The following is a 115,343-nucleotide window of genomic DNA, read 5'->3' as shown; positions in this document are numbered from 1 at the left end:
AAGGTAAAGTGCCTAATAAGTAAATCAGTACATGAGAGCTTTCATCAAGCGCATAATCAAAGAGACCATTGGCCTGGCATTGATCAGCCTCCATTACCTTAAGGGTAACCGTAAGGATAATATATTATCCATTACCCTGCACAACCCATCGGTACAGCTGATGGCCAAGGTGGTCAAATGGCTTCGCCGGAGGGGATACAGGATCATATCCCTGGCTGAATTTGATGCGCTGCTCCAAAAGGGAAAGACAGAAGAAAGGATAGCGTTGGTCACCCTGGATGATGGTTGGAAATCAAACCTTGACTTGTTGCCCTTGCTTGAAGATGAACAGGTTCCCCTGGCCATTTTTGTGCCGACCGAACCCGTCGTTTCAGGGAATTATTGGTGGGAATATGCAGGGAGAAAAGGACAGGAGGCCATTACAGGTATTGAAGGCGTTCAGGCATTCAAGAAGATACCAAATACGATCTTCAAGGAAAAGATCAGCCTGCTTAAGCAGCAATATGAACTTAACAGGTCTTGCGTGGACCTGCAGCAATTGGGTATGTTGGCCAGGAATAAATGGATCACCATTGGGTCGCATACTGTTAACCATCCCTTGCTTGACCAGTGTATTGAAACAGAGCAGGAGTTCGAACTGAAGGAATCGAAGCGCCAGTTGGAGGAATGGCTGGGGAGGCCGGTAACGTATATAGCCTACCCCAATGGAAACCTCGACAATGCTACTATCAAGCTTGCAGGACAGTGTGGTTATCGATTGGGATTCACCACCTATGCAGGCAAGGTTGAGCTGGACAAGGTAAACAGGCTATTGATACCCCGTTATACCCTCAATGAGCAATCCGGGGATATGGAGAACCTGGCCAAAATGCTGGGCTTGTGGCAACGGTATTTCAAGGAAAAGGACCAGAAGATAAAGGTTACTGATCCGAGGGCTCAACTGAATTCTTTCTTTTGATGACAGATTTGTGGTAATAAATAAATAATTATATTCTTTTTTCGTTTAGAAGACAGGACCCCTATATATGTACAAACTATCGTTTACCCTTTACCGAAACCTGTTGTGGCTATGGGACATCATCTGTCTCAACCTGGCCATGCTCCTGGTAGGTGTATTTGTACTGAAGAACGATGAACTTTACCAGCTGGAGTATCACCTGCTTATTGCAGTGGCCAACATAACCTGGTTAGCTGCTGTTTACCTGACAGCACTATACCTACAGAAAAACTGGCTCGACTTTTCGACCTTCCTCAAGCTAACCATCAAGAGCCTCCTGTTGATGGTGTTGGCCCTGATGGTGTTCCTTTTCCTTTACCGCTACCCCTATTCAAGGTTTTATGTGGTGGTAAGCATGGCTGCATTTGGCGCCCTTTTGCTGGTCAACAGGCTGGTGTTGGAGGTATTGGTCTTCTCCCTTAAGAGGCAGTTTAGTTTTGAGAAGAAGGTGGTGGTCCTTGGGTATAACGACATCTCGAGGAGACTGGTCAAGTATTTCGAGGATGAAGCCAAACTGGTCAATTTCATGGGATGCTTTGAGGCTGGTGAAAAAATAGATCATCATGATGAGGTCAGGATTTTAGGAGGGCTTGATGACTGTATGAAATTTGTTAAGGAGAATCATGTGAGCGAGATCTATTGTACCCTCGCCCCGGAAAGTTATCCTAAGTTGTATGACCTGGCGAAGGAAGCAGAAATGAACTTTATTTATTTCAAGGTGGTTCCGGATTACAGGATCTTTGTCAACAGGAATTTCTCTGTTGACTTTGTTAATGATATCCCTGTGCTTTCACTCCGGCGACAGCCTCTCGAGGATACCGGTAACAGGATCAAGAAGAGGGTGTTCGATATCGTATTCAGCTTTTTCGTGATCGTGTTCATCCTGTCGTGGCTAATACCCCTCATCGCTATCCTGATCAAGCTGGATTCCAAAGGGCCGGTATTCTTCCTGCAAATGCGTTCAGGCAAGAACAACCAGCCTTTCCGCTGCATCAAGTTCAGGACCCTTAAGGTGAATGATGAAGCGAATATCAAACAAGTAACCCGTGGCGATAGCAGGATCACCCGCCTGGGAAGGTTTATGCGGAAGGCCAATATTGATGAATTGCCCCAATTCTTCAATGTGTTCCTGGGTGACATGTCGGTTGTAGGCCCAAGGCCACATATGCTCAAGCATACCGAGGACTTCTCCAACCTTTATACAGACTACATGATCCGCCACTTTGCCAAGCCGGGTATTACAGGCTGGGCACAGGCACATGGTTTCAGGGGAGAGATCACTGACAATGAATTATTAAGGAAGCGTGTTGAACACGACCTTTGGTATATAGAAAACTGGACAATCGGACTGGATATCAAGATCATTTTCCTAACCATCCTGGTCTCCATCAAGGGTGATAAGAATGCTTTTTAATGACTGGTCAAATTGTCCACGGAAACCAATAACCACACCCTGTTATCCATGAAAGTGCTGTATGTAACCAATATGTATCCCCAGGGCGAGAATGACTATTATGGCATTTTCGTGAAGGAGCAGGTGGAATACCTGAAGGAGAATTTTGGTGTGGAACCGGAAATCTATTTCATTAGGGGTAACCGCAAATACTGGGGTTATTGGGAGTACCTTAAATCCATTGTGGTGATCAACTGGATGCTGGCCAGCAGGAAGTATGATGCCGTACATATCCATTATGGTTTGTCGGGGCTTTTCCTCCTGTTGAATTTCTGGTATCCAAGTAAAAGGGTCTTTGTTACCTACCATGGAGGTGATTTCCTTATCGACCAGGGAAGAAAATGGCAGGTAAAGATTTCCCATGCACTTGCCCGCAAGGTTGGGAAAGTAGTCGCCATCAATGAAAGGATATACCAGGCCGTTAAGGAGAAAGGACTCCAACCCGTACTCATTCCCTGCGGGATCGATACTGACTTCTTTAAGCCTGCGGACAGGGACCAATTTTACAAGAATGGGAAATTCACTGTTGTTTTCCCTGGGGATCCCGCCCGTTGGGTAAAGAACTACCCATTGTTCCAGCAGATCGTTCAACGACTCAGGTCGGAAACAGAGATCGAAGTAGAGGAAAAGGTGCTCGTAAAATGCAATAGGGCACAGGTGCGGGAGATAATACAGCAGGCAGATTGCCTTTTATTGACCTCCTTTACCGAAGCATCGCCCCAGGTGGTGAAAGAAGCGCTGGCCTGTAACCTTCCCGTGATCGCAACCAGGGTGGGGGATGTGGAGAAGACCTTGAAAGGACTTCCCGGTTGCAGTGTCCATGATAAGGAGGACCAGGAGGGTTTTGTCCGGGACCTGGCGAAACTGGCGGAATCACAGGGCCGGAAGGAAGGTTTGAGGCAAAGGATCTTTGACCTTGAATTGGACCAGCGCACTGTTTGCCGGAAAGTTTTTGAAATGTATCAGGGAAAATAGGCACCGTATTTTTACGTTATATTAGAATAGTTTTATTTGCAACCCTAGAAACCTAAAACTGTAATTTGAAAACAAGTTCAACTGAGCAGAAGAGAATACTGGCCATAGCGTCGGTAGGCGGGCACTGGATACAGCTGTTGAGATTAATGCCTGTATTTGAAGGTTCGTATGTAGAGTTTGTTTCTACCAGGGATGGTCTCGGCCAGATGGTGGAAGGATATAAATTCCATTACTTCCCGGACTTTAACCGTCAGAAGATCTTTTCCATTTTCAAGAGCTTCTCTACCGTTTACAAGATCATCAGGGAAATGAAGCCCGATGTGGTGATCACTACTGGGTCTGCACCGGGGATGCTGGCGCTTTTGGCTGCAAGGATCCAGGGTGTCCGGACCATTTGGATCGACAGTATAGCCAATGTGGAGCGTCTTTCCTTAAGTGGAAGGATTGCTTCCCGGATAGCCCATAGGGCATATACCCAATGGCCGCATTTGGCCAAAGGGAAAATTATTTACAGCGGAAATGTGATAGGATGATTTTTGTAACAACAGGAACCCAGGAACCATTTGACCGGTTGGTCAAATGTATAGACGAACTTCTGTCCGAGTATCCGGATATGACATTCGTGGTACAAGCCATGAAAGGCGAGTATAGCCCACAGAACTTTGAATTGCTGGATTTTTTATCCCCTTCCCGTTTTGACGAGTATTTCAAGAGTGCTGACCTGATTGTGGCACATGCAGGAATGGGTACGATCCTGTCGGCATTGGTGATTGCCAAACCCATCATCGTGATCCCCCGGATCCAGGACTTCAATGAGCACAGGAGTGACCACCAGGTGGCCACTGCAAACAAGATGAAGGAAATGGGCTATGTTGAGGTGGCCAATGATGAAAACGAATTAAAGGACATCCTTATCAGGTTGCATAAGGGCGCTCAACTGCCCGGCAAAACGATCGGGAAGTATGCCTCTGACTCACTGGTGAAATCATTGCGTGATTTCATCCATTCCTGATCAATAGGGTTCGGAAATCAAAACAAGTAATCCTTTGTAAAACAATAACAGCTGGTAGCTCTGAAGAGAGGCATTGTTGATCAAGTATTAAAAGAAAAAACGCTATGGTAAAAGTTGGTTTAATTGGTATTGGAAAAATGGGTATATCCCATCTTGCCATCCTGGGGGCACACCCGGATGTAAAGGTGGTAGGGGTCTGTGATACATCAAAAATGTTGGTAGATGCATTGGAAAAGTATAGTGCTTTTCCCTGTTACACAGATTATAAGAAAATGCTCGATGCAGAGCGACCGGATGCTGTTTTTGTTGCTGTACCCACAAGGTTCCATGCAGCAATAGTGAACGATCTTTTGGACCGTAATATCCATGTGTTCTCAGAAAAGCCTTTCTGCCTTAACCTTGCCGAAGGTGAGCCATTAGTGGCGAAAGCAAAGGCAAAGGGGGTGGTTAACCAGGTTGGTTATCACAACAAGTTCCTTGGCACTTTCAATGAAGTGAAGAAATTATTGGAAGGTGGCTGGATTGGTGACATCTACCATTTTCATGGACAGGCGTATGGACCTGTTGTAGTAAAGCCAAAGCAGGATACCTGGCGGTCTGACCCTGCTGAAGGGGGGGGATGCCTGATGGATTATGCTTCCCATGTGATCGACCTGATCAATTACCTGCTTGCCCCCATTACGGCAGTAAAGGGCAGTATGCTCAAATCGGTTTATTCCAGGAATGTTGATGATGCCGTATTTGCTTTGCTGGAACTGTCGAATAAAGTTACCGGGATGCTATCGGTTAACTGGAGTGACCAGACCTACCGGAAGATGAGTACTTCCGTTACCATTAGTGGAACCAGTGGAAAGATTATCTCAGATGCCAATGAATTGAAGGTGTATTTCAACCAGGCAAAATGCCCGGAAGGCTATTCCAGGGGCTGGAATGTGAAATACCTGACCGACCTGACACCAGGGGTTGATTTTTACCTCAGGGGGGAAGAATATTCAGCCCAGATCGATCATTTCATCAAGGCTGTACAAGGTAAGGTTCCCAATTCCATCAACACATTTGAAAGTGCCTTGCAAACCGATAAGGCCATTCAACTTATTCGTAACGGTCAACAATAATCATAATGGAAAGAATATTATTTGGCGATAACCAGTTTTTTGCTGTAAACCATATATCGGATGATAAATCAATGGCGCAGTCCATCAAGTTCAAGGAGGATAGTGCCATCATCAGGACGCTGGACTATGCTATAGCAGCGGGTTCCAATACTTTCATGTGTACCACACATGACAGGATTGCCAATATTTGTGAACATATCCGTCAGCACCCGGAGAAATACCGGTCCTATAATGTTTTCCCATGTATGCCCTATGCGCACAAGTATGCGAATGCGGTTACTGAACTTGGGATCGCAGGCACCATCAAGCAATATGTTCCGGGTAATTTCTTTGGTTCAGTATTCAAGGGTGGTGTTGCCTTCCTCTCCAAAGACTACTTGTCGATCATGGAACTGTTGATCGATGCGGAAATGAAGATGTTCAAGGGTGTCAACACCCCTGTGATTTTCCTTCAGAATGTTGTGACCGACCTGCTGATCGGGCTGGGCATGACCGATGTATTGGTGGCTTTCCATAAATACATCGCCAAGAAATATAATGCAGAAGCGGGGTTCATCACCATGAACATGCCAAAACTGGTGGCCTTGCTTGAGCAAACAGAGGTCAGGAATCCCGTCATTTGTGCGTCCATTAATAAGGTAGGCTTCAGGATGTCAGGTGGCAAGGAACTCTATGAGCATACCTTGAAGACCAAGCAGTTCAGGGCGATTGCCATGCAGGTGCTGGCAGGTGGGGCAGTGTCACCAAGGGAAGCCATAGAATATGTGTGTTCCTTGCCCAATATTGAATCCATCCTGTTTGGGGCTTCATCAAAGATCAATATTGAGGAAACCATTTCCCTGATCCACCAATATGATGAGAAGTACAAGCAGGTTGCATCGCGCTGAACCTAAATAAGCTTATCGGCCATTTTGGGTCAATTTGTTGTGGTAATATAAAAGACCGGCACTGCCGGTCTTTTTTTATTTTTCTATCCTTATCCTGCTATTGTAAAAAATTCTGAGCGAATCCTTGATCCTGGTGGTGTCCGTTGGTTTTACCGAAAGCAGGAAGTAGAGTTTGAAACTTGAAGAATCCCTGGTGTCCATCCTGATGTTCTTACCCAGTTCCTTTAACTGGTTGAACCGCTTTAAAGCCCTTGCCTTGCTGTTGGTTTCTTCGATGATGAATTTCAGGCTGGTGCTATCCGTTACAGGTGGCTGGGATGCTACAGCAACAGCACTATCAATACCCGATACAATACCGCTGTCCGGTTGGTAGGCCTTGGTTGCTGTATCAAGATTCACTGGTGTGGCCAGGGTGTCAATGGTAATTGCAGAAGTTTCAGGCTGGGTTTCCTTTTGGCTACTATGCTGGAAAAGAAACCATGCGCCCCATCCGATCAACCCCAGGGTAATAACGGTTATCAGGCCGATGACCAATCCCCTTGAGGAACCGGATTGGGAGGTATTGGAATAGGTCTGTTCAAATTCAGTAAGGGGTCGGGCTTCTGAACGAAAATCTTCTACGCGGTCGGTTAGTCTTTCACCAGGGGTGAAATCAAATAAGCCTTCCTTGGTCTTGACCAGGGTGCCAATACCTTCAAGGTACAATGGTTTACCTATGTTGAGGAACTGTTTATTCAGCATTACATAGGATTCAAGGTCAGAGATGGTCAAAGACCTCATTTTGCCTGTTTGGGCTTGCAGGTAGGCGATCAATTCTTCACTGAACTGCTGGTCTGCCTTATTATCGAAGTGGATGCCCTGGATGGGTTGTTTGTTCTTTTCATCCTGTTGGTAATTGAAGGATGCGTCTGCAGTGAAAGTCCCTATTCCCGGGAGGCTGAGTTTTTTTTGCTGATACAGGAACTGGCAGAGTAAATGGTCTAGTTTCAAGTCGGTATTGGTTTAATGGTCCACAAAATACTATAAAAATTAACGGAATTTCCCGGCATTTAGGTATGTTGACCAGCAGCCGGCAGGAAAGATCATAATTTTACGCAAATTGCGGTTATGCTGACGGAAGAAGAAAAGAAATTCCTGGATTATTGGGAGCGCAACCGGGACAGGCAAAAGCAATGGTGGCGCCAGTGGCTGGTTGGGCTTCCTATAGGGCTGGCCATAGCTGTACCTATTTTCCTCAATTATCTCTCTGGCTGGTACAAAAGGGCTACCATGATCGCCAGCAGCCAGTTCAACCCAATGGTCCTGATAGTGGCTGTCCTGATCATCATTTCCTTCGTTTCGATCTTCTACAAGAAGTACCAATGGGAGCAATGGGATCAGCGGTACCGGGAATTAAAGGCCAGGGAGTCGGCAGATAAGAGGGAAAGCCCATAATTTTTATGATGGTGCAACAGAACCACCCCTATACTGGTCATTATAGGGTTAACCATTATTTTTGCGCAAAATTTTACTGAAAAAGATGAAAAAGCTGATCGCTGTTCTTGCCGTAGCCCTTACCGGAGTGCTTTTGTGGAGTTGTTCCAAGTCCGATAACCAGTCTTGTACCCCCGTACCTGCACAAAATGAAGAGGCCCAGATCCTGCAATATGTAAATAGTAATAATATGACGGCTGTGAAAGATCCTTCCGGCCTTTATTACCAGATCCTCCAGGAAGGTACCGGTTCCAACCCCAACCTTACCTCACGTGTTTATGTAAAGTACAAGGGTTACCTCACCAATGGCACACAATTCGATGCTTTGGATAATCCCAGCCTGTCTGGTTGGGCATTAGGCGGCCTGATCCAGGGTTGGCAGATCGGTATCCCCAAAATCAAGAAAGGCGGTAAGATCAAGATGGTTATCCCGTCTTCCCTTGCCTATGGCTGTAACCAGGTAGGCACCATCCCAGCCAATTCCATCCTGGTGTTCGAAGTAGAACTGGTTGATTTCAATTAATTCCCAATAGCAAATTAGCAAGGGCCCTGGTGATCATTCATCAGGGCCTTTTCTTTTACATTTGCAAAAACTAATCGCTTGCCACACGAACCGATATCCGTATTCGATATTTTCAAGATAGGGGTTGGACCTTCCAGTTCCCACACTTTAGGCCCCTGGAGGGCAGCCCAATATTTTTTAAACCACCTCAGGGAAAGGCATAACCTCAATGATGTCATAGAGGTAAAAGTGCTGCTTTACGGGTCGCTGGCCAAGACCGGCAAAGGCCATGGCACCGATATTGCCGTGCAAATGGGGCTCATGGCGGAAGATCCTGTCACCTGCATCGTGCAAAAGATCCCGGAAAAAATAGCAACTATCCAGGAAAAGAAGCAGTTATTGCTGGGAGGAGAAAAATGGGTGCCGTTTGATCCTGCCGATGCTATTGTATTCCTGATGAAGGAATCACTTCCTTACCATCCCAATGCCCTTAGTTTCCTTGCCACCCTTGCCAATGGCGATCATATTGCTTCCACCTATTATTCCGTTGGAGGGGGCTTTGTGCAGCAGGAAGGGGAAATTGTCGGGCAGGCAGGAGCTGTGCAATTGCCCTTCCCGGTCGATAAAGCAGCTGACCTTTTGCATTGGTGCATGAAAACAGGGTTGGCGATTCACGATGTGGTTTTGGAGAATGAATCGACCTGGCGTACGGAAGCAGCCACCAGGGCAGGAGTTTTGTGGATCTGGGAAACCATGCGTGATTGCATATACAGGGGGTGTCATCAACAGGGGGAACTCCCGGGTGGCTTACAGGTGAAGCGAAGGGCAGCTGACCTGAATAAAAGGTTATTAAATGGCCGTACCTATTCGAGCTATGAGGAATGGATTGCAGCGATCAGGGCCGGTGGCTCTGATTTCAAATATATCCTCGATTGGGTGAGTTGTTTTGCACTGGCCGTTAATGAAGAGAATGCCTCATTCGGAAGGGTGGTTACCGCGCCAACCAATGGGGCAGCTGGGGTAATACCAGCGGTTCTGCACTATTTCGTAGTATTCTGTGATGGACATAAGGAGGATGCCATCTTCAATTTTATCCTGACTGCCTCTGAGGTGGGTTCCATATTCAAGAAAGGTTCCACTATCTCTGCCGCCATGGGAGGTTGCCAGGCTGAGATTGGCGTTTCCTCTTCAATGGCTGCGGCAGCCCTAACGGAAAGTATGGGAGGAACCCAGCGGCAGGCTTTAATGGCCGCAGAGATAGCCATGGAGCACCATCTTGGCCTGACCTGTGACCCGATCGGTGGATTGGTGCAGGTGCCATGCATCGAAAGGAATACAATGGGGGCCATTAAGGCCATCACCGCTTCCCAGCTGGCCTTACAAAGCGCCCCGGATTTTGCAAAAGTGTCACTCGACGCAGTCATCAAAACCATGTGGGATACGGCCCAGGACATGAGCAGCAAGTACAAGGAGACCGCCGATGGGGGCCTTGCGGTGAATATTCCACTCAGCTTAAGTGAATGTTGATGAAAGCCTTCAGGCATTTATAGCGGGCGGGTATATATTACCCGCTTCTTCTTTTTTTATTTAGGATTTCCTAAACCCGCATATGCAAAGAATTTTCTGAATTTTGCCAACATTTTTAGGTAGGCCTTGTTAAAATGTCCAATATTTTTGGAAGGAATTCAGGGCTTGCTTAAACGCGGAAGTGCCTGAATGGCAGGAACTCTCTTTGACTATAAAATTGACTGGTATGGCTGATAGCAAACCTAACCCTATTAAACGTATTCTCAAGATCCTTCGGTTTGAGAAAAAGGAGATATCTGATATCTACTTCTACGCCATTTTGAATGGTCTGGTAAACCTTTCCTTGCCCCTGGGTATCCAATCCATCATTAGTTTTGTTTTGGGTGGGGCTATTTCAACTTCCATTGTTATCCTGATCCTTCTGGTTGTATTTGGGGTAGTCATGACAGGTCTTTTCCAGGTCAACCAGATGAAGCTTATCGAGAAGATCCAACAGAAACTTTTTGTCAGGTATTCCTTCGAGTTTGCCAACAGTATCCCCAAACTCAACCTGCGTAGTGTTGACCGTTATTACCTTCCCGAATTGACCAACAGGTTCTTTGATACCACTACATTGCAAAAAGGACTTGCCAAACTCTTGCTGGAAATTCCTGCTGCGACCATCCAGATCGTATTTAGCCTTTTGCTGTTATCCTTTTACCATCCCGTATTTATTTTCTTTGGATTGGTCCTGATCACGCTGATCTTCCTGATCCTCCGCTTTACCGGTCACAAGGGATTGGAAACAAGCATCCAGGAGAGTAACCATAAATATGAAGTGGCAGGATGGCTGGAAGAAATGGCAAGGGTGGTGACATCTTTCAAGTTTTCTAAGGGCTCCATCCTTCATTTTAAGAATACGGATGAAGATGTGACCAAGTACTTGAACGCAAGGACAAGTCACTTCAATATCCTCCTGATCCAGTATTGGGCGCTGATCGCTTTTAAGGTAGCCATTACTGCTGCGATGTTGATAGTGGGTAGTATCCTATTGGTTAACCAGCAATTGAATATCGGCCAGTTTATCGCCGCAGAGATCATTATCCTTACCGTAATTGGTTCTGTAGAAAAGCTTATCATCAATCTCGAGAACGTTTATGACGTGCTTACTTCCGTAGAGAAATTGGGGAAGTTGACCGACCAGCCGCTCGAAGAATCCGGAAAGCTTAAGTTGGAAAGGAAGGAGGATGGCCTGTCTATCCAGGCCAATATTGCATCATTCGGTTATGAAGATGGCAATCCTGTGATCAGGAATATCAATTTTGATGTGAAGCCAGGTGAGAAAATTGCGGTAATGGGACCTAATGGATCAGGGAAGTCTTCCCTTATCCGGTTGTTATGTGGTGCCTACCAGCCATTTGATGGTGTCATTTGCCTGGATGATATTTCCATCAATAACTATGATATTGATTCTATCCGTTCGCAAACCGGCATTCTATTGAGTACACAAGACCTGTTCAAGGGGACTCTTCTGGAGAATATCACTATGGGCAACAGCGCCATCAGTTACCAGGAGATCAACAGGCTGGCCAATATAGTTGGGTTGAAATCTTTCATCGACAGCAGGCAGGAAGGCCTGCAGATGGAGATCAACCCCACGGGCAACCGTTTACCCAGGAAGATCGTATTGAGGTTATTGTTATTAAGGGCACTTGTCAACAATCCAAGGCTGCTTCTATTGGAGGAACCCTGGCTGGGATTGGAAGAGACCTATTGTCGCTCCATCAAGAACTATATACTGGAGGGAATGCCCAAGACAACGGCATTGGTGGTTACCAATGACATTGACTTTGCATCCAATTGCGACAAGGTATTGTACATGGAAGAGGGTACTTTAAAAATTTCAGGAGATTGGAATACCGTTCAACAGGCGCTAAATAAGTAATTTATGGATCAGGTTAAAAGAATGGTTGAAGATGCAAGTGGTGGCGAAAAGTTCGAAGCCTTCACCACTGTTTATAAGTTTGATCAGCAGAGTGCTGTCCGTTATTGGGCTTGGGGTGTATTGATCGCCCTGATCATTATCCTTTTCCTTCCCTGGACCCAGAATATCAGTGCCCGGGGTAATGTTACCACCCCTCGCCAGGAGCAGCGCCCACAGGAATTGAATGCCATTATTGGCGGTAGGATCGTGAAATGGTATGTAAAGGAAGGTGACCTGGTCAAGAAAGGGGATACTATCCTGCAGCTTGCAGAAGTTAAGGTAGATTACCTTGACCCTAACCTGGTAGGAAGGACCAAGGACCAATTGGAAGCAAAGAAATCAGCTGTAGAAAACTACAAAGGCAAGGTGACCACCATTGACCAGCAGTTGAAATTCCTGGAACAGGCATTACAATTAAAGTTGAACGAACTGGAGAACAAGATCACGCAGCAACGCTTCAAAATCAGGAGTGATAGCATGGAATTAATTGCTGCTGAAAATGATTACAAGTTCAAGCAGGAGCAATATAAGCGCCAGAAAGTGATGTATGATTCCGGGGTTGTTTCATTGCTGACCCTTGAACAGCGGAACCAGGCTTTGCAGGATGCGATGGCAAAACGTACGAGTGCTGAGATCAAGTTGGGCAATGCCAGGCAGGAGTTGACCAGGTTACAGATCGAACTGAATGGTGAACGCCAGCAATACCTCGAGAAGATTTCGAAAGCCCAGGGTGACAGGTTTACCACTACCTCACAGATAGCAACAGGCGAGGGCGAGGTCGCAAAACTGGAGAACCTCTATACCAGTTACGATATGCGTAACCAATTGTACTATGTAACCGCTCCACAGGATGGACAGGTGATAAAAGCCATGAAGGCAGGTTTGAATGAAATGGTGAAGGAAGGTGATATGCTCGTGGAGATCGTGCCTACGGATTACCAATATGCAGTGGAGATCTTTGTAAGGCCGGTTGACCTTCCATTGGTAGCAAAGGGGCAGAAGGTAAGGTTCATCTTCGACGGCTTCCCTGCCATTGTATTCAGTGGCTGGCCCCAAGCCTCTTACGGTACATTTGGGGGAGTTGTATCAGCTGTTGAAAGTTCGGTTAGTCCTAATGGTAAGTTCAGGGTATTGGTTGTAGAAGACAGGGAAGATAAGCCCTGGCCCAAGGCCTTGAAAATGGGCACAGGGGCTTCTGGTATCGCCCTGTTAAAGGATGTTCCCATTTGGTATGAATTGTGGCGGAACATCAACGGGTTCCCGCCTGATTTCTACCAGCCAACAGAGAAAGCGGATGGTAAGGATAAGACCGCAGCAAAAAAATAAAGCGAGGAAATTGATGTATAGAAGAATGACCAGATCCTTGATTGCAGTTGTTTGCTTTCTGGCGCTATGGAAGCCTTCCATGGCCCAGCAGGATAGTTCCCTGTTCCCATTAAGTGAACAACAATTCCTGGCCATTGTAAGGGCTTATAATCCTATTGTCAAGCAAGCAGCATTGAATGTGGAGAGTGCGGCAGCTATCCTGAGGGAAACCAGGGGCGCATTTGATCCGCAACTGGGAACGAATTTTGAAAGGAAGACCTTTGATGATCTGCTGTACTATAGTTATTTCAACCCTGAAATAGTCATCCCTACCTGGTATGGTATTGAGATCTATGGGGGACTTGAGGAGATCTATGGCGATAAGCCGGCAAATGTTTGGACGCTTGGACAGAGTAGTTACCTTGGGGTAAGTGTTCCTTTGGCCAAGGACCTGCTCATCGATAAAAGGCGGGCTGTTTTACGGCAGGCTAAACTCTTCCAGCAGCAGGCCGAGGTGGACAGGATCAATGCAGTCAATGACCTTTTGAATGAGTCCCTGGCGGATTATTGGACATGGGTAAGGGAGTACCAGGTGTATCGGGTGATCAGGGAGGCGGTAGCAGTTAACGAAGCAAGGTTCAGGTATATCCGTATTGAGGCGCAACAAGGCCTTCGCCCTGCCATTGATACTACTGAGGCATTGACCCAATTGCAACAGTTCCAATACCTGGAGTCTGAGGCACTGGTAAGGTACCAGAATGCCGGGTTGATACTATCGACCTATATGTGGCTGGATGGGGACAAGCCTTTTAATTGGAGTCCAAGGATCGTTCCGGACAGTTCCTGGCTAGGAAAAAGTGATTGGAACAACCTGCTTCCGCCGGTCGAAGAACTGGTAACCGAAGCGAGATTGGAACATCCCAAGCTTAGATCCTATGAATTCAAGTTGGATGGCCTGGATATTGAGAAGAGGCTGAAATTCCAAAGCCTCCTGCCAAAAATGGACCTGAAGTACAACCTGCTGAATAAAGGGTATAATGTGTTCAATAAGGTTGATGGTGCCTTCCTGGAGAATAACTATAAAATTGGATTTGACTTCAAGATGCCCTTATTGCTCAGGCAGGGAAGGGGAGCATACCAGCAGGCTAAAATCAAGATCAGGCAAACCAACCTTGACCGCGACCTGACCGGTTTGCAGATAGAGAATAAGGTTCGCCAGTATTACAATGAATTGATGGCCTTGCGCAACCAGATAAGGATCTATGAAGATGCTTACGAAAATTACCTGCGACTGTTCCGGGGTGAGGACCTCAAGTTCAAGATTGGTGAAAGCAGCCTCTTCCTGTTGAATGCCAGGGAAAACAAGGCCCTCGAAGCATTACAAAAGGTATATGACCTGAAGACGAAATGGTATAAGAACTACGTGGGTTTGCTTTGGTCAGGAGGAAAGTTGAAATAATTCCAATAAAAAAAGACCGCGATCGCGGTCTTTTTTTTGTGTTAATTCAACAAGGGGTTGACTTCAATTTCCTTTAAGTCGATAGTGGAATAATCCCTTATCTCTTTATACAAAGTGTCGCGTTCAACCGGCTTGCGTTTTACTTGCTTGATCAGGCTGACCAACTGGGCTGTGGACATAGCGGGTGTTTGTTCTTCAGATCCCGCCATGGAATAGATCTTGGTAGAATCATCTATAGTGCCATCGATATCATTCACGCCGAAAGAAAGCGTCAGTTGTGCATTGTTCCTACCCAACATTGGCCAATAGGCTTTCAGGTGGGGGAAATTATCCATATACAGCCTGGCAACGGCATACATCTTCATGTCTTCCACAATGCTGCTTTCAGGGATATGGCTCATCTCATTATCCTTGTTGCGGAATTTGAGCGGGATGAAGGTATTGAATCCGCCTGTTTTATCCTGCAGGCTGCGTAGCCTTTCCATATGGTCTATCCTATGGCTGTACTGCTCAATATGGCCATAAAGCATAGTGGCATTGCTATGCATGCCCAGTTCATGGGCAGTTTGGTGGATCTTCAACCAGCCTGCTGCATCAACCTTGTCGGCACAGATCTGCTCCCTGATCTCCGGGGCAAAGATCTCAGCGCCTCCGCCAGGTAACGAATCAAGTCCTGCTTCATGCAGGTATTTCATGCCTTCTTCAACGCTTACTTTTGCCTTCCGGAACATATAGTCCAGTTCTACGGGCGTAAAGCCCTTGATATGCAGGTCTGGTCGATGTGCTTTGATCTTGCGTAAAAGCTCAGCGAAAAATTCAAGGGTGAGTTTGGGATGGACGCCTCCTACAATATGTACTTCCGTAACGGGCTTGCCATCGTATTTGCGCACAATATCCAGCATCTGTTCCGTGGTCAGTTCCCAACCTTCCTCACGATGGGCATACAAGCGGGAGTAGGAACAGAATTTACAGCTGAATACACAAATATTGGTAGGCTCAATATGGAAATTCCTGTTGAAATAGGTCTTGTCACCATGTAATTTCTCCCTGACAAAATTGGCCAGGGCGCCAAGGAAAGGAAGTGATCCGTTCTCAAACAGGATGATCCCTTCTTCCGGGAGTATGCGCTCCCCTGCCAACACTTTTTCACCTATCCTCCTGAGGGCCGGATTTTTCTCACTTTGGAGCAATGCTGCCACAGAACTGTCTTTCATATTTAGTTATTGGTCTTTACGACTCTTTGGTTGATCACTTTGTTGGTGTACACCACCCTGATATTATACAATCCGGATGGCTGGTTGTTTAGGTTCACGGTTATGAAGCTTGGGGCATTGCCACTGAACTGTTGGCGCCAGATAACCTGCCCTAACATATTGACCACTTCAACAGACCTGATATTTTCCTGCTCCCTGTAGTGACGGATATTCACCAGGCCATTGGTCGGATTCGGGCTTACCAGGTATCCTTGTTCCTTCAACTTCGCCGGCAAAATTATGCTATTGATGTTTATGTTGTCGAGGTAAAGATTGTTACCATAGTTGTTGATATTCCTGAATATGACCTGCACGGGGTTACCTGCTGCCATATAAGAAGTTATATCCACTGAGTCTGTCCGCCATTCTCCCGGAGATGACGGTATGAACTCCTGTAAAGCAGGAATAGAGGGGTTGTTGACGGTTTGAAGTGTAGCCCCCCATTTTTTGTAAATACTGTTGTAGGACCTGCCGCAGTCGCCGGTTACCAATACCTCCAGGGTATCACCCGGGCTGTTTTCCGGGAATGGGTTGATATAGGATAGGTCAAACTTAAGGAATACCGTATCAGCAGGCCCAATGGTGGCCGGAGGCATAAAGAGTTCACTGATGTCGCCGTAATCATTATTGATATAGTTCCTTGCGAAGGCAGACCTTGAACCTTTACTAGCTGCGGCATTGGTAGAGGACCATTTATATGCAGTGTTGCCTTCACTTAGCCAGTTATTGGGAGGGAATGCTGCTTGTTCAAAGCTTTCCGTTAATGGTGCTTCAACCTGGTCGAATACAAAGAATTGCCTGTTTAGGGTATCATTGCCCGTATTGCCATCAGCTATGGCATTGGGGGAACTGATCCAAACCTTGACCTGGTGAGGGCCACCAATGGCAAGGTTGAATGAGGAATCCATAACGTAATCTACCTGTTGGTTATAGTCAAGTGAAAGGCCCGTGATCTTTCTGGTCACTACAGGTAAATTATCCAACTGGATGAACAGGTCAACCGAGGTCAATGCATTTTTTCCACTGTTCCTTATTGTAATGGAAGGGGAGAATGTCCTTGAACATATCCTTTGTTCCGGGGTATTGATAGATAGTAATGTGGCATCAACCTGGGGAATGGATAATGCTGTTATACCAATATCGTCGATGTAAACATTTTGGCCATACTGGTTTTTCGACACCCAGGCAAAGGTCAGGTCCCTGATGCCATTGAAAAAACCGAGGGGAATGCCAATCCGGTTCACTGCCCAATCGGAGTTGGCGGGAACCCAGTTGATATCACCCGTTGTTCCTGTTGTGCTGGCCAGGTCGTTTCCTCCTTTCTTCCATATGAGGTAAGGGAAGGTGTTGCCACAGTCTGTTGATGCCATTAGCATCAGGGTATCCGAGAAGGATGAGGAAGAAGAATACCTTTTATAAGCATGGGCAAAATTGATGATCACTGAATCAGCCTCAGGGAATTTTACCTGTGGTGTCAATAGGTAATCCAGGTGATCATTACCATTGTAATTGAAAAGGTTCATATAGGCAGAAGCAATGCCCGATTTCCTTGCCAGCGTAGTCCTCGTCCAGGTAAGGCTGCCTTCATCCGGGTTGAAGATATTCCAGTTTTCAGGAGGGAACCTCATGCCTTCAAACCCTTCTGTCAAGGGGGCATTTACAGAACTGAAGACTGTAAATGTATTGGTCAGGGTATCATTTGAAGTGCGTTGGTCTGCAATGCCGTTGGGGTTGTCCAGGTATATCCTGAGTGAATAATTACCAGGATTGGTTATGACTATCGGCAGGTCTATCGTATCTGCCGCCTTATAATCCAAAGACCCGGACCATTGGATATTCCTTGCTGTTCCATTATTCAATTGCCAGTTCACCCTTAAGGAGGTAAGGGTGGTATTGCCTGCATTTCGGATAATGATCCTCGTTAGGATATCAGAGGGCTCGCAATAGGTTTGGCCGTTAAAGGGAGCGAGGACCTGTTCCAGTTTGGCATCAATATCCTTGTTGGGTGCCAGCTTAATGGATGCTATCCTCGTTTTCCATGATTCGGGAGTGCCATACATGGCTGTCACCCAGAAGATCGAATCGTTCAGGGGATCAGGTGCGATCATATTGTAGTCGCCCCACCTGGAAGAAAAAGTACCGTAGCCTGTTCCATTCACAATCGTGGTTTCATCGGCTGTGAGCTGCCCTGGCGGGTCATCCTGGTTACGGCCACTTACCCTGATGCCTGGCCAGGTTGTTGATGAGGAAACATTATAAACGGCAGCGATCTGGCCGCGACTATTCATGTTCATGGAAGGGTAGAAGCGATGGGTGTCGTCAGGGGAATAGGTTCCTTCCTGGTATAAACCCCAATTGCCAGTGCCGCTCCTTCTCAATTCGTGCCACCTGATTCCTGCCACCCCGCCGCCAGCATTAACAGTATGGTAAGCCAATATCGATTCATGGCTGGTAAACCTCCTGTAGATCACCTTGTCCATCACGAAGGAGGTGGATGCCAAAAGTTTTGGGTTATTGCCGGGTGTTGTTACACAGGCCTGGAAATAACCCCCATCTTCACAGATCACCGGGTTGAAAGGTGCTACAGCAAAGGAGGTGTATTGCTCAAGCCTTGAGTTGGCCGGATTATTAAAGTTGACTGAGAATGACAGCATACCTACACTGTCAACATCATTCCCATCTGTCCTGGCATCATCGTTCCTGTATACGAACAACCCTGGCAGGCCGGTGCTGACAGCGGCCGGGCCGAAGGCATTAACCGGGGCAAGCCCATCATACTTCTGCACATCATTTACCCTAACGCGCTGCATCTGGACGGAAGCTGCCCCTGAAAGCATCTGCTGCTTGTTGAAGGCAAAACAGGAAATGCCGACAAACTGGTTATCCGGCAGGCTGAAATCACGTGTTGTTGCATAGTAGGCATCGCTCCAAACCGAGATCTTGGGATAATCCGGGAAAAAGCTGGCATCTGTGAACTTGTAAACCCACCATTGACCCAGGGGGTCGGCTGTCCTGGAAACAAAAAAGATCAGTGTATTGATATCATTACCGCCTGAAGGTGTGCCGAACTCCATCATGACATAGCGGTCTGCATATTGATCATAGAGGCAGATACCATCGCCCGCGCCACTGTAGCCACTTCCCGGAACCAGGTTGTCAAGGTAGGTCCTGTTGTTCAGTGGTACACCAGCTTTGCTGAAGACCTGGAAATAGGCTCCCGAGGGACCATTGACCATCTGAATGACATGATTGGGGCCAACGCAGAGGGTGGGATCACCGGGGGTCAATTCCGGGGCAAAAATACCATCCAGGTTGACGCCTATTTCCGGGGCGAGAATATCACCAAGAGGTGAAAAGCGGGATTGGGCGGTATTGGGGGAAGCAAACCGTAAAGGGTCATTTTTGAAGAACTTCGCCTTTGGGTCCGGCTTCAGTGCAGGACTCTTCCTTTTTCCCCTGTTCCAGAGTAACCCTTTCCGGTCGCGGACAATTTCGTTGAATTGGTCTTCCCTTGGTTTAAAATCACGAACAGGCTCGGTAATGCCAAGCCTAAGGCCTTTTACCGATTCTATTTTGCTTGTTTGAGCAGATGAATAGGAAAAGAATAATAGAAGTGTGATCGCCAGTGCAAAAAATCTCGTCATTCCTGCCTCACCGGCCCAGTTAGGCACGGATTGGCAAATATAAAAATTGCCTATTATGCGAGCAAAAGCTGTGGAAGCCTAAATCCCCCTTTTGGGCATTTTAATGGTAATTTTTCCTGGTTATTTTTGAATAGCCCCATAAATCCTTGTTTTTGACCGGCATTTCCGTTCGGATGCTAAAAAACTGCTATCTTGGCGGTTTGTTAAAATTTTCTGCATGGACCGTTTCCAGGGTATCCTTGGCATTGTTCTCATATTAGGAATTGCCTATTTATTTTCCAATAACAAGAAGAAGATCAATTACCGGGTTGTTTTTAGTGGTATAGCGCTTCAATTGCTCATTGCCATCCTGATCCTTAAGGTTCCGGCGGTTACCAGTTTTTTCCAGCTGCTGGGAAAGGGTATGGAGAAGATCGAAATATTTGCCAGGAAAGGGGCCTCATTCGTGTATGGCGGTATTGCGGTGCAACAACCTGACGGCTCCATTGGGAACTACCTGAATGGGGGCTTTGTTTTTGCCTTCAATGTAACGGCCACTATTATCCTGGTTTGTGCGCTGGTAGCCATCCTCTATCATTTTGGTATTATGCAGCGGATCGTTGCAGTGATCGCCAGGGCAATGAATTACGTGATGAGGGTGAGCGGGGCAGAAGCCCTCAGCAATGTGGCCAGTGCATTTGTTGGGCAGGTAGAAGCCCAGGTGATGATCAGGCCCTACCTGCAGACCATGACCATGAGTGAACTGCTGGCCAGTATGAGCGGCAGCCTTGCCTGTATCGCTGGAGGTATCCTGGTGGTATATGCCAATATGGGTTCACAGGCAGGACTTGACCTGGCACCCAAACTGATCATGGCCAGCCTGATGGCAGCACCCGGAGCCCTAGTCATCTCCAAGATCGTTTTCCCTGAAACCGAGGAGAGCCAAACCATGGGAAGGGTAAAAATGGAAGTGAAAAGCCACTATACCAATGTGGTGGATGCTATTTCACATGGGGCAGGCGATGGCTTCAAGATCGCCATGAATGTGATCGCCATGTTGATCGGGTTTATTGCTGTTATTGCCTGTATCGACTGGATGCTGATCAAGATCGGTCATATCTTCGATCCTTCTTTTGACCTTAGTCTCAACTTTATCTTCAGTAAGATATTCTATCCCTTTGCCTGGGCCATGGGAGTTCCGGGTGAGGACGTCAATGGCGTGGCTACCCTGCTTGGGCAAAAACTGACCATCAACGAGTTTGTTGCCTTCCAGAACCTAACGAATAAATCTGTACCCATTGTATCTGATAAAGGATTGCTTATCGTAAGTATCGCGATCTGTGGCTTCGCCAATTTCAGTTCAGTAGGCATGCAGATAGGAGGTATCGGAGAACTGGCACCAGGAAGACGAGCTGACCTGGCCAGGTTGGGTTTGAAAGCCCTCCTTTGTGGCACCCTGGCCAGTTACCTTTCCGCTACCATCGCTGGAATACTGATGTAAGAAAAACCTGGATTAAAAATACCGATGCCCCATTTGCAAAGCAATGGGGCATCATGCTATATAAAGGTTTTTTAATTCCTTCTCTGTACTTTGAATTCTATGGAGAAAGGCAGGGATTGTCCATTGTCAACACGCTTAGCCCTTCCGCTGATCTTGCCTTCTATCTCTTCCCCTACAGCACCAAATGCAGTAATGGTCACCAGTGCTTTACCATCCTGTACATAGACAAGGTTCTGGTGGCTGATCTCCAGGCTATTTACCCCATACTGTCCGGGTTTGGCGGGACCTTCGAACTGAAAGCTGAGTTTACGCGTTAGCTCATCACGATTAGAGGCCGCATAGATCTGGGTAATATTCTTAAAAGAGGAACGGTTGGAACTAATGCTGTCCTCCGGGCTATAATTCATGAAGCTATTGCTGCTGATGGCATAGTTCACATATTGCGGGCCTATTGCCATGCAAGTGGATAGATCGGTCAATTCATTATTACCCGGCCTTAGCACCACGCTATACCCTTCACTCTTCATATTGCCATCACTATTGGTGGCTATGACCAATGCTCTTACCGGGTTGGCATTGCAGCGGTTGATGGCTATGGCATAGTTTCCATTATTGATGGCGGCCCTGTAGGATTTTCCATCTACCAGGATTTCTACCCAGCCGTTGGAAACAGGGGCGTTCTTGCAATTGCTCACCTTCCCAGCCAGGCTTATGGTCCTGTTGCCTTCAAATGGAACGGCAATGGCAGGAAGGCTGGTTGTCGTGGAAAGTGTCCGGATATTCTGAATACCGATTCGCTCACCACAATCATTTAGAATTTCCAGTAACAACTCCTGGTTGGCAGGTAAACTTGCGGCCATTCTTCCATCGTTATCGGTCCTTCCTTCCCACCAGGTTTTACCATTCTCACTGGCTGACCTAACCAGGTATCGACCCATGGCAAGTGCACCGCCTTGGGAGGTCCTGATGGTACCAGTCACCCTTGAAAGGGGTAGGGGGGCTCCAACACTTGTGTTGGAAAGTCCGGTGATAGTTGTGGAATAAGACGTTCCATTTTTATTGGCAATTCCCTTTTTTATCCAGATCCCTTTGCTGGCATCATATTGCCAGATGGGAACGGAATTGGGCGAAGAAGCGCTTAGGCTGGAAGGGATCGGCAAGCTTAGTTGGATGACCTTGCCTGGCAGAATATCCAATGAACTTCCATTGGTGCCACTAATTTCCAGCATCAGTGCAGTATAGGGGTCTATGATGACTTTTTCTCCAGATTGGTCTGTCCCTAGTGAAGAGAAAGGCAAAGCGGTATGGCCTTGTTGAAGTCCGGGGGGCAGCCACCTGAAATGAACCAGGGCCTGACCGGAGTAAATAGAATTGGTAACCTTATCGATAAGGGTATTGGCTTCAATGGTAAGGAGAGCTCCATTGCCATCATTCAGGATGGCCCCACTGCTGCTGTTGATATAGTAATCACCGGCATATTCCTTTAGTGAAATGTCTGCCTGAAAACCAGTGCTGTTACCTATTTCGATGAGTTGCGTATGGTGGAAGAAGCCTTGCTTTTTTACTTCGATCAAGGCGCCATTGGGGTTGACCTGGATTTCGTTGAAAAGGAATCGGCCATCGGCATCCGTACTGGTTGCTTGCATACCTGAACGAACCATTGCTCCGCTCACGGGAACCTGCTGCTCATCCAGCACCCTGCCTGAAAGGGCAATTGCCCTTGTCATGGGGGATTGGCTGGTGGTTGGGGAGGAAATGGGTGATTCCAGGTCCTTCCTTCCACAGGACCCTGCCAGTATTGCCACCAGGGCCAATACCGTTGCGGTTTTTAGGATTGGATTGTTCATAGGTACGCTGCTTAGGCAATAACGCTAAAATTGGATTTTTCTTGTACCGGTGGGAAAGTGCTCAAAATCCAGGCCAGCCTTCGCTGCTAAGTGTTTACCTGTAGTAGGGTAATAATGCCAAAGGCACCACTTGGGTGCCTTTGTTGAATCCTTATAGATAAAACAATTAGATATGAGCTTCTATCTTCTTTACGAAGTTAGCCTTCGGCTGTGCACCAACCAGTTTGTCTACCACCTGGCCGTTCTTGATGAACAGGATGGCAGGGATGGAGGTGATACCATAATTGATGGACAATTGGGGGTTATGGTCAACATTTACCTTGCCGATCTTAACCTTTCCATCGTATTCCTTGGACAGCTCTTCAATAACTGGTCCGATAGCGCGACAGGGGCCGCACCATTCTGCCCAGAAATCGATTACACTTAGTTTATCTGATGCCAGCACTTCCGTCTGGAAATTTGAGTCTGTGAATTCGAGTGCCATAGTTTTCTATTTAAAATTTATTATTCAGGTAAAAAAGAACACAAAAATAAGTCCGTTGGTTGAATCAGGTTGTTATGACATCCCTAATTGTTAACAGCTGTTAATTTGTGACAACCTGTACCTCCAGATCGGGATTTTCCTGCAGCCAGGCCGTCAATTCGTCACTCATTTCAATTCCCTTGTCAATGCTGTACAGGCTGATCCGGTTACGGGTCCTGGGTTCGAAAATGTTAAAACGAACCGTAACCCCTCCCTGGCCTCCGCTTTTTTCCACCTGCCCCTGAAGGAAGTTGATGATTTCCGGGGAGACATGCCTGGCCTCCATGTCAAGGATCAATTGCTTCGTGAGGTTTTGTTTTACGCTCTCCAGTAGGGTGATTCTTTCGATCTTGAACTCGTAATTATCGGTATTGAATCGCTGCTTGAAGAATCCGGTAAGGAAAAGGTTCTTACCCTTTACCAGGTAGTCCTTGAAGCGCATGTAATCATCCCCCCAAAGCATGAATTCTGACTTACCGGAATAATCTTCCAGTACCAATACCCCAAAGTTCCTGCCTGTCTTGGTGATCCTCTCATTGGCGTCTATCACTAGTCCAGCTAAACGGTATTGCCTGCCCCTGGCCATGAGGGTGGTGGATTCCTTTTCCTCATTGAAGGCCTGCATGGGCATGATACCGTAATGCTTCATTTCGAATTTGAAATGATCAAGGGGGTGACCGCTCATAAAGATGCCCGTCACTTCTTTCTCAAAGTCGAGTTGTTCGGTAAGGGTCCATGGTTCACAAGGTGGTATCTTGGGTTGTGGGATGTCCATAACGGTGGCTATCTCCCCGAAAAGTGTATTGCTGTTGCCCGTGCTCTGGGCCTGGTAAATATTACCGTATTTGATGATCTTCTCCAGTCCATTGGTATTATCACCGGGTGGGGTAAAAAAGTATTGTGCACGGTGTAATTCGGGGAAACAATCAAATGCACCGGCATACACCAGGTTTTCCATGGTCTTTTTGTTGACAGTACGTTGGTTGACCCTTTTAACCAGGTCAAATACCGAGCTGAATGGGCCATTTTGTTTCCTGTCGTGGATGATGCTTTCCACGCCCGCTTCTCCCACGCCTTTCAGACCGCCGAGGCCAAAACGGATATCACCGGCCTGGTTGACCGCAAAGCCCTTTTGGGATTCATTGATATCTGGTCCGAGTACATTCAGGCCCATCCGTTTACATTCTTCCATGAAAAAGGTGATCTTTTCAATGGCGCCGGCGTTGTTGAGTACCGCGGCCATGTATTCGGAAGGGTAGTGGGCTTTCAGGTAGGCGGTCTGGTAGGCCACGAATGCATAACAGGTGGAGTGCGACTTGTTGAACGCATACTGGGCAAATGCTTCCCAGTCGGTCCATATCTTCTCCAGTTTATCCTTGGGATGTCCTTTAGCGCTGGCGCCCTCCACGAACTGGGCCTTCATTTTATCCAGTACGGCTTTTTGCTTCTTACCCATTGCCTTACGCAATACGTCGGCATCACCCTTGGTAAATCCTGCCAGCTTTTGGGCGAGCAACATTACCTGCTCCTGGTAAACGGTGATACCATAGGTCTCCTTCAGGTACTCTTCCATTTCAGGTAAGTCATAAGTGATGGCTTCCCTTCCATGCTTACGGTCGATGAAGTTGGGGATATAGGCAATTGGACCGGGACGGTACAGGGCGTTCATGGCAATAAGGTCCGCAAATTGGTCAGGTTTGAGGTCCCGCAGGTATTTCTGCATTCCCGGGCTTTCGAACTGGAACGTGCCGATGGTATCACCGCGTTGATAGAGTTCAAAAGTCTTCAGGTCGTCAAGGGGAATATTGTCGATCTCAATTTCCACCCCATGGTTCTCCCTGATCATCTGCAAGGCATTCTTGATGATGGTCAGGGTCTTAAGGCCAAGGAAGTCCATCTTGATAACACCAGCTTCCTCAATGATGCTGCCCTCTATCTGGGTGACCAAAAGTTCCGAATCTCTGGCGGTACATACCGGTATGATGTTCATGAGGTCGTCAGGCGCAATGATAATACCCGCCGCATGTATACCGGTATTGCGCACTGAGCCTTCCAGCCTTTCAGCTTCCTTCAGCACCTGAGCCCGAAGGTCGGTACCATGGTAAATCTCCCGCAGTTTGCGTACACTTTCCAGGTCCTCGGGGCCCAGGCCCTCTTTCGCTTCCAGTGATTTTTCCCCTTCCTTGGCGGTGAGTGGGGCGGTGAGCACCCTGCCCAATTCAATGCCTGGTTTTTCTGGGACCATTTTCGCCAGGGCATTGGATTCTGCCAGGGGAAGGTCGAGCACCCTGGCCACATCCTTGATACTCATTTTGGCGGCCATCGTACCATAGGTTACGATCTGCGCTACCTGGTTCTTACCGTATTTCTGCACCACATAATCGATCACGCGCTGGCGGCCGTCATCATCAAAGTCGGTATCGATATCCGGCATGCTTTTCCTGTCGGGGTTCAGGAAACGCTCGAACAGGAGGTTGTACTTGATAGGGTCAATATTGGTGATGCCTATACAGTAGGCCACCGCACTACCCGCTGCCGATCCACGACCTGGGCCGACGAATACGCCCAGGTCACGACCAGCCCTGATAAAGTCACTCACAATCAGGAAGTAACCTGCAAATCCCATCGTTTTGATGGTGAACAATTCAAAGTCCAATCGTTCCTGGATATCAGGGGTAATGTCTGTATAGCGCATTTTAGCACCCTCGTAGGTAAGGTGCTTCAGGTATTCCCACTGGTTCAGGTTGGCATCATCATGTACCTGGAATTCCTTCGGGATGGGGAAGGCGGGAAGCAGGATATCCTTTTTCAGGTTGAGTAACTCCACCCGGTCAACGATCATATTAGTGTTGTCGATGGCCTCAGGAACATCCTTGAAAAGTTCCTTCATCTCCTGGGTACCCTTGAAATAGAACTGGTCGTTCGGGAATTTGAATCGCCTGTTCTTGATATGGGTATCATCATTCACGAAATCGTCGAAACCGGGAGTACTCTGCTTTTCACCGGTATTGATGCAGAGCAGGATATCGTGCGCATTGGAGTCATCCCGATCCGTATAATGGCTGTCATTGGTGGCAATGACCGGGACATTGAATTTGACTGCAAACTTCAGCAGGACCTGGTTGATCAATTCCTGTTCTTTGAGATTGTGCCTTTGCAGTTCAATAAAGTAGTCTTCCCCAAAGATATCGAGCCACCATTTGAATTCCTTTTCAGCGGCATCCTCCCCATCGTGCAAAATGGTTTGGGGTACATAGGCGCCAATACAACAGGTGGTAGCGATCAGGCCTTCGTGGTATTTCTCGATCAGTTCCTTGTCGATCCTGGGGTACTTGCTATACATGCCTTCAGTATAGCCCAGTGAGGTGAGTTTGATCAGGTTCTGGTAGCCCTTGGCATTCTTGGCCAGCAATACCTGGTGGTAACGCTCATCCTTCTGCTCCTTGGTAAAGGTCTTTTGGTGGCGATCCTTCACCACATAGAACTCGCAGCCCACAATAGGTTTTACCCTGGGTTTGCCGTCCTCACCCTTATGCTTATACGCTTCTGATACAAACTCGAATGCCCCAAACATATTACCATGGTCGGTAATGGCAATAGCTGGCATTTCTTCCTTGATGGCCTTCTTGTACATGTCCTGGATGGATGCGGCCCCATCCAGCAAGGAATACTGCGTATGGCAATGGAGGTGTGAAAACTTACTCATGTTCTGGTGCACGGTTAATTCAAGTCCGGCATGCAATTAACTAAGATTAGGGCATTTTTCGGCCACCAGTTTTAGCACGTTTTGCTCACATCTGAGAGTGCGGCCCGATTTTAGTACTTTTGCCGGGCATACCATAAAAAGAATATCCTTGAAGAGGCTGATTTATATATCCATACTTTCATTATTTGTCATTTCCTGTAGTACGACCAGGAAATCCAATACGGGTGAATCCCCTACCGTCAAGCGCACCCTGATGGGGGATCCAAAGTTCATCGAATCCATTAGCATCACCCCCGGTGAAGATGGGTATGATACCGGTGATGATGCCCGTTCCGGTGGGGCCACCAAGAAAAGGACCAGGCATGCCTATTCCGGAAATATTGAGAACAGCTCCGCGTTACAATTCAAATATGCCATCATGCTGGGTGAAGAAGTAGAGGCGCTTTCCAACACCAGCCTGCTTCAATTCATCGATGAATGGTATGGTACCCGTTACCGATATGGAGGCAGTACCAGGGATGGCATTGATTGTTCAGGTTTCAGTTGTTTGCTGATGAGTTCTGTATTTGGTAAGAAGTTGTCCAGGACGGCGAGGGAGCAGTTTGAAGAATGCCAGAAGATTCCCAGGGAAGCTTTACAGGAGGGCGACCTTGTATTCTTCAATACCAGGGGAGGCGTTTCCCATGTTGGGGTTTACCTCACCAATAATAAGTTCGTACATGCATCCACATCGAGCGGGGTGGTCATCAGCGACCTCGATGAAGAATATTACCGTAAGCGGTTTGTAGGAGCCGGTCGTTTGATGAACTGATCAATTTCTATTTCCCTTTCTTAATAGAATAAGGCTGGCCTTTGGGTGATCTCATGGTAACAGATACAGTCGGTATCGTAGTAATGGAATACCATTGATCTCCTGGTCCTGTTCTTATTGAGGTGTGGCTCCCCTCCATGCATCAGGTTGGCATGCCAAATGATGAGGTCCCCTTTGCGGGCCGTAAAGTATTGCCTGTTAAGCCCAAGCTCCCTGATCTTTTCCTGTACCATGGCTTCATAATCGGCATAATCCTTAGGGCCTAACCACCATTTGTTTCCTTCATTGCCATAATCGCTGTTCAGGTAATAGGGAATGGTATGGCTTCCAGGATAGTAATGGAGCGGACCGTTCTCGCTGTCAACATCTTCCAATGCGATCCATACCCCCAGTAATCCTCCTAAGGGGAAGGTGGTCATATGGATACTATCAGAATGTGTGTGCAATTCACTCCCTTGAAGGAAGTTCTTGCTCTGGAATAATGTAGGATGGCCCTGGATCAGGCAAGCCAAAAGCTCCAGCAGTTCTTCATTGTTGCCGATTTCATTGATGAGGGGAATCTGGCGAAAGGCAAACATGATGCTTTTTTTGAACCGGAACCGGGCCTTTCTCTCCCTGACCAGTTCTTCAATGGCGTTGTTGACAGCCTCCACCATGTTTTCATCCAGGTATCCCCTGATCACTGCAAATCCCTGCTCCTGAAATTGAAGGAGGGATTGCCGGGATTCCTGGTCAAGTTTTTGGAAGAGCCCGCATGCGGCCAGCTGCTTTTGGGGAATGGATGGTTTCAGGCGTTCCGGTGCGAGTCCTTTGAAATCCGCACTTGAGACAGGGGAGTAATATTTCTTTTTTAAGCCCAGTTTTTTATACAGGGGAACATTATGCCCCAACTGTTTTTTATGAAAGAAGTTATAGACAATATAACCCAGTTTGGACCTTCGGATAAGGGAAAGCATGATCCTGGAAAAGCTTTGGTTGGTTAATAGGAACAGTTTGATCGGTCAGCCTGGTTAAAGCTGGTGATCAGGAATTGTTTAATCAAGGCTTCTTACCGTAACATAGAAATTCTTGTCAACCGAAAGACTGGTTCCATTGCTATTGATGGCTTGCCATTCAGTGGTAGGGTAGAGCCATTGGTCCTTACCGTTGAAATTTACTTTTAGGGGCATGTCAAACCCGTTCACGCAATTTCTCCAGCGATACGATAGCTTGCCACCGCTAACACTATATTGGAACTGGGGTACCTGTGTGGTCCTGAGGTATTGCTGGTACACTTTTGACAGGTCCCTGCCTGCGGTTTTGGACATATACGCTTCTATGTCGGCTGATGTTACGGTCTGGTGGTAATAATCCTTGTTCATTTCCCTCAGCATGTTCCTGAATTTCTCATCATCACCAATGATCTGGCGGATCATATGGATCATGTTGGCTGCCTTGGGATACATATCGCTGCTGCCTTCCTTGTTCACACCATAAGGACCAATGATGGGAATATCATTCTGGATTCCCCTCCGTACTCCCTGCAGGTATTCGTTACCGGCATGGATGCCCGACTGGCATTGGGTGTAAATGGTTTCACTATAACTGGTAAATCCTTCATGTACCCACATATCTGCAATATCCTTGGTGGTGATATTGTTGGCAAACCATTCATGGCCACTTTCATGGATGATGATGAAATCCCACTTGTTGCCCCAACCTGTTCCCGACAGGTCGTTGCCAAGATAGCCATTGAGGAATTTGTTCCCATAGGCAACTGCACTCTGGTGTTCCATGCCCAGGTGGGGTGACTGGACCAGTTTGTACCCATCTTCATAAAATGGATAGGGGCCAAACCAGTGTTCGAAGCATTGTAACATGGGTGTTACTTGCCTGAATTGTTTTTTTGCGGCATCCAGATCTTCTTCCAATACCCAATAGTCACAATCCAGGTCGCCTTTTTCTCCCTTATACACTTCGTGCCAGGTGGCATATTTACCGATATAGGGGATGATATTGTAAGAGTTGATCGGGTTTTTCACTTCCCAGGTAAAACGATCATATTGCGGGTTGCTTTTATCGGTCCTGGTGAGACGGCCATTCCCAACACCGATCAATCCTTTGGGGGCATTGATGGTGAGTCTTGCGCCATTATCGGGTTCATCGCTCTGGTGGTCCTTGCAGGGATACCATACACTGGCCCCCAAACCCTGGCAGGCCACACTCATCCATGGGTTACCATTTTTATCCTTACTCCAGATCCATCCGCCGTCCCATGGTGGCCGAATGGCTTCCCTTGGCTTCCCTTCGAACTTGAGCTTAAGCATTTGGGTAGTGTTTACTGCATTTTGCCCTGACACCACCAGGTGGTAGACGTTTTGTTCCCTGTAAAGTACAACAGGCTGTCCGTCTATACTGGCATCGGTCAGTTCCATGGGTTCCTGCAGGTCGATCTGCATGTTCTTCCCTGCCTTAGTGATCCTGAATTGGATAGCGATGGATCCCTTGATCGTTTTGTTGCTATAATTGGGAGTAACCTCAATATCATAATGCAAAACATCCCACCAATCGCGTTCCGGGTTGATACTTCCCCTTAAGGTGTCTTGCCTGGTAAGGTGATGGTTATCATTCAGGGGTTGTGAAAAGAGTAGTGGGCTGAAAAGCAGGAAGGGTATGGTGGAACAAACAAGTTTTTTTACAAAATTCAATGCCATGGTGGAATGCTGGGTTATATTCGGGATTAAATATAAGAGGTTCCCGCGTATGACGGCGAAATTGATGTACAGGAGGGTAGTGGCTGTGTTAATATTCCTGGTCTCCTGTGGCAAGCGGGAGCAGGGGAATAATATTTTCTGTTATAATGAAAGTTCAGGCATTGCAACACTTGACCCTGCCTTTGCCAAGAACCAAAGCATTATGTGGGCGGTTCACCAATTGTATTCTACCCTGGTGGAGGTTGATTCCAATCTGAATATAGTGCCATTGCTGGCAAAGGATTGGGAGGTTGCTGCCGATGGCAGGACCTATACTTTTCACCTCCGGACAGACGTATACTTTCATGACAGTGATGTTTTTCCCGGGGGGAAGGGCCGCAGGTTAACGGCATCGGATGTAGCCTTCAGCCTCAAACGGATCATGGATCCGGCAACTGCCAGCAGCGGGGCATGGATATTCAACGGGAAGGTGGATCCGGATGAAGGCTTTACAGCCCTTGATGACAGTACCTTCCAATTGAGGCTGCTACAGCCTTTCCGTCCGATATTAGGGATACTCAGTATGCAGTATTGCAGTGTAGTGGCGAAAGAGGCTGTAACCAAATATGGAAAGGATTTCGGCAGGCACCCTGTTGGTTCAGGACCATTTCGTTTTGTGGCCTGGGAAGAAGGGCAGGTATTGCTCCTAAAAAAGCATGCTGCCTATTTTGAAAGGGATGCGCAAGGCAAGGCTCTACCTTATGTTGATGGGGTAAAGATCAGCTTTTATGATAGCAAGGCTACAGAGTTCCTTTTGTTCCGGCAAGGGAAACTCCATTTCATCAATGATATCGATCCATCTTTCAAAGATGAAGTGCTGAGTAAGAGGGGGAATTTAAGGAAGGAATGGGAGGGTAAGGTACGCCTTTCGAGGCACCCTTACCTGAATACTGAATACCTTGGAATATTGGTGGACAGCAATAATGCCCTTGTCAGGACTTCACCACTGAAAAGCAAATTGATCAGGCAGGCCATCAATTATGGTTTTGACCGGAGGAAAATGATGCTCTATTTGCGCAACTCCATAGGGATTGCGGCGGAAAGTGGTTTTGTTCCTGCAGGCCTTCCTTCCTTTGATAGTGCAAAGGTCAAAGGATTTCACTATGATCCGGATAGGTCCCGCCGATTGCTGGCCGCGGCCGGATTTCCAGGTGGAAAGGGATTGCCGGAGGTCAGGTTGCTCACCATACCGATCTACGCCGATCTTTCCAGTTTTATTGCACGGGAACTAAAAGAAATAGGCATTACTGTTCAGGTTGAGGTAGTGCAGAAGAGTTTGTTGCTGGAGCAGACGGCCCAGTCAAAAGCCCTGTTTTTCAGGGCAAGTTGGATAGCCGATTATCCCGATGCTGAAAATTACCTGGGCGTATTCTATTCAAGGAACCCGGCACCTCCTAATTATACACGCTACAATAATCCTGAATATGATCGGCTGTATGAAACAGCTTTGCTGGAGCAGGATGATACTGCCAGATTTGAAATTTACCGTAAGATGGACCAATTGCTTATAGAGGATGCGCCCGTAGTTCCCTTATGGTATGATGAGGTGGTACGTTTGGTTCAGCCAGGTGTGGAGGGACTCACTCCAAATGGTTTGAACCTGCTGGAAATCAGGAGACTGCGTTTTGTTGAAGGGAAAGGCAGATAAAATGACCTTAAGATTACAGTTTAATGCTGATTTGCGCCCTTATCGCCCTAACTTTGCGGCTCAATTTCTGTAAATGGTAGTTATTCTTACTTTCTTTTTTACCCATTGGTTTCTTTCTTTATTCTTCCACACCTTTTTCCTGCATCGCTTCGCTTCACACCAGATGTACACCACCAACAAGTGGTGGGAAAGGATATTCTATATTGGTACCTGGCTCACCCAGGGTTCATCCTACCTGGTACCCAGGGCCTATGGGGTCATGCACCGCATGCACCATGAATACAGTGATACGGAGAAGGATCCGCATAGCCCGCACTTCTTTAAGGATGTATGGGGCATGATGATCCACACCAGGAGCATTTACAACAGTTTTGTGACCCGGAAGGGAATGCCCGAACCCAAGTTCACGCAAGAATACCTGCCCGAATGGGAGAAGCTGGACAGGATAGGGGATAGCATGATAGTGCGCCTGGCCTTTGGAACAGTTTATACCCTTATTTATATATTCTTTGCCCCCAATTATTGGTGGTTCCTCCTGCTGCCTATCCATTTCCTGATGGGGCCTGTGCAAGGAGCCATCGTTAACTGGTGCGGTCACAAGTATGGTTATGCGAATTTTAAGAATGGGGATCATTCCAGGAATTCAGAGCCCTGGGGAATATTCCTTCTTGGTGAATTGTTCCAGAACAACCATCATAAGGATGGCGCTAATCCGAACTTCGCAAGGAAATGGTTTGAGTTGGATCCAACCTACCATATTATGAGGTTGATGAACCTGGTAGGGATAATAAAAATGAAGAAAGCATAAATGAAAAGGGTTGATCAACTGATCAACCCTTTTCATTTATCATTGTTTCCGGGCCTCGGCCTGGTTATTCTTTTTCAACTTGTCCTTGAACACTTTCTCAAACTTCTCTAGTTTGGGGCGGATCACAAAGTAGCAATAAGGTTGTGATGCATTGTTCTGGTAGTATTTCTGGTGGTAGTCTTCTGCCACATAGAAATTTTTCAGGGGAGAGATCTCAGTAATGATCGGGGATTTCCACGCCCCGCTCTTGTCCAGCTCGGTTTTGTAATAGATGGCCTTTTGGCGCTGCTCTTCGTTATGGTAGAAGATGGCGCTGCGGTATTGAGGGCCTACGTCGTTACCTTGTTGGTTGGGAGTGGTCGGATCATGGGTTTGCCAGAATACTTCCAATAGTTCATCGAAGGAGATGATAGCCGGATCAAATACCACCTGGATCACTTCAGCATGGCCTGTATTCTTTTCACAAACCTGCTCATAGGTCGGATTGGCTACGGTGCCCCCGGAATAACCGGAAGTAACCTTCAATACACCATTCAATTGTTGAAAAACAGCTTCCACACACCAGAAACAACCGGCACCTAAAGTTGCGGTGTCTGTTCTTTCCAGGTTACTGGCGTAAATAAGATCATTGGTCATGCTCTTGTTGGGATTTTCTTTTTGCGCACAACTGAATAACAAATGTGTAACAGAAAGGATCGACAGGTAAAAATATATTTTCATTCACTCCGGTTTCGTTACAAAAACTCTCATGCAAGTTACGATGGCATTCTGTTAAGGGTGGTTAAAACCATATTCCTGTTGTTTTTTAAGAATCCCTTAACGTTCCCGGAATCGGCTTCCAGCATGGGATATAATGAAAATCAATAATGGTAATTAAGTCATTAAACCCTATAGGTTTATTAGGGTTTCGGGTGTTTGGGCAATTGCACCAAGTAAAAAGCAGGACTGCCAAGGTAGTCCTGCTTTTTTATTTAATAATGGAATTAAATCACATCGAAAACAGTGAGCAATGCGATCACCACTGCACCAAGCCAGAAGAACCAGCCACCAAAGAACAATGGAATGATAAAGATAAGGCTCACCCAGAACTTCCAGGTCAGGGTCCTTTCCTTCAGGTAAATGGCCAACGGCGGAAGCAGGATGGCAAGGATGGCAAGGAGGATGGTATTAGCATCATCATCAGCCATTTTGCCGGCCTTTTTATCGGCCTTGTACTGTTTTACCAGTTTCTTCACTTCCTTGAACCTCGACTTCTTTTCCTGCTTGCTCAGGGTATTGAATTCAGCAACAGCCTTATCCAGTTCAGCCCTGGTAGCCGCATCCGGGGCGGTCGCTTCAGTTACTACAGGTTCGGTCTCAGCAGCCTTTACGACTGGGGCACTCATAAGGGCAACCAGTGAGGCCAATACAACGGTTAGTTTCTTCATAGTGAGTTGTTTGGGGGATGAAAATATAACATTTTGTCATTTAACCTTTTTTAGAGTGAATTATTTTAGTATTTAAAGTTTTAGCCGGGTTTATAGCTTTGCCAGTACAGGCGAAAGCCTATCTTTGCACCCGCTATGACACAAGAAAATATCAAATCATTACGGGAACGGGTTTCGGTTCTAAGGAGGTTTCTTTGACGTCCCTAACCGACAAGACAAGATCACGCAGGATAAACAACTGACCCTTGCACCAGGCTTCTGGGACGATAACCAGCGGGCTACAGGCATTCTCAAGGAAATCAAGGTTAATGAATATTGGGTGGGCCTTTACGAGCAGGTAGACACTGCGGTAGAGGATTTTGCCATTTTACATGACTTCTGGAAAGAAGGGGAGGCTGATGAGGCAGAAGTAAAGGAGGCTTATGATAAAGCCGTTATTGCTGTAGAAGATGCAGAATTCAAGAGCACACTCAACCAACCGGAAGATGAACTGCCTGCCGTAGTGCAGATCAATTCCGGCGCAGGTGGTACGGAAAGCCAGGACTGGGCCCAGATGCTGGCCAGGATGTACCGCATGTATGGCGAGAAGCAGGGTTGGAAGGTTACTGAACTCGATTGGCAGGATGGTGATGGGGCAGGTATCAAGAGTTGCACCTACCAGTTTGATGGCGCATTTGCCTATGGCTTCCTGAAAGCAGAGAGTGGGGTACACCGCCTGGTGAGGATATCCCCCTTTGATAGCAATGCCCGCCGGCATACTTCTTTTGCATCCGTATTTGTGTATCCATTGGTTGATGATACCATCAATATTGAGATCAAGGACAGTGATGTGAAAATGGAAACTGCCCGAAGCGGTGGCGCGGGTGGCCAGAACGTGAACAAGGTGGAAACCAAGGTAATGCTGACCCACATCCCAACAGGATTAGTAGTGGTTTGCCAGACGGAAAGGACCCAGTTGGGTAACCGCGAAAAGGCGATGCAGATGCTGAAAAGCCGTTTGTATGAGGAGGAATTGCGTAAGCGTGAGGAGTTGAAGAATGCCGCAAATGCCAGCAAGAAGAAGATCGAATGGGGAAGCCAGATCAGGAGCTATGTTTTCCATCCCTACAAAATGATCAAGGATCACCGGACCGATTTCGAGGTTGGTAATATCCAACCTGTCATGGATGGTGAACTGGATGGATTTATCAAGGCTTACCTGATGAGCCAGACAGAAGCGGAGTCCTGATGATCGGGGATGCGTAACTATTGTTGCCCCCCTTCGGAATTTTCATTAATAGATTTACCAAAAATTCAACATATGAATCTCGGTTATTTTTCATATCCATTGCCTGCCAATGAACCTGTCCTGAATTACGCACCAGGTTCCCCAGAAAGAGCTAACCTGAAGAAAGTTCTTGCTGAGTTAAAGAAAAAACAAATAGACGTTCCGATGTACATCGGTGGTAAAGCCGTTCGTACCGGAAAGAAAGTGGCCATGCACCCACCGCATGAAATTGGCCATACCCTTGGTCATTTCCACGCAGGAGAGGAAAAGCATGTTAAACAAGCCATAGATGCAGCCCTGAAGGCTAAGGAGTCCTGGGCAAACATGAGTTGGGAAAGCAGGGCAGGGATCTTCCTGAAAGCCGCTGACCTGATTGCCACCAAGTACCGCCCCTATATGAATGGTACCACCATGCTCGGTCAAAGCAAGAATGTATACCAGGCTGAAATTGACAGCGCCTGTGAGATCATTGACTTCTTGCGTTTCAATGTTCACTTCCTGAATGAGATCTATAAGCAGCAGCCGATCAGTGCACCGGGCATGCATAACCGAATGGAATGGCGTCCGCTGGAAGGTTTTGTACTGGCCGTTACACCCTTCAACTTTACCGCCATTGGTGGGAACCTTCCAACATCCGCAGCCATGTGTGGAAACGTAGTCATCTGGAAACCTGCCAATACACAGATCTATTCTGCCCAGATGTTCATGCGCATCCTGCAGGAAGCCGGTCTTCCTGATGGAGTGATCAACCTGGTATATGTGGATGGTCCTACCATTGGAAAGGTATGTTTCAACCATCCTGATTTTGCAGGTGTGCATTTCACCGGGTCAACCGGGGTATTTAACCAAATGTGGACTACTATCGGGGCCAATATCGCCAAATACCGTACCTATCCGCGAATCGTTGGTGAAACAGGCGGAAAGGACTTTGTGATTGCCCACAAGAGTGCGGATCCCGATGTAGTGGCCACTGCGTTGGCAAGGGGAGCTTTTGAATTCCAGGGACAGAAATGTTCCGCGGCATCCCGTGCTTACCTTCCTTCCAATATCGCTGAGCAGGTGAAGAAGAAACTGGTGGAGCAGGTGAAGAGTATGAAGATGGGAACAGTTGAAGACTTCACCAATTTCATCAATGCGGTGATCGATGAGAAGAGCTTCGATAAGTTGAAGAAATATATTGACAACGCTAAGAAAGACAGGAAGGCGAAGATCCTGGTTGGCGGCAACTGTGATAAGAAAGCAGGGTATTTCATTGAGCCTACGGTGATCGAGACCACTGACCCAAGGTATGTTACCATGTGCGAGGAGTTGTTTGGTCCCGTGCTGACCATCTATACCTATGATGCCAACCAGTTTGAGAAGGCTCTGGACCTGGTGGACAGCACCTCTCCCTACGCCCTTACCGGTTCCATCATATCTACCGACAGGGAAGCCATTGAACTGGCTACTGCCAGGCTGAGGAACGCAGCCGGTAACTTCTACATCAATGATAAGCCAACCGGTGCGGTAGTGGGTCAACAACCGTTTGGTGGTGCCCGTGCCAGCGGTACCAATGATAAGGCAGGTTCCATGCTGAACCTTTATCGTTGGCTGAGTGCAAGGACCATTAAGGAAACCTTTAATCCACCTACAGATTACCGTTATACCTTCCTGCAGGAAGCATAACCGAAAATAAAAAAGCGTAATGCCTGTGTGATGAGCACAGGCATTTTTATTTGCAGTAATGTGTTACCCAACTTTAACACTAAATTTTTCACAGGTACTTGCATATTGAACAACCGGAAACTATTTTTCGCGGATAAACCATCAATATGAAAAAAATAACCTTATTCGCGATCGGAGTTTTTGGATTACTAACGGCAAATGCACAGGTGGGCTTTGGGGTAAAGGCAGGTTATAACCTGGCAGATTTCAAAGGTAGAACCGGTGACAATCCAGGCATGAAGTCAGGCTTCCATGCCGGCGGTTTTGTCAGGATTCCCGTTTCAGGAAAATTCAGCATCCAGCCTGAACTGCTGTATTCCCAGCAGGGTGTAAATGATGAAGTCCAAGTCAATGAAGTTACTTACCAACAAAAATTAAAGACCAATTATCTTACACTTCCGGTTTTATTTCAATATCAATCGCCTCTTGGTATTAATGTATCAACAGGTCCACAATTGGGGTACCTTCTTTCTTCAAAGTTAGAGGCTAACAAAGGTTCAATGGATTATAAGGATTTTTTAAAATCCACTGACATATCCTGGGTATTGGGTGCTGGTTACGAAATGCGCAATGGGTTAGGGATCGGTGCCAGGTATTGTTGGGGACTGAACAATGTTTCAGATAGCTATAATGACCTTCGGAGCAGGGTATTGCAAGTAGGCTTATCCTATAAGTTTGGTTCGGGGAAAAAGTAAAGAAGGCTTTGTCCGTAAAATTTTAATCTGGCAGGGAGGTTTATCCTCCCTGTTGGTTTTAATGGGAGCCCTGTTTCCTGACGAATATCAGTGTCCCTTATGCGAATAATCATGGGTAAGGTCTCCCTGATCAGCCAATTATGCCTCAGGAATGAAAATATTGGGAAAAAAACTTACCTTATTCCTTACAATTTGCAACCTAAATCAGCAATCATGAAAAAGATCTTATTGCTTTCTTTCCTTGCTTTCATGGGCTACCTGGCCAATGCCCAGGTACAATTTGGGGCCAAGGCCGGGGTGAATTTTTCAACACTGGTAGGTGATGATTCAGAAGGCGCCAAGACCCATACTTCCTTTTATGGAGGTGCTTTTGCAAGGTTTTCCATTAACGAGAGTATAAAGTTCCAGCCGGAATTGGTGTATTCTGCGCTTGGAACTAAGGCCGATGATCAGGATGTCAGTGGGGAATTCAGGTTTGGCTACATCACCGTTCCCATCATGTTCCAATACCATACACCTGGCGGATTTTTTGGGGAAACAGGACCACAGTTGGGATTCCTGGTGAATTCAAAAGTAGAATCGGAAGGCACTTCGGTGGACTTCAAGGATTATACCAAGTCATTTGACTTCAACTGGGCCTTTGGGTTAGGTTACCAACTGAAATCAGGATTAGGATTCAATGCCCGCTATTGCCTTGGCCTAAGCAAAGTGATCGATGGGGAGGCATTGATCGAGCAGGAGGTGGATACCAAGAACAGTGTTATCCAGGTTGGCCTCTTCTATGTATTCAAAGGAAAATAACCGGACTATCGAATGTTGAGAAGGGCTGCGATTGTGCAGCCTTTTTTTTACATAACACTGATGATTAATCGAATAGTTTATTGAACTTATCAAGAATCGCCAGTTCATCACTTATTTATGCGGTTTGAACCCTTAACAATAAAATCCTTTGTGCTGCGTTTGTAGGTTTGCAAAACCAAATCAATTCTTATCATGAAGAAAGTATTTTTAGTTTTATTAGGCGCAGCTGCACTCGGAACAGCTAAGGCTCAGGTGCAGTATGGTGTAAAGGCAGGTGCTAATTTTGCTAACGTGATTGGCAGCGATGCTGATGATGCAAAAATGAAAGTAGGTTTTAATGCCGGCGCTTTTGCACGTTTCTCTATCAACGAAAGCTTTAAGGTACAGCCTGAACTGGTTTATTCCGGACAGGGTGCCAAGTACGATGATGAGTCCCTCGATTTAAAGTTGAACCTTGACTACCTGAATATCCCGGTATTGTTCCAGTACCATACCAATTCCGGGTTCTTCGCTGAAACCGGTCCCCAGCTGGGTTTCCTGCTTTCTGCAAAATTGAAGGCCGATGGTGAATCAGAAGATGTTAAGGATAGCTTCAAGTCAACTGACTTCTCCTGGGCTTTCGGTGCCGGCTACCAGTTTGCACAGGGCTTTGGCGTAAACGCCCGTTATAACCTTGGCCTGAGCAAGATTGAAGAATCAGGTGAGGCTAATGTAAAGAATGGTGTGTTCCAGGTAGGTTTGTTCTACACCTTTGGTGGAAAGTAAGCTTCCCGGGCAAATATGATCGAAGGGCCGCAGCAATGCGGCTCTTTTTTATTTACCCGTCTGCTTGTCTTATTTTAGCAAAAATTTCCGGCATTGAAGACGATACTTAGCAGCGAACAATTGGCCATGACCATCAAGAGGCTTAGTCACCAGATACTTGAAAACCATCCCGGGCTGGACAATACCTGTATCATCGGCATCCAGCCCCGTGGGGTTTGGCTAAGTGACCGGATCGTGGGCGAGGTCAGGAACCTCCTGCCCGCCGGTAAACTGGAATATGGCAAACTGGATATCACTTTTTACAGGGATGATATCCGGAAAGAACTGCATGTGCCCAACCATACCGATATTCCTTTCTCCATTGAGAACAAGAAGGTGATCCTGATAGACGATGTATTGTATACCGGAAGGACCATCCGCGCTGCATTGGATGCCCTACTTGATTTCGGTAGGCCTGAAAAGGTGGAGCTCTGCGTATTGGTTGACCGGAGGTTTAGCCGGCAGTTGCCTATCCAACCGGACTATTGTGGCAAGTCCATTGATTCCATCGTTTCCCAGAAGGTAACCGTATTCTGGAAGGAGAACCAGGGCAAGGATGAGGTTGTGCTATTATAGCCAGGTGGATGGCCATGCAGGATGGGGAGGGCCGGTCTTTCCGGCAGGCAGGAAAACCAGTTTTTGTAAATGCTTTGCTAACGTTTAACTTTGCATCTTAATGCAACTCAGTACTAAACATCTACTCGGCATTAGAGATCTCACTCCCCAGGACATCCAAATTATTTTAGATACTGCCACCCAATTCAAAGAAGTATTACAGCGCCCCATTAAGAAGGTTCCCTCCCTCAGGGATGTGACCATTGTGAACCTGTTTTACGAGAATTCCACCCGTACGAGGATATCCTTTGAGTTGGCTGAAAAGCGCCTCAGCGCTGATACCATCAACTTCACGGCCAGCGGTTCTTCCGTTTCAAAAGGGGAGACCCTGTTGGATACAGTGAATAATATCCTGAGCATGAAAGTGGATATGGTGGTGATGCGGCATAGTGCAAGCGGTGCGCCGCATTTCCTTGCAAAACATATCCCTGCTGCCATCATCAATGCCGGTGACGGGATCAATGAACACCCCACCCAGGCCTTGCTGGATGCTTTTTCGATCAGGGAGAAACTGGGAACATTGGAAGGAAAGAAGATCGCCATCCTTGGTGATATTATGCATTCCCGGGTAGCCCTGAGCAATATTTACCTACTGAAAAAGATGGGGGCTGAGGTAATGGTGGCCGGTCCGCCCACCCTGATCCCCAAACATATGGCCGAAGCCTTCGATATCAGGGTTGAATATGATATCGTGAAGGCGTTGCAATGGTGCGATGTGGCCAATGTATTGCGCATTCAACTGGAACGCCAGAACCAGGTCCTTTTTTCCTCCTTAAGGGAATATAACCTGGCTTATGGGGTGAAGAAAAGCCTGCTCGATAGCCTTGATAAACAAATATGGGTCATGCACCCGGGCCCGATCAACCGTGGGGTGGAATTGGACAGTGATGTTGCAGACAGCAAGCAGTCCATCATCCTCCAACAGGTGGAGAACGGGGTTGCGGTGAGGATGGCTGTGCTCTACCTGCTGTCCGGAAGGAAGCCGGAATAATCTTATTGCCTGGCAGCTTGATGCTGTCAGGTGCTTTTTCCTATCTTCACGCCTTCATTTTCAACTATGCAGCGTATCTGCCTCTTTCCCGGAACATTCGATCCCATTACCCTTGGGCATGTGGATATTGTCAATAGGGCACTTCCCCTGTTTGACAAGATAATCATTGGCATAGGCCTTAATGCTGCCAAGGCGCCCATGTTTTCCCCTGAGCAGCGCTTGCTGTGGATCAGCGAGATCTTTAAGGATGAACCCAAAGTGGAAGGGGCTGTTTATGAAGGCCTGACCGTAAAGTTCTGTGAGGAGATTGGCGCAAGGTTCATCCTCCGGGGGATCAGGTATGTGAGTGATTTTGAATATGAAAAGACCATTGCCGACGCCAACCGGACCCTGGATAAGGAAATTGAGACGATATTCCTGACGGGTGAGCCCAAATACACTTCCGTAGCGTCAACCATTGTTCGGGATATCATCCGTAACAATGGCGATGCCACTCCCTTTATTCCCCAGGCCGTGGCGGAAAGCCTTAAGAACCTGAAATAATATGGAACCCATCTGGTTTGATCCTTCCCTTTCTTTGGAACAACTTACTGCACTTGGTAAGGGTACACTCGGTGAGCACCTGGGTATGGAATGGACTGAAATTGGCCCGGATTACCTGAAAGCAAGGATGCCTGTTGACCACCGTACCAAACAACCATATGGTCTCTTGCATGGAGGGGCTTCTGTATCCCTGGCAGAGACCCTTGGCAGCGTAGGGGCAGCCATGTCAGTGGATCCAAACAAATTCCTGGCCGTTGGCCTGGAGGTCAATGCCAACCATATACGCAGTGCACGTTCCGGTTATGTTACCGGCACTGCCCGTCCTGTCCACCGGGGCGCCACCACCCAGGTTTGGGATATCAGGATCGAAGACGAGAAGGGTAAGCTGGTTTGCCTTAGCCGTCTTACGGTCGCCATCCTTAAGAACAAGCAGGCAACACCTTAACGATAACAATCCAACACATCAATGATTGAGGGGAAAGTGTTGGATCCTACCTCAATCCATCGCTCCCTGGCCAGCCATTTCAATTCCGTGATCTGCTCCTCTGTTTGGGGAACGAGTTGCTGTGGGCCTGCAACCCTCATTTCAAACCAGTAGGACTCCTTCAGGATATGCTTGCCACTTTCATGGTAGGTGTGGTAGGTGGTGATCAGCGGTTTGACCAAGGTAATATTATCGAGACCTGTTTCTTCCTTAACTTCCCTGATAGCGCACTCTTCAATGGACTCATTGGGATCCAGTTTTCCTTTCGGCAGGTCCCATTTCCCCCGCCTGAACATGAATAGTATTTCGTTTTGTTCATTCCAGACCGCACCACCACCTGCCTGGAAAAGGGTGAATTTTTTCCAGAAGGCTTTTTTCAATTCCTCCAGGTCCTGGTGCAGGATAATACCTGCGTGCACTTTTTGGTTCTCCATCTCATGGATCATTGATTTGATGGCAGGCAGGGAGAATTCATCAATGAAGACCGCGTCATCATGGTGGAGATAGGGTTCAAGGGCGGGCTCGATGGCGTCGCAAAGGAATAGGGGGTTGGCGTTGAAGTAGACCTTTATGTACATATTGCTGATCGGTTGGTTTTTTCGGGTTAATTTGCGGCCCGAAACATTTCCTGCAAAGATTAAAAACTTTATATGAAGTCGAACGAAAAGGCAGTGGCGGAAAAACTGCTGCAGATCAACGCCATCAAATTAAGCCCGGAGCAGCCCTTTACCTGGGCCAGCGGCTGGAAAAGCCCCATTTACTGCGATAACAGGAAGGTATTGTCCTTTCCCTATATCCGCGACTTCATCAAATCGGAGATGTGTAATGTGATCTTTGAATCCTTCCCTGAAGCTGACCTGCTGGCCGGTGTTGCAACGGCCGGGATCGCCTGGGGCGCCATGGCGGCAGACCAACTAAAACTGCCCTATATCTATGTTCGTCCAAAGCCCAAGGAACATGGCCTGGGTAACCAGATCGAAGGTTCCTATGAAAAAGGACAGAAGGTGGTGGTGATCGAGGACCTTATTTCCACCGGAAAGAGCAGTCTCCAGGTAGTGGATGTATTGAAGGAAGCTGGTTTGGAAGTGGTAGGGATGGTCTCCATTTTCACTTATGGCTTTACGGTTGCCGAGGAAGCCTTTGCCAAGGCAGGAGTGCCCTATAAATCACTGACCAACTATGCTAACCTGGTAGGACTGGCACTGGAGAAAGGGACCATTGCGGCGGAAACAGAATCCGTTCTGTTAAAATGGCGCGAGGACCCCGCTAACTGGAAGGGAGTTTAGTATCTTGTAGCAAATACTGTATACCATGAAAAAGATAATCGGGATCATGTTATTGGTTTTGGGCTTTGGCATCAATGCAAGTGCCCAGGCCAAAAAAGCTTCTGTCACGGTCGCCATTTCTACCCCTACAGTTCAGTGTGAAATGTGCAAGGATAGGATCGAAAAGTGGATGGCAAGGGAAACAGGGGTAACCAAAACGGTGGTGGATTACAAAAGGAAGACCACAAAGGTTACCTACCTGACCGACCGGACCAATGTTGAAAATATCAAGACAGCGATTGCCAATATCGGGTATGATGCGGATGACGTTACAGCAAATGAGGAGTCTTATCAAAAGCTACCCAAATGCTGTAAGAAACCAGCAGATGGTGGCGGGATGAAAAAGAATTAGTCCCCGAATTATATTGAAATGGGCTTTCACTGATAAGTGGAAGCCCATTTCTTTTGGCGAAAACATGCCTGTCAAAAGGAAGATGTCGAGGGAAAAGGATCAGGTTTCCCGGATGGTTTTGTCTCAAAAAGAAGGGTGGACCGGGTATTCGGTCCACCCTTCTTTTTTGGTCAGGCTTGTACAATAGTTGATGATATATTTAAGAAAATAACAGATTAAAAAAGATCATATGTAGGGAAAACCTGTTCCCGCATCCAGGCTACCTTATGTTATTCAGATCAGCCCTTTTCAGATCCAGTTCCTGGAAAAGTTGTTTTCCTGCACTCACCAGTCGATCTCCTGCTTCCCCTGGTAATTGACCGGTACGTTAAAATAGACCCCTGATTTTCCCATCTTAACCTTACCATTCACCTTCACATCGATCTCGGAATTGATCAAAAGGGAGAGGGCGTTCGAGACCAACTGTTTCATGTCAACCTTCATTTGCATCGGCAAATAGAAGGTGTCCATTTTCGGGATCGTCACCAGGGTGTCCAATACGGTCCTTCCAACATAGCGGTTATTTATCGAAACATCCAGTTCCGCCCCCCTTAACTGCAAGGCGAAATTATTCGGGTTATAATATTTGATGTCTGCCGAAACGACAGACTCCCCTAATCCTACTTTATTGATCCTAAAGTTTTCAAAGGCCTGGTATTCCGGAATCTGGGGTTGCTTACAGGCTCCCAGGAAGGCTAGGGGAGCTGCGGCCAACAGCCATTTTAATTGCATATAGATCGTTTATCGCTTTTTTAATGTTAGGACCCGAAAGGTAGGGGATAGTTGAATTATTGGCAAATTCAATTGCAAATATGCTGTTATCTTTACTGCCAAAATATTTAGGCTAAGGGTGTTTTATCATCATTTTTTAATGAAATGGTTTATGTCAAAATATTTAGCATTAATAATTACTATCTAAAATATTGTTTTGTAGTTAATTATAACAATTAATGAGCGATAATAAATTTAATATAAGGTACATTTGTTTCAATCAGACCAATCCGAAATAACCAATAAAAAGATGTCAGGTAATTTAAAAAATACATTATCATTAAATATTGATTTACAATATTTTGCAAGTGTTAATTGGTTTAAAAAAGCTGTTAAATATAAATATTTAAATATTATTATATATGTACCTCATGAAAAAGTGAGTTTTCGGAACCGTTGCTGGCTTGGAAGTGGTCATGGATTGATGCGTTTGTCCATTCCCCTGATTTCGGGCAGGGACCAGCGAACGCCTTATGGGAAGATCCGGACGGCTGGTGGAAGGTGGAAAGTGGAGCATTGGAGGGGGATCGTTTCCTGTTATAATCGGTCTCCCTGGTTTGAGCACTACCGTGACGAACTGGCAGCTTTATTTGAGCAGCCTACAGAATCGCTGGTCGAATGGAACCTGTCTGGCTTGCAATGGGTCAATCGCCAGTTGGGTGGAATCTGGGAGATGAACGTGGTTGATAGCCCCGCCATTGACGGTGCTCTATCACCTGAAGCTCTTCGTCAGGTAGCAGGTGAATTCCTTCCCAATAACCAGGCTTCCTGGTTGGAAACCTATCCCGTACAACGGTACCCGCAAGTCTTCGAAGAACGGAATGGATTCCTTCCGGGTTTATCCATCCTTGACCTGCTTTTCTGTATGGGGCCAAAGAAGACCCTGGAGATCCTGAAAAATGAATAGGCTGGGTGCAGTTATTATGAAGTAGTTGCAGTGAGGTTGGGCAGGATGGAAAGAAATCAATTATATAATTAATAATTCAATGTGTTTTTTATCTGCTCTTTGGATGAAAAATTATATAAGAATTGAATTATTCAAATATTTGTATATATTTAATATGAATTACTGCTTTAATGATCCGCATACTTTTTTTCCCGGATCAGCCCTTTTGAAAGGATTTGGTAAACCTTAGTGGTAAAAAAAAGTCCTGCCGGGGCAGGACCTTTATTCGGGGTGGGTCATCAGATATGAACCACTTTCTTTTTTGACTGGATAGCTTTTTGTTTGTTTTGGATCTCTTCCTTTTGTTGTTCGATCATCTCTTTATAATGCTGTTCCTGCCATTGTAGTTGTTGTTCCAATTCTTTCAATTGTTGCTTTTGTAGCTGGTATTGCTTTTGCAATTCCCTTGTATGGATCAGCTGGGCTTCTACCTGCCTGATCCTGTTTTCTTCCATCATTTTCTGGGTCTCCTTTTCTATTTGTTTCCAGTCAACCTGGGCCATGGCTTTTTCCAGTTCCCTTTTCAGCACTTCCTCGTCCACCCCCTGCTTTTTAAGCTCCCTGGCCAGTTTGTCAAGATTTAGTTGCTCAAGGGCCAATTTTGCCTGCAGGCTGGCCTCTTCAGCGTGTTTCATCCTGGCTCGGGCATGTCTTTGTTCGGGGCTAGCTGTATCGGTGAGGATAAATTCAAAGCTTTTGGTCGGTACATAGGGCTGCATGGCTTGGCTGGCTTCTTCCGGCAATTGAGGAGATCCTGGGGTGACCAGTGAAAATACCCTGGTTTCTTCATTGGCGGTACGGGTAAAAAAATGCTGGTCATTCCCCCCATCGAAATATGCTGCTACCTTCAGTACCTCTTCAAGGTTTTTCCCTAAACCGGGCTTTTCCGGAGTGGAAATTTCTGTTACCGTTGATCCTTGCCGGCTGGCCTGATCGTTCCTTCTTCTTCTTGGGGGAACCTGGCGGAGTGGCTTTTTATCTTCCCTGATTACCGGGTAGCTGGCTTCCAGCCCCTTGGCAATAGCTGGGGAGTTGATATTTTTCACAAGCAATTCGGCCACCTTTAGCTCAGGTTGGACCAGGGTAAGCATCATGAAAAGGAGCATGGAAAGAGAAAGGGAGGCTGCTTTTGCCCTTTCCGGCTTAGCAGGGGTATGGATACCCAGCATGCGCTGCACGCGGGTCAGGAGCAATTGGTGGTGGGAGCCGCTGGCTGCTATCAGCAATGCCGGCCTGAATTGACGATTCTGTTCCAGCCTTAGAAGAGCCTCTGCATAGTTAGCCGGTGAAAAAGGGAATTGGAGTACCCAATCATCGCAACTGTGTTCCCGCTCTGCCCTGATTTCCTGGATGAGCTTGCATGCGAATGGATTGAACCTGAACAATACTTCTGCAAGGGCCACCAGCAAGTTCCAGAAATAATCATTGCGTTTGATATGGGCCATCTCATGGATCAGGATGGCCTCCAACTGGTCCTTTGTCAATTGGTTCAGCGAAGCCACCGGCAATAATATCATGGGTTTCAGCCAACCCATCACCAATGGGGAATCAAATTTTTCGGTCAGCCCGATTGATATCTTTCGTGCGATATGCATATGCCCCTGCATTTCCTGCACAAAAAGGCGCCATTCCACGGGGACCTTGGCATAGGCAGACTGCTGAAGCCTTCTCATTTGTAACCAGATACCACCCAACCGGGCAAACTGGAAGAGCAGCCAACCCAAATAGGCCAGTGCGGCCCAGGGCAGGACCTGGTCCAAAAGACTTCTTATTGAGGAATAATAATTGAAAGTACTATTGTCTTCAACGGTTAAAGGATAATAGGTGCTGGTGGTCAACTCTGCCCAGCGGAAAAGGAAGGAAATGAACACCCATAAGGAACCCAGGCCCAAAGCAAGGAGGGCCAGCTGGTATTTACGGGATGCAGCCAGAGAAGGAAGTATGCGAACTACTACTGAAAATCCCAACCACAAGATCCCGAATTGCCACCAACTGTTCAGCAGTGTCCAGCCTAACGCTTCCAATACTGCAGCGTTACCTGGGTGGAGCATATTATTGCTTTTTGAGGTTGTTTAATAATTCCTGGATCTGTTCCAGTTCTTTCGGTGACGCCTTGTGGTTACCCAATGCCTGGATGACCAGCTGGGTAGGGGAGCCCCCAAACAATCCGTCAATCATTTTCCCTAACAGGTGCTTCTGGGTCTTTTCCTTACTGACTGCTGCCTGGTAAATATGGGTCTTCACAGAGTCGTCCCTTTTTACCAGCCCTTTTTCATGCATGATCTGCATGAGTTTGAGTGTGGTCGTGTAACCGACATCCTTGGTCATTGCCAATTCTTCGTGTACCTCCCGAACGCTGGCCAGGCCTTTTTGCCAAAGTACCTGCAGGATCTCCAATTCGCTTTCCGTAGGTTTAATGTATTTCTGGGCTGCCATTCAAGTGAAAATTTAATCCGAATATACGATTTGTTTCGTAAACAAATGTTAAATGGTCCTGAAAGGATAGGTCAGTGGATAGAAGGAGGGATGGATGGCCAGGGGCAAAGGAAAAATTCCGGGGACAGTGGATAGTTGTGCCGTCTGTTTGCCTGTTGGGACCAGGGCAAAAAAAAAGCCCCGGCGTAGACACGTCGGGACTTTTGGTATTTGGATCTGATTAGTTTCTGATACAAATGTAGGGATTATTTCTCTTCAACATTAATGCTGAAGGAAATTTCTTTTCCTGCAGCCAGGAAAGTTTCATATTTCTTAACAACATCGGCTGGTTGTTCCTGGCCATTGATGGTCAGTTTACCATTACGGAAATCTACTGCCAGTTTTCCATCGGCAGCGAAACCATCCTTTTTCAAGGCTTCGATCAGGCCGTTCAAAGCCTGGTCTGCGCCGGTACCGTTGACCTTAACCTGTGCATCGGCCTTGTCGCCGGCTTCCACGCGGATCTCCACTTTCTTTTCCACTTTATGGTTACCATGACCGCCTTCGGCCCTGGTGCCATGGATCTGGGCAAGGGTTGGGGCCAGTACCAGGGAAACAATACTCATAAGTTTAATGAGGATGTTCATAGATGGACCAGAGGTATCCTTGAAGGGGTCACCTACGGTATCACCTGTTACAGAAGCCTTATGGGGTTCGGATTTTTTATAGTAGATCTCACCATTGATCTCAACACCCTTTTCGAAAGACTTCTTGGCATTATCCCAGGCACCACCGGCATTGTTCTGGAACATACCCATCAGTACACCGCTCACAGTCGCACCTGCAAGGAATCCACCCAGTGCTTCAGGTCCCATGATGAAACCAATGATGATGGGGGATACGATAGCTATGGCACCAGGCAACATCATTTTTTTGATGGAAGCTTCAGTAGAGATAGCTACGCACTTATCATATTCGGGCTTTCCTGTTCCTTCCATGATTCCGGGAATGGTACGGAACTGGCGGCGAACTTCTTCCACCATTGACATGGCAGCTTCTCCAACTGCACGGATAGCGAGTGAAGAGAAGATAAAGGGGATCATGCCACCCACGAACAGGGAGGCCAGTACATCTGCCTTATAAATATCGATACCATCGATGCCAGCAACACCAACGAAGGCGGCAAAAAGGGCAAGGGCTGTCAATGCTGCAGAAGCGATAGCAAAACCTTTACCGGTGGCAGCGGTAGTATTACCTACTGCATCCAGTACGTCGGTCTTCTCCCTTACTTCCTTGGGCAGTTCGCTCATTTCTGCGATTCCACCGGCGTTATCCGCGATGGGACCGAAAGCGTCAATAGCCAGCTGCATGGCGGTAGTAGCCATCATACCGGCTGCTGCGATGGCAACACCGTAAAGGCCTGCGAAATAATAGGAACCGAAGATACCACCGGCCAATACGAGGATAGGCAGGAAGGTTGATTCCATACCTACAGCAAGACCACCAATTACGTTAGTGGCATGACCGGTTGATGATTGACGGATGATAGACAATACCGGACGCTTACCCATAGCGGTGTAATACTCGGTAATGATACTCATCAGGGTACCTACGATCAGACCAACTACGATCGCGTAGAACACATCCATACGGTTGAATTCAAATCCGCGAAGGGAGAGGGTAGTCTCAGGTAAAATGTATTGTACAAGGAAGAAGGAGGCTACTGCGGTCAGGATAATGGAACCCCAGTTACCCATGTTCAGGGCTTTCTGTACAGCGTCGGTGCTGATACCTGCATTTTCGGAAATGCGAACGAACCAGGTACCAATAATGGAGAAAATGATACCCACACCTGCGATCAGCATAGGCAGGAGGATGGGGGAATAACCATTGAACGCATCGGTTGCGATGGTCTCCTGTCCCAATACCATGGTAGCCAGAACAGTGGCAACATAGGAACCGAACAGGTCAGCACCCATACCGGCAACGTCACCTACGTTATCACCCACGTTATCAGCGATGGTGGCTGGGTTACGCGGATCATCTTCAGGGATTCCTGCTTCTACCTTACCAACCAGGTCAGCACCTACGTCGGCAGCCTTGGTATAGATACCGCCACCCACACGTGCAAAGAGGGCAATGGATTCAGCACCCAAAGAGAAACCGGTCAGCACTTCAATGGCTTTGGCCACCAGGTGGTCGTTAGCAGCCACTCCAGGGGCAAAGGCCTGAACCAGAACAATGAACAATCCACCCAGACCAAGAACAGCCAGACCGGCAACACCCAGACCCATTACGGAGCCTCCGGTGAAGGATACGGATAGGGCCTTGGAAAGGCTGGTGCGGGCTGCATGGGCAGTACGAACGTTGGCCTTGGTGGCGATACGCATACCAATATAACCAGCCAATGCACTGAACACGGCACCAATGATGAAAGCTAAAGCGATGGTCCAGTGTGAGTTTTCATTCTTGCTGGCCATGAATCCCAGTAGGAGGGAAACGATCACTACGAAATAACCGAGGATCTTCCATTCTGCCTTCAGGAAGGCCATAGCACCCTCAGCAATGTAGTTACTGATCTCTTTCATGCGGTCGGAACCTGCATCCTGTTTGGATACCCAGGCAAATTTGATGAGGGTGTACACCAAGCCGATAACACCCATTGCCGGAACCAGGTAAAACAATTTGTCCATAATGAAATGCTTGTTAACAAAATTTTTAGAGTGGGCAAAAATAGGGGAGAAATACCATAGTTAATAGCCCGGAAACTGAAAATGAACAACTAAAAAACCCCGGAAGGGTCATTTTTTACCATTCCGGGGCGCAGTTTTTGGGGATTTCCCCTTTAAAAGAACCTGGTTCCTGCTATTTATCCTACCTCGCCATTAGTTGGCCCTGGTACTATCGGTTCCTTTCTTTTTCTTCCTGAGCAGGTTGTTCAGGAGGTCCTTTCCCATCTCTTCAGCCCTTTTCTGGGTGGATTGACCGGAACTGGCGGAGTCTTTCTTTCCGCTAAGTTTTTCCTGCAGTGATTTCTGTGCATCCGCCAGGGCCTGTTGTTTCAGGGTGTTCAGCGAATCCTTAGCTGCTTTCTTTGTAGCCGTTGCGATACTATCCACTTTGGCTTTCTGTTCAGCCGCAATATCCTTTGCTTTCTGCTCCAGTTCATTGGCCAGGCTGTTGGAAGCATCCTGGAGGTTATAGGTAAAGGATGGGTTTTTTATGGTTCCGCCTAGTTTTACTTTCAGGCTAACGGTTTCGCCCATCGAAACGGGTAGGCCCTTTTTTGTGAATTCAGCTGCCAGCCCATTCACCAGTTGGTTGGCTTCCTTACCCAGCTTGTCCCTGGGTACTTTAAGGTTGACGATGTAATCGAGGGACTGGTCAAATCCGTGCATACCCCCGATCTCCATATCAATATCCTTTACCTTGACCTTATAGGGTTTTACCAGAACCTTACCGTTTACAAATTCAATGTATTGCTTAATATCCTTGACGGAGATCTGCTTCAGGTCGGTCAGTTGGAGTTTGTTGGCCAGTTGTTCCAATGGCGCAAATTTTGAAAGCACCCCTTCCAATAGGAGCAGGTTGCCTTTACCGGTAAGGGAGGCCAGGTCTGGCATCATGGTCTCGCCCAGATGGCCATTCATGGTCAGGCTGGAATTAAGTTTCCCCGAAATGAACTCAGCTACCGGGGCAAGGTATTTCACCGTGTTGAATGCCTTGAAGGTTTGCTGCACATCAAGGTTGGCCAGGTCATAGCTCAGGCTGATCGCCGGCCTGGATTTCTCCTGGCGGGTGGAGTAGGAGCCTTTCAAGCCAATGTTCCCCCCCAGAGCATCCATATTCACCTGCCTGAGATCAACGGTTTCATTGGCAATCTGGAGGTTACCCCTGACATTATTATAATTGGTATTGTCGTATTTCACCTGGTCAACTGCCGCATTCACTGTAAAATTGATATTGGCTGGAACAAGGAATGGCCCGCTGCCTTCAGTAGGTTGACCTTCTTCCTGTACCGGTGTGCCCATCCATTTGTTCAGGTCCACTTTATCCGCCTGCATGTTGAGTGAACCAGACAATGGTTCATCTTTCAGCGCATAACCAATGGCGTTAGTCAGGTCGCCTGTTGCGCTGAAATTGGTTCCCATGAATGAACCGTTTGAGTTTACCAACCTGAACTTTCCTGGCTGCATGGTAATGGTAGCATTCCTTAATTGTAAGCCTTCCGGGTAATCAGGAGTCTTGTAATCTACCTGGTTAAGCAATACGCTGCCACCCAGGTCAATGGATTGGTATTGTTCCTTGTCCACCATTGACTTTCTGCCTTTGACCCTGATATCCCCATTTAGTTTACCTGCCAGGCTGGTCCCGGGTTCAAAGCTGTAGAATTGTTTTACCCTGGCCAGGTCGAAACTACCTTTTACACCGGCGTCGAAATAGGGGTCGGATGCCGGCTGTTTTAGGAGCAGGTCAAAATCAACTTTATCGGCTCCAAATTCAACGTGTCCACTAGGGATATTCACTACGGTATTATCAGGAATGCCATCCGGGTTGGAAACCTGGATGATCGCATTGGTATTTTGTATCGGTTGGGGGAACGCTGCGGACGCGTAGTACAGGTTGGCGATCTTGATCAGCCCCTCTGCCTGGAATGGACCGGGTTTTTGCTGCAATACAACATTGAGGTTGCCCTTTGCCTTGATATCTGCATCTACCAGGCCTTTTACAACAGTTCCTGCCGCCAGTTTGATGAATTGGTCAATGGTAGATAGGTCCAGTTTCCCTTTTGCTGCCATGTCAATGAACTGTGCCGTAAGCGGCTGCTTATACAACAAATGGAATTGGAAAGGTTCCTTTCCCATCAGCAGGGATGCCTGCGGGATATTGATAACCGTATTGTCCGGTTGCCCATCTGCGTTAGATGCCTGAAGGTCAAGGTTGATCTTGCTTACCTGCATGGGCAATCCCGGGTAATGGAATGCCCCATCCTTTACCTGGGCCTTTACATCATAGGCCGGAAGCCTGGTTGGGGAATAAGTGCCTTTGACCATACCGGAAAAGCTTGCTGTACCGCTGGTCTTAATCTGGTCGAAATCATTCTTGTAGATCGCAGGAACCAGGGAGAGCAGGCTTTTAAAATCGTTGGAAGGGGTATTGAAGCGGATATCCATCCCATAAGTACTGTCATTAACGAGCTGGAAGTATCCATCCGCATTTACCTCGAGGTCGTTCAGGGATAGTTTTGCTGCTTCAAAGGCATACTTACCTGTCGTCGTATTGATCTTTAGGTCTGCGTCAATGTTTGATCGGACATTGGACAGCCAGGGGATCCCTTCGTAAGTAAAGTTTGTTGCTTTGGTACTGGTGCTGGTGTTGAGGGTAAACTCATCCGCCGTAAGATCGCCGCTTCCTTCATGCTCAAGTCCTTCAATTTCCAGGTCCATATTCCCCTGGCGGTCTTCGTATTTGATCCGTCCATTGTTGATGGCGTAATTGTTCAGTTTCAGGTGGAATGCCCCGGTTTCATGGGTATCTTGTTGGGCGGCAGTGTCCGCTTTCATGATGTCCCAGTTCGTTTTGCCATCCTTATCAATAATGGCATGGATACGGGGTTCCTCCAGTACCACCTTCTTGATACTTACAGGGCCACTACCCAGCAGGCTGAAAAGGTTGACCACAATATCGATCTGCCTTGCCGCAATCAGGGTATCCTTCATGAACCTGTCATTGCCCGAAACCGACAGTTCCTCTAACCCAACCGATAAGCGTGGGAAGCGCCTGAAGAGGGAAACCGAAACATCCCGGAAAGCAACCTTCGCATCAAGCTGGTTATTGATCTCCTTTTTAGCGATTTCAACCAGTTTATCCTTGAATAATAAAGGGGCCGCCGCCGCCGCTACCAATACAAAAAGCACAATTCCACCCACGATCAACAATGTTTTCTTCAGCATACGATTGGATTTTCAAACAGTTTCAATAACGCCTCCGGCGTAATTTTGTGATAAGGTCTACCCTTTTTACCTGAATTCCAGCAAATATGACACCAGAAAGAAAGAAAAGGTTGCTATCGGTATTGGATAAGCGACAACCAGATCTGACAGTGATCCTTGAAAATATATTTGATCCCCATAATATAGCGGCTGTAATGAGGTCCTGCGATTCGATAGGGATACAGGAAGTTTTTATTGTACAGACAGAAGCGCCCAGGAAGAAAAGATGGGGGGCAAGGAGTAGTGCAGGTGCGAAGAAATGGCTTACTATACACAATTTCAGCGATGTGGATGCCTGCGTGGAAGCAGTGCGCAGTAAGTATGATAAGATTTACACTACCCATATGAATACGGATAGCCGGAACCTATACGACCTTGATTTTACAAAAGGGTCCATGGCGCTTGTGTTCGGCAATGAATTGTATGGGGTGAGCGCCCGGATGGTGAGCCATTCTGACGGGAATTTCATCATCCCCCAAGTAGGGGTGATCAAATCGCTGAATATATCCGTGGCTTGTGCGGTTACCCTGTATGAGGCTTACCGGCAGCGTGCCACGGCTGGTTTATATGATAAGCGGCGATTGGATGACCAGACGGTTAACGAACTTGCAGCCAGATGGGGATATGAATGGGAGAATTTCCTGAAAGGGGAAGAGCCTGAAAATGCCTATTAATGAAAAGGATCTGTTTTGTCATATTAGCTATACTGCTGATGCCCGGCCTTCGTGCACAATATGTAAAAAAACTGGGCATTGCAGAACTGGAGCAGCATATAGTCAATAGCAAAAAGCCGCTCGTAGTAAATTTCTGGGCCACATTTTGCAAGCCCTGCCTGGAAGAGCTGCCTTATTTTTTTGAGCAATCAAAGCGCCATGATTCAGTTGAGCTGGTCCTGGTGAGTCTTGACCTTCCTGATTATTTTCCCGCTAAGATTGATGAATTCCTGTTGAAAAGATCCATGACAGGAGCCACGCATTTTTGGTTGAACGAGACCAATGCAGATACGTTCTGTCCACGGATAGACAAATCCTGGGATGGCGCCCTTCCGGTTTCATTGTTTGTTCATCCTGCCAGGCAATACAGGAAATTCTATAACCGTGCCCTGAACCCGATGGAGGTAGAGCAGGCATTCAGGGAGTTGTTGCAATAAGGCATAAAAAAACCCTTCCGTGGAAGGGGGATAGGTTAATTCTTTCTTTTGATAGCACACCCGATCGATTTGCTTTCCTTCACTGCTATGTCTTTACCTGTAAGCATTTCATTGATCGCTTCCTTTAAATGTTGCCTGGTTATCTTGGTGTCATCAGCCGGGCTGTCATCAATGGCACCATGGTAAACCAATTTGCCATTTCCATTGAAAAGGAAACATTCAGGTGTTCGCGTAGCCCCGAATGCATCGGCCAGTTCGTTATTACTGTCCACCACATAAGGCCAATCATAACTTTGGGTGCGCGCGTAGCTTTGCATGGATGAATAGGAGTCTTCTTTATCCCTCACCCCTTCATTGGAGTTCAGGATGATTACCCCCAGTTTTTTTTGTTGGGCATAATTGAGGATATCCCTTGTCCTGGCCTGGTTTTTCATCACATAAGGACAGGTATTGCAACTAAACATAACCACCAATCCATTATTGGTCTTTGCATCAGCCAGGGAGACCAGTTTTCCTGATACATCCTTCATTTTGATGTCAGCCTTAGGCATGGGAGATCCGATAGGAAGGGGATCTACATCGGCTTTTGAAAAGCCCATGGTCATGGCTGCGGCAACCACAAACGCCATAATATTTTTCATATGCAATTGTTGTTGGAACAATACGGGCAACCGGGCCTATGCCTGTATTGATTTCCTATGATGAACTGCGGTCTCGGACACTGCCCGGGTTAGTATCCATGACCTGAAGTTCGTAAATTTTTTCCTAAGGTTGTACTGCTTGTTGAGCTTCCTTCCGCTGGCGTTCTGCAGCCATCATTTTCAGGGAGTGGATACTAACATTTAATTCGTAACCTATCAACAATACAAGTGAACTGAAATCGATCAGTACCATTAAAACGAGGATCGTTCCGATAGACCCATAGATCTTATTGAAGTTATTGAACTTGTTCACCCAGAATGAGAAGACCAGGATGGTCAGGATAATGAGGAAGGTGGCTAATATGGTTCCGGGGGAAGAGAGTTGCCAACGCTCATGGATGGAAGGCGCATATTTATAGATGATGGCAATACTGTAATAGATCAGTGCCACCACGAAGAACCACCTCAGGTTATTGACCACCCACCGGATGAAGGGGGTATTGATATCAAACCTATCCAGTAACCAGCTCAATACTGTTCCCTGTGCGAGCAGCAGTATGATGGCCAGCAGGATGAGTAGGATGAGTATGGATGTGATCTTGATGGCGTTCCAGCGGGATTGGATAAAGTTCATGCTGGTGCTGTACATCAACGATTTGTTGAAAGTGCGCATAATGCCCATCATGGCATTAGAGGCATAGAATACGGCAACCAGGAAACCGAAGGATAGCAAGCCACTCCTTGGTTTTTGCAGGAAGTCCTCAAGGAAATCCTTTACAAGTAAGTAGGTGTTGCGGTTAGGCGTAATGTCCTGGGTAAGTTTCAATAATTCTTCCGTAATACCCTTGCTGAAAGGCATGTAGGGGATAAGGGTACAAAGGAAGATGGTAGCGGCAGGAATGGCCATCAGGATATTGAAGGATATGGCCGCTGCCCGTTCATTCAATCCTACTTTCCTTACCTGCTGCAGGAAGAAAACGATCACATCGTAAAGGGGTAGCCCTTCAAATCCCGGAAGGATGATCTTCTTGCTTTTGTCAACCAGGAATTTTACCGGTGTACTAGTTAGTATGATACGTTCGATCTTGGTCATGGTTGGTTACCGGTATCTTCTCCCTGTTTGGTTTTCATCAGTTTATCCAGTGCTTCCTGGTAGGCTTTGGCATTGGCCAGGTGTTGGGTATAGGTTTCTGCAAACACATGGTATCCTGAAAAATCGGGTTTGGCAACAAAGTAGAGGTAGGGGGTGGCCGGTGCCTGTAGAACTGCGTCAATAGTGGTACGCGAAGGCGTACAAATAGGTCCCGGCGGCAACCCGTTCACCCGGTAGGTATTATATGGTGATTCAACAGCCAGGTGCTTGTTGTAAATGCGCTTCAGGGAAAAATCGCGCAGGGCAAACTTGACCGTAGGGTCCGCGCCTAGCTTCATACCGGTCTTCAACCTGTTCAGGTAAACGCTGGCTACATTCCCTTTCTCATCGTTCTTGTTGGTTTCTTCTTCTACGATTGAGGCAATGATTACCACCTGCTCAGGTGTCAGGCCAAGGTTAGCGGCCTGCTTTTTCCTGGCATCGGTCCAGAAGGCATCCCTGGCCTTAAGGATCTTAGCCATTACCCTGGAGGGTGTGGTATTCCAGAAATAGGTGTAGGTATCCGGAAAAACGGCAGTCATGATAGTATTGGTATCCAGGCCGTAACGGGCAGCAGAGTCGGGGGAATTCAGGAAACGCATCATGCCGGCACTGTCGAACTCGAACTTCTTTCCTGCAAGGGAGGCAAAGTCTTCCTTTGTCCGTAATTTGGTGATCACCAGGTTCACAGGTTCCTGCTGGCCATTGCGTAATTTCCTGAGGACTGTAATAATGCTGGCACCTTTAGGGATCAGGTACCTGCCTGCCCTAACCTTTTCCGGGTAATCCAGTTGCCTGGCCAGCATATCGAATAGGCCGGGATACCTGATGATGTTGTCCTGTTTCAGTTTTTGGAAAAGGGTGGGATAGTCACTACCTGTGGGTACTTCCAGGTAGTATTGATTGCCGCTGAAACCGGTAGCCGGTCCAAGGAAAAGCCAGCCGCCTATAGCTGCGGTAAGACCGAATAATAATAGGAACAATAGAAACAGTCTTTTCATGGATTTGCTTGTTGGCTGTAAAGTAAACAAAAAACCCTGCTGGTTGAGCAGGGTTTTTCTATCAGGAATGATAAGTTTATTTGTTGGCCGGAGCTGGTGCAGGAGCCAACGGCTGTTGGTTGGTACCGGCAGGGGCTGGCGCAGTGGCAGCAGGCTTGGTATTCAGCTGGTCCAGCAGGTTTTGCTCAGTTCCTTTTGTTTTAGGAATGAAGAGAGCAGAAAACAGGCAGAGCAGGGCTACAACAGCAGCAAAGATCCAGGTGCCCTTTTCCAGCACGTCGGTTGTTTGCTTCACACCCATGAACTGGTTGCTCAGGCCGGCAACATTACCTGCCAATCCACCACCTTTGGGATTTTGTACAAGAATAATGAAACCAAGGATCACAGCAGCCAGGATCACTAATACGAGAAACAGGATAACCATTTTATCGTTTTTTTAATTTTTCGATTCTGTCGGCAAAATAAGCGGATTTGTCGGGATGAGCCAAACTTAATTTCCTATATACCTTGAGGGCAGCAGGAATATTTCCCTGCTTCACCAATACTTCGGCCATGGTTTCGGTCAGCACTTCCTTAGCTTCGATGGAACCGGCTGCCAGGGCTTCTATGGCCCTGGCCTCCCCTGAATCGGCCAGGTTTTCCGGGAGCTGGGATTCCGGCAGTCGCTTCATGGTCCTGATCCATTCGGTAAAACTCTTAAGCTGCCTGCCCAGCTTGTCACTAGGTACGGTATTGTTCAGCTTGATCCCCAGTGAAGCAAAATAATCAATGGTATGGTAGGGCTCAAATATGGGCAGGTCGGCCGGCTGGTCCTTTACATGCCGGATCGAAGGAATGGGAATGGGCGATTCCTTTTCCAGTAAATTGGCCCTATCTGTTTCCTCTATTGGTTCCTGTACCGCTTCTGGTAGGCTTGGCTCCCTAATTTCCTGTTCCTGCAAAGGTTCAGGTTTTGGCTCAGGTGCCACTTCATCTGCCTTTACCTCCTGCTCCGGCTCGGTCCAGGCCGGGCCTGCAAATTCTTCAACAGTTGTTTCTACTGTTGCGACCTCCTCTTCACTACTGCTGGAAACTGATGGCTGTTCCCCCTCTGCCGCGGCAGGGACAGGAGCTGACTCCTGGTTCAATAAAAAGAATATCCAGGGGTTGCGTGAAAAATGAAGGGTTGAGGCTTCCAACTGTTCCTGGAAAGCTGGATCGCTTTCAGATTTCATTTTCTTGAGCAACAGGTAATGCAGCAGGGTGGAATAAGGATATTTGGCAACAGCTTTCCTCAGCTCAGCGAGCGTTACACTCTGCAAGCTGGGCTGGTGAAAGTATTGTTGTATTGTCTTGGAGCAATCCATTGATTGGGGCAATATACAGGCTTATTACCAGTTGGAGAAGATACGGTTGAAAATTTCATCGGAAAGGTTCCGGATGATGGTTTCATTTAACTGGGCTTCGGCCTGCTGCAGGCTCAATGATGCGGAAAAATCGAAATTCCTGGTGACATCTGCCTCAAAGTTCTTGCTTTCATCTTTCCTGTTCTTAAACTCGATATGGACCGTAATGTTAAGACGGTTACTGGCTGCTTCCTTATTGGAGATACCTGTAGTGGTAAGGCTGTAATCGCTGATATAGCCTGTGACCAAATAGTCTGCCTCTTCACCCTGGATCAGTGCCAGCCTGGTTTGCCCGATCACCTTATCGCGAAGTTTGTTGGTTAGCTGGGGACTCAATGTCGGGTTTACATACCTCGCCTTATTGTCGATATAGTCGATGCGGCAGGTCTTAACATCCGGGGGGATGGAAATATCCTTGAAGGAATAGCAGGAGGGTAGCAGGAAAGAAAAAGCCAGTGCCATTACCATGGCAAGGGTCCGTGAACCATTCCACTTAATATTTGTCCACTTAGTCATTGATGTCATATTCTTTTAGTTTCCGATAGAGGGTTCTTTCACTGATGCCAAGGTCCATGGCGGCATCCTTACGCTTGCCCTTATGTTTTTTCAGTGCCTTTAATATCAACTCCTTTTCCTTATCCATAATGTTGAGGGATTCTTCTACTTCCTCGTGCTCATGGATGTCCTCATGAGGGTGGGGCAGGATGACTGCGGGCTGGGGGGGCGTCATGGTTGGGGGCATGGCCGGCTGCACCGGTTGGATATAATTGGCCGGTATCACTGCCGGTTGGGGCTGGAATTCCACATTACCGGGATATTCATGCAGCAAGGCTTCCTTGGTGTAAGCCGCGGCTGCTGCTGCGCTGGAAGGATTCTGCAGGATCTCCACGAACATTTTTTTCAGCTCGGTTACATCCTTTTTCATATCGAAAAAGAGCTTGTACAACAGTTCACGCTCGTTGCTGAATTCCGGTCCATGGCTGCTTCCTTGCTGGCTAACGACCATAGGTAGCCGATTCTGGGGATGTTCCGGTATGAATCGTTTCAATACAGAAGCGGAAACCATTTTATCAGGCGCGAGAACGGAGATCTGTTCTGCTATATTCTTCAGTTCACGAACGTTACCTGGCCAGGAATAGTTGACCAATACCTGCCGGGCTTCCTCGTCCAGCTGCACCGGAGCGGTCTTGTAGCGCTCGGCAAAGTCAACGGCGAATTTCCTGAACAGGAGGGGGATATCTTCCTTCCTGTCGCGCAGGGAAGGCACCCTGATGGGAACTGTACTCAAACGGTAATAGAGGTCCTCGCGGAATTTACCGGATTGGGCCGTTTCCAGGAGGTCCCTGTTGGTAGCCGCAATCACGCGCACATCTGTCTTCTGGACCTTGGAGGAACCCACCCTGATGAATTCACCGGTCTCCAGTACCCTCAACAGGCGGGCCTGGGTACCAAGGGGCATTTCGCCGATCTCATCAAGGAATATGGTACCCCCATTAACTGTTTCGAAATATCCCTTACGGCTATCCACTGCACCGGTGAAGGCTCCTTTTTCGTGCCCAAACAATTCAGAATCTATCGTTCCTTCCGGGATGGCACCGCAGTTCACTGCGATAAAGGGATTGTGCTTTCTTGAAGATAAGGCATGGATGATCTGGGAGAAGGCTTCCTTACCTACACCGCTTTCACCCACGATCAGTACACTCAGGTCGGTATTGGACACCTGCGCCGCAACATTTAACGCATGGTTCAATGCCGGCGAGTTACCAATGATTCCGAATCGGTTTTTTATGCTTTGAATGTCCATTGTCTTTTGTCTTTTCCCTGGTCCTTTGCTGTTGGCCTAACCTTTCTTCTGAGCTTTATTGATTGAACAAATGGTGGGGTAAGGGTTTTGAACCCTGGGACCTAATGGCACTTATGCCTGTTCGGTTATGCCACACCGTTTGTCCTGATCAAGCTTCCAACTTCTGGATCTTGCCGATAAGGGTTGCCTGTGTACAGTCGTTCACCGTCACCCAAACATAATCACCCTTCTTCAGGTTGTAATTTTCTTTGGGGAATACGATCACCTTGTTCTGGCTGTTCCTTCCCATCCAGTCATTGTCGCTACGCTTGCTATTCCCTTCGATCAATACCTTAAAGGTCTTACCCAGGTCTTTTTCATTGCTTTCCTTGCTCAACCTGCCTTGCAGGTCTACGATCTCCTGTAACCTTCTTTTCTTTACTTCTTCCGGAATATCATCCGTATAGCGCCTGGCCGCCAGGGTTCCCGGACGTTCACTGTAGAAGAACATATAGCTCATGTCGTACTTGCTGTACTCCATAATACCCAGGGTATCCTGGTGTTCTTCTTCGGTTTCAGTACAGAAACCTGCAATGATATCGGAAGAAATGCCACAACCGGGCAGGATCTCCCTGATGCGATCAACCTTTGCCATATACCATTCACGGGTATAGGTGCGGTTCATCAGCTGGAGGATGCGGCTATTACCACTCTGGACCGGCAGGTGGATATACTTGCAAATATTTTCGTGCCTGGCCATGGTGTGGAGCACCTCGTCTGTAATGTCCTTGGGATGTGAGGTGCTGAAGCGAACCCTTAGGTCAGGGGAGATCAGCGCCACTTTTTCCAGCAGGTTGGCAAAGTTGACGATCTCATCCTTCTCTTCATTCACATAATAATAGCTGTCCACATTCTGGCCCAGCAAGGTTACTTCCTTATAACCATTGTTATAAAGGTCCCGGCATTCCTTTACAATGCTTTCAGCATCGCGGCTTCGCTCACGGCCCCTGGTGAACGGAACCACGCAGAAGGAGCACATGTTGTTGCATCCGCGCATGATGCTGACGAAAGCGGTCACCCCGTTGCTGTCCAATCGGATGGGGGAGATGTCGGCATAGGTTTCTTCCCGGCTCAGCAACACATTTACCGCTTTCTGACCGGTCTCCGCTTCTTCAATCAACCCGGGAAGGGTACGGTAGGCATCCGGTCCCACCACCATGTCCACCAGCTTTTCTTCTTCCAGTAATTTGGCTTTCAGGCGTTCTGCCATGCAACCCAATACACCGATCAGCATACCGGGACGGCCTTCCTTGATCTTCCTGAAGTCGGTCAGGCGTTTCCTTACCGTCTGTTCTGCCTTTTCACGGATAGAGCAGGTGTTCAGCAACACCAGGTCGGCTTCTTCATAGTTACGGGTAGCTCCAAATCCGCTTTCGTTGAGGATGGAGGCTACGATCTCGCTGTCCGAGAAGTTCATCTGGCAGCCGTAGCTTTCAATATAAAAACGCTTCTTGTATTGATTGGGATCATCTGCAAATGGGGCGAAGGCTTCTCCCTGCCTTGCCTCGTCATGTACCTTGTTGATCGTCAAATCCAGCATCTTACTCAAATTAAGGGAGCAAAATTAAGGAATAATGACAGAATGACAGAAGGGAAATGGGGGTTGGTAATCAATTTTTAAGGTTTTAAATAGTTATATAGTTGGCTGCGCCAATGGTGGAGCGTTTTCATTTTTGTAACGCAAAGGACGCGGAGGAGGCGCGAAGGGCGCAAAGGATTGGCTGCGCCAATGGGCCGGATTCAATTTGTAACTCAAAGGACGTGGAGAAAACGCGAAGACCGCCCTCGCCCGCCGAAGCTTCAGCGCAGGCGGGCGAGGGCGGTCTTCGCGTTAATTATTTAATAGTTACCCAGGTTGTTAAAGGGTTGGGTTATCCCTCTGGTTGGCGAAAAGACCACATTTTCACATGTCCACATTTTCACATTTTCACATCTTTTCCTACCATAACGGTTTCCCCTGGTAGTAATCCAGTATCCTGGTCCTGAAAACATATTCATAGCGGGCAATGATCAGGCTGATATTGGCCCGGTCGAGATTGGTCCTGGCTACCAGGTAATCAACGGAGTTCAGTACCCCTTCATTGAAACGGGTTTCGGTTACCCTGAAGGATTCCTGGAAGGCATCCACCTGTTTCAATAACGCATTATAGCGGTTATAGGTTGCCGTCATATTCACCCAGGCCTGTTCTACTGCCTGCTGCAAACGGGTCTTGACCGTTTGCTCCACATAGGTTGCGTTCTTCAGGTCAAGTTTTGCCCTGGTGACCAGGTTGCGGTTCTGCATGGCATTGAGGATGGGGACCCTAAGGGTAAGGTTTACATTGGTGGAGTAGTTATTACGGAACTGGTTGCCATAGGCGATCTTTTGCTGTTCGTAAATGTTTTCGGTGGTGAATACCGGTGATTTGCTGCCATTGATCATGACGTAGTCGTTGGTGGCCACGTCTGATGAGCTTACGAGGTTCTGTGTGGAGGCTGCACTGGAATAATTGGTGAACAACCCTCCATTCAGGGAAAGGGTAGGCCACAAAGCTGATTTCCGGGTCTTCACCCCAAATTCAGCGCTTTCTTTCCGGAGGGTGGCTGCCTTAACCAGGGCCAGTTGGTCAAGGGCTGTCTGGTAGATGCTTTTGGGGTCACCTTCGTATTTGCTCAGGAATTCTTCAGCAGTAATGCGCTGTAGTTTGAGGCTACTGTCATAAGGCTGGTTCATCAACTGCGACAGTTGCAGCTTGGCTGCTTCCAATTGGTTCCTGGTATTGACCAGGCTCACCTCATCATTGGCCAGCTGGCCTTTGAGGTCGTACAACTGGCTGGGGGTGATGGTGCCCTCTTCATTCAGGATCGTTAACCTTTCTACCTGTTTGCGGCTCAGCTCTACCTGTTTGCCGATCTGCACTAGTTGGTCTTCGGCACTGAGCACTTGCAGGTAGGCCACGATGATCTGGAGGGTCAGGTTATCCTTTTGCTGTTGCACATCCATTTCCCCCGCCTGGTAGGCAAAGCGTTGCTGCCTGATGTTATTCTGGTTGGCCAGGCCGCTGAAGAGTACTATTCCGCCATTCAGGCCCCAGTTGGCGTAGTTGATGTTCTGGTTCAGGTAGCTATTGGAAAAGGGGTCGATACTGCGGCCCTGGTTCAGGCCATGTTCCACGAAACCATTGAAGCTGGGCAGGAGGTTATCCTTGCTTTGCTTGTAACTGACCTGGGTAGTGGCGGCCTGGATCTCCGTTTGCTTGAGTTCAAGGTTATTCTTGAATGCTATGTCCACACATTGCTGTAAACTCAGTCCGGTACTTGTATCGCTTTGCGCATACAAGCCTCCCGATAACAGGAGGGATAAGGCCGTTATCCTGATAATCTTCTTTGTAGTTATTGCTAGCTTTTTCATCTCCGTTAATTATTGGGTCTTTTCGATCCTTCCATCGAGTAAGTGAATGATGCGGTTGCCATAAGCGGCATTTTTTTCGGAATGGGTGACCTGGATGATCGTTACCCCGTCTTCCTGGTTGAGTTGTTTGAACAGGTCCATGATCTCCTCACCTTGTTTGGAATTGAGGTTACCCGTGGGTTCATCGGCCAGTATGAGCTTGGGTTTGGCGATCAGGGCCCTGGCAATGCCTACCAGTTGCTGCTGCCCACCGGAAAGCTGGCTGGGGAAGAGGTCCTTCTTGCCCACGATCTGGAAGCGGTCAAGGATATCGGCAACCATGGCCTTGCGTTCATCCTGTTTGATGTTCTGGTAAAGCAGTGGCGTCTCGATGTTTTCGTATACCGTCAATTCGTCAATGAGATGATAGGCCTGGAAAACAAAACCAATGTTCTGCTTATACAAGGCTGAGCGTTGTTTCTCTTTCAATTCATGAACGGGATTGCCTAAAAATGCATACTGCCCTTCATTGAATTCATCCAGCATGCCAATCACATTGAGGAGGGTTGATTTTCCTGAACCGGATGGGCCCATGATGGAAATGAATTCCCCTTCGTTCACACCAAGGTTGATATCCTTGAGCAGGAAAACCTTGTTACTGCCGGTATTCACCCACTTGTAAATATTGCTTAATTGTATCATGGTCTGTTAAATGCTTTATTTATTCTGATTTTAAACTATCCACTGGATTGGATAAAGCTGCCTGGTAAGCCTGGATGCCGGTTGTGATTAAGGCTATTATTACTACCAGTGCTGCGGACAGGCTGAACATCCACCAGCTGATAGGTGTCCTGTAGGGGTATTGTTCCAGCCATTGATGGATCGCCAGCCAGGCCAATGGAATGGCCACTATGGCTGCGATGGCCACCAGTTTCAGGAAATCCTTTGATAGGTTGCCGATCAGGCCGGGTACACTTGCACCCAGGACCTTCCTGATGCCGATCTCCTTGGTCCTTTGCTGGGCTGCTATGGTGGACAGTCCCAATAGCCCGATACAGGAGATCAGGATGGTCATTACCGCACTCGCACTGATGATCTGTTTCCACCTGGCCTCCTTTTCATAAGCCTGCAGGTTCTCCTGGTCCAGGTAGCTTAAGGCAAAAGGATTGGCCGGGAATAGGTTTTTAAAGATTTGGGAAACATGGCTTTCTGCATTGGCCCTCTTGCCTTCCTTCAGCTTCACGTAAACATTGCCGTAACGATAGGAGGGGTCGAAGATGAATAACTGGGGTTGGATCGGTTCATTCAAAGAGGCATAATGGTAGTCACGGATCACACCGATCACTGCATACTTCTTTTTATTGTAGAAGAAGTCCACTTCTTCTCCCAAAGGTTGCTTCCAGCCTGCCTTTTTCACAAAGCTCTCATTCACGATTACGGATGCAGCGGTATCCTGGCCCATCTGGCGGGAAAAACTTCTTCCTTTAACGACAGGTATCTTCAGGAAGTCAAAGTAGTTCTCATCAATGTATTTGAAATTGAAATCAATGGATACGTCATTATTGATCCTGGCCATTGTAAACCAATCACCACCCTGGTCCGCACTTACATCCTCAATGGCAGGGTTCTTCAGTAACTCAGATTTAAATAGGGTGAGCTTGTTGACATCAATATTAGGGGTGTACATCCGGGCAATACCCTTGTCACTGTACCCAAGGTCAAAGCGGGTCAGGTAATTGAACTGGGTATAGATGGCCATTACTGCAATGATCAGGAAGGTTGCCAGGGCAAATTGGAAGGTCACCATCAGTTTTCCCAGGTAATTCTTACTGGTAAATGGTTTGCGACTATAAAGGGTATCAACGGGGTTGAACCGTGATAATACCAGTGCCGGGTAATAGCCTGCCAGCAGGGCAGTAGCCAGCAAAAGAAATACATAACCTGCCACCAGTTTCCAGCTCCAGAGGTAAGAGAATGCCAGCTGTTTGCCGGCCATCTGGTTAAAAAAGGGAAGGGCAATATTGGCTAGCAAAATGGCCAGTAAGAAGGCGAAGAGGCAGATCAGGAAGGATTCCCCAAGGAACTGCCAGATCAGTTGCTGTTGCTGGCCACCTACTGTTTTGCGGATACCGATCTCACGCGCACGCTTAAGCGATCTTCCAACAGTGAGGTTGATGAAATTGATGCAGGCGATCAACAGGATCAAAGAAGCTATGGCCACCAGGATATAGGAGTAGATGGGATCGCTGGCATCCCTGAGGCCATTGGCAGCCTTGAATTCCTTGCTCAGGTGGATATCGGTCAGGGGCTGCAGCCCGAACTCTATTTTTTCCCTGAAATCATATTTCTTCCTTGCCTCACTCAGTTGATTGGCCGCATCTGCCTCGAAGACTGCCATCATTTTCTGGACGGTCTTCTGTACATCGGCTCCCGGTTGCAATACCACGAAGGTATTCATGAAGAAATTGATCCATTGGTCATCGGGATAGCGCTTAACGAGGTATTGTATGGGCAGCAACAGGTCGAATTTGATAGTGGAATTCTGTGGATAGTCTTCCGCTACTGCCGTAACCTGGAAGGGAATGAACTCTTCTTCAAACCTCAGCTCGATCGTTTTACCAATCGGGTCTTGCTTGCCAAAGAACCGCTTGGCCATGGATCGGGTCAGTACCACTGATTGTGGATCTGTCAATGCTTTCGCAGGGTCGCCAATTTCAAGGGGGAAACTGAAGACCTTCAGGAAATCCTTTTCTACATAACAAACCGATTGGTCAATGATTTCCCCATTATGCCTGATGGTGCTTCCCTGTTCCTGGAACCGGATATAGGTTTTGATCTCAGGGATCTTTGCTGCGAAGGCAGGACCGTGTACCTGGCCTGTAATGCCGGAGGAATTGACGCGTCCATCAGGACTGGTGATTGTTGATGTGATGCGGTAAATATTGGCCTTTCCGGCATGGAACTGGTCATAGCTGGTTTCATCCAGTGTGTACAGGTAGATCAGCATGCAGGTGGCAAGACCCAGGCTAAGGCCCACTATGTTGATCAGAGAGAACCACTTGTTCCGCTTCAAATTGCGTAAAGCTATGACGAGGTAGTTGCTGAACATGTTGATCGGTGTTATTCTGAACGTAAACTTTTAACAGGATTGGTCAAAGCTGCCTTGATGGCCTGGAAACTGACGGTCAGCAAGGCAATGACCATTGCCATCATTCCCGCGATAAGGAAATACCACCAGTGCAGTTCCATCCGGTATTCAAACTGTTCTAACCAGTTATGCAATAACCACCAGGCAATGGGTGTGGCCACCACCAGGGCAATTCCCACGAGTATGAGGAAATCCTTTGACAGAAGCGTAGTGATGCCTGCAACAGAAGCGCCCAGTACCTTCCTGATACCTATCTCCTTGATCCTGTTCTCTGCCATATAAGCGGCCAAACCAAACAGGCCAAGACAGGAGATGAGGATGGTAAGGCCGGCAAACAATGCGGCCAGTTGACCACTGCGTTGCTCAGTCCTGAATTTGGTAGCATAGTCCTCATCAATGAACCTGTAGTCGAAAGGGAAGGCTGGATTGTATTTGGTAAAGATCTTCTCTAAGGTCTGGATAGCCTTTGCAGTGGGAACATCCTTTGCAAGTTTGAAGTGGATCACATTGAACCATGAGCTGGCACCTTTGATGAACATGGGTCGGGTTGGTTCGTAGGGTGAATTGAGGATGAAATCCTTGAATACACCAATCACTGTCCAGTTCTGTTGATTGTCCCGCAATACCTGTCCAACGGGGTTTTTCAGGTTCATTGCCTTCACTGCGGATTCATTCAGCAGAATGGCTGTTGAATCGGTAGGGAAGGACTTGATATTGAAATCACGTCCCTGAACCATTTGTAGCCCCACTGTTGCTGCCAGGTCCTGGTCTGCACTAAAGGAGTCAAATAAGGTCCTGTCTTTCGGGTCCTTGCCTGGCCATTCAATACCCCAGGTATTGCTCCAGTTCTGGGTCATAGGGGCGCTTGTTTTGGTAACATTTGTAACTACCCCTGATGAAAGCATCTCATTCCTTACGAGTTCGTAGTTCTTATCCAGGTCGCCGGTAAGGTAATGGAAGAGCAATCGTTCCTGGTTATAGCCGGTATTCCGGTCCTTTGCCAGCTGTATCTGCCGGTGAACCACAATGGTGGCTATGATCATGATGATGGCAAAACTGAATTGAAGTACCACCAGGACTTTCCTTGGGGTGACAGCAGCATTTGATTTTACAAAAGTGCCCTTCAAAACCTTGATCGGCTGGAAGGAGGACAGGAAGAAGGAGGGATAACTTCCTGCCAATAAACCGGTAAACAGGATGAATCCCAGGAAGAATGCCCAGAAGGAAAGGTTGCTAACGGGAAGGGATAGCTGCTTTTCTGTAAGGCTGTTGAAGCCTTTCATACTTAACTGGACAATGATCAGGGAAAGTATCCCTGCGACAAGGGTGATCAATATGGATTCCCCCAGGAACTGGATGATGATACTGCTTTTTGGGGCGCCTACTGTTTTTCGGATTCCTACCTCCTTGGCCCTTTTTTCGCTCCTTGCGGTACTCAGGTTCATGAAGTTGATGCAGGCGATCAGCAGGATAAAGGCCGCAATGATGCTGAACATCTTTACAAACTGCATGATGGATCCTTTCTCCACTCCATTTTCGAAATTGGAGTAAAGCCTCCATCGCTTCAGGGGATAAAGGAAAAATTGTCCTTCCGGATTATCGGAATCATATTGTTTACGTAATCCATTTAATTTGCTTTCCATGGAGGCCAGGCTGGTATTGGGTTTCAACAGCACATAGGTCTTGGTGGAATTATTCCCCCAGTATTCATCATCATTGCCTGTTCTCCTGTTGTATGCCCATGGCAGGAGGAATTCAAATTCGAACCTTGAATTACCGGGAAGGTCCTTCAATACACCCGTAACCGTAAGGTCTTCCCTGTTGTCTACCCTGATGGTCTTGCCCATTGGGTTTTCATCGCCAAATATCCTTTTGGCAAGGGTTTCTGTGAGTACAATACCAAAGGGTTCGTTAAGGGCGGTGGCGGCATTTCCCATCTTCAGCGGGAAGCTGAAAATCTGCAGGATAGAGGAGTCAACAGGATTTCCTGTGGCCATTAATTTCTTATTGCCATAATTGATAAGCAACTGGTTTTGCCAGAATACCCTGGCCGTAGCTTCCACTTCAGGGAAATCGAGTTGCAGGGTTTTGGCCAATACCTTCGGAGTTACACTCCATGCACTGGTTTTGCCCTGGTCAACCCTTCTGTTCCAGGCTTCATAGATCCTGTCCTTTTTCTCATGGTGCATCTCATAGTTCATTTCATCCTGGATCCATAGTAGGATCAGGAGTGCCGCTGCCATGCCAACAGCCAAGCCAATGATATTGAGCAGGGAGAAGCCTTTGGACCGAACCAGGCTTCGAATGGCAACTTTGAGATAATTCTTGATCATACAGTAAGCTTATTCGTTTCTTAAACTTTTAATGGGATTGGCCAATCCAGCCCTGATGGCCCTGTAACCAACAGTGACCCAGGCAATGATGATGCTGGACAGGATAGCCAGTGCAAATACCACCCATGATATTTCAATCCGGAACACAAAGTTTTGCAGCCAGTTGTTCATCATCCACCAACCGATGGGAGCAGCCAGCAGGAAGGCTAGCAGGATGAGCAGGGTGAACTCCTTGCTGAACAGCAGCACAATATTACCCGTTGAAGCACCCAGTACTTTCCTGATGCCCACTTCCTTGGTTTTCTGTACGGCCATGAAGGATACCAGTCCATATAATCCAAGGCAGGAAATGATGATGGCCAGCAGGGCATATACTTTGTACAACCTGCTCAGGCGTTCTTCCTGGCGGTAGAAGTTATTGATGGTCTCGTCCATGTATGCACTATTGTAGGCATATTCCGGGTAATGTTTCTCCCAAACCTGCTGTACCATTTCATTGGCTTTGCCGAATTGGCTGGTTTGGAGTTTGATGGCAGTCATGCTCATGAAGCGGGAACTCCGGGTGATGATAGTTGGTTGTATGGCATCACGCAGGGTAGTGTTTTTGAAGTCCTTGACCACACCAACAATGTCAATCCATTTGTTACCACCTAACCTTACTTGTTTCCCGACCGCCTCTTCAGGCTTCTTTAACCCCAATTTTTTGGCCATAGTGGCATTGATCACTACTTTCCTGGCTGAATCCTCATTCTTGTAAAATTCACCGGCCAGTAGTTCCAGTCCAAAGGTCTTCAGGTAATGACCATCCCCGAACTTAAGGAAGACGTTAAATGGCTCGTCTTTACCCCGGTGGTCAAAGGCAAAATTGCTGCTCCAGGTATTCTGGCTGGAAGGCGCGTCAAATCCAAATGCCACACTTTTTACCTGGGGAAGTTTTTGCAGGTCATTCCTGAATGCTTCGTGTTTGGCCAGTGACAAACTATCGTTGTTGCCATACAGTAATAGAATGGCGTCTTTCTTGAAACCAATGTCGGCATTGCGGATGAAATTCATCTGGCTTACCGCAATGATGGTGGCAATGATCAGTAATTGGGCAAAGGCGAACTGCAGGACCACCAGGACCCTCCTCAGTGAAAGCCCTGCAACCCTGGTATTGTTGATCTTGTTTTTAATGGCTTCAACCGGTTGGAACCTTGCCAGTACTGTTGCGGGATACATCCCGGAAAGAAGGGTAGTGGCGATGATGATCAATAGGATAAAGGCAATGCTTCCTTTGTTGAAGAGGGAAAGGTTGTTTTGGATATCAGTGATGTATTTCAGGTAGGGCAGGCTGATCCAGGCGAGGAGGATAGCCAGGATGGCCGCTCCTGCAACGATGAGCCCGGTTTCTATCAGGACCTGGGCTACCAGTTGTCCCCTGCTGCTGCCCATCACCTTCCTGATCCCTACTTCCTTGCTGCGCTTCACAGCCAGTGCGGTGGAGAGGTTAATGAAGTTGATACAAGCCATCAGGATGATAAGGATACCGATAAAGGCAAGGGTATAGAGGGACGCCTTACTGCTGATGTGATCACCATTATTGGAGAAACGGGTGTCAAAATGAACATTTTTCAGCGGGTGAAGGAAATAATCATTCTTATGGATAGCCTCCGGCTCATAATGCCTTTTGCTGAACGCAGCCAGGGCTTTGTTCATGACTGCTTCTGTTTTCCCTTCAGGGAACAAGGCATAGACCTGGTGGTTGCTTGTTGACGCTCCCCAACTTTCAAGGTCATCGGTAAATCCGTAATTATCCTTATTGGCGACAAAGGTCTTATAAGAAGGCAATAACCTGAACTGGAAGTCACTGTTCACGGGTGGATTAGCAATGACGGCTGCTATTTCCACATCTATGGAATTATTCAACTTGAGCTTCCTGCCCAATGCCTCTTTCCATGTCCCGAAATATTTTTCTGCCCATTCCTGGCTGATCACCGCTTTTCCCGGCTCTTCCAGGATGGCTGGTGAACCGGCGAGGAAATTCATATCAAAGACCTTGGGCAGGCTGGACTCTGAGAAATAGATGCCATTGCCTTCCAGGAACTTCTTACCGATGGTGTTATTCTTTTCAATTACTGTTATCTGTGACCCGAAAGAGGTAAATACCTGCGTGAACAGGATATCCGGATAGTCCGCCTCAAGGGCCTTTTTAACCGGGAAGGGCATGGCTACCTCAAAACTTTCATCATCCGGGGTGAAACTTCTCTTCACTACCTGGTAAACATTGTCCGCATTCTTGTGGTAACGATCATAGCTGAATTCATGCTGCAAGACCAGGAAAATAATGATCCCGGCTGCGAGGGCAATGGCCAAACCTGCAATGTTGAGCAAGGCATGGGACCTGTGTCGCTGAAGGTTCCTGATCGCTATCTTGAGGTAGTTGAGAAACATGTGTTAAAGGTTTAATGGTTCTATGGAAAGTGATCTTATCTTATTCAGTCCTCAGGCTTTTAACCGGGTTAAGCAAGGCTGCCCTTATGGCCTGGAAACTAACGGTTACTATGGCTATCAATACTGCCAGTATTCCTACGGCCAGGAAAATCCACCAGCCAATATTGATGCGGTAAGCAAAATCTTCCAGCCACCTGTGCATCAGCAAATAGCCGACTGGGAAAGCAATAACAGTGGCCACCAGAACCAGTTTCAGGAAATCTCTGGAGAGCAGGCCAACAATATTTTGTACGGAAGCTCCCAGTACTTTCCTGACGCCAATTTCCTTGGTGCGCTGTTCGGCCATATAGGTAGCCAGTCCAAACAATCCCATGCAGGCAATGAATATGGCAAGGCTGGCAAATACCAGGGCTATCTTACTGACCCTTGCCTCTGCCCGGTACATGTTGTCAAAGGATTCATCCATGAATTGGTATTCGAATGGCATGGAGGGAACCCTGGTTTTCCATTTGCTTTCGATGGTCGACAGCAACTGGGGAATATTCTTACTATCAGTACGCACCACAATGCTATAGTCACTTTTCCCAATTACCAGGGCCAGTGGACCGATTTCCTGGTGAAGGCTTTCAAAGTGGAAATTCTTTACTATGCCAATAATGGTATAACCCTGTACGGAAGCATCCCTATTGGAAATGGAAGCATATATTTTTTTACCGATCGGATCTTCATAGCCCAGCATTTTGGCAGTCGATTCATTGATGATGATGCTTAGTGAATCATTTCCAAATTGTTTGGAGAAGTTCCTGCCCCTGGCCATCGACATACCCATGGTCTCAATATAATCTTCGTCCACTAACCAGGATTGCATGTTGAATGCATTATCCTGCTTCATAACTGCTTCTGTAGAGAAGGCGTTGCTATTCCTGGCTGTGGATCCAACAGGAAGGTAATTGCTGATGGTTGCTTTATGTACACCGGGAATGGCCTGTAGTTCATCCTTGAAACCTTTCAAGCCTTCACCAAGGGCATAAGTGCCATTGATGACCAGTAATTGTTCCTTGTTGAATCCAAGTTTCTTATTGCGGATATAATGAAGTTGCTGGAATACCACCACTGTCCCGATCATCAGGATGATGGAAGTGGCAAATTGGATCACTACCAATGTGCTTCTAAGGTAACTTTTACTTCCACTATTGCTCCATCTACCTTTCAGGACTGCAATGGGTTTGAAGGAACTCAGGAAGAATGCCGGATAGGAACCTGCCATGATGCCAACCAGTATGGGGAGGGAGAACAGGAAGGCCATCCATTTCCAGTTCAATAATTCGTTGATCTGAATATCCTTGCTAGCCAGGTTGTTGAAGGCTGGTAATAGGAGGGTGGTCAGTAGGATGGCCAGCAGGAAGGCCAGCAATGCCGTGAGAATGGATTCGGCCAGGAATTGACCGATCAGTGCCTTTTTCTCGCTGCCCATAACTTTGCGGATCCCTACTTCCTTAGCACGGTTGGCGGAACGAGCCGTGGTAAGGTTCATGAAATTGATACAGGCAATGATCAGGATAAAAAGGGCTACTGCCCCGAAGATGTACACATACTGGATATTCCCGTTTATGCCCAGTTCAGGGTGGCGGTCTGAATAGAGGTGGATCCGGGTCAATGGCATCAGGCTGTAATTGAGCTTATTACCTGATTGCTCAAACTCCTTCATGCTCTTCAGGTTCATGAATGCCGAGGCTTGGGGCAGGACATATTTTTCAAGGTATTGGGGAAATTTCTTCTCAATAGTTGAAGGATCAACCCCGGGTTTCAGCAACAGGTAGGTATGGAAATTGTGGCTGAGGAAATTGCCGAACGTATAGTCCACATTGTCCATTGAGAAGAAGAAATCGAATTGGAAATGTGAAGTATTGGGTAAATCCTCAATTACAGCAGTGACCTTGTAAAGGGTGCTTCCATTCTCATCTGATTCAATGGTTTTACCTATGACATCAGTGCTGCCGAAGTATTTTTCTGCTGCTGTCCTGGTGATGACTACGGTATTGGGCTCGTTAAGTGCTGTCTTTGTATCCCCAGCAATTGACGGCAGGGAGAAAACATTGAATAAAGTGGAGTCAGCATGTACTACAGAAGTTTCATTGATATAGGTCGTCCCTTTTTTGAGGTGTTTACTGCCATTCGAATTGTAGAACCTGACATATTCTTCCACCTGGGGATAATCCTTTTTCAAGCTTTCCCCCATCGGGTCAGCAGTTACAGCCAATCGCATATCCGATCCGCCAAATCGGATATCGGAATGGATACGGTAAATGCGGTCTGCCTTTTCATTGTAGCGGTCATAACTCAGTTCATTCACCACATACAATGCGATCAGCAGGAAGCATACCAGGCCAATTGCCAGCCCGACAATATTGATGAGACTATAAACCTTGTTCTTCTTGAGGTTCCGCCAGGCTATCTTCAGGAAATTCTTGATCATGGGACCAGGTTTGATGGTTTTACAATTGCTGAGGCGTTGGAACTACCAATTGGGAAAGGTTATACCATAAGGTTTTCCAGCACGGTCTGGCCATCCAGCATCCTGATGATGCGGTGACTGTATTTGGCATCGTGTTCACTATGGGTTACCATTACGATGGTGGTGCCCTGCTCATTGAGGTCAGTGAGCAATTCCATTACCTCATTACCATTGCTGGAATCGAGGTTACCTGTAGGTTCATCGGCCAGGATCAATTTAGGACGGTTCACCACTGCCCTTGCTACGGCCACACGTTGCTGCTGTCCACCTGACAATTGCTGGGGGTAATGGTTGCGGCGATGCATGATCTGCATCTTGTCCAGCACTTCTTCCACACGGGTTTTCCTTTCCGATGGTTTTACACCGGTATAGATCAGCGGCAGTTCAACGTTTTCAAAAACAGTAAGCTCATCTATGAGGTTAAAGCTTTGGAAAACGAAGCCGATATTGTGTTTGCGCAGGTCTGCACGCTGGCGTTCATTGAAATTAGCCACTTCAATACCATTGAAGATAAAGCTACCCTTATCGGGATCATCCAGGAGTCCCAGGATATTCAACAGGGTAGATTTGCCGCAGCCGGAAGGGCCCATAACGGCTACGAATTCGCCTTCCTTTACTTCCAGCGAAAGTTTGTTGAGCGCAACCGTTTCTACTTCTTCGGTGCGGTAGATCTTTTCCAGTTCTGTGATCTTGATCATATATAAGATTTGTAATGGTTGATTAAAATGAGTGTAGAATAAGGAGTGGTGCAGCATCGGTTTCCTGATCGGGCGTATTGGCCGAATCAGTAACCGATGCCTGTTTTGCACCCAATACCGATGGGTTTATGCTGCAGCTTGTTCCAAACTGGTTGGCAGAGGAGATCAGCGCGGAAAGCGGGATGAGCACCAACAGCATCAGTATTTGCTTTTTCATAATCAAGGTTTAAAGGTTATCAGTATTTGATCTAATTGTTTTTCAGGACGAGTTCCTGCATGTTGCCATAATTGTCGTAACTGCTGGTTACCACTTTGTCGCCCGGCTGCAAGCCCTGGAGTACTTCATAATACTCAGGGTTCTGGCGGCCGATCTGGATATCGGTGCGGTAAGCGGTCTTACCATCCTGCGATACCTTGAAGATCCAGTTGCCACCGGTTTGTTGGTAGAAGCCACCTTTAGGCAACAGCACCGCCTGCGTCTCTTCACTCAGTGCCAGCCTGATCTGGAGGGTCTGGCCCCTGCGGATGCCTTCCGGTACCTGGCCTTCGAATTCCATATCTACCTGGAAGCGCCCATTGTTTACCTGCGTGTATACCTTCTTGATCTTAAGGATGTAGTCCTTACCGGCAAAATTGAAGCTGCCCACCAGACCATTATAGATACGGGAGATATAGTGTTCGTCAATATCCACGCGAACCTTGAATCCGCTCAGGACATCGATCTGGCCCAGGCGTTCACCCTTGTTCTTGGATTGACCGATCTCGGCATCCAATGAAGTGAGCTGGCCGTCCACCGGTGCACGCACTACCAGGTCCCCAACTTTCTGGCGCATCAGCTGCAGCGCATTCTGCATCCTTTCGTAGGATTGCTCCATTTGGCTTAATTGCTGGCGGCTGCTGATGGAATCCTTACGGAGGATATCATTGGTCAGGGACTTCCTCCTTTCCTGGTAATGGTAGAGGTTTTCAGAGGATTTGAATTCCTGGGAACCAATGGCCTTCTGGTCGTAGAGGCGCCTGTTCACTTTGTAGAGGCGCTCTGCTTCCTTCAGTGCATTGTCAACTTCGGCCATCTGGTTCAGGCGGGTAATGGTGTTCTGGTCAGCATTGTTCTTCGAGATCTGCATCTGGGTCAATACATTGAACACCTGTGTTTCCTGGTTGGATAAGCTTAGTTCAAGGTCAGTATTGCTGAGTTTAAGGATGGGTTCCCCTTTCTTCATCATGGCACCATCTTCCACGTATTTCTCTTCCACCCGGCCGCCCTCTACGGCATCAAGGTAAATGGTGGTCACGGGCAGTACCACGCCATTAACTGGGATGAATTCCTGGAAAGCAGCTTTCTTCACTTCACTGATCGTGATCCTTTCGGTATCCACATTCAGTTTGCTGGCGCCGGAGGTGTAATAGAAACTGCCGGCTACCAGTGCAACTACAGCCGTGATCCCGGTAATGGTGAGGATCTTCTTGGTTGTCCATTTCTTTTTTTCGATGACTCTGTCCACGGTAATTTGTTTTTCTTCTGTTTGCGAACAGTTAATGGTAATGGAACGCCGTGCCAGAATTGTAAACAATTGAAATACAGTTAGTTTTGAATTCTAGACAAGTTCAAAACTGTTCGGTTTCGATACAGTTATTGTTCGGTTTTGTATGGAATAACTGGGCCACCAAGGCACGAAGGCGCTAAGAACACACGAAGGCCATATGACCTTTGTGAGCCTTGGTGCCTTGGTGCCTTAGTGGCCCCTTTTAAGAACATAAAATTTCCTATCATTGCCATAAGGTTTCCCTTTCCAACTTTCCCTGTTTGCGACGAACCAACTAAACACGAAACCTTCAACTCTACACAGGCATGAACCTGAAGAACGCAACCATACTTATCATTGACGATGATACCGATGTACTCACCGCAGTGCGCTTATTACTGAAGACCGAAGCAAGGGAAGTAGTAACGGAAAAGAACCCTGAGAACCTGCGCAACCAGCTTGCAGCAAAGAAGTTTGACCTCATATTGCTGGACATGAACTTCAACAGTTCCATCAATACAGGTAATGAAGGCCTCTATTGGCTCCGTAAAGTGCGGGAGTTCAAATCAGATGCGGCCGTGATCATGATCACCGCCTATGGTGATGTTGACCTGGCCGTTCGTTCCCTCAAGGAAGGTGCTTCTGATTTTGTGGTAAAGCCCTGGCATAACGAAAGGTTGCTTGCCACCATCAAGGAAGCGTTGAACCGCAAAACGGAAAATGTTTCGGGTATTCCTGGCCGTGATAAGTCATCCGTGATCGGTAATGAGTTACTGGGTGAATCGGAGGCCATGAAGGATATCCTCTATAAGATCGAGAAGATCGCCCCTACAGATGCGAATATCCTGATACTGGGGGAGAATGGTACGGGTAAGGACCTTATCGCCAAGGCCATCCACCAGTATTCCCTGCGGGCAGAAAGGCCATTTGTAAAAGTGGATGTTGGAGCCCTGACCGAAAGCCTTTTTGAAAGTGAATTATTCGGCCATAAGAAAGGTGCGTTTACAGATGCCCGTGAGGACAGGGAAGGCCGGTTTGAAATGGCCAATGCGGGAACCTTATTCCTCGATGAGATCGGTAATATCAGCCTGCAGCAGCAGGCGAAATTGTTGAGTGTACTGCAGAACCGCCAGGTGACGCGGCTGGGATCCAATATTCCCATTCCTATCGACATCAGGTTGGTTTGTGCCACCAACGTCCCCCTGGCAGAACTGGCGAACGAAACCCGTTTTCGTCGCGACCTGATCTACCGGATCAATACGGTCGAGATCATGGTGCCGCCCTTGCGCAAACGGGATGGCGATATCCTATTACTGGCAAGGCATTTCATCAAGCAATACAGCAATAAATACCTCAAGCCCGAACCTTCCCTGGGGCGCACTGCCATTGAGAAACTGGAGACCTATCCCTTCCCGGGTAATGTGCGGGAATTGCAATACACCATTGAAAGGGCGGTGATCATGCTCGATGGTGATGTGCTGGAAGCAAAGGACCTCTTGTTCTCGCCCATAGAATTCCCGGCAGGAGGAACAGAGGAGCAGGATGAGACCAAACTCAGTGCATTGGAGAAGAATACCATCCTGAAAGTGATCGACAAGCACAATGGCAATATCACCCGGGCGGCCAGGGAATTGGGCCTGACCCGGACAGCCCTTTACCGCAGACTCAGTAAATATGATATTTAAACGTCTTGAAAGCCGCATCATCCTGCGCATCCTGGCATTGTTCGCCCTGCTATGCGTTGCTGCCTGGCTGGTGATCAAGGGCTATTATATTTATGCTGTTATCATGGCCCCCCTTCTGGCCTGGCTGGCCTATGATTTTTACCGGTTCCAGATGAAGGCACACAATGAACTGCAACAATTTGTGGAGTCGGTGCATTACCGCGATTTCTCCCGCTATTTTGATGTGAAGGCTGCACCAGCAGACCTTCAACCGCTTCGACAGGGTTTCAATGAGATCAATACTACTTTCAAGGTGATCAGTAAGGAGAAGGAGACCCAGTACCAGTACCTGCAACGCATCCTTGAATTAGTGGATACCGGGATACTTTCCTTTGAACTAAAGAGTGGGGAAGTGGTATGGATGAATGAATCATTGAAGCGGATGCTGCAGATCCCTTACCTCAAAACCATTAATTCCCTGGCCAGGCGCGATGCGGAACTGGCCGAAACGATCAGTGGCATCAAGCCCGGTGAAGTGAAGATCGCGACTGCCCATCTGGAGAAGGGTAGTTTTAAGGTGCTGGTGTCCTGCTCGGTCTTCCAGACCGAAGCACAAGTTTATAAGCTCATTGCCTTCCAGAATGTGAATGAGGCTTTGGATGAGACGGAATCGAAGGCCTGGCAGCGATTGCTCAGTGTGATGACCCATGAGATCATGAACTCTGTTGCGCCAATCTCTTCCTTGGCAGCTACACTGAAGAACAGGCTGCATGAATCGATGGATAAAATGAATGACCATACCGGCACACTTGATGACCTGGAAGTGGGCATCGAGACCATCAAGCGGAGGAGTGAAGGGTTATTGCGCTTTGCGGAGACCTATCGCAGCCTGAATAAGATCACTTCGCTCAATTTGTCGAAAGTATATGTGCTGGACCTTTTCCAGAACCTGCAGCAGCTGATGCAGCCTAAATTGGATCAACTCAATATTGAGCTGGAGATAGTTTTGAAGGATCCTGAGCTGATGCTGGAAGCCGATACCAACCTGGTAGACCAGGTGCTGATCAACCTGCTGGTCAATGCCATTGATGCGGTGAAGGACCGGCCTACGCCGAGGATCGTGCTGTCTGCATTCCAGAATGCCAATAAGCGTACGGTGATCAAAGTGGCAGATAATGGGGCAGGTATGCCGGAAGAGGTGTTGGATAAGATCTTCATTCCTTTCTTCAGTACGAAGAAAAGCGGTAGTGGGATTGGCCTGAGCTTATGCAAGCAGATCATGATGCTGCATAAGGGTACTATCCAGGTGCAGAGTGTGGAAGGGGAGGGGACTGCGTTTAGTTTGCAGTTTTAGTTTGTTTCGCCACAAATGCACTAAGACAGGAAGTACACACGAAGCCTCCATGACCTTCGTGTCCCTTCGAGCCTTCGTGTCTTTGTGGCAAAAAATTAAGCTGTTATCGCCAGCCTGCTCTTCAGCCAGCTGTCCTTTACCGGGATGATCCAGTTGTTTTCCAGTTCGGCCTTTGTTGCCACCAGGTTATTGAAGTAAAGTGTATCACCAGTAATGAATCCATTCTCCACTGCATGCTTCACATGGGCCAATGGCAGGACCTGCAATTTATCCTTCACCACAAAAGCCAGCAATTGCCTGTCGAAGAGGTTCACATTGAATTGCTGTTCGATCTGCTTGATCAGCCGAACTGAGCTATCCGTACTGCAACCGCTCACATCCGTATGCGTTTCGTCGGCCATGATCACGATGAATTGCCCGAAAAACAGGTTGGCATAACCCTTCACTTTTGCCCCATGGCTGTTCCAGCCTTCTACAAATTCCTGCAGCATCGGTTCCAGCGCCAGGGCTTCCATCATCCCGAAGATGCGGTTGCTCTGGTAGACCCATACACGGCTCATCGGCGCAAAATCAGCGGGTAAGAGGTGTTTGTATTCGAGGTTCATGGGGCAAAGGTAGGTATCAGGTGAATTCTCAAAAAAAGTTTCCCTCTTGTGGTCAGATAGCAAGGCTTATTGGTGGTAGGTGTATTGAAATATCAAGATGATGGGACTATTAGGCATATATGTGACAATATCCGGGCTGATAATGAGTTACACTTTTCAGATTTTTAACAGGATCTGATTTTTTAAATTATGTGTTGTTATTATCTATAGGTTGGCTAACCAGGCCTTCCAGTTCATTCAGGATCATTTTCCAAATAGATTCAGCAAAATTTTCACGAAAGATCCCAAAATGCCCAATTTCATTGGAATGATATTCTTCGGCTGTTAGATGTAGCTTTTTCACCGGGGCGTTAAGGTATTTTCCAGATAGCCAGTCGACCGCTTTCTGAGGGGCGTAGAAATCTTTCTCAATACTAATGGCCAGGATAGTGGCGGTTATCTTATGGTAATGCAATGCGTCTGCCGGAATTTCATCAAAGAGGTAATTGGCCTTTCTCCCCCAGGAACTCCATTGCCTGGCTACATGCTTAGGCAGGTTTTCCATGCCACTGATCTTTTTGGAAGGCATATAACCAAATGTATTTATAAGGACAGGAAAAAGGATATGCCAGTTTAGCCACATTTTCATACGATCGGTTCCCTTCCACCATTTCCAATAGCCACTTTGTGCTGCAACCAGTATCAGTTGATTAAGCTCGTATGAAGATTGAGCCAATCCCACCAGTTGCCCACCAATACTATGGCCCAGCAGGCTGAGCTGAGCAGTAGGATATGTTTTTCTTGTGAACCGAATGACAGCTTCCAGGTCATTCATTCCCCAATCCTTCACACTGACGGGAACTTTTTTGATGGGCTGCTTTAAGGATTTCCCGATTCCTGCATAGTCAAATGTTATAACCGTAATGCCGTTTGAAGAGATAAAATCAGCAAACTTCTTGTAAAAACCTTGCTTAACACCGGTAGCTGAAGCAATGATCAATACTTTATCACCAGGGCTTGCCTTATAAACAGTTGCATTGATCGTATAACCAAGGTTAGTGCTAATTTCTTCAGATATCATTGGATAGGTCCTTTGGTTTAAGGTAGATCAGTGTGGTTTACCAATCTTGATCGTAAGAAATAAGGTGACAATACTGAAAATACTGAAGTTGGTAGTGCTATCAAACCCGTTAAAGCCAGTTTAACTTAAAAATATACTCTTTCCCGATAATCTACTTTACTGCTTATCCACTAGAAAGGTTGGGGTCTAGGTTCACTGTATAAGTTGGGGTAGGCATCTTTGCTTTTTTAGGGTGCAATGAACACTTTTGTCAAATCATTCACTAAACTGATTATTACTCAAATTCTTTTCAATTCCGCTCGAAGGGAGCTGTTGGAAGATATAGTGGCTAACTCCTTACTGGTCTATGCAGGAAAAATAAGTTTAAAATAAAATGGCCTGATAGAATTGTATTATTGTTTTATTATATATTAGTTTTAAGTTTCCATTGATTACAGTTATTGTCGAAAAGATCAATGGCATCAAGTGTATTTCCGTCCCCTGAAATCATTTCCTTGGTAAGGCCTGTTCGTTGGCAGTATTCATTAAACCTTTTCTTATGATAGTAATATCCATTGCACTGGCTTTATTGCTGTTCCCCTCATGGAACACTTTGAAGGATGATAGCACAGTTGGCTGTACAGTCCAATTAGGGCAAATTCCCATTTTTACTATTTCATTGAAGATGCCTTTAAGGCAAAGGATGTAATGTAGTCCTTGTCCTTTTGGTAACTCAACATCTAATTACCTGAAATCTTATCAAAATGGAATCAAACAGGAGAAAACTTCTCAAAGCATTGGGCGCCACCGGGCTGGGATTGTCTGGCCTGGTAAAGGCAGCAGAAGCAATTGCAGCATCCCCTAAAGAAGCAGATCCTCAACCCAGCCGGCCATTTCCTGGAGAATTCTACTGGGGTACAGCAACTGCCGCATTCCAGGTAGAAGGAGCGGTCAATGAGGATGGAAGGGGCAAGTCCATCTGGGATATTTTTTCGCACACACCGGGCAAGATCAAGAACAATTGGAATGCCGATGTTGCGGTAGATATGTACCACCGCTATCGGGAAGATGTGGGTTTGATGAAGGCCCTCGGAACAAATGCTTATCGTTTTTCCATTAGTTGGCCGCGTATCTTTCCTGAAGGAAAGGGTAGCCCCAACCAGAAAGGGATAGATTTCTACAAACGCCTGGTGGATACCTTATTGGAAAACGGTATTCAACCTTTCGCTACCCTGTATCATTGGGACCTTCCCCAGGCATTGCAGGCGCGGGAGAAAGGATGGCAATCCAGATCAATTGCGGAACATTTTGCAGCTTATGCAGGCTATGTTGCCAGTCAGTTGGGAGATCGGGTTAAGCATTTTTTCACCCTGAATGAGATGTTCACCTTTGTTGAATGGGGGCATGGAACCGGATTGCTGGCTCCCGGCCTTAAACTCTCACGCAAAGACCTGAACCAGGTGCGGCACCATGTGGTTTTGGCGCATGGACTGGCCATGCAAGCCATTAAGGCCGCAGCACCGGGTGTTAAAGCAGGTCCCGCTGAAAACATGGTCAATGCAGTACCGGCCATTGCAACACCAGAGCATATCAAGGCGGCACAGGAAGCGACAAGGCAATTGAATGCCGGTTACCTGACCGTTATGCTTGAAGGCCAATACACCAATGAGTTTCTGGAAAAGGAAGGAAAGGATGCCCCACGGTTTACCGAGGCCGAAATGAAAGCAATTGGTACGCCTGTTGATTTTGCAGGGATAAATGTCTACATGCCGAATCATTATGTGATGGCATCGGATGCTAAACCTGGATACGAATTGCTACCATTTACTAAGGTTCATCCTAAAATGGCTTCTTCATGGCACTATGTAGGTCCGGAGGCCCTGTATTGGGGACCCAGGCACATGAAGGAAATATGGGGCGTTAAGGAAATCTACATAACAGAAAATGGTTGTGGCGCGGCAGACGAGCAGGATAAGGAAGGAAGAATATGCGATACAGACCGGGTCATGTTTTTACGCAATTACCTGTTAAATATGCAGCAGGCTATCGAGGAAGGCATTCCGGTTAAGGGATATTTCCATTGGAGCCTGATGGACAATTTTGAATGGGTTTCCGGCTACGCTACACGTTTTGGGCTGTACTATGTGGACTATAAAACCTTACAACGGATCCCCAAGCTTAGTGCTGATTTTTACAGGGAAGTTATAAAAGCCGGTCGGGTTTTGTAATGGCGTAAAAAGGAGGGGAATAATGGTATCAAGATTTTACTTAAGGGTATCAAAGTAGTATTGTAGATCCGGCCATAAGTTCTGGAGCTTGGTTCCTGAATCCTATGGTGATCTCCTTCGCAGGATACCTATGTTAGGTTTGGCGTTCACGTTTTTTGGGGTAGAAATGTTGCTCAATTTCTTGGCTTGGATTGAATTTGAGGTAATGAGGGACATTTGCTGCCTTTTTCCCACCGCAACCGTATTCGGTTCCTGAAGCCATAAGCATTGCTTAACTTCCCTTTATTAACCATTGCCAGAACATGAAACAACTGTTCCGTATTGCCGGTCTGCTCAGCTGCCTGTTGCCTTTTCACCTTTCTTATGCCCAGCCAACAGAAGTATCCACTAAAAAATGGTGGAAGGAAGCCATCGTTTACCAGATATATCCTCGTAGCTTCCAGGACAGTGATGGTGATGGGATCGGTGACCTGAAAGGCATCATTTCCCGCCTGGATTATATCAAGAGTCTTGGGGTGGATGCGGTTTGGCTGAACCCGATCTATACTTCCCCTAACGATGATAATGGCTATGATGTGAGTGATTACCGCAATATCATGAAGGAATTTGGGACGATGGCCGATTTCGATGCGCTGCTTAAGGGATTGCATGATCGCGGCATCAGGCTGGTGATGGATATCGTGGTGAACCATAGCAGTGATGAGCATGAATGGTTCAAACAGGCGAAGAGTTCCCGCACAAATCCCTTTCGCAACTATTACCATTGGTGGAATGCGGAGGATGGTAAACCCCCTTACCGTTACAGCCTGTTCGATGTAAACCATGACGCCTGGATGTATGATTCGCTGACCAATTCTTATTACCTGCACTACTTCTCACGTAAGCAGCCCGACCTGAACTGGGAGAATCCCAAACTGCGTCAGGAAGTATATGATATCATGAAGTTCTGGGGGGATAAGGGGATTGATGGGTTCCGGCTCGATGCCTTCCAGTTCGCTGCGAAGGACACCACCTGGCCGGAATTCCCTAAAGGCTATGAAAAGCAATTCGTGAAATATTATGCCATGCAGGGTAACCTCCATGGTTACCTGCAGGAAATGTATAAGGAGGTGTTGAGCAAATATGATGTGATGTCGGTGGCAGAGGGGGCGGGTAATTCCTTTGAGGACGCCCATAACCTGGTGGACGCCCGGAGGAAGGAACTGCATATGGCCTATGCCTTTGAAGGGGTGGATATTGCCAGAATGGAGGGCTATAGCCTGCAGCATTTCAAGGAAGTATTCAGTCGCTGGGATAGCGCCTTTGCGGAACGTGGGTGGTTGTCGATCTTCCTGGCTAACCATGACCAGGCCCGGTTGGTGAGCCGCTTCGGGAATGATGACCCCAAGTACCGGGACCTTTCTTCCAAGATGCTGAGCACCTTCCTCATGACCATGCGCGGTACACCTTACTATTACAATGGCGATGAACTGGCTATGACGAATGCCGGTTTCACCCGTATTGAGGAATACAGGGATATCCAGACCCTGAACGAGTACAAGCGCTTACAGCAAACAGGCGGCGACCTGGCTGCTTACCTTAAGCGGATTGCGTTTGAAAGCAGGGACAATGGCCGTACGCCCTTCCAGTGGGATGCCTCGAAGAATGCCGGGTTCTCCAGTGGAACGCCATGGATCAAGGTTAATGCCAACGCCGCCACCATCAATGCCGCCGCCCAGGAGAAGGATCCTAATAGTACGTTGAATTTTTTCCGGAAGCTCACCGCCATGCGCAAAACCCATCCCGCCATGGTTTATGGAAGCTACAGGTTGCTGGATAAGGACAATCCTAACGTCTATGCCTACCTGCGGGAATGGGAGGGGAAGCGATATCTGGTATTGTTGAATTTCAGCAAAGAGAATACACAGGCCAATGCAGGGATTGATTTAAGTAACTACAGGATCATCCTGTCTAATTACAATAGCACTAATTTAAGCCTGAAACAAAACTCATGGGTGAACCTCAGGCCCTATGAAGCCCTGGTGGTACAGTTATAGTTTGCATTTCCCCTTTCTCATCCATCAGGGCCTCCTGAAAAGGACCCTGATGAATAGCTCCGAATTCTTTTTCCATCGGGGTCCTCTTCGAGAGACCCCGCTGAGGAGATAATATTTTCTCACCCCAGCAGGGTCTCCCGAAAGGGCTACATGGCGCCTATATCTTCACCCCATCAGGGTCTCCCGAAGAGGCTAGATGGTACCTATATCTTCACCCCAGCAGGGTCTCCCGAAGGGGACCCTGATGAATAGTAGGAGAGAAATTCATCGATGACTTTAGAAGAAAACCCCTATTAGTAGAGACGATTTAATAACCTCCCTATCGCCCCCGTTGTGTCTTATGACCAACGGTTAGTTGGAAGGTTAGGTTAACTGTTGGATGCATACATATTTCACCTTTTATACATCGGGGTCCCCTTCGGGAGACCCCGCTGGGGTTAAGGGCCCCCTTCGGGAGACCCTGATGAGGTTAGATAATTCACCTTATCAGCTAACATTGTTGATTGTATATGTTTAGGGGCTGTTGGTGATAACACGCAACAGCGGCGCAGCATATAATTGCATGGCTACAATGAACGACGCCAATACCCTCTCACTCCATCAGGGCCTCCCGAAGGGGACCCGATGGAAATGTTTTCGGTTAACGCTTATTCAAAAATGTAATACAATCCCGCACAAATTATGATCAGTGCAATGGAAGTGAGCCCGTACAAAACCAGATTGAAGATCTCCGGTATGGGATTGACCAGGGAAAAGACCGTGCTGATGAAGCCAAGGAATCCGCCAACCGACAATAAAATGAATCCGATGAATTGGCGACGGGAATTCCGGGCTTTTTTAAAGGCCTTGATGTGTTCTTCTATGGCGCTTTCATCAAGCCCTGAGGATGCCAATGATTCGCGAATGGTATCAATATCCAGTTTCTGTTCCATCCATTGACGCAGAACAGCTGGGTCAATAGCAGCAATGGTAGCCATAGCAATCGTTTTGAGGGGTCTTGAAACTTAAGATAATGAATTTTTCCCAAAAAATGATTGCCAGTTTTAAGTCATATTATTTAATTTTATATGGGTTGTTTTTAGCAGTAATCACTACAAAATTTGACCAATATGCATTTAATTCCTGCGCTTTTACCTAATGTGGCCACAAAAACCATAAAAACTACACGGATTTTCACCAAACCAATTGATAAGGTGTACAAAGCCTGGACCGATCCGAGGCATCTGGGTAACTGGTGGGGGCCCAGGGGATTTACCAATTCCATCGAGGTTTTTGACCTGAAGCCGGGGGGTGAATGGAAATTCACCATGCATGGCCCGGATGGTAAGTCCTACCTGAATGAGTGTGAGTTTGTGCATATCGCTCCTTATGACAGGATCGCCTGGAATCATCATTCCCATCCCAGGTTCCAGGTGCAGGTTGACCTCGAGGAGATCACTCCGGAGAAGACCCTGGTGCAATACCAGATGATCTTCCTCGATGAGAGTACCTGTTCCAGCATGCGCTCCTTTGTTACCGAAAAGAATGAAGAGAACCTCGATAAACTGGAAGCGGAGCTGGCAATGATCTGATATTTTGTCGTGCAATAATCCTGATTACCTGAAGCGATTGCCAATGGTGAAGAAAACCTTGTCATCAATTTGGTGGAACTCCCCACGTTTTACCCTGGCCTTGATCTCCGGGTGGGTGGTGAGCGTATCGAAGAAAACCAATGTATAATACTTATTCTCTACAAAGGGTTTGTCAATAAGGACTGACTTAAATGAAAGGAAGGTAACGGTTTCTTTTTGCCCATCCAGGTAGAAGGAGGATTTGTCTACCCACAGGCATTTGATTGCTTTCATCTGCTCGGCCATGTCCTTTAAAACGATGGTGTCATAATCAGATTGTAGGATGGTAGCATACATTTCATCCCTGCTTTGGTCTGTATTGTAGATATAACGAATGGTATCAGTAGTAACTTCAATGGTATAATGCTTGAATTTCTTATCGGCAAAGCCAAAGGAAAAAGGTTGGATCTTGTACAATGCGTCATAATACCTCCTGACCTGGGTTATAGCCTCCTTGTTTTCAAAATAATACCCGGCTGTTTTCCTTTTGGATCCTATAGCACATGACATGGTCATTGAAATTGAAAACGCCACAAATAATATGGTATAGGCTATTTTCATGGCTCTTCCTGTAGAATGGTGGTGATGCCGAAGATGAGTTTTCTTAAGCGCTTCGGTGGAATAAGTTGTTGCGTTTTCAAGCCATAATCCCAGTATTTGATCAGGATCATTTCCCCTGCGGGCTGGATATCATATAAGACAATAAAATGGGTGGGCATGCGTAGTTTGAAAATACTGTACTTGCTGGCATGCAGGTAGGAGTTGTTCACATATAAAATGACGGTTCCTTTTTTAAGTTGTTTGGACAGGTAATTAAGGTATTCATTTTTCCATGGCCTGATCAGGTCTGATCCTGCGGTTTCCAATTGATAGCCGCCTAACTGGCGTAACATCCTGTTGAATTTCCCATAGTTGCTGGCGGCCCATAAGTCATTTTCGTTGCCCGGATCAAAGGAGGGGTCAAGTAAATTAAGGTAACTCCTGTATTCGTCTGCAAGGGTAAGGAACCAGAGCTGGTTGGCAGGAAGGATATCCAGTTCGCCCTTACGTTTTAAACTACCTGCATTATCCCTTACTTTCTTGGTTGGCTGAAGCCTCTTCCCATTTAAAGTATCTATTCCTTCCCTGTATAGCGTGATCATACTTTTAGCGTAGACATCGGGCTGGTAAGTAATGAGAATATGGGTGATGGCAGCATAGGAGCAAAAATTGGTGTTCTCCCCCTGGTTGATCATGGATGGATAGATGATATTCCTTCGAAGGTTGGAAAGGAATGCTGCGGGCTTTATTGCTGGCCAAAACCTTGACCCGGCACTGGTGTCAAATTGTTCCAGCATGGCCAATGCAGCTTGTTGCCGGGGATTGAGTGTATAGAAGTGCGGGTAGTGATTCCCCTGTGAAAATATTTCCTGGTTGAGCATCAAAAAGATGACAACCAGGAAATATCTCATGAATAGATGGGGGACCATAGTTGATGGACAATTTACTTAATCAGTGCCATACTTGTCCATCATGGCCATTTCAAGATTGTTTCAAATCCGTTTTCTACCAACTAGAATTCAATAATAAAGCCGATCGTTGGCAGGACCCTGGATTCATCATTGGGCAGGATCACTGGTATGGCATTGCTCCCGTTCTGCTGGATGGGCTGACCGTCTGTGGTCACGAAAGCAGTATTGTCTGCATTTCTCCTGAAGGTGTACTGGGGTAGTCCTGGGTTCTGTGAATTGTACCAGTTCTGGATATCAAGGTAGAGGTCAAGGGTAAACCTTCTCAGGTTCCATTTTTTATCGATGCGGATATCGCTGGCATGAAAGGCAGGCAACTCCAACGTATTGGTATTGGTGTAATCCAGTACCCCGGTGCCCAATGTCAGGTAATTCAACTGGCTGGCTGGCATATCGAAGGGGGTATAGGGGGCTGCTCCCTGGTAGCGGAATTTCAATCCCAATTCCCAGTTGCGGTTGAATTTATACCCGAGTGTGGTGCTCAGTAAATGACGGTTGTCCCAGCTTGACCTGATATAACGGTCACTGATATCCGTAAATTCAGAACGATAGAAAGTATAGCTTAGGATACCAAAGAATCGCCTGGTAAGTTTTTGCTGGGCAAAGAACTCGAAACCATAGGCCCGGCCCTTTCCATCCTGCGTCACCGGCTCGTTGCCGATCGCCCCAAACTCTGTTCCCTTATTGGCCAGGCTGATGCCATCCAACACACTCACCGGGTAATTGCTGTATTTCTTGTAGAAGCCTTCCAGTGTAAACCTCGTAGTGCTGCTAGGCAGGAACTCCAGCCCGGCCACCCAATGGCTGCTGCGGATATAATCTCCGGGATTCAGGATGATAGAACTATTGAGCAGGTTCTGGTAAAAGAGCTGGGTATAGCTGGGCAACCGGTAGTATAACCCATAACTGGCGCTGATATTCCATTTCTCGGTAAGGGCATAGGAAGCGCTGATGCGCGGGCTGAACTGCTGGAAGGGATTGGATTCTCCATTTTCCAGGTTGTTGGCGTCCACGCGGATCCCTGCACTCAGGGCCAGCCTATCGTTCAATACCCTTTTGCCGGCCTGTACAAAAGCGCCATAGCGAAGGAAGGATTCATCTGTGAGGCTCGTCAGGGTTTCGGCTTCCTGGATGATATTGCCATTCTCGTCGGTCAGCTGGGGACGGAAGCGCTGGAAGAATTCATTATCGAACTGGATGTACTGGAGTGAAGCACCATAGCTGAGCTTCCAGCCATTAATGTTATTGGTCACATCGAAGCGAAATTTGTTCTCCGTTTCCCGGCTTTTGATCAGCAGGGTCCTTTCACTCGGTTTGGGATCCTCATTGTCCTCATACTTGTCCGACTGGTTATCAAGGGTGTTCCTGCTTAGTGAAAGGTTCCAATAGCCGTTTTCGGTCAGGCGACGCAGTGAGGCACCGATGGTATAGGTCCACTGGTTGATGATCGGGCTGCTATTGATGGCATAGAGCTTTTCCGGTGTTGCTTCCTTGGGTGCGGCAAAACGGAATTCATCAATAGCCCCCACGCCCAGGAAGTTGAGCGTCATTTTATCATTCAGTTTCGTAGTGGTCTTGAACTGGAAATCCCAGTAATTGGGCCTGATGGGAAGGTCGAGGGTTTTGAAGAGGAAATCAAGGTAGGACCTCCTGGCGCTGGCCAGGAAAGTGGTTTTAGGGCTGATGGGGCCGTCAAAGGTGGCTGCCAGTTCGGTACCACTCAGGCGGATATTGCCCTGTAGCCTCTTGCTGTTACCATTCTTCTGTTTGAACTGGAATACGCTGCTCAGTGCGTTATCATAACGGGCATCAAAAGCCGAACTGCTCAGCTTTACATCTTCAATAAAGCTTACGTTCAGGATACCTTGTGGACCACCACCGCTGCCCTGGGTGCTGAAGTGGTTGATAATGGGTACTTCAATACCATCCAGGTAAAACACATTCTCGCTGGGTGCGCCACCCCTGATGATGATATCGTTGCGGAAGCCGCCGCCGCCAACACCACCGCCAACGCCGGGAAGGGATTGGATCACTTTGCTGATGTCAAAATTTCCACCGGGGTTGGCCTTGATGTCTTCCGTGGTCAGCCGCTGGATGCTCAATGGACTTTCCAGGCTGGTGGCACGGGCTGTATTTTTCCTGCCACTGACCACCACGCCTGTGAGGGTAGAGGCACTGGCTTCAAGTTCTATGGTTAGGGTTTGTTCGTTTCCCGTGGTAATCACCAGGTTGGGTAAGGTCCTCGACTGGTAGCCGATGGCGGTCAGGGCGATGGAATAGGTGCCCGGTGTGATGCCATCGAATCGGAAGGTTCCTTTGTCGGATGAGGTTTGGCCAGTATTGCCGGGTTGCAGGATAAGGCTTACCCCTGCCAATGGCTGGAGGGTATTCTTGTCGATCACGGTCCCACTTATGCTCCCTGTCTGGGCAACCAGTGCCAGGGTCAGGATATTCCCGACCAGGGTAAGCATCCATTTTTTCAATAATCGATTGATCATAATGCAATTTGGTTTGTTACACATAGGAACAGGCAAAGTTATATAAAGTTCAATATTGAAATAAAAAATTTCAATATTGAATTAATTGCTATTTTTACCTCATGTCAGCAATGGAGCACATATGGCAGCGTTACCTGGCCGAAGGGGGTATCCCTGATGCCACGGCCTTTGGCGTTTGGCTGATCAGGGAACAGCCCGGGCTTGGAAAGGAGAACAAGCAGGCCTCAGCTTCTTTTGAGACCAATGAACAAGGATACCCTGCAGGGTATGAAGGAATGGGGTTGTCGGTGAGGTCCGCCATCATGCTGGGAAGGCTGGAACGCTTTGTGCACCAACTGTCGAAGCCACAGATGAAAGCGGCAGGCATGAGTGAGGATGAATTCATTGTACTGGCTACCCTTTTGTACCTCCCTAAGGCTACCAAGACCCAACTCCTGAAACAATGCCTGATCGAGATCCCTACCGGGAGTGAGCTCCTGAAGCGGATGAAAAGGGATGGCCTCGTCCTGGAGAAGAAGAATCCCGATGATGCCCGTTCTTCTTACATTACCATTAGTGCCAAGGGCCGGCAGCAGCTGGTGAAAGCCTTCCAGCATTTATCGGAAGTGGAAGATGCCCTGGCAGCGCTTCAACCCTCAGAACAGCAAACCCTTTTCCGGCTGCTGGATAAATTGGACCAATACCATAGCCGTCGCCACCAGATCCTTCAGGTCAGCGAACTGATGCAGGGTAAGGGTGAATGAGTAAATGGTCCGATAGGATATTTTGTATGTGGTATTTTGTTAATATTACTTCCATACAGAAATATCCCCCATCGTATGATCAAGCATTTTGCCATCCCGATACTGGCCTGGATCATTTTTTTCCTGAATCAAAGTTTCCATTCTCCGGTACTGCTTGTTCTCGCAGTATTGGCATTGCTTGCTGCTGTAATGGATGCGGTCCATCATGCGGAGATCATTTCGCAAAGGGTAGGGGAGCCTTATGGTGCTTTGGTGCTGGCTTTGTCGGTGACCATCATTGAAGTGTCCATCATTATTTCCCTGATGTTCGAAGGTGGTCAATACCAGGCCGGATTGGCCAGGGATACCGTTTTCTCCGCTGTCATGATCATTTTAAATGGATTGGTGGGTTTGTCTGTTTTGGTTGGGGGCTGGAAACACCGCGACCAGGTCTTTTCCTTGCAAGGGGTGCGGTCTGCGCTCACGGTATTGGTCGCTATTTCTGTGCTTACCTTTATCCTTCCCAATTTCACGCAATCCATTCCCGGACCTTTTTACAACGGGCAACAATTGTTGTTTGTAGCCATCATAACCCTGGTATTGTATGGAGCTTTCCTTTTTGTCCAGAATATCAAGCACCGCGATGATTTCGTAAGTGGTAATGCAAACCAGGAAATTCATGAACGTCCCGATAAGCGCACTGCGATCAGGAGCCTGGTCTTATTGCCTGTTAACCTGCTGGTAGTGGTCTTGCTGGCGGAGTCACTGGCACCTGAGTTGGAGAAATTCATTGATGAAGTAGGCGCCCCGAGGGAGCTTGCCGGTGTGATCATTGCAACGGTAATATTATTACCGGAAGGCATCGCTGCAGTCAAGGCTGCACGAAACAATCAATTGCAGCAGAGCCTCAACCTCTCTATTGGGTCGGCACTTGCAACAACGGGCCTGACGATCCCTGCCGTTGCCTTTGTTTCCCTGTTTACCGGACTTCCATTGTCTTTGGGCATATCACCAGAATTGATGGTCCTGTTCATCCTCTCCCTTTTTGTATTGGTGATGTCATTGAGTACAGGCAGGACCACCATACTTCAGGGTGTGGTACTTGTCGTGATCTTCTTAACCTATTTGCAGTTGATGCTGGTCCCCTAATACTGGCCAACCGGTGATGGCTTCCAATAAAAAAAGGTCCGGGTGGGACCTTTTTTATTTTATACATGGGGAATACTGATCAAAGATTCGCGGCGATCATTTCAGCAATATCGAGCACCTGTACACTGTCTTCCTTCTCTTTGGTCTTGATGCCATCGGTCATCATGGTATTGCAGAAAGGACAGGCCGAAGCAACCACACTGGCGCCTGTTTCCAGGGCCTCATTGGTTCTTTCCCAGTTCACACGGGTGCTTCCTTTTTCTTCCTCCTTGAACATCTGGGCACCACCCGCACCACAGCAAAGGCCATTGGCCCTGCAGCGCTTCATCTCTACCAGTTCTGCATCCAGGGCTTCCAGTACCTTGCGGGGTGCTTCATAAATATTATTGGCCCTTCCCAGGTAACAGCTATCGTGGAAGGTGATCTTCCTTCCCTTGAAACTGCCGCCATCCTTGAGTTTGATGCGGCCCTCATCAATGAGCTGCTGCAGGTAAGTGGCGTGGTGGATAACTTCATAAGTCCCTCCCAATTCAGGGTATTCGTTCTTAAGGGTATTGAAGCAGTGGGGACAGGTGGTCACGATCTTCTTGATACCGTAGCCATTCAGGATCTGGATATTCTGGTAGGCCATCATTTGGAACATGAATTCATTCCCTGCCCTGCGTACGGGATCGCCCGTACACATCTCTTCTTTTCCCAGGATGGCAAACTTTACGCCAACTGTATTCAGGATATGGGCAAATGCTTTCGTTATTTTTTGGGCACGTTGATCGAAACTGCCGGCGCAGCCCACCCAGAACAGTACTTCAGGGGTCTCGCCGCTTGCCATCAGTTCAGCCATAGTAGGTACCTGCATGCAATCAATAATTTTTGTAAATCTAGAAGAATTGGTGGAATTCACAACAAATCGTTCAGGACCGAAACTATTGGGATTTAGGTGGGGTTAGACTTCTGCAGAATTTTGCCAAATGGTGTAAATTGAATCAAATAAAGCCTCGATGACGGTTGATCAACATCTGCTATTGATCCGGAATTATGATCTCTGGTCCCATATCAGTGATGAGGAATATGAAGAGTTGAACATTATCCATCGCTTTGTTGAGGCCAGGAAGGATGAGTATTTGTACTTTGATTCCCATTTCCATAATAAATTGTATTTCCTGAAACAAGGCTGTATTAAGCTTGGGTATATTGATGATTCCGGCAAGGAAGTGGTGAAGGAGATCATCTATAAGGGTGAAGTGTTTGGACAGATTACCCTTGAAAGGACCAACCTGAATGGCGAGTTCGCACGAGCCTATAAATCTGATGTAAGTTTATGTGCCTTTAATATCCACGACTTTGAAAAGTTGTTGGAAAAGAAACCCAATATTGCTTTGCGTTTTTCCAAACAGGTCGGACATCAGCTGAAGCAGGTTGAGAACAGGCTTTTGAACCTGTTACGCAGGGATGTCCCTTCCCGCCTGGCTAATTTCCTTTTGATGATGCCAATAAAATCACCAGGAGGGGAAAATGAATTGGTTATAGAACATTTCCTGACCCACGAGGATATGGCACAACTGATCGGGTCCTCCCGCCAAACTGTAACGACCCTATTAAATGATTGGGCCACCATGCAATGGATCAGAATAGAAAAGGGGCTCATCCATGTTTATAACGTTAAGGAGCTGCAAAAACTGGCAAATGTCAGCTAGCTGACCATCCGCACTTATGCTTCATCAATAGCTTTGGTTTCATAATCAAGATTCATGAAGCATATATTACTTCTTTTCGCTTTATTCATGGTGGTATTGGAAGAAACAGACGCCCAGCCTGTTTCCCCTCAATTGTTGAACCTCCACGATGGCATTGCCCTGGATGGTTATGATGCTGTTGCCTATCAACAACAAAACAGGGCAGTAAAGGGAGATGGGTCCATAAAACTCTCTTATAATGGGGCTACCTATTATTTTTCCTCAACAGGCAATTTGGAATTATTCAGGAAATCCCCGCAACAATACCTTCCTGCCTACGGGGGATGGTGTGCTTATGCAATGGGAAAATCCGGGGATAAGGTGCCAGTAGACCCGGAGACTTTCAAGATCATCAATGGAAAATTGTACCTTTTTTACAATAAGTTTTTCAATAATACACTGGTGAGTTGGAATAAGGATGAATCCCGTTTAAAAGCCCAGGCTGAACGCAATTGGACTTCGATAATCAACAAGAAAAGTAAGTTATGAATAAGCTCCAATTTAAAATGGTAAACTGGTCGGCAAGGATTATTGCAGCCCTGATCCTTTTCCAGACCTTATTCTTTAAGTTTACTGCCCACCCGCAATCGGTTAAACTGTTTTCCCTGTTAGGGGTAGAACCATGGGGTAGGATTGGGCTAGGGATACTTGAGTTGATTGCCGGGGTTTTGATATTGGTGCCTGGTACTATGATTTGGGGAGCATTGATGGTTGCGGGGCTAATGTTAGGTGCGGTGGTTGCCCATCTTACCAGGCTGGGTATTTTCTTTGACGGGGATCCCTGGTTGTTCATATATGCATTGATTGCCCTTATTTGCGCATTTATAGTATTGATCATGGATAGGGAAAAACTGTACCGGTTACTCCAACATCTCAGGTTGTTTGTAAAAAATAAGGCCAGGCAATTGCCACAATAAAGCATCCAATAAACCCACTGCCATCTCTCTCAAATACTATTCAGAATAGTCTTTTACCTGATTCAGCAACAACAAAATCAGTTCTTTAGCTGTTGCTCTGGGAAATAGTTTTTGCAGGATGACTTTTGCCCGGAATTGTGTACTGGTAGCGCTCCTTTGTGGCATGGCAAGTATGGCCCTGGCACAGGAATTCAATTTGGTGGAGAACCGGTCCAGGGTTGCCTTCAGCATCCGGAATTTTGGGTTTACAGTGGATGGCAGTATAAAGGGGCTATCTGGCAAGGCTGTCTTTGATCCCAGCAGGCCGGAGCATTCTGTTTTCAATGCGATGATCGAACCTTCCACTATCAATACAGGCAATACCATGCGGGATGGCCATTTGCGGAAGGCTGAATATTTTGATGTTGACCAATTCCCGAAAATTATCCTCCGTTCCTCCACCATTCAGGCTGGATCAAAGGAAGGAACCTTTATTTTCGCAGGCCTGCTGACCATTAAGGGGGTAAGTAAGCCGATTCGCTTTCCATTCTTTGCAAGAAAACAGGCGGGTGGCTGGCTGTTCGAAGGCGGTTTTGACTTGAATCGGCGCGATTTTGGTGTTGGAGGAAAGAGCCTAAGCATGGCCGATAAAGTGACGGTCCAGCTAAGTGTTTTTGCTGAGGAATAATGGCTGGAACAAGGATTGGCCGGGGCTGTTGATTTTCGTTTTTTGAAAAACCTTATATTAGAAAATGGTTAAGTGCTTTTGTGCTTGCCAGTAAACCATAAGTATATCCGTAATGCAATTACGAAACGCCGTTCAACATGTGTTTGGCCAGTTGAGTGCCACACTTCAATTGCTGGACAACAGCAAGTATTGCCTGCCATCCAAACACCTATCAGGGGCTACTATTGGCCAACATACCCGTCACATCATTGAAATGTTCCATTGCCTGCTCAGTGGTTACGAGACCGGCAGCGTGAACTATGAGAAAAGGAAGAGGGATGTGAGGATCGAGACGGACAAGGAATTTGCCCTCCAGCTGTTGAATGCCACCTATACAGACCTCAACCGTCCTAACAAAGCTTTGGTACTGGAGGCATCTTATAATGATGATTCCAATGATGCACTGACCATTGATTCCAATTTCGAACGGGAGATCGCTTATAACCTTGAGCATACCATCCACCATATGGCGCTGATCAAGGTAGGCATACTTGAACTTTCCGATATTGAGCTGCCCGAAGGTTTTGGTGTGGCTTCCTCTACCATGAAGCATCGTAAGCAATGTGCACAGTAACCTATTTACCGTTCAGGGATAAGGTCTTCCTCACTTCCAACAGGGATGAGAAAAAGATCAGGGGGATAGCTATTCCTCCCACTTCTTATGAAGTGAATGGGGTAAAACTGGTATATCCTCGTGACCCGGATGCCCATGGGACCTGGGTTGCCATGCATGAAGCCGGACACCTGGCTGTATTATTGAACGGGGGATTGGTAAAGCATGAACCAGTTTATCCATACAGAAGGAGCAGGGGCATGATCTTCCTGGATGTAGTAGCCAATGAAGATATGTTCGGTGCCTACCAGCGTATCGATCTCCACAATATTGAACCCTTTACCCTTATCCTTTTACAGGAAGGCCTGTTAAGGGAACATCGTTGGGATGGAAAGAAGAAGCATATCACAGAACTGGATCCGTGGCTTCCCCAAATCTGGTCATCAGTTACGCTATATGACCAGGAGGTGATCGACAGGCGTAGGGCCTGGTTCAATGAGTGGCTGGGCAATAATCCCATGCCTGATGCCTATGCCATCCAGTATTTTCACCAATTCGGGGGCAATGGGGATCTGTACAACGGCCTCCGGATGAACCGGAATGGGGAAATGCTTACTGTCAGCATTACCTGCATGGAAAAAACGGAACAGTCAATAAGGATGATCTATCACGATCTGCAGGAGAACAAGAAATACCAGGCCGGACTGGAATACTCAAATGTTCCGGAATTACCCTCATGAATTGGAGCCAAAGGATTTTACACCGCCCGTTTTTTATCAAACTATTGAACTGGGAGTATTGGTCATTCAATACTGTTTATGTACCTATCCTGCCTGTCTGGTTCCTGCTCTGCGCCAGGGCGAGGTCTTTCTTTTTTTTCTCGGCCTCCAATCCAACCATTGATTATGGCGGTTTCCTGATGGAGTCCAAGAAGGCGATCTATGACATCATTCCTGAAGAATATTATCCGAAGACCATCTATTTCCCACTGCCATGCTCACCCGAAGCCGTGGTAGAGGAGGTAAAGCAAAGAGGCTTCAACTATCCATTGATCGGCAAGCCTGATGTAGGCGGCAGGGGAAGGGGGGTGAAGAAACTGGCGAATGAAAATGAATTGCGGGTCTATGCAGCAAGTTCACCACTTGATTTCCTGGTGCAGGAGTATGTTCCTTTTGCCAGGGAGGTAGGTATCTTCTATTATCGTTATCCGGGAAGTGAAATGGGCCATGTGACAGGTGTTGTACAAAAGGAATTCCTGGGGGTGATAGGGGATGGTAGAAGCACGATCCGTCAACTGCTCCTGCTCGATAAACGGTTTATCCTTCAATTGCCTGTACTGGAAAGGATGTATGGCGAAGGTCTGGAAGCCATATTGCCCAATGGGGAAAAGAAGGAACTCGTGCCTTATGGCAACCATGCCCGTGGGGCAAAATTCCTTGATGATTCCCATCTGGTGGATGCAACCTTTGTGCGGACCATTGATGGCATCTGTAAGCGGATCGACGGGTTCTATTATGGCAGGCTGGATATTCGCTATAAGGATTGGACCTCTTTAAGGGAAGGCAGGGATTTCTCCATCATTGAGTTGAATGGGGCCGGATCCGAACCAACCCATATGTATGATCCTAAGCACTCCCTGTTCTTTGCCTGGAAGGAGATCATCAGGCATTGGTTCATCCTTTTCCGGGTAAGCCGGCTCAACCACAAGAAAGGCGTACCTTACCTGACCTTCATGGAAGGGAGAAAGATGTTCCGCGACAATACGGAGTTTGAACGGAAGGTGGCCCAAATGTACCCCTGATATTATCGGTTATAGATAAACGTTAGGGAACCAAGCTATAGCCAATATGATCGCTTTATTCAAGATATTCGGTGCAGGAATGCTGATCAGCTTCCTGGGGAGCCTTCCCCTGGGGACACTGAATATCTCTGCCATGCAGATCGCTGTCCAGGAGAACACGAGGAGGGCATTGGCCTTCGCGGCAGGGGTAGCCCTGGTGGAGATCATTTATGTGCGTCTTTCGCTCAAAGGTGTGGACTGGATCATGTCCAACCAGCGGATCTTTTATATACTGGAATGGGTGACAGTGGTCCTTTTCCTGGTCCTGGGTATCAGCAGCATCCGGGCAGCTATGGCAGCACCGGGAGAACGCATGAATATCCTGCTGGATAACAAGATGAACCGTTTTTTCCTGGGATTAAGCATGAGTGCCGTCAACCCTGTACAGATCCCTTTCTGGTTCCTTTGGAGCAGTTACCTTTTCAGTATCCACCTATTGCAATCTACAACCCTGGCTTTTAATGTCTATACCTTGGGTATTGGGATTGGCACGGTGACAGGCTTGTTGCTATTCATTTATGGTGGCAAATGGCTGGTGAGGAGAATGAATGCAGGACAAAAATTCCTGAATATACTGGTGGGGATTGTTTTTCTGTTATCTGCGGGGATCCAGTGTTACAGGGTTGTCACCAAACCACAAATGGAAATACGGTCTGCCAGATGACATCTGACTACCTAAGAAAATAAAAGGCCGGCATCAAGCCGGCCTTTCTTTATGTCTTTGGGGTCAATTAGAATTGAACACCTTCGTTCATGTTCTGCATGTTCTGCATTTCGCCCCTGATGTTCTTGCGCTTGAAGATGGAAGTGTCGAACTTACCAAACCTCCAGGCAAACTGAAGCCTGAAGAATTGCGGATCCCTTCTCCTCCTTGAATCCTGGATAAAGAACTGGGATTCGGAATGCTGGTCGCTGATACGGGTGCGGAAGATATCGCTCCAACTCAGGGTAATGGAAGCGGCCCTGTTCTTGAGGAACTCATAGCGAACAGACAGGTCCACGAAATAGTTCGGGCGTACATAACCTTGTGCAGTATTTCCGGGACCACCCCACATCATACCACCACCACCAAAACGGCCACCACCACCACCGCTTCCGCCGGGAGGGAGGATGGTCTTGGACGTATATTCACCACTCAATTGAACCGTGAAGTTCTTGGGTAATTTGAAAGTATTGTTCAGTTTGATGAAGTAGCTGTAAATATTATCCTGTTCGGTTACACTGGGATCATCAATATTGATCTTTGACGTGAACAGGTTCAGGTTACCGGTCAGGTCCCACCACTTTTTCACTGCGAACTTACTGGTTAGTTCCAGGCCTGTAACAATACTACTGTTGGCATTGGTATAAGTATTCACCAGTACTTCGTCTCCTGTAACCGGATTGTTTTCCTTTTGTTGAACCCTGGTGATCAGGTTCTCCGTGTATTTGAGGTAATAGGTAGCCAGGAAACTGTTGTTCTTTTCCGTGATCTTCTGGTAACCCAATTCAAATGAGCTGGTGAACTCAGGGATCAGGTTAGGATTACCACGGCTCAGGTTTAGTGAGTCAGAGTAATCTGTGAAGGGGAAAAGCTGGAAGAAGTTGGGCCGGTTCACCCTTCGGGTATAGCTCAGCTGGAGATCCTGCTGGTTACCCAGGTCATAGGTAAAGAACGCACTGGGGAAGAGACTGATTGGGAAATTATTGCTGAAGGTTTGGATGCTGTCCTTACCATCTGTTTTGGTTGAATACACCGTGCCTTCATATTCCGAACTCTCTATACGCAGCCCCAACTGGTAACCCAACTTCTTGTACTTATTGGAAAAACTGGTATAAGCCGCATAAACATTATCGGTATTCTCATACTTGGAAGACAATTGTGGGATGGGAACAATTGTGCCGTTGGGAAGTTGCTGGAAGATATCGTTGCGGCTGTCAACAGAACGGAACTGGGCGCGCAGACCCATTTCGATCTTGGCATTCTCAGACAAGGGGTTAACGAAATCGGTTTGAACCGTGAAGAACTTGTTGGTGCCCGCACCGTTCAACAACTGGATAAACTGGCGGTAACCCTCATCAGAACCCAATTTCGGATAAATATCGTTAACGATCTTGTTGTTGTTCTCGTTCTTGCTTTGGTTGAAGTTCAGGTCAGCAGTCAGTTCCTTACCCGGTTTGGCAAAGTTGTGTTTGAAGCCAAGGGTGGTTCCCAGGTTACGGAAACTACCAACGGTGTTGGAGTTCCTGATACTGTTAGAGGTAGCTGTACCCGAGCTGGCAAGGGTATCAACGAAGATATCACTGGTGGTATAGGGCTTGAATTCACCCCTTACCAGGTTGATGGATCCTGACAGGGTATTGCGGTTGTCAATGAAATAATCCGCCCCAAGCCTTCCAAAGGAGAAAAAGCCCTTGCTCACACTTTCGTCATATTGTTTGAGGAAGGTATTGGGATTATCGAACAGGGAAGTACGTTCTGTTTCTCCATTTGAGATGGATTTACGCATACCGTAGTTGGCATTCGCAAAGAGGTTCACCTTGCCCTGGCGGACGTTAAAATCACCACCCAGGTTTGGCCTGGCGCGCATATCAATGCCTGCACGAAGGTTTCCGCTATAGCCAACTTTCTTATTCTTCTTTAATACGATGTTCAGGATGCCTGAGGTACCACCGGATGCATCATACTTGGCAGAAGGGTTGGTGATCACTTCAATGGAAGCGATCGCATCGGCAGGGATTTGTTCGAGGGTCAGGGTAGTAGGACGGCCATCCACAAATATCTGCGGGCTGGCATTCCTGAGGGTTACATTACCATCGAGGTCTACCTGCACGGAAGGCACATTTTTCATGACATCCACAGCGGTTCCACCGGCAGAGTTAAGGTTCTTTTCAACATTGAACACTTTCCTGTCGATACTGGCACTATACAAGGGCTTGTTGGCCGTTACGGTTACCCCTTCCAATACCTGTGCGTCTGCTTCCATGGCAATATTACCGAGGTCCTTGTCTACACCGGCCAGTGCCCTGGACATATCACCGCCGCCCATCTTCATCTCAAAAGCCACTTTTTGTTCAATGGCCTTAAAACCAATGGCGGTAACTTTTAGTTTGTAGGAGGCTGCAATGGCAAGGCTTTCGAAGGCAAATTCACCCCTTTTATCGGTGAGCATACCGGCAACAATGGTATCCTTCCTCTTCTTGGTAAGAGTGTCGAACTTGCTTTGGATCAATTGTACGGAGGCAGCTTCAATGCCCTTGTTGGTCTTTCCGTCAACGATCTTTCCGTAGAATCGGCCGATGTTCATGTTGCCACCACCCATCGCACCGGCCCTTCCGGAAACCCCGGCAGGCATCTGGGCAATCAGGCTGGTGTTCATCAGCACGAATAAGGCTAGTAAAAGGTTCTTAAGCATTCTTCTATGTTTTCTCTGAGTGGCGCAAAATTCAGCAAAGGATCATGACAATTTGCTGACAATGTGATGAATGGTATAAGACAAATGGCCGGGCCCTTCGGTTTAATGCTTCGGATAGAAGGAAGAATGCCTTTATAAATGGTAGTCCGGGGCCTTTGGGGTGGCCGGTCAGGCGGTTAAATAGGTAATGGCGATCTGGACCAGCCCGATCAGGAAGCCCAGTACACCACCAATGATCTCTACGAAGCGGAATTCCCGGGCCATGATATTCTGGAGGATATCTTCCAGTTTGTCACTGGAAAAGCCTTTCACCTTCTCCACCACGATCTTTTCCAGGTCTAGTTGGTCCTGGAGCCTTGTCATATACTGTTCCATCAGCGTCGGGAACAAATCGCGGAGCTCTTCAAGAAAGACAGACTTCAGCTGGTTGATGGTCTTCTCCCCAATGAACATACTGATCATGGGCATGGACTCCTTTAGTTTTTCTTTCAGGAACCGGTCGATATGGGCATCAATAAAGGGGAGGAGTTGGTCCAGGTTCTCCGGGTTGGAGATCTTGTGGGCGATATCCTTGAAAGAGAGCAATTCATCGCTTACCAGTTTGCCGAGTTTTTCAGCGAACTGTGCCTGCCTTTTTGGAAATATCCCCTGTATGGTGATTCCCAGGATACGTTTTGGCTCCCTCGGGTGGAAAAGCATCTTGATAGCGATCCAATTGGTGAACCAGCCAATAAATGCAGAGATCAGGGGGATCAGGAAAAGCCAATAGTTCATGAGCGAATTGATTAAAGTAAAAATCCCTCACCGAGGTGAGGGATCCTGGGGAGATTGAGGGGATTCGAACCCCCGGCCTTCAGAGCCACAATCTGACGCTCTAACCAACTGAGCTACAACCTCCGTATCCCTTTGGAAGCATTACTGTTTCTAAGGGGCGGCAAAAATACACACTAAATTTGAAAAACGAAATTTTCACTAAAAAAAATCTCGTCTCCCGCTCATCACAATCACTTGTTAATTGAGCTTTTACAACAACAAGCCGTGATGTTTTATCGTTATTTTTGATACAATGCAAAAACTGTTAGACTATATGTTCAGCAAGAGAAGCTTACCTGTGTTGGTCCTGGTCCTGGTCTGTGCCCTTTTCATCGGATTCCGCTCCATGGGAACGGATGGTTCACAGCCCCCAGGGAAATATGAGAAAATATTGCATAATGTAGGGGATATTCTCCAGCAGGTGCATTATAGTCCAAAGGATATCAATGATGCATTTTCAAAGGAAATATTCAAGAAATACCTGGCCAATGTTGACCAGGAGAAAGTGATCTTCCAGCAGGCCGACCTCCTGGCCCTGAAGAAATATGAAACCACCCTTGATGATGAGATCAAAGGCGGATTGGTAGAATTTGTACCTGCAGTTTCCACCATCTACAAGAAACGGATCCTGGAAGCAGAGGCCATTGCGAAGGAAATGCTGGCCAAGCCATTCGACTTTACCTCAAATGAAGACGTGGTGCTGGACCCCGAGAAACTGGAGTTTGCCAAGAATTCTTCCGACCTGAAGGAGCGCTGGAGAAAGCGCATTAAGTACCAGGTGCTGGAACGTTATGTTGAGCTGCTTGATAACCAGGAAAAGAATAAAGGCAAGGAAGGCTTTGTAATGAAGACCCCGCAGGAACTGGAAAAAGAAGCCCGTGAAAGGGTCGCTAAAGTGAACACCAGGATGTTCGATCGCCTGAAGTTGAAATACAATGACGATGACAGGTTCAACCAGTATGTGAATACCATTACCAATGCCATGGATCCGCATACCACTTTCTTCCCGCCGGTAGACAAGCGCTATTTCGATGAGCAGATGAGTGGAAGGTTTTTTGGGATCGGGGCTTCCCTGCGTGAGGAAGAAGGCAATATCAAGATCGCTTCCTTATTGACAGGCAGCCCGGCCTGGAAATCTGGTGAATTCACTGTTGGTGATGTGATCCTGAAAGTGGCCCAGGGTGGCGAAGAACCAACCGACCTGGCTGGTTTTGCTGTAGAAGATGCGGTGAAGCTCATCCGGGGCAAGAAAGGTACCGAAGTAAGACTCACCCTAAGGAAAGCAGATGGCAGTGTAAAGGTGGTAAGCATTATCCGTGATGAGATCGTACAGGATGAAACCTTTGCTCGTAGCGCTATTGTGGATAACGGCAAAGGCAAGGTAGGTTATATCTTCCTGCCCGAGTTCTATGCCGATTTCGATAACCCGAAAGGCAATCGTTGCGCGGTGGATGTAGCCCGTGAAGTGATCAAGCTGAAGGAACAAAAGGTAGATGGAATTGTGATCGACCTGCGCAACAATGGCGGTGGTTCCCTTTATGATGTGGTGCAAATGGCTGGCCTCTTCATTGAAGAAGGTCCCATTGTACAGGTGAAAGACAGGGAAGGCAGGCCAAGTGTGCTTCGCGACAGGGATAAGACGGTTTTGTATGATGGGCCTTTGGCCGTTATGGTGAATGAGTTCAGTGCCTCTGCGTCAGAGATCTTTGCTGCCGCTATTCAGGATTATGGAAGGGGTGTGGTGCTGGGAAGCACAACCACCTATGGCAAGGGAACAGTTCAGCGTAATATTGGATTGGATAAGGAAACCGGTATGTTCGTTGCCAACAGCGAATTGGGCACCATTAAACTGACCCTGCAAAAGTTCTATCGCATCAATGGCGGATCTACGCAGCTGAAAGGGGTTTCTTCTGATGTGGTATTGCCCGATATTTATGAGAACGCCAAGTTCAGGGAAAAGGATGATCCTGATGCCCTTCCCTGGGATGAGATCCAGAAAGCTCCCTACACAGCCTGGAGGTCGCCTTTTGACCTGAACCTTGTAAGGAAGAACAGCCAGGCAAGGGTAGCCAATAATGAAGCCTTCAACCTCATCAAGACCAATACTGATTGGTTGAGTGAGCAAAACGACAAAGTGTATTCTTTGAATATCGACAAGTTCCGGGAGTCAAAGAAGAAGATCAATGCTACAGTTAAGCAATTGGAAACATTAAATAAATTACCGAAGGAGCTGGAAGTAGCTTCCATTCCGGGTGATGAGGACAAGTTTGCCGTAGATAAGGATAAACTGGAAAGGTACAAGCAATGGAAGAAGAACCTGCGTACCGATATTTATCTGGACGAAGCAGTGAATGTGATCAACGATATGGTTTTCCAACGCAACCTTGCATTGGGAAACAAGAACTAAAACGAAAGCCCCGAAAGGGGCTTTTGCTTTTCTATCCATTTGGATCATTCCCCAAATGAATATTCTGATATTATAATCTTCTTTTAGCGTGATCAGGACAGGTACCTTTCCCTGATGATGTTCATATGGTGTTCCACATGCCCTACCAGGATAAAGCAGATGGCAGCACAACTGATGGGGTTGCCACTGGCTGTTCCGGTTGCACTTAGCTGTTCTTTCGTAAAATCATTGATCATGGCGCGATTGCTCTTGCGAAGGGCCTTGAACTCTTTCACCATATCCTGCCAGCCCCTTGCTGATACATCTGCCTTTTCCGCCCAGGTATTCTCATCGAAGCCAGGCAGTGCGGTTTCGTCGAAGCGGGCTATCCTCAATGCCCTGTAAGCAAATACCCGCTCTGCATCAATGATGTGCTGTAAAAGTTGCTTGATCGTCCATTTGCCTTCTGCATAGGCATAGTCGATCTTTTGGGCAGGAATAGACTCCAGGAACTCCAGGAATGATTTGGAATTCTTCTTCAGCGCCTTTTTCAGGTCGCCATCAAGAGCCAGCTGGATATAATTTTTATAATAATCCGCGTAAACGAGGTTGTATTCATGTTCCATGGAAAAAAAGTTTAGGGCCTAAAGCTATTAAAAAACCCCGCTATTGGCGGGGTCTTTTAAATGATTATGATGAATGGATCATCCTTTCTTTCCTTTTTGCAAGGTTGATTTTGGTTGTTGCTTTACCGGAACTTTTTTCTTGCTCAGGATATCAGCAACCTTGGCTGCTTCATAAGCGTTCACGAAACCACCAGACTGGCAAAGTTCGGTCAGGTCTACCAGCTCATCATCCGAGCCGGGCTTTTTCACCTTTTCGCTGGGTGCAACAGCTGATTTTTCAATAGCCATTTTCACTTCCTGGGGAGTGAGGTTGGGGTAGTAGCTCAACAGGAAAGCTGCGATACCGGCCACCACAGGAGATGCCATACTGGTGCCCTGCGCATTGCCATAGGTATTACCACCGGGAATGGTAGAGTAGATCTTCGTGCCTGGTGCAAATACATCCACTTCTTTCCTGCCATAGTTGGAGAAGGAAGCGGTCAGGCTCTTGAAGCCCGGCTCTGCCTTGGGATCACTGCTGGCCCCAACGGTGATCCAGTTGCTTGCCCTGGCTTTCAGGGTAGTTAGGGATGCATTGGGGAAATTATCAACAGAATCCACATTCTGGGCATCGTTGCCTGCTGCATGCACCAGTAATACACCCTTGGATTCTGCATACTTAACGGCCTCATCCACCCATTTCTTTTCGGGGGAGAAACCTTTACCGAAGCTCATGTTCACCACTTTGGCGCCATTGTCTACCGCATAACGGATGGCGAGGGCAATATCCTTGTCGTGCTCATCGCCATCGGGTACCGCACGGATGGCCATGATCCTCACATTATCGGCCACGCCGTCCATTCCCTTTCCATTGCTGCGCTCAGCGGCAATGATACCCGCCACATGGGTTCCGTGGAAGGGGGTATTGGCCATTACATCATTGTTACCATAATAGCGGTCGTTGAAATCGTAATAGTTGTCGCCTACGATCTCACCGCGATAATCTTTCGGGGCTTTTTGGGCTGCTTCCTGTTTCCTTTCTTCGCCGCCAACATATTCTGAGAATCCATCAACGAATTCCTTGTTGCTCATATCGAGCATATTATTGGCTTTGAACAGGTAGAGGAGACCCGCTTTCGCTTTCTGGGCTTCTGAGGTAGTAGGGGCGTAGGCCTCCAGGTCCTTGCCTGTAAAAACTTCCTTACCCATGGCCTGGCGAAGGATGCTGTCGTTCTTGATGGTGTTTTCCAGCGCCTTCTTCATAAAGACCAGGTCAGCACCGCCACCACCGGCATCTCCTTCCACCTTATCCTTGGCCTTGGCCCACATGGCATACTGGTCAGCTTCCTCACCGGTCAGTATGGAGGGGTCGAATCCCGGGGCTGCAAATTTGGCCTTCAGCCGATGGTAGACCCTGGCCGCTTCATAGCTGTCCTGCTTCACATTCTTGCCATCCTTGCCGCCAAGAAAGTTCCAGCCGTTGATGTCATCAACATAGCCATTCTTGTCATCATCAATGCCATTGCCGGGTATTTCCTTGGGGTTCCTCCAAAGGATGTTCTTGAGGTCTTCGTGCAAGGTGTCGATGCCTGAGTCGATCACGGCAACTACTATGGTCTTGCTTTTCTTGCCTTTTACGAATTCATAGGCTTTGTCGAGACTGATGCCGTAAACGCCATCCTTCTCCCTGTCGCCCAGGTGCCAGCCTTTTGCCAGCTCTTTATTGCTAACTGCAGTACCTTGACCAAAGGTGGTCCCTACGCTTAATATGGCCAGCAACAGACTACCGGGCAGGATCATTGAATGCTTCATGCGCAAATAATTTGTGGTATCCAAAATGACGGTAAATATTGGTATAACGTTTACCGCCCGTATAAATTTTAACGAATTAGAGATCAAATTTAATTCCCTGGGCCAAAGGCAATTTGGTGGTATAATTGATGGTATTGGTTTGCCTGCGCATATAGGCCTTCCAAGCATCACTGCCACTTTCCCTTCCGCCACCGGTCTCTTTTTCACCGCCAAAGGCACCGCCAATCTCTGCCCCGCTGGTTCCTATGTTCACATTGGCAATACCGCAATCACTACCTGCATGCGACAGGAAGGCTTCGGCTTCCCTGAGGTTGAGGGTCATGATGGCAGAGGAGAGGCCCTGGGGTACACCATTCTGTAACGCAATTGCCTCTTCAATGGTTGAATATTTCATCACATAAAGGATGGGAGCAAATGTTTCATGCTGTACAATGGAATAATGGTTCTGGGCTTCTGCAATGCAGGGCTTTACATAGCAACCGCTTTCATAACCGGGGCCTTCCAGTACGCCGCCTTCCACCAGGAAGCGGCCGCCCTCTGCCTTGCATTTTTCGATGGATTCCAGGTACATCCTAACGGCATCCTTATCGATCAGGGGTCCAACGTGGTTGTTCTGGTCGAGCGGGTTACCAATCCTCAATTGCTTATATGCATTCACCAGTTTGGTGGTAAAGGCCTCATATACTGATTCATGGATGATAAGCCTCCTGGTGGTGGTACAACGCTGTCCTGCAGTACCAACTGCACCAAATACACAACCGATAAGGGACATATCCAGGTCTGCATCCTTCGAAATGATGATGGCATTGTTACCGCCCAGTTCCAGGATGGTCCTGCCAAGGCGCGCACCTACAGCTGCACCAACGGCCTTACCCATGCGGGTGGAACCGGTCGCGGATATCAATGGAACACGGGTATCTGTTGAAAGCCATTCGCCGGTTTCGCGACCGCCATTGATCACACAGCTTACGCCTTCCGGTACATTGTTGCTGGCAAATACTTCATTGATGATATTCTGGCAGGCCACAGAGCAAAGAGGTGTCTTTTCAGATGGCTTCCAGATGCAAACGTCACCGCAAACCCATGCCAGCATGGTGTTCCAGCTCCATACCGCAACCGGGAAATTAAAAGCGGAAATGATGCCCACAATACCAAGGGGATGCCACTGTTCATACATGCGGTGCCCGGGGCGCTCACTATGCATGGTCAGGCCATGGAGCTGGCGCGACAGGCCTACTGCAAAATCACAGATATCGATCATTTCCTGAACCTCACCCAGGCCTTCCTGAAGGCTCTTACCCATTTCATAGGAAACCAATTGGCCGAGCTCCTGCTTTTTGGCCCTCAATGCTTCGCCGATCTGGCGAACGATCTCACCCCTCCTGGGAGCGGGCCAGAGACGCCATTCTGCAAAGGCCTTTGCAGCTGTTTCCACTACTTTCTCATAATGTGCTTTATCGGTCGATTGGATGGTGCCGATCAGTTGTCCGTCTACCGGAGAATAAGAAGCAATCGTTTCTCCTTTCGTTTCATACCATTGGGAACCGGTTGAAGTTCCGGAATTGTGCTGTTGGATGCCCAGGGCTTTCAGAAATTCCATGACAAGCTTAATTTTTAGCTGTCAAATGTACGGCTTCCTTAGACAAAAATGGTCCAGGAATTGTTAATTGATAGGTGCTTATTGCCTTGGAATCAGTGCATTTCAGGCCAGCCCCACCAGTGGTAAAACAATGGGTCAGGGAATTGAATTACCAATACACCTGCAAAATTGATGGCCGTATTCCTGCATCAATACTGTTCCTGTTCATTGGGGAAGTCCTGGGTCCTTACATCGTCAATGTAATGGCGTACCGCCGAAGTGATCTGTTCGTGCAGGTTCAGGTATTTGCGAAGGAAACGGGGATTGAAGTCATTATTAATGCCTAACATATCATGCATTACCAATACTTGTCCGTCGCAGTATTTCCCGGCACCAATGCCGATGGTTGGGATATGGAGACTTTCTGATACCTCCTTTGCCAGTTGGGCCGGTATTTTTTCCAGGACAATGGCAAAGCAGCCTGCCTCCTGTAACATAAGGGCATCCTTTTTCAGTTTTTCAGCCTCGGCCTCTTCCTTTGCCCTTACTGTATAGGTGCCGAACTTGTATATGGATTGAGGGGTGAGTCCCAGGTGACCCATCACCGGTATCCCTGCAGAAACGATCCTGCGGATACTTTCCACCACTTCCTCGCCACCTTCCAGTTTGATACTGTGGCCACCGGTTTCCTTCATGATGCGGATGGCAGATGCCAGGGCTATATCGGAGTTGGATTGGTAGGAACCGAAGGGGAGGTCCACCACCACCAGGCAACGGTCGATTCCCCGCACTACGCATTGGGCATGGTAGATCATGTGGTCAAGGGTAATGGGGACAGTGGTATCATGACCTGCCATTACATTACTGGCCGAATCCCCCACCAATATCACATCGATCCCTGCTTCATCAAAGAGCCTGGCGAAGGAATAGTCGTAAGCGGTGAGCATCGATATCTTTTCTCCTGCCAGCTTCATTTTCTGCAGGGTATTGGTCGTCACCTTTTTTACTTCCTTATGGATAGACATGGAAATTTATTGTTTGGGTGATTGGATATAATGGCATTGGCAAAACCAAAAGTCGGAAATAACCGCCACCAAAATAAAAAAGCCATCATTAAAATGTTTTGGTGGGTCATTGTTTTGCCCGACGACCCTTCACCTTTTCATGAAGGATATGGATCAGGCCGTCCGCAAGACCTATCTTGGGCACATAGATCTCCTTTGAGTCAGACCAACGCATAACGGAAACGTATATACTAAGCGCCGGTACAATAACATCAGCCCGGTCTTCACGAAGGTTATAAAGCTTCATTCTTTCCTCAACACTGAAACTGCTGAGTTCCTTGTGGTAATCCTTCAGTAGTTCGAAGGGCAGGGGTTTCCCATCCTTTTTCTTGGACAGGGAGAAGACTTTGTTGATATTACCACCGGAACCAATGCAGGTGATCTCCTTAAACCCTTTGGTCTTGTTCTTCACAAATTCCTTCATTTCATCCCACCTGGTATCAGGCACTTGTTTTTTGAGGAGGCGGATAGTGCCGATATTAAAGGATTCTTTAAAGATCAATTGGTTGTCATTGAAGAAGGTCAGCTCCGTACTGCCGCCACCCACATCAATATACAGGTAGGAGTGGTCCTTATCCAGGTTCTCTGCTATATGGTTCTCATAAATGAAAGAAGCTTCCTGGTCGCCACTGATCACCGAAATGGTGATCCCGGTTTCTGCCTTTACCTTTTCAATAATGGCGTTGGAATTGGATGCATCGCGCATGGCCGAAGTAGCACATGCCATGAAATGTTCCACCCCATACACATCCATCAGTAAGCGGTAGGCTTTCAGGGTACTGACAATATGGTCGACCTTTTTCTCAGAGATGGTGAGGGTCTCAAAAACATCGAAGCCCAGCCTGAGCGGAACCCTGACCAGATTGAGTTTATTGAACCGGGTGCTGCCATTAGGTTCCTGCACCACTTCAGTGATCAGCAGTCTTGCTGCGTTACTTCCGATATCGATAGCTGCCAACCTCAACTCGCTGCGGTATTAATGTTTTCTGACAGATGGGTTTCTGTAATGGCTACTTCCCTGGGTTGATTGCCCTTCTTCGATTGCAGGTAGTTGTAGATATCCACCTGCGACCTTACTTTCTTTGAACCGGTGCGGATATAAGCATTGCTCAGTTCATTGTCCAGTCTCCTTGCTTTCACATTATCATTCAACTGGATGGCCAGGATATTCTTTAAAACTTTCTGGAGGTCTTCATCCAGGATCGGGCAGGTGATCTCCACCCGGTGATCAAGGTTGCGGACCATCCAGTCGGCCGAAGATATATAAACTTTCTCTTTGCCTCCATTGTGGAAAATGAATACCCTTGCATGCTCCAGGTATTCATCCACGATGCTGATGGCCTTTACGGGAACCTTGAATTTCTTGCTTTCCGAAAGCATGCAGAAGATACCCCTGACGATCAATTCAACCTTTACACCTGCTTTCGCTGCATCATAGAGTTTCTCTACCAGTTGTTCATCCGATAGGGAATTGACCTTCACCAGAATGGCTGCCGGCTTATTTTTCCTGGCGGCCCTTATTTCGGTATTGATCATCCTGAGCAATTCCCTCCGGAGTATGCCCGGGCAGGGGAGAAGGGTCTTGCATCCTTTCAGGATGTCCGGATTGGTCTTGTATTTTTCTACATAAAGAAATACCCTGTTGATATCGGCCATGATCATCCTGTTGGCCGTGAGCAGGCAATGGTCACCGTAGAGTTTTGCGGTACTCTCATTCAGGTTGCCGGTACTGACAAACCCATATTGAATGGTCCGGTTGTTTACGCGTTTGCGGATGATGCATAATTTCGCATGTACCTTCATGTTAGGAATGCCGATCAGCACCTTAACACCTTCTTCTTCCAGCTTTTCTTTCCATTCCATATTGGCTTCTTCCTCAAACCTTGCCCTCAGTTCCATCATAACGGTCACCTGTTTTCCATTGCGCACGGCGTTGATCAGGGCGTTGACCACCTTTGAATTGGAAGCAAGCCGGTAGGCAGTTACCTTGATAGACACTACATCGGGGTCTATCGCCGCTTCCCTCAGCAGGTCGATCACCGGGTTAAAGGAATGGTAGGGAAAATTCAGCATCACATCCTGTTGCAACACTACATCGGTTACCCGGTTTACATTCACCAGGAGGGGATGCATGAAGGGCTTTTTCCTTTGTGATTTCCTGGGGAAGCAATCGGGAAAGTCCATAAAATGCCTGAAGTTGTGGATGCGGCCACCAGGTATAAGGTTATCCTTCCGGGTGAGGTTCAACCTCCGCATCAGGTATTCCAGCAGGCTTGGGTCCATTTCCTTATCGTAAACAAAGCGGACGGGTTTTCCTTTCCTTCGGTTCTTTACCCCTTTTTCGATCTTTTGGATAATAGTGGTGGAAACGTCATTGTCAATATCGATCTCGGCATCCTTGGTTACTTTGAAGACCCATGATTCGAATTTCTCGTAGCCAAAGAAGGAAAAAATGGAAGGCAGGTTGAAGCGGATGATATCTTCCAGTAAAATGATGTGCCGTTCACCATGGGGGGATGGCAATTGCACAAACCTCCCCAATGCCTTACTGGGTACTTCAATCAGGGCATACTTCTGTTCGTAGGCGGTATTCTTCCGGGTCATGAGTACGGCCAGGTAAATGGATTTGTCCCTCAGGTAAGGAAACTGGGGGATCTGCTCGATCATCAGGGGGATGGTGTTGACCCTGACCTCTTCCTCGAAATATTGCTTGACAAAGTTTTTCTGCTCTTTTGACAATTGCTTTTCATTGATCAGGAAGATCTTTTCCTTTTCCATTTCCTTCCTGATCTGCTCCCAGATGCGGTTGAATTCATTTTGCTGGCGCAGGACCGTCATCTGGATCTGGTCCAGGATTTTTTCCGGTGATTGTTCCAGGTGCATATTGAGTTTGGCCTTCTTGCCCACCAGTTCGATCATCCTTTTCAGGGTGGCTACCCTGACCCGGAAGAACTCATCTGTGTTATTGGAGAAAATGCCGAGGAATTTGATGCGTTCCCGGAGTGGTACCGTAGGGTCAGCAGCCTCCTGCAGCACCCTGGCATTGAAAGATAACCAACTGATATCCCTTGCAATGGTCTTGCGTTTTCCGTCCATATGGTCCATTTTCACCCCATTTTGCCTTAAAAATGCAGCATAGGGGCCTGTACATGAAATTAAGTAATTGTTAATGAATAATTTGGGATTTCCTGCGGGATTCCCGGTGGGCCAGGTTCCCGGAAATGAAGGCGGGAGGGCTGATGGGCAAATAGCTTAACTTTACCAATCGGACAGTTTTTATGGGCAGGATTGAGGTAATAGTGAGGCTTTCCAAAACTATTTCAGGACTTTGCTAAACTTTTTTGGTTTTTTTTCTTGCTGTTATCTTCCTTTTTCCTACCTTTGCCGTCCTAAATTTTGACAGTCATGGCAAGAGTATGTCAGGTTACGGGTAAAACGCCGATCACTGGTCACCACGTATCACACTCCAATATTAAGACCAAGCGCAGGTTCCTTCCGAACTTGCTTACAAAGAAATTCTACCTGGCCGAAGAGGACAAGTGGATTACTTTGAAGATTTCTGCTGAAGGTCTGAGGACCATCAACAAGAGAGGTCTGTATGCTGTAGTGAAAGAGCTGCGTGCTAAAGGAGACAAAATCTAAATTACCCTTCAGTCCCGCCTAAACGGGAGCAAACAATAAAAAGATTTAACAATGGCAAAGAAAGGTAACAGAGTTCAGGTGATTCTGGAATGTACTGAGCACAAGACCAGCGGTCAGCCAGGTACAAGCCGTTACATTACCACCAAGAACAAGAAGAACACTCCGGAGCGCCTGGAGTTGAAGAAGTTCAATCCCATCCTGAAGAAGGTAACTGTTCACAAGGAGATCAAGTAAGGCGCGTTAACCTGATTTACTAACTAACTAATTTGTTATACAATGGCAAAAGCAGCAAAAACGGCGATCAAGACCAAGGACCAGAAGGCAGCCGCAGAAGCTAAGAACTGGACCAAAGTGATCAAGGCTGTACGCAGCCCCAAGACAGGTGCTTACACCTTCAAGGAAGCTATCGTGCACAAAGACA

99 protein-coding genes and 1 tRNA gene (2 of these 100 only partly in view) are annotated in these 115,343 nt (G+C 47.4%); 51 read left to right on the top strand and 49 right to left on the bottom strand.

From position 1 onward, the window contains the following. From KJS94_RS07000 to KJS94_RS06965, 8 genes are all read left to right on the top strand, one after another. Positions 1 to 7, top strand: partial view of a glycosyltransferase family 4 protein gene (locus tag KJS94_RS07000; protein ID WP_214446596.1) — the 3' end only. It extends 1,145 nt beyond the left edge of the window; 7 of the gene's 1,152 nt are visible here — the last part of the coding sequence; its start codon lies off the left edge, out of view; it ends in the stop codon at positions 5 to 7. Positions 8 to 31: 24 nt separating this feature from the next. Further along, positions 32 to 958, top strand: coding sequence for a polysaccharide deacetylase family protein (locus KJS94_RS06995; RefSeq protein ID WP_214446595.1), 927 nt, complete (start codon positions 32 to 34; stop codon positions 956 to 958). 67 nt (positions 959 to 1,025) lie between these two features. Further along, the gene (locus KJS94_RS06990; protein ID WP_214446594.1) at positions 1,026 to 2,411 is read left to right on the top strand and encodes an undecaprenyl-phosphate glucose phosphotransferase; all 1,386 of its coding nucleotides are present in this window, start codon (positions 1,026 to 1,028) and stop codon (positions 2,409 to 2,411) included. Between the two features lie 48 nt (positions 2,412 to 2,459). Then, positions 2,460 to 3,425: a glycosyltransferase family 4 protein gene (locus KJS94_RS06985; protein ID WP_214446593.1), complete on the top strand. Its 966-nt coding sequence runs from the start codon at positions 2,460 to 2,462 to the stop codon at positions 3,423 to 3,425. A gap of 65 nt (positions 3,426 to 3,490) precedes the next feature. Beyond that, a complete protein-coding gene (locus KJS94_RS06980) occupies positions 3,491 to 3,958 on the top strand; it encodes a glycosyltransferase family protein (protein ID WP_239804321.1) in 468 nt (155 codons plus the stop codon). Continuing rightward, positions 3,955 to 4,437 carry a PssE/Cps14G family polysaccharide biosynthesis glycosyltransferase gene (gene pssE, locus KJS94_RS06975; protein WP_214446592.1) on the top strand — a complete coding sequence of 161 codons (483 nt, stop codon included), beginning with the start codon at positions 3,955 to 3,957 and terminating at the stop codon, positions 4,435 to 4,437. The genes KJS94_RS06980 and pssE overlap by 4 nt, the downstream gene beginning before the upstream one ends. 104 nt (positions 4,438 to 4,541) lie before the next feature. Continuing rightward, positions 4,542 to 5,552 (top strand): Gfo/Idh/MocA family protein, encoded by a 1,011-nt coding sequence (locus KJS94_RS06970; RefSeq protein ID WP_214446591.1) that lies wholly within the window; start codon positions 4,542 to 4,544, stop codon positions 5,550 to 5,552. Positions 5,553 to 5,557: 5 nt separating this feature from the next. After that, positions 5,558 to 6,439 carry an aldo-keto reductase family protein gene (locus tag KJS94_RS06965; RefSeq protein WP_214446590.1) on the top strand — a complete coding sequence of 294 codons (882 nt, stop codon included), beginning with the start codon at positions 5,558 to 5,560 and terminating at the stop codon, positions 6,437 to 6,439. A 75-nt stretch (positions 6,440 to 6,514) separates the two neighbouring features. On the opposite strand, the gene KJS94_RS06960 is transcribed toward KJS94_RS06965, so the two are convergent. Beyond that, entirely contained in the window at positions 6,515 to 7,429 is a 915-nt protein-coding gene (locus KJS94_RS06960) for a hypothetical protein (protein ID WP_214446589.1), read from the bottom strand. Between the two features lie 117 nt (positions 7,430 to 7,546). Between KJS94_RS06960 and KJS94_RS06955 the strand changes: the two genes are divergently transcribed. From KJS94_RS06955 to KJS94_RS06930, 6 genes are all read left to right on the top strand, one after another. Further along, positions 7,547 to 7,873, top strand: coding sequence for a hypothetical protein (locus KJS94_RS06955; RefSeq protein ID WP_214446588.1), 327 nt, complete (start codon positions 7,547 to 7,549; stop codon positions 7,871 to 7,873). A gap of 85 nt (positions 7,874 to 7,958) precedes the next feature. Continuing rightward, the gene (locus KJS94_RS06950) at positions 7,959 to 8,435 is read left to right on the top strand and encodes an FKBP-type peptidyl-prolyl cis-trans isomerase (protein ID WP_214446587.1); all 477 of its coding nucleotides are present in this window, start codon (positions 7,959 to 7,961) and stop codon (positions 8,433 to 8,435) included. 78 nt (positions 8,436 to 8,513) lie between these two features. Then, the gene (locus KJS94_RS06945) at positions 8,514 to 9,941 is read left to right on the top strand and encodes an L-serine ammonia-lyase (protein ID WP_214446586.1); all 1,428 of its coding nucleotides are present in this window, start codon (positions 8,514 to 8,516) and stop codon (positions 9,939 to 9,941) included. A 226-nt stretch (positions 9,942 to 10,167) separates the two neighbouring features. Further along, positions 10,168 to 11,865 carry a peptidase domain-containing ABC transporter gene (locus tag KJS94_RS06940; RefSeq protein ID WP_214446585.1) on the top strand — a complete coding sequence of 566 codons (1,698 nt, stop codon included), beginning with the start codon at positions 10,168 to 10,170 and terminating at the stop codon, positions 11,863 to 11,865. Positions 11,866 to 11,868: 3 nt separating this feature from the next. After that, complete coding sequence (locus KJS94_RS06935; protein WP_214446584.1) at positions 11,869 to 13,230, top strand: HlyD family secretion protein; 1,362 nt, start codon at positions 11,869 to 11,871, stop codon at positions 13,228 to 13,230. A 25-nt stretch (positions 13,231 to 13,255) separates the two neighbouring features. Beyond that, positions 13,256 to 14,668 carry a TolC family protein gene (locus KJS94_RS06930; protein ID WP_214446583.1) on the top strand — a complete coding sequence of 471 codons (1,413 nt, stop codon included), beginning with the start codon at positions 13,256 to 13,258 and terminating at the stop codon, positions 14,666 to 14,668. A 41-nt stretch (positions 14,669 to 14,709) separates the two neighbouring features. Here KJS94_RS06930 and mqnE read toward each other — a convergent pair whose 3' ends face one another. Next, entirely contained in the window at positions 14,710 to 15,882 is a 1,173-nt protein-coding gene (gene mqnE, locus KJS94_RS06925; protein ID WP_214446582.1) for an aminofutalosine synthase MqnE, read from the bottom strand. Positions 15,883 to 15,884: 2 nt separating this feature from the next. Beyond that, complete coding sequence (locus KJS94_RS06920; protein WP_214446581.1) at positions 15,885 to 19,592, bottom strand: T9SS-dependent choice-of-anchor J family protein; 3,708 nt, start codon at positions 19,590 to 19,592, stop codon at positions 15,885 to 15,887. A gap of 190 nt (positions 19,593 to 19,782) precedes the next feature. Here KJS94_RS06920 and KJS94_RS06915 point away from each other — a divergent pair, with 190 nt between their 5' ends. Beyond that, positions 19,783 to 21,045 carry a NupC/NupG family nucleoside CNT transporter gene (locus KJS94_RS06915; RefSeq protein ID WP_214446580.1) on the top strand — a complete coding sequence of 421 codons (1,263 nt, stop codon included), beginning with the start codon at positions 19,783 to 19,785 and terminating at the stop codon, positions 21,043 to 21,045. 71 nt (positions 21,046 to 21,116) lie between these two features. Here KJS94_RS06915 and KJS94_RS06910 read toward each other — a convergent pair whose 3' ends face one another. From KJS94_RS06910 to dnaE, 3 genes are all read right to left on the bottom strand, one after another. Next, a complete protein-coding gene (locus KJS94_RS06910) occupies positions 21,117 to 22,892 on the bottom strand; it encodes a carboxypeptidase-like regulatory domain-containing protein (RefSeq protein WP_214446579.1) in 1,776 nt (591 codons plus the stop codon). 166 nt (positions 22,893 to 23,058) lie between these two features. Then, entirely contained in the window at positions 23,059 to 23,376 is a 318-nt protein-coding gene (gene trxA / locus KJS94_RS06905) for a thioredoxin (protein WP_214446578.1), read from the bottom strand. A 100-nt stretch (positions 23,377 to 23,476) separates the two neighbouring features. Then, positions 23,477 to 27,121 (bottom strand): DNA polymerase III subunit alpha, encoded by a 3,645-nt coding sequence (dnaE, locus tag KJS94_RS06900; protein ID WP_214446577.1) that lies wholly within the window; start codon positions 27,119 to 27,121, stop codon positions 23,477 to 23,479. Positions 27,122 to 27,269: 148 nt separating this feature from the next. Here dnaE and KJS94_RS06895 point away from each other — a divergent pair, with 148 nt between their 5' ends. Then, a complete protein-coding gene (locus KJS94_RS06895; RefSeq protein ID WP_214446576.1) occupies positions 27,270 to 27,932 on the top strand; it encodes a C40 family peptidase in 663 nt (220 codons plus the stop codon). A gap of 20 nt (positions 27,933 to 27,952) precedes the next feature. Here KJS94_RS06895 and KJS94_RS06890 read toward each other — a convergent pair whose 3' ends face one another. Together KJS94_RS06890 and KJS94_RS06885 are read right to left on the bottom strand one after the other, a co-directional pair. Next, the gene (locus tag KJS94_RS06890; protein ID WP_214446575.1) at positions 27,953 to 28,888 is read right to left on the bottom strand and encodes a phytanoyl-CoA dioxygenase family protein; all 936 of its coding nucleotides are present in this window, start codon (positions 28,886 to 28,888) and stop codon (positions 27,953 to 27,955) included. 78 nt (positions 28,889 to 28,966) lie between these two features. Further along, positions 28,967 to 30,625, bottom strand: a complete 1,659-nt coding sequence (locus KJS94_RS06885; RefSeq protein ID WP_214446574.1) for a M1 family metallopeptidase — start codon at positions 30,623 to 30,625, stop codon at positions 28,967 to 28,969. A gap of 49 nt (positions 30,626 to 30,674) precedes the next feature. Between KJS94_RS06885 and KJS94_RS06880 the strand changes: the two genes are divergently transcribed. Together KJS94_RS06880 and KJS94_RS06875 are read left to right on the top strand one after the other, a co-directional pair. Next, on the top strand, positions 30,675 to 32,312 hold the full coding sequence (locus KJS94_RS06880; RefSeq protein WP_214446573.1) for an ABC transporter substrate-binding protein: 1,638 nt from the start codon (positions 30,675 to 30,677) through the stop codon (positions 32,310 to 32,312). A gap of 73 nt (positions 32,313 to 32,385) precedes the next feature. After that, positions 32,386 to 33,120, top strand: coding sequence for an acyl-CoA desaturase (locus KJS94_RS06875; RefSeq protein ID WP_214446572.1), 735 nt, complete (start codon positions 32,386 to 32,388; stop codon positions 33,118 to 33,120). A 39-nt stretch (positions 33,121 to 33,159) separates the two neighbouring features. On the opposite strand, the gene msrA is transcribed toward KJS94_RS06875, so the two are convergent. Together msrA and KJS94_RS06865 are read right to left on the bottom strand one after the other, a co-directional pair. Continuing rightward, complete coding sequence (gene msrA / locus KJS94_RS06870; protein ID WP_214446571.1) at positions 33,160 to 33,840, bottom strand: peptide-methionine (S)-S-oxide reductase MsrA; 681 nt, start codon at positions 33,838 to 33,840, stop codon at positions 33,160 to 33,162. 263 nt (positions 33,841 to 34,103) lie between these two features. Then, positions 34,104 to 34,547, bottom strand: coding sequence for a YqaE/Pmp3 family membrane protein (locus tag KJS94_RS06865; protein ID WP_214446570.1), 444 nt, complete (start codon positions 34,545 to 34,547; stop codon positions 34,104 to 34,106). A gap of 135 nt (positions 34,548 to 34,682) precedes the next feature. Here KJS94_RS06865 and prfB point away from each other — a divergent pair. The 9 genes from prfB (at position 34,683) to KJS94_RS06820 (ending at position 42,412) form a co-directional block, all read left to right on the top strand. Continuing rightward, positions 34,683 to 35,775 (top strand): peptide chain release factor 2 gene (prfB, locus tag KJS94_RS06860; RefSeq protein WP_214446569.1). Its coding sequence is split into 2 segments (ribosomal slippage): positions 34,683 to 34,742 and positions 34,744 to 35,775, totalling 1,092 coding nucleotides; the frame shifts between segments, so codons are not numbered across the junction. Between the two features lie 72 nt (positions 35,776 to 35,847). After that, positions 35,848 to 37,479: an L-glutamate gamma-semialdehyde dehydrogenase gene (pruA, locus tag KJS94_RS06855; RefSeq protein WP_214446568.1), complete on the top strand. Its 1,632-nt coding sequence runs from the start codon at positions 35,848 to 35,850 to the stop codon at positions 37,477 to 37,479. Positions 37,480 to 37,625: 146 nt separating this feature from the next. Further along, the gene (locus tag KJS94_RS06850) at positions 37,626 to 38,213 is read left to right on the top strand and encodes a porin family protein (protein ID WP_214446567.1); all 588 of its coding nucleotides are present in this window, start codon (positions 37,626 to 37,628) and stop codon (positions 38,211 to 38,213) included. Positions 38,214 to 38,426: 213 nt separating this feature from the next. Continuing rightward, on the top strand, positions 38,427 to 39,014 hold the full coding sequence (locus KJS94_RS06845) for a porin family protein (protein WP_214446566.1): 588 nt from the start codon (positions 38,427 to 38,429) through the stop codon (positions 39,012 to 39,014). A gap of 192 nt (positions 39,015 to 39,206) precedes the next feature. Next, a complete protein-coding gene (locus KJS94_RS06840; RefSeq protein ID WP_214446565.1) occupies positions 39,207 to 39,779 on the top strand; it encodes a porin family protein in 573 nt (190 codons plus the stop codon). A 93-nt stretch (positions 39,780 to 39,872) separates the two neighbouring features. Continuing rightward, the gene (pyrR, locus tag KJS94_RS06835; RefSeq protein WP_214446564.1) at positions 39,873 to 40,394 is read left to right on the top strand and encodes a bifunctional pyr operon transcriptional regulator/uracil phosphoribosyltransferase PyrR; all 522 of its coding nucleotides are present in this window, start codon (positions 39,873 to 39,875) and stop codon (positions 40,392 to 40,394) included. 100 nt (positions 40,395 to 40,494) lie between these two features. Next, positions 40,495 to 41,424: an aspartate carbamoyltransferase catalytic subunit gene (locus tag KJS94_RS06830; RefSeq protein ID WP_214446563.1), complete on the top strand. Its 930-nt coding sequence runs from the start codon at positions 40,495 to 40,497 to the stop codon at positions 41,422 to 41,424. Between the two features lie 66 nt (positions 41,425 to 41,490). After that, positions 41,491 to 41,967, top strand: coding sequence for a pantetheine-phosphate adenylyltransferase (coaD, locus tag KJS94_RS06825; RefSeq protein ID WP_214446562.1), 477 nt, complete (start codon positions 41,491 to 41,493; stop codon positions 41,965 to 41,967). 1 nt (position 41,968) lies between these two features. Next, positions 41,969 to 42,412: a hotdog fold thioesterase gene (locus KJS94_RS06820; protein WP_214446561.1), complete on the top strand. Its 444-nt coding sequence runs from the start codon at positions 41,969 to 41,971 to the stop codon at positions 42,410 to 42,412. On the opposite strand, the gene KJS94_RS06815 is transcribed toward KJS94_RS06820, so the two are convergent. Further along, positions 42,409 to 43,029 (bottom strand): NUDIX hydrolase, encoded by a 621-nt coding sequence (locus KJS94_RS06815; protein ID WP_214446560.1) that lies wholly within the window; start codon positions 43,027 to 43,029, stop codon positions 42,409 to 42,411. The genes KJS94_RS06820 and KJS94_RS06815 overlap by 4 nt on opposite strands. Positions 43,030 to 43,101: 72 nt before the next feature. On the opposite strand from KJS94_RS06815, the gene pyrE reads away from it, so the two are divergent. Both pyrE and KJS94_RS06805 read left to right on the top strand, forming a co-directional pair. Further along, complete coding sequence (gene pyrE / locus KJS94_RS06810) at positions 43,102 to 43,737, top strand: orotate phosphoribosyltransferase (RefSeq protein WP_214446559.1); 636 nt, start codon at positions 43,102 to 43,104, stop codon at positions 43,735 to 43,737. Between the two features lie 25 nt (positions 43,738 to 43,762). Next, positions 43,763 to 44,128: a heavy-metal-associated domain-containing protein gene (locus KJS94_RS06805; protein WP_214446558.1), complete on the top strand. Its 366-nt coding sequence runs from the start codon at positions 43,763 to 43,765 to the stop codon at positions 44,126 to 44,128. Between the two features lie 324 nt (positions 44,129 to 44,452). Here KJS94_RS06805 and KJS94_RS06800 read toward each other — a convergent pair whose 3' ends face one another. Continuing rightward, positions 44,453 to 44,899: an LEA/WHy family protein gene (locus KJS94_RS06800; RefSeq protein ID WP_214446557.1), complete on the bottom strand. Its 447-nt coding sequence runs from the start codon at positions 44,897 to 44,899 to the stop codon at positions 44,453 to 44,455. A 289-nt stretch (positions 44,900 to 45,188) separates the two neighbouring features. Between KJS94_RS06800 and KJS94_RS06795 the strand changes: the two genes are divergently transcribed. After that, positions 45,189 to 45,845: a WbqC family protein gene (locus KJS94_RS06795; protein WP_214446556.1), complete on the top strand. Its 657-nt coding sequence runs from the start codon at positions 45,189 to 45,191 to the stop codon at positions 45,843 to 45,845. A gap of 278 nt (positions 45,846 to 46,123) precedes the next feature. Here KJS94_RS06795 and KJS94_RS06790 read toward each other — a convergent pair whose 3' ends face one another. The 4 genes from KJS94_RS06790 to KJS94_RS06775 all read right to left on the bottom strand — a co-directional run bounded on the left by KJS94_RS06790 (position 46,124) and on the right by KJS94_RS06775 (position 54,253). Beyond that, on the bottom strand, positions 46,124 to 47,935 hold the full coding sequence (locus KJS94_RS06790; RefSeq protein WP_214446555.1) for a M56 family metallopeptidase: 1,812 nt from the start codon (positions 47,933 to 47,935) through the stop codon (positions 46,124 to 46,126). 1 nt (position 47,936) lies between these two features. Continuing rightward, the gene (locus KJS94_RS06785; protein WP_214446554.1) at positions 47,937 to 48,320 is read right to left on the bottom strand and encodes a BlaI/MecI/CopY family transcriptional regulator; all 384 of its coding nucleotides are present in this window, start codon (positions 48,318 to 48,320) and stop codon (positions 47,937 to 47,939) included. Between the two features lie 245 nt (positions 48,321 to 48,565). Further along, on the bottom strand, positions 48,566 to 50,992 hold the full coding sequence (locus KJS94_RS06780) for a sodium-translocating pyrophosphatase (RefSeq protein ID WP_214446553.1): 2,427 nt from the start codon (positions 50,990 to 50,992) through the stop codon (positions 48,566 to 48,568). A 192-nt stretch (positions 50,993 to 51,184) separates the two neighbouring features. Then, entirely contained in the window at positions 51,185 to 54,253 is a 3,069-nt protein-coding gene (locus KJS94_RS06775; protein WP_214446552.1) for an AsmA-like C-terminal region-containing protein, read from the bottom strand. Positions 54,254 to 54,339: 86 nt separating this feature from the next. On the opposite strand from KJS94_RS06775, the gene KJS94_RS06770 reads away from it, so the two are divergent. Together KJS94_RS06770 and KJS94_RS06765 are read left to right on the top strand one after the other, a co-directional pair. After that, positions 54,340 to 54,966, top strand: coding sequence for a TrmH family RNA methyltransferase (locus tag KJS94_RS06770; RefSeq protein ID WP_214446551.1), 627 nt, complete (start codon positions 54,340 to 54,342; stop codon positions 54,964 to 54,966). Beyond that, positions 54,966 to 55,442 (top strand): TlpA family protein disulfide reductase, encoded by a 477-nt coding sequence (locus KJS94_RS06765; RefSeq protein WP_214446550.1) that lies wholly within the window; start codon positions 54,966 to 54,968, stop codon positions 55,440 to 55,442. The genes KJS94_RS06770 and KJS94_RS06765 overlap by 1 nt, the downstream gene beginning before the upstream one ends. Before the next feature lie 35 nt (positions 55,443 to 55,477). On the opposite strand, the gene KJS94_RS06760 is transcribed toward KJS94_RS06765, so the two are convergent. From KJS94_RS06760 to KJS94_RS06680, 17 genes are all read right to left on the bottom strand, one after another. Beyond that, a complete protein-coding gene (locus KJS94_RS06760; protein WP_214446549.1) occupies positions 55,478 to 56,083 on the bottom strand; it encodes a thioredoxin family protein in 606 nt (201 codons plus the stop codon). A 124-nt stretch (positions 56,084 to 56,207) separates the two neighbouring features. After that, positions 56,208 to 57,176, bottom strand: coding sequence for a YihY/virulence factor BrkB family protein (locus tag KJS94_RS06755; protein ID WP_214446548.1), 969 nt, complete (start codon positions 57,174 to 57,176; stop codon positions 56,208 to 56,210). Continuing rightward, complete coding sequence (gene mltG, locus KJS94_RS06750) at positions 57,173 to 58,216, bottom strand: endolytic transglycosylase MltG (RefSeq protein WP_214446547.1); 1,044 nt, start codon at positions 58,214 to 58,216, stop codon at positions 57,173 to 57,175. The genes KJS94_RS06755 and mltG overlap by 4 nt, the downstream gene beginning before the upstream one ends. Positions 58,217 to 58,292: 76 nt before the next feature. Beyond that, a complete protein-coding gene (gene secG / locus KJS94_RS06745) occupies positions 58,293 to 58,640 on the bottom strand; it encodes a preprotein translocase subunit SecG (protein WP_214446546.1) in 348 nt (115 codons plus the stop codon). Position 58,641: 1 nt separating this feature from the next. After that, positions 58,642 to 59,562, bottom strand: a complete 921-nt coding sequence (locus KJS94_RS06740; protein ID WP_239804320.1) for a DUF8458 domain-containing protein — start codon at positions 59,560 to 59,562, stop codon at positions 58,642 to 58,644. A gap of 24 nt (positions 59,563 to 59,586) precedes the next feature. Next, positions 59,587 to 60,126 carry an LPS assembly lipoprotein LptE gene (gene lptE, locus KJS94_RS06735; RefSeq protein WP_239804319.1) on the bottom strand — a complete coding sequence of 180 codons (540 nt, stop codon included), beginning with the start codon at positions 60,124 to 60,126 and terminating at the stop codon, positions 59,587 to 59,589. Continuing rightward, positions 60,110 to 61,405, bottom strand: a complete 1,296-nt coding sequence (locus KJS94_RS06730) for a sigma-54 interaction domain-containing protein (RefSeq protein WP_214446544.1) — start codon at positions 61,403 to 61,405, stop codon at positions 60,110 to 60,112. Before KJS94_RS06730 ends, lptE begins: the two co-directional genes overlap by 17 nt. A 148-nt stretch (positions 61,406 to 61,553) precedes the next feature. Further along, positions 61,554 to 62,984 carry a tRNA (N6-isopentenyl adenosine(37)-C2)-methylthiotransferase MiaB gene (gene miaB, locus KJS94_RS06725; RefSeq protein WP_214446543.1) on the bottom strand — a complete coding sequence of 477 codons (1,431 nt, stop codon included), beginning with the start codon at positions 62,982 to 62,984 and terminating at the stop codon, positions 61,554 to 61,556. Between the two features lie 399 nt (positions 62,985 to 63,383). Then, positions 63,384 to 64,835 carry a TolC family protein gene (locus KJS94_RS06720; RefSeq protein ID WP_214446542.1) on the bottom strand — a complete coding sequence of 484 codons (1,452 nt, stop codon included), beginning with the start codon at positions 64,833 to 64,835 and terminating at the stop codon, positions 63,384 to 63,386. Positions 64,836 to 64,844: 9 nt separating this feature from the next. After that, positions 64,845 to 65,516, bottom strand: coding sequence for an ABC transporter ATP-binding protein (locus tag KJS94_RS06715; RefSeq protein ID WP_214446541.1), 672 nt, complete (start codon positions 65,514 to 65,516; stop codon positions 64,845 to 64,847). Positions 65,517 to 65,535: 19 nt separating this feature from the next. Beyond that, positions 65,536 to 67,923 (bottom strand): ABC transporter permease, encoded by a 2,388-nt coding sequence (locus KJS94_RS06710; protein WP_214446540.1) that lies wholly within the window; start codon positions 67,921 to 67,923, stop codon positions 65,536 to 65,538. Between the two features lie 11 nt (positions 67,924 to 67,934). Continuing rightward, positions 67,935 to 70,295: an ABC transporter permease gene (locus KJS94_RS06705; RefSeq protein WP_214446539.1), complete on the bottom strand. Its 2,361-nt coding sequence runs from the start codon at positions 70,293 to 70,295 to the stop codon at positions 67,935 to 67,937. A 9-nt stretch (positions 70,296 to 70,304) separates the two neighbouring features. Then, positions 70,305 to 72,725 (bottom strand): ABC transporter permease, encoded by a 2,421-nt coding sequence (locus tag KJS94_RS06700; RefSeq protein WP_214446538.1) that lies wholly within the window; start codon positions 72,723 to 72,725, stop codon positions 70,305 to 70,307. A gap of 40 nt (positions 72,726 to 72,765) precedes the next feature. Then, the gene (locus KJS94_RS06695) at positions 72,766 to 75,201 is read right to left on the bottom strand and encodes an ABC transporter permease (RefSeq protein WP_214446537.1); all 2,436 of its coding nucleotides are present in this window, start codon (positions 75,199 to 75,201) and stop codon (positions 72,766 to 72,768) included. A gap of 59 nt (positions 75,202 to 75,260) precedes the next feature. Next, the gene (locus KJS94_RS06690; RefSeq protein WP_214446536.1) at positions 75,261 to 75,938 is read right to left on the bottom strand and encodes an ABC transporter ATP-binding protein; all 678 of its coding nucleotides are present in this window, start codon (positions 75,936 to 75,938) and stop codon (positions 75,261 to 75,263) included. A gap of 22 nt (positions 75,939 to 75,960) precedes the next feature. Continuing rightward, entirely contained in the window at positions 75,961 to 76,155 is a 195-nt protein-coding gene (locus tag KJS94_RS06685) for a hypothetical protein (RefSeq protein ID WP_214446535.1), read from the bottom strand. A gap of 31 nt (positions 76,156 to 76,186) precedes the next feature. Further along, complete coding sequence (locus KJS94_RS06680) at positions 76,187 to 77,443, bottom strand: efflux RND transporter periplasmic adaptor subunit (RefSeq protein WP_214446534.1); 1,257 nt, start codon at positions 77,441 to 77,443, stop codon at positions 76,187 to 76,189. 347 nt (positions 77,444 to 77,790) lie between these two features. Here KJS94_RS06680 and KJS94_RS06675 point away from each other — a divergent pair, with 347 nt between their 5' ends. After that, positions 77,791 to 79,149, top strand: coding sequence for a sigma-54-dependent transcriptional regulator (locus KJS94_RS06675; protein ID WP_214446533.1), 1,359 nt, complete (start codon positions 77,791 to 77,793; stop codon positions 79,147 to 79,149). Beyond that, positions 79,139 to 80,482 (top strand): sensor histidine kinase, encoded by a 1,344-nt coding sequence (locus KJS94_RS06670; protein WP_214446532.1) that lies wholly within the window; start codon positions 79,139 to 79,141, stop codon positions 80,480 to 80,482. The genes KJS94_RS06675 and KJS94_RS06670 overlap by 11 nt, the downstream gene beginning before the upstream one ends. 95 nt (positions 80,483 to 80,577) lie before the next feature. On the opposite strand, the gene KJS94_RS06665 is transcribed toward KJS94_RS06670, so the two are convergent. Together KJS94_RS06665 and KJS94_RS06660 are read right to left on the bottom strand one after the other, a co-directional pair. Then, positions 80,578 to 81,087 carry a hypothetical protein gene (locus KJS94_RS06665; RefSeq protein WP_214446531.1) on the bottom strand — a complete coding sequence of 170 codons (510 nt, stop codon included), beginning with the start codon at positions 81,085 to 81,087 and terminating at the stop codon, positions 80,578 to 80,580. 187 nt (positions 81,088 to 81,274) lie between these two features. Next, positions 81,275 to 82,147: an alpha/beta hydrolase family protein gene (locus tag KJS94_RS06660; RefSeq protein WP_214446530.1), complete on the bottom strand. Its 873-nt coding sequence runs from the start codon at positions 82,145 to 82,147 to the stop codon at positions 81,275 to 81,277. Between the two features lie 743 nt (positions 82,148 to 82,890). Here KJS94_RS06660 and KJS94_RS06655 point away from each other — a divergent pair. After that, positions 82,891 to 84,354, top strand: a complete 1,464-nt coding sequence (locus KJS94_RS06655) for a GH1 family beta-glucosidase (RefSeq protein ID WP_214446529.1) — start codon at positions 82,891 to 82,893, stop codon at positions 84,352 to 84,354. A gap of 302 nt (positions 84,355 to 84,656) precedes the next feature. Beyond that, positions 84,657 to 86,390: a glycoside hydrolase family 13 protein gene (locus tag KJS94_RS06650; protein ID WP_214446528.1), complete on the top strand. Its 1,734-nt coding sequence runs from the start codon at positions 84,657 to 84,659 to the stop codon at positions 86,388 to 86,390. A gap of 647 nt (positions 86,391 to 87,037) precedes the next feature. Here the strand turns inward: KJS94_RS06650 and KJS94_RS06645 are convergent. Continuing rightward, the gene (locus KJS94_RS06645; protein ID WP_214446527.1) at positions 87,038 to 87,367 is read right to left on the bottom strand and encodes a hypothetical protein; all 330 of its coding nucleotides are present in this window, start codon (positions 87,365 to 87,367) and stop codon (positions 87,038 to 87,040) included. Between the two features lie 132 nt (positions 87,368 to 87,499). Here KJS94_RS06645 and KJS94_RS06640 point away from each other — a divergent pair, with 132 nt between their 5' ends. Further along, the gene (locus KJS94_RS06640) at positions 87,500 to 87,961 is read left to right on the top strand and encodes an SRPBCC domain-containing protein (RefSeq protein ID WP_214446526.1); all 462 of its coding nucleotides are present in this window, start codon (positions 87,500 to 87,502) and stop codon (positions 87,959 to 87,961) included. A 24-nt stretch (positions 87,962 to 87,985) separates the two neighbouring features. Here KJS94_RS06640 and KJS94_RS06635 read toward each other — a convergent pair whose 3' ends face one another. The 3 genes from KJS94_RS06635 to KJS94_RS06625 form a co-directional block, all read right to left on the bottom strand. Beyond that, positions 87,986 to 88,510 (bottom strand): hypothetical protein, encoded by a 525-nt coding sequence (locus tag KJS94_RS06635; RefSeq protein ID WP_214446525.1) that lies wholly within the window; start codon positions 88,508 to 88,510, stop codon positions 87,986 to 87,988. A 47-nt stretch (positions 88,511 to 88,557) separates the two neighbouring features. Further along, positions 88,558 to 89,451 carry a hypothetical protein gene (locus KJS94_RS06630; protein ID WP_214446524.1) on the bottom strand — a complete coding sequence of 298 codons (894 nt, stop codon included), beginning with the start codon at positions 89,449 to 89,451 and terminating at the stop codon, positions 88,558 to 88,560. A 101-nt stretch (positions 89,452 to 89,552) separates the two neighbouring features. Beyond that, entirely contained in the window at positions 89,553 to 92,006 is a 2,454-nt protein-coding gene (locus KJS94_RS06625; RefSeq protein WP_214446523.1) for a TonB-dependent receptor, read from the bottom strand. 110 nt (positions 92,007 to 92,116) lie between these two features. On the opposite strand from KJS94_RS06625, the gene KJS94_RS06620 reads away from it, so the two are divergent. Further along, positions 92,117 to 92,749: a MarR family winged helix-turn-helix transcriptional regulator gene (locus tag KJS94_RS06620; RefSeq protein ID WP_214446522.1), complete on the top strand. Its 633-nt coding sequence runs from the start codon at positions 92,117 to 92,119 to the stop codon at positions 92,747 to 92,749. Positions 92,750 to 92,824: 75 nt separating this feature from the next. Next, complete coding sequence (locus KJS94_RS06615; RefSeq protein WP_214446521.1) at positions 92,825 to 93,877, top strand: calcium:cation antiporter; 1,053 nt, start codon at positions 92,825 to 92,827, stop codon at positions 93,875 to 93,877. 79 nt (positions 93,878 to 93,956) lie between these two features. Here the strand turns inward: KJS94_RS06615 and KJS94_RS06610 are convergent, their stop codons facing one another. Beyond that, a complete protein-coding gene (locus KJS94_RS06610; protein WP_214446520.1) occupies positions 93,957 to 94,733 on the bottom strand; it encodes a (Fe-S)-binding protein in 777 nt (258 codons plus the stop codon). Positions 94,734 to 94,875: 142 nt separating this feature from the next. Here KJS94_RS06610 and KJS94_RS06605 point away from each other — a divergent pair, with 142 nt between their 5' ends. The 8 genes from KJS94_RS06605 (at position 94,876) to KJS94_RS06570 (ending at position 100,290) form a co-directional block, all read left to right on the top strand. Beyond that, the gene (locus KJS94_RS06605; protein ID WP_214446519.1) at positions 94,876 to 95,571 is read left to right on the top strand and encodes a Crp/Fnr family transcriptional regulator; all 696 of its coding nucleotides are present in this window, start codon (positions 94,876 to 94,878) and stop codon (positions 95,569 to 95,571) included. 54 nt (positions 95,572 to 95,625) lie between these two features. Next, positions 95,626 to 96,099 carry a YHS domain-containing (seleno)protein gene (locus tag KJS94_RS06600; protein WP_214446518.1) on the top strand — a complete coding sequence of 158 codons (474 nt, stop codon included), beginning with the start codon at positions 95,626 to 95,628 and terminating at the stop codon, positions 96,097 to 96,099. Next, positions 96,096 to 96,527 carry a DoxX family protein gene (locus KJS94_RS06595; RefSeq protein ID WP_214446517.1) on the top strand — a complete coding sequence of 144 codons (432 nt, stop codon included), beginning with the start codon at positions 96,096 to 96,098 and terminating at the stop codon, positions 96,525 to 96,527. The genes KJS94_RS06600 and KJS94_RS06595 overlap by 4 nt, the downstream gene beginning before the upstream one ends. A 118-nt stretch (positions 96,528 to 96,645) precedes the next feature. Beyond that, entirely contained in the window at positions 96,646 to 97,194 is a 549-nt protein-coding gene (locus KJS94_RS06590) for a YceI family protein (protein ID WP_214446516.1), read from the top strand. Between the two features lie 112 nt (positions 97,195 to 97,306). Beyond that, positions 97,307 to 97,807: a hypothetical protein gene (locus tag KJS94_RS06585; protein WP_214446514.1), complete on the top strand. Its 501-nt coding sequence runs from the start codon at positions 97,307 to 97,309 to the stop codon at positions 97,805 to 97,807. Further along, a complete protein-coding gene (locus KJS94_RS06580) occupies positions 97,795 to 98,526 on the top strand; it encodes an NRDE family protein (RefSeq protein ID WP_214446513.1) in 732 nt (243 codons plus the stop codon). Before KJS94_RS06585 ends, KJS94_RS06580 begins: the two co-directional genes overlap by 13 nt. Further along, on the top strand, positions 98,523 to 99,587 hold the full coding sequence (locus KJS94_RS06575; protein ID WP_214446512.1) for an ATP-grasp domain-containing protein: 1,065 nt from the start codon (positions 98,523 to 98,525) through the stop codon (positions 99,585 to 99,587). Before KJS94_RS06580 ends, KJS94_RS06575 begins: the two co-directional genes overlap by 4 nt. Before the next feature lie 46 nt (positions 99,588 to 99,633). Next, positions 99,634 to 100,290: a LysE family translocator gene (locus KJS94_RS06570; protein ID WP_214446511.1), complete on the top strand. Its 657-nt coding sequence runs from the start codon at positions 99,634 to 99,636 to the stop codon at positions 100,288 to 100,290. Positions 100,291 to 100,357: 67 nt separating this feature from the next. Here KJS94_RS06570 and KJS94_RS06565 read toward each other — a convergent pair whose 3' ends face one another. The 3 genes from KJS94_RS06565 to KJS94_RS06555 form a co-directional block, all read right to left on the bottom strand. Continuing rightward, complete coding sequence (locus tag KJS94_RS06565) at positions 100,358 to 103,021, bottom strand: TonB-dependent receptor (RefSeq protein ID WP_239804317.1); 2,664 nt, start codon at positions 103,019 to 103,021, stop codon at positions 100,358 to 100,360. A 168-nt stretch (positions 103,022 to 103,189) separates the two neighbouring features. Then, the gene (locus KJS94_RS06560; RefSeq protein ID WP_214446510.1) at positions 103,190 to 103,795 is read right to left on the bottom strand and encodes a DUF445 domain-containing protein; all 606 of its coding nucleotides are present in this window, start codon (positions 103,793 to 103,795) and stop codon (positions 103,190 to 103,192) included. A gap of 46 nt (positions 103,796 to 103,841) precedes the next feature. Next, positions 103,842 to 103,918, bottom strand: a tRNA-His gene (locus KJS94_RS06555). A gap of 169 nt (positions 103,919 to 104,087) precedes the next feature. On the opposite strand from KJS94_RS06555, the gene KJS94_RS06550 reads away from it, so the two are divergent. Next, positions 104,088 to 106,241 carry a carboxy terminal-processing peptidase gene (locus tag KJS94_RS06550; protein ID WP_239804316.1) on the top strand — a complete coding sequence of 718 codons (2,154 nt, stop codon included), beginning with the start codon at positions 104,088 to 104,090 and terminating at the stop codon, positions 106,239 to 106,241. Positions 106,242 to 106,333: 92 nt separating this feature from the next. On the opposite strand, the gene KJS94_RS06545 is transcribed toward KJS94_RS06550, so the two are convergent. The 6 genes from KJS94_RS06545 to ppk1 all read right to left on the bottom strand — a co-directional run bounded on the left by KJS94_RS06545 (position 106,334) and on the right by ppk1 (position 114,376). Beyond that, positions 106,334 to 106,846, bottom strand: coding sequence for a DinB family protein (locus tag KJS94_RS06545; protein ID WP_214446509.1), 513 nt, complete (start codon positions 106,844 to 106,846; stop codon positions 106,334 to 106,336). A 78-nt stretch (positions 106,847 to 106,924) separates the two neighbouring features. Continuing rightward, positions 106,925 to 108,637 (bottom strand): S8 family peptidase, encoded by a 1,713-nt coding sequence (locus tag KJS94_RS06540; protein WP_214446508.1) that lies wholly within the window; start codon positions 108,635 to 108,637, stop codon positions 106,925 to 106,927. A gap of 76 nt (positions 108,638 to 108,713) precedes the next feature. After that, positions 108,714 to 110,237 carry an L-piperidine-6-carboxylate dehydrogenase gene (gene amaB / locus KJS94_RS06535; RefSeq protein ID WP_214446507.1) on the bottom strand — a complete coding sequence of 508 codons (1,524 nt, stop codon included), beginning with the start codon at positions 110,235 to 110,237 and terminating at the stop codon, positions 108,714 to 108,716. Positions 110,238 to 110,425: 188 nt separating this feature from the next. Continuing rightward, entirely contained in the window at positions 110,426 to 111,241 is an 816-nt protein-coding gene (gene panB, locus KJS94_RS06530) for a 3-methyl-2-oxobutanoate hydroxymethyltransferase (RefSeq protein WP_214446506.1), read from the bottom strand. Between the two features lie 106 nt (positions 111,242 to 111,347). After that, a complete protein-coding gene (locus KJS94_RS06525; RefSeq protein ID WP_239804315.1) occupies positions 111,348 to 112,238 on the bottom strand; it encodes a Ppx/GppA phosphatase family protein in 891 nt (296 codons plus the stop codon). A 2-nt stretch (positions 112,239 to 112,240) separates the two neighbouring features. Further along, positions 112,241 to 114,376, bottom strand: a complete 2,136-nt coding sequence (ppk1, locus tag KJS94_RS06520; protein ID WP_214446504.1) for a polyphosphate kinase 1 — start codon at positions 114,374 to 114,376, stop codon at positions 112,241 to 112,243. 309 nt (positions 114,377 to 114,685) lie between these two features. Here ppk1 and rpmB point away from each other — a divergent pair, with 309 nt between their 5' ends. The 3 genes in view from rpmB to KJS94_RS06505 are tightly spaced (at most 51 nt apart) and all read left to right on the top strand, a layout consistent with a single transcriptional unit that may run on beyond the window. After that, positions 114,686 to 114,922, top strand: a complete 237-nt coding sequence (gene rpmB, locus KJS94_RS06515; RefSeq protein ID WP_214446503.1) for a 50S ribosomal protein L28 — start codon at positions 114,686 to 114,688, stop codon at positions 114,920 to 114,922. Between the two features lie 51 nt (positions 114,923 to 114,973). Then, on the top strand, positions 114,974 to 115,156 hold the full coding sequence (gene rpmG, locus KJS94_RS06510; protein WP_214446502.1) for a 50S ribosomal protein L33: 183 nt from the start codon (positions 114,974 to 114,976) through the stop codon (positions 115,154 to 115,156). Positions 115,157 to 115,198: 42 nt separating this feature from the next. Further along, positions 115,199 to 115,343 carry the 5' portion of a DUF4295 family protein gene (locus KJS94_RS06505; RefSeq protein ID WP_214446501.1) on the top strand. The gene runs 29 nt beyond the window's last position, so only the first 145 of its 174 coding nucleotides appear in the window; the start codon lies at positions 115,199 to 115,201; its stop codon lies off the right edge, out of view.

The sequence above is a fragment of the Flavihumibacter rivuli genome, assembly GCF_018595685.2.
Taxonomy (GTDB): Bacteria; Bacteroidota; Bacteroidia; order Chitinophagales; family Chitinophagaceae; genus Flavihumibacter; species Flavihumibacter rivuli.
This window is presented reverse-complemented; position numbering and strand designations above follow the sequence as displayed.

Bases quoted from the DNA above. Each gene is read 5' to 3' on its own strand.
- KJS94_RS06995 (WP_214446595.1), top strand. From the start codon at position 32: ATGAGAGCTTTCATCAAGCGCATAATCAAAGAGACCATTGGCCTGGCA.
- KJS94_RS06990 (WP_214446594.1), top strand. From the start codon at position 1,026: ATGTACAAACTATCGTTTACCCTTTACCGAAACCTGTTGTGGCTATGG.
- KJS94_RS06985 (WP_214446593.1), top strand. From the start codon at position 2,460: ATGAAAGTGCTGTATGTAACCAATATGTATCCCCAGGGCGAGAATGAC.
- pssE (WP_214446592.1), top strand. From the start codon at position 3,955: ATGATTTTTGTAACAACAGGAACCCAGGAACCATTTGACCGGTTGGTC.
- KJS94_RS06970 (WP_214446591.1), top strand. From the start codon at position 4,542: ATGGTAAAAGTTGGTTTAATTGGTATTGGAAAAATGGGTATATCCCAT.
- KJS94_RS06965 (WP_214446590.1), top strand. From the start codon at position 5,558: ATGGAAAGAATATTATTTGGCGATAACCAGTTTTTTGCTGTAAACCAT.
- KJS94_RS06955 (WP_214446588.1), top strand. From the start codon at position 7,547: ATGCTGACGGAAGAAGAAAAGAAATTCCTGGATTATTGGGAGCGCAAC.
- KJS94_RS06950 (WP_214446587.1), top strand. From the start codon at position 7,959: ATGAAAAAGCTGATCGCTGTTCTTGCCGTAGCCCTTACCGGAGTGCTT.
- KJS94_RS06940 (WP_214446585.1), top strand. From the start codon at position 10,168: ATGGCTGATAGCAAACCTAACCCTATTAAACGTATTCTCAAGATCCTT.
- KJS94_RS06935 (WP_214446584.1), top strand. From the start codon at position 11,869: ATGGATCAGGTTAAAAGAATGGTTGAAGATGCAAGTGGTGGCGAAAAG.
- KJS94_RS06930 (WP_214446583.1), top strand. From the start codon at position 13,256: ATGACCAGATCCTTGATTGCAGTTGTTTGCTTTCTGGCGCTATGGAAG.
- mqnE (WP_214446582.1), bottom strand. From the start codon at position 15,882: ATGAAAGACAGTTCTGTGGCAGCATTGCTCCAAAGTGAGAAAAATCCG.
- KJS94_RS06915 (WP_214446580.1), top strand. From the start codon at position 19,783: ATGGACCGTTTCCAGGGTATCCTTGGCATTGTTCTCATATTAGGAATT.
- KJS94_RS06910 (WP_214446579.1), bottom strand. From the start codon at position 22,892: ATGAACAATCCAATCCTAAAAACCGCAACGGTATTGGCCCTGGTGGCA.
- trxA (WP_214446578.1), bottom strand. From the start codon at position 23,376: ATGGCACTCGAATTCACAGACTCAAATTTCCAGACGGAAGTGCTGGCA.
- dnaE (WP_214446577.1), bottom strand. From the start codon at position 27,121: ATGAGTAAGTTTTCACACCTCCATTGCCATACGCAGTATTCCTTGCTG.
- KJS94_RS06890 (WP_214446575.1), bottom strand. From the start codon at position 28,888: ATGCTTTCCCTTATCCGAAGGTCCAAACTGGGTTATATTGTCTATAAC.
- KJS94_RS06885 (WP_214446574.1), bottom strand. From the start codon at position 30,625: ATGGCATTGAATTTTGTAAAAAAACTTGTTTGTTCCACCATACCCTTC.
- KJS94_RS06880 (WP_214446573.1), top strand. From the start codon at position 30,675: ATGACGGCGAAATTGATGTACAGGAGGGTAGTGGCTGTGTTAATATTC.
- KJS94_RS06875 (WP_214446572.1), top strand. From the start codon at position 32,386: ATGGTAGTTATTCTTACTTTCTTTTTTACCCATTGGTTTCTTTCTTTA.
- msrA (WP_214446571.1), bottom strand. From the start codon at position 33,840: ATGAAAATATATTTTTACCTGTCGATCCTTTCTGTTACACATTTGTTA.
- KJS94_RS06865 (WP_214446570.1), bottom strand. From the start codon at position 34,547: ATGAAGAAACTAACCGTTGTATTGGCCTCACTGGTTGCCCTTATGAGT.
- pruA (WP_214446568.1), top strand. From the start codon at position 35,848: ATGAATCTCGGTTATTTTTCATATCCATTGCCTGCCAATGAACCTGTC.
- KJS94_RS06850 (WP_214446567.1), top strand. From the start codon at position 37,626: ATGAAAAAAATAACCTTATTCGCGATCGGAGTTTTTGGATTACTAACG.
- KJS94_RS06845 (WP_214446566.1), top strand. From the start codon at position 38,427: ATGAAAAAGATCTTATTGCTTTCTTTCCTTGCTTTCATGGGCTACCTG.
- KJS94_RS06840 (WP_214446565.1), top strand. From the start codon at position 39,207: ATGAAGAAAGTATTTTTAGTTTTATTAGGCGCAGCTGCACTCGGAACA.
- KJS94_RS06830 (WP_214446563.1), top strand. From the start codon at position 40,495: ATGCAACTCAGTACTAAACATCTACTCGGCATTAGAGATCTCACTCCC.
- coaD (WP_214446562.1), top strand. From the start codon at position 41,491: ATGCAGCGTATCTGCCTCTTTCCCGGAACATTCGATCCCATTACCCTT.
- KJS94_RS06820 (WP_214446561.1), top strand. From the start codon at position 41,969: ATGGAACCCATCTGGTTTGATCCTTCCCTTTCTTTGGAACAACTTACT.
- KJS94_RS06815 (WP_214446560.1), bottom strand. From the start codon at position 43,029: ATGTACATAAAGGTCTACTTCAACGCCAACCCCCTATTCCTTTGCGAC.
- pyrE (WP_214446559.1), top strand. From the start codon at position 43,102: ATGAAGTCGAACGAAAAGGCAGTGGCGGAAAAACTGCTGCAGATCAAC.
- KJS94_RS06805 (WP_214446558.1), top strand. From the start codon at position 43,763: ATGAAAAAGATAATCGGGATCATGTTATTGGTTTTGGGCTTTGGCATC.
- KJS94_RS06800 (WP_214446557.1), bottom strand. From the start codon at position 44,899: ATGCAATTAAAATGGCTGTTGGCCGCAGCTCCCCTAGCCTTCCTGGGA.
- KJS94_RS06795 (WP_214446556.1), top strand. From the start codon at position 45,189: ATGTCAGGTAATTTAAAAAATACATTATCATTAAATATTGATTTACAA.
- KJS94_RS06790 (WP_214446555.1), bottom strand. From the start codon at position 47,935: ATGCTCCACCCAGGTAACGCTGCAGTATTGGAAGCGTTAGGCTGGACA.
- KJS94_RS06785 (WP_214446554.1), bottom strand. From the start codon at position 48,320: ATGGCAGCCCAGAAATACATTAAACCTACGGAAAGCGAATTGGAGATC.
- KJS94_RS06780 (WP_214446553.1), bottom strand. From the start codon at position 50,992: ATGGACAAATTGTTTTACCTGGTTCCGGCAATGGGTGTTATCGGCTTG.
- KJS94_RS06775 (WP_214446552.1), bottom strand. From the start codon at position 54,253: ATGCTGAAGAAAACATTGTTGATCGTGGGTGGAATTGTGCTTTTTGTA.
- KJS94_RS06770 (WP_214446551.1), top strand. From the start codon at position 54,340: ATGACACCAGAAAGAAAGAAAAGGTTGCTATCGGTATTGGATAAGCGA.
- KJS94_RS06765 (WP_214446550.1), top strand. From the start codon at position 54,966: ATGAAAAGGATCTGTTTTGTCATATTAGCTATACTGCTGATGCCCGGC.
- KJS94_RS06760 (WP_214446549.1), bottom strand. From the start codon at position 56,083: ATGAAAAATATTATGGCGTTTGTGGTTGCCGCAGCCATGACCATGGGC.
- KJS94_RS06755 (WP_214446548.1), bottom strand. From the start codon at position 57,176: ATGACCAAGATCGAACGTATCATACTAACTAGTACACCGGTAAAATTC.
- mltG (WP_214446547.1), bottom strand. From the start codon at position 58,216: ATGAAAAGACTGTTTCTATTGTTCCTATTATTATTCGGTCTTACCGCA.
- secG (WP_214446546.1), bottom strand. From the start codon at position 58,640: ATGGTTATCCTGTTTCTCGTATTAGTGATCCTGGCTGCTGTGATCCTT.
- KJS94_RS06740 (WP_239804320.1), bottom strand. From the start codon at position 59,562: ATGGATTGCTCCAAGACAATACAACAATACTTTCACCAGCCCAGCTTG.
- lptE (WP_239804319.1), bottom strand. From the start codon at position 60,126: ATGACATCAATGACTAAGTGGACAAATATTAAGTGGAATGGTTCACGG.
- KJS94_RS06730 (WP_214446544.1), bottom strand. From the start codon at position 61,405: ATGGACATTCAAAGCATAAAAAACCGATTCGGAATCATTGGTAACTCG.
- miaB (WP_214446543.1), bottom strand. From the start codon at position 62,984: ATGCTGGATTTGACGATCAACAAGGTACATGACGAGGCAAGGCAGGGA.
- KJS94_RS06720 (WP_214446542.1), bottom strand. From the start codon at position 64,835: ATGAAAAAGCTAGCAATAACTACAAAGAAGATTATCAGGATAACGGCC.
- KJS94_RS06715 (WP_214446541.1), bottom strand. From the start codon at position 65,516: ATGATACAATTAAGCAATATTTACAAGTGGGTGAATACCGGCAGTAAC.
- KJS94_RS06710 (WP_214446540.1), bottom strand. From the start codon at position 67,923: ATGTTCAGCAACTACCTCGTCATAGCTTTACGCAATTTGAAGCGGAAC.
- KJS94_RS06705 (WP_214446539.1), bottom strand. From the start codon at position 70,295: ATGATCAAGAATTATCTCAAAGTTGCCATTCGAAGCCTGGTTCGGTCC.
- KJS94_RS06700 (WP_214446538.1), bottom strand. From the start codon at position 72,725: ATGTTTCTCAACTACCTCAAGATAGCGATCAGGAACCTTCAGCGACAC.
- KJS94_RS06695 (WP_214446537.1), bottom strand. From the start codon at position 75,201: ATGATCAAGAATTTCCTGAAGATAGCCTGGCGGAACCTCAAGAAGAAC.
- KJS94_RS06690 (WP_214446536.1), bottom strand. From the start codon at position 75,938: ATGATCAAGATCACAGAACTGGAAAAGATCTACCGCACCGAAGAAGTA.
- KJS94_RS06685 (WP_214446535.1), bottom strand. From the start codon at position 76,155: ATGAAAAAGCAAATACTGATGCTGTTGGTGCTCATCCCGCTTTCCGCG.
- KJS94_RS06675 (WP_214446533.1), top strand. From the start codon at position 77,791: ATGAACCTGAAGAACGCAACCATACTTATCATTGACGATGATACCGAT.
- KJS94_RS06670 (WP_214446532.1), top strand. From the start codon at position 79,139: ATGATATTTAAACGTCTTGAAAGCCGCATCATCCTGCGCATCCTGGCA.
- KJS94_RS06665 (WP_214446531.1), bottom strand. From the start codon at position 81,087: ATGAACCTCGAATACAAACACCTCTTACCCGCTGATTTTGCGCCGATG.
- KJS94_RS06660 (WP_214446530.1), bottom strand. From the start codon at position 82,147: ATGATATCTGAAGAAATTAGCACTAACCTTGGTTATACGATCAATGCA.
- KJS94_RS06655 (WP_214446529.1), top strand. From the start codon at position 82,891: ATGGAATCAAACAGGAGAAAACTTCTCAAAGCATTGGGCGCCACCGGG.
- KJS94_RS06650 (WP_214446528.1), top strand. From the start codon at position 84,657: ATGAAACAACTGTTCCGTATTGCCGGTCTGCTCAGCTGCCTGTTGCCT.
- KJS94_RS06645 (WP_214446527.1), bottom strand. From the start codon at position 87,367: ATGGCTACCATTGCTGCTATTGACCCAGCTGTTCTGCGTCAATGGATG.
- KJS94_RS06640 (WP_214446526.1), top strand. From the start codon at position 87,500: ATGCATTTAATTCCTGCGCTTTTACCTAATGTGGCCACAAAAACCATA.
- KJS94_RS06635 (WP_214446525.1), bottom strand. From the start codon at position 88,510: ATGTCATGTGCTATAGGATCCAAAAGGAAAACAGCCGGGTATTATTTT.
- KJS94_RS06630 (WP_214446524.1), bottom strand. From the start codon at position 89,451: ATGAGATATTTCCTGGTTGTCATCTTTTTGATGCTCAACCAGGAAATA.
- KJS94_RS06625 (WP_214446523.1), bottom strand. From the start codon at position 92,006: ATGATCAATCGATTATTGAAAAAATGGATGCTTACCCTGGTCGGGAAT.
- KJS94_RS06620 (WP_214446522.1), top strand. From the start codon at position 92,117: ATGGAGCACATATGGCAGCGTTACCTGGCCGAAGGGGGTATCCCTGAT.
- KJS94_RS06615 (WP_214446521.1), top strand. From the start codon at position 92,825: ATGATCAAGCATTTTGCCATCCCGATACTGGCCTGGATCATTTTTTTC.
- KJS94_RS06610 (WP_214446520.1), bottom strand. From the start codon at position 94,733: ATGCAGGTACCTACTATGGCTGAACTGATGGCAAGCGGCGAGACCCCT.
- KJS94_RS06605 (WP_214446519.1), top strand. From the start codon at position 94,876: ATGACGGTTGATCAACATCTGCTATTGATCCGGAATTATGATCTCTGG.
- KJS94_RS06600 (WP_214446518.1), top strand. From the start codon at position 95,626: ATGAAGCATATATTACTTCTTTTCGCTTTATTCATGGTGGTATTGGAA.
- KJS94_RS06595 (WP_214446517.1), top strand. From the start codon at position 96,096: ATGAATAAGCTCCAATTTAAAATGGTAAACTGGTCGGCAAGGATTATT.
- KJS94_RS06590 (WP_214446516.1), top strand. From the start codon at position 96,646: ATGACTTTTGCCCGGAATTGTGTACTGGTAGCGCTCCTTTGTGGCATG.
- KJS94_RS06585 (WP_214446514.1), top strand. From the start codon at position 97,307: ATGCAATTACGAAACGCCGTTCAACATGTGTTTGGCCAGTTGAGTGCC.
- KJS94_RS06580 (WP_214446513.1), top strand. From the start codon at position 97,795: ATGTGCACAGTAACCTATTTACCGTTCAGGGATAAGGTCTTCCTCACT.
- KJS94_RS06575 (WP_214446512.1), top strand. From the start codon at position 98,523: ATGAATTGGAGCCAAAGGATTTTACACCGCCCGTTTTTTATCAAACTA.
- KJS94_RS06570 (WP_214446511.1), top strand. From the start codon at position 99,634: ATGATCGCTTTATTCAAGATATTCGGTGCAGGAATGCTGATCAGCTTC.
- KJS94_RS06565 (WP_239804317.1), bottom strand. From the start codon at position 103,021: ATGCTTAAGAACCTTTTACTAGCCTTATTCGTGCTGATGAACACCAGC.
- KJS94_RS06560 (WP_214446510.1), bottom strand. From the start codon at position 103,795: ATGAACTATTGGCTTTTCCTGATCCCCCTGATCTCTGCATTTATTGGC.
- KJS94_RS06550 (WP_239804316.1), top strand. From the start codon at position 104,088: ATGCAAAAACTGTTAGACTATATGTTCAGCAAGAGAAGCTTACCTGTG.
- KJS94_RS06545 (WP_214446509.1), bottom strand. From the start codon at position 106,846: ATGGAACATGAATACAACCTCGTTTACGCGGATTATTATAAAAATTAT.
- KJS94_RS06540 (WP_214446508.1), bottom strand. From the start codon at position 108,637: ATGAAGCATTCAATGATCCTGCCCGGTAGTCTGTTGCTGGCCATATTA.
- amaB (WP_214446507.1), bottom strand. From the start codon at position 110,237: ATGGAATTTCTGAAAGCCCTGGGCATCCAACAGCACAATTCCGGAACT.
- panB (WP_214446506.1), bottom strand. From the start codon at position 111,241: ATGTCTATCCATAAGGAAGTAAAAAAGGTGACGACCAATACCCTGCAG.
- ppk1 (WP_214446504.1), bottom strand. From the start codon at position 114,376: ATGGACGGAAAACGCAAGACCATTGCAAGGGATATCAGTTGGTTATCT.
- rpmB (WP_214446503.1), top strand. From the start codon at position 114,686: ATGGCAAGAGTATGTCAGGTTACGGGTAAAACGCCGATCACTGGTCAC.
- rpmG (WP_214446502.1), top strand. From the start codon at position 114,974: ATGGCAAAGAAAGGTAACAGAGTTCAGGTGATTCTGGAATGTACTGAG.